92 protein-coding genes, 3 rRNA genes, 1 pseudogene, 3 riboswitches and 1 other annotated feature (1 of these 100 running past the window's edge) are annotated in these 115,343 nt (G+C 38.4%); of the genes and pseudogenes, 34 read left to right on the top strand and 62 right to left on the bottom strand.

Annotated features, from left to right (window positions below; all coding sequences use genetic code 11):
- Nucleotides 1-331 precede the first annotated feature (331 nt).
- Nucleotides 332-1,594, top strand: a complete 1,263-nt coding sequence (gene ilvA, locus ACE1MS_RS02190) for a threonine ammonia-lyase IlvA (protein WP_012292690.1) — start codon at nt 332-334, stop codon at nt 1,592-1,594.
- 219 nt (nt 1,595-1,813) lie between these two features.
- Here the strand turns inward: ilvA and ACE1MS_RS02185 are convergent, their stop codons facing one another.
- From ACE1MS_RS02185 to ACE1MS_RS02175, 3 genes are all read right to left on the bottom strand, one after another.
- Nucleotides 1,814-2,608: an ABC transporter ATP-binding protein gene (locus tag ACE1MS_RS02185; protein ID WP_031418445.1), complete on the bottom strand. Its 795-nt coding sequence runs from the start codon at nt 2,606-2,608 to the stop codon at nt 1,814-1,816.
- Nucleotides 2,601-3,629, bottom strand: a complete 1,029-nt coding sequence (locus tag ACE1MS_RS02180) for an ABC transporter permease (RefSeq protein WP_012292688.1) — start codon at nt 3,627-3,629, stop codon at nt 2,601-2,603. Before ACE1MS_RS02180 ends, ACE1MS_RS02185 begins: the two co-directional genes overlap by 8 nt.
- An 81-nt stretch (nt 3,630-3,710) precedes the next feature.
- Entirely contained in the window at nt 3,711-4,733 is a 1,023-nt protein-coding gene (locus tag ACE1MS_RS02175) for an ABC transporter substrate-binding protein (RefSeq protein ID WP_036162563.1), read from the bottom strand.
- Nucleotides 4,734-5,520: 787 nt separating this feature from the next.
- Between ACE1MS_RS02175 and ACE1MS_RS02170 the strand changes: the two genes are divergently transcribed.
- A complete protein-coding gene (locus ACE1MS_RS02170; protein WP_207889616.1) occupies nt 5,521-6,216 on the top strand; it encodes an N-acetylmuramoyl-L-alanine amidase in 696 nt (231 codons plus the stop codon).
- Between the two features lie 75 nt (nt 6,217-6,291).
- Here ACE1MS_RS02170 and ACE1MS_RS02165 read toward each other — a convergent pair whose 3' ends face one another.
- The gene (locus ACE1MS_RS02165; RefSeq protein WP_036166835.1) at nt 6,292-6,876 is read right to left on the bottom strand and encodes a hypothetical protein; all 585 of its coding nucleotides are present in this window, start codon (nt 6,874-6,876) and stop codon (nt 6,292-6,294) included.
- Nucleotides 6,845-7,447, bottom strand: a complete 603-nt coding sequence (locus ACE1MS_RS02160; RefSeq protein WP_089934316.1) for a toxin C-terminal domain-containing protein — start codon at nt 7,445-7,447, stop codon at nt 6,845-6,847. Before ACE1MS_RS02160 ends, ACE1MS_RS02165 begins: the two co-directional genes overlap by 32 nt.
- Nucleotides 7,448-7,700: 253 nt before the next feature.
- On the opposite strand from ACE1MS_RS02160, the gene ACE1MS_RS02155 reads away from it, so the two are divergent.
- The 4 genes from ACE1MS_RS02155 (at nt 7,701) to trpB (ending at nt 10,863) form a co-directional block, all read left to right on the top strand.
- Nucleotides 7,701-7,898, top strand: a complete 198-nt coding sequence (locus ACE1MS_RS02155; RefSeq protein ID WP_196243955.1) for a hypothetical protein — start codon at nt 7,701-7,703, stop codon at nt 7,896-7,898.
- A gap of 349 nt (nt 7,899-8,247) precedes the next feature.
- Nucleotides 8,248-8,472, top strand: a complete 225-nt coding sequence (locus ACE1MS_RS02150) for a transcriptional regulator (RefSeq protein WP_031418437.1) — start codon at nt 8,248-8,250, stop codon at nt 8,470-8,472.
- Between the two features lie 364 nt (nt 8,473-8,836).
- Nucleotides 8,837-8,881: riboswitch (PreQ1 riboswitch) on the top strand.
- Nucleotides 8,882-8,887: 6 nt separating this feature from the next.
- Nucleotides 8,888-9,373: a QueT transporter family protein gene (locus tag ACE1MS_RS02145; protein WP_031418436.1), complete on the top strand. Its 486-nt coding sequence runs from the start codon at nt 8,888-8,890 to the stop codon at nt 9,371-9,373.
- Between the two features lie 66 nt (nt 9,374-9,439).
- Nucleotides 9,440-9,640: a binding site (T-box leader), on the top strand.
- Nucleotides 9,641-9,699: 59 nt separating this feature from the next.
- Nucleotides 9,700-10,863, top strand: coding sequence for a tryptophan synthase subunit beta (gene trpB, locus ACE1MS_RS02140; RefSeq protein ID WP_031418434.1), 1,164 nt, complete (start codon nt 9,700-9,702; stop codon nt 10,861-10,863).
- Between the two features lie 181 nt (nt 10,864-11,044).
- Here the strand turns inward: trpB and ACE1MS_RS02135 are convergent, their stop codons facing one another.
- Both ACE1MS_RS02135 and ACE1MS_RS02130 read right to left on the bottom strand, forming a co-directional pair.
- On the bottom strand, nt 11,045-11,998 hold the full coding sequence (locus ACE1MS_RS02135; protein ID WP_008176053.1) for an L-threonine 3-dehydrogenase: 954 nt from the start codon (nt 11,996-11,998) through the stop codon (nt 11,045-11,047).
- Between the two features lie 347 nt (nt 11,999-12,345).
- Nucleotides 12,346-14,016, bottom strand: a complete 1,671-nt coding sequence (locus ACE1MS_RS02130) for a HAMP domain-containing methyl-accepting chemotaxis protein (protein WP_036166817.1) — start codon at nt 14,014-14,016, stop codon at nt 12,346-12,348.
- 244 nt (nt 14,017-14,260) lie between these two features.
- On the opposite strand from ACE1MS_RS02130, the gene ACE1MS_RS02125 reads away from it, so the two are divergent.
- On the top strand, nt 14,261-15,427 hold the full coding sequence (locus tag ACE1MS_RS02125; RefSeq protein ID WP_447402670.1) for an FtsW/RodA/SpoVE family cell cycle protein: 1,167 nt from the start codon (nt 14,261-14,263) through the stop codon (nt 15,425-15,427).
- 274 nt (nt 15,428-15,701) lie between these two features.
- On the opposite strand, the gene ACE1MS_RS02120 is transcribed toward ACE1MS_RS02125, so the two are convergent.
- From ACE1MS_RS02120 to ACE1MS_RS02110, 3 genes are read right to left on the bottom strand one after another with little or no spacing between them, the layout of a single operon-like run.
- Nucleotides 15,702-17,054 carry an aminotransferase gene (locus tag ACE1MS_RS02120; protein ID WP_447402669.1) on the bottom strand — a complete coding sequence of 451 codons (1,353 nt, stop codon included), beginning with the start codon at nt 17,052-17,054 and terminating at the stop codon, nt 15,702-15,704.
- Nucleotides 17,055-17,088: 34 nt separating this feature from the next.
- Nucleotides 17,089-18,618, bottom strand: a complete 1,530-nt coding sequence (locus tag ACE1MS_RS02115; protein ID WP_036166826.1) for a CoA-acylating methylmalonate-semialdehyde dehydrogenase — start codon at nt 18,616-18,618, stop codon at nt 17,089-17,091.
- Between the two features lie 24 nt (nt 18,619-18,642).
- A complete protein-coding gene (locus ACE1MS_RS02110) occupies nt 18,643-20,055 on the bottom strand; it encodes an amino acid permease (RefSeq protein WP_012292681.1) in 1,413 nt (470 codons plus the stop codon).
- A 233-nt stretch (nt 20,056-20,288) separates the two neighbouring features.
- Here ACE1MS_RS02110 and ACE1MS_RS02105 point away from each other — a divergent pair, with 233 nt between their 5' ends.
- Nucleotides 20,289-21,857, top strand: a complete 1,569-nt coding sequence (locus tag ACE1MS_RS02105; protein ID WP_012292680.1) for a PucR family transcriptional regulator — start codon at nt 20,289-20,291, stop codon at nt 21,855-21,857.
- Between the two features lie 47 nt (nt 21,858-21,904).
- Here ACE1MS_RS02105 and ACE1MS_RS02100 read toward each other — a convergent pair whose 3' ends face one another.
- Nucleotides 21,905-22,699 (bottom strand): carbon-nitrogen family hydrolase, encoded by a 795-nt coding sequence (locus tag ACE1MS_RS02100; RefSeq protein WP_197149108.1) that lies wholly within the window; start codon nt 22,697-22,699, stop codon nt 21,905-21,907.
- Between the two features lie 96 nt (nt 22,700-22,795).
- Here ACE1MS_RS02100 and ACE1MS_RS02095 point away from each other — a divergent pair, with 96 nt between their 5' ends.
- On the top strand, nt 22,796-23,959 hold the full coding sequence (locus tag ACE1MS_RS02095; RefSeq protein ID WP_447402668.1) for an aminotransferase class I/II-fold pyridoxal phosphate-dependent enzyme: 1,164 nt from the start codon (nt 22,796-22,798) through the stop codon (nt 23,957-23,959).
- Between the two features lie 47 nt (nt 23,960-24,006).
- On the opposite strand, the gene ACE1MS_RS02090 is transcribed toward ACE1MS_RS02095, so the two are convergent.
- Nucleotides 24,007-24,510, bottom strand: coding sequence for a PPC domain-containing DNA-binding protein (locus tag ACE1MS_RS02090; RefSeq protein ID WP_099806409.1), 504 nt, complete (start codon nt 24,508-24,510; stop codon nt 24,007-24,009).
- A gap of 122 nt (nt 24,511-24,632) precedes the next feature.
- Nucleotides 24,633-24,738: riboswitch (SAM riboswitch) on the top strand.
- A gap of 89 nt (nt 24,739-24,827) precedes the next feature.
- On the opposite strand from ACE1MS_RS02090, the gene ACE1MS_RS02085 reads away from it, so the two are divergent.
- The 6 genes from ACE1MS_RS02085 (at nt 24,828) to ACE1MS_RS02060 (ending at nt 30,604) form a co-directional block, all read left to right on the top strand.
- The gene (locus ACE1MS_RS02085) at nt 24,828-25,658 is read left to right on the top strand and encodes a MetQ/NlpA family ABC transporter substrate-binding protein (RefSeq protein WP_447402667.1); all 831 of its coding nucleotides are present in this window, start codon (nt 24,828-24,830) and stop codon (nt 25,656-25,658) included.
- A 104-nt stretch (nt 25,659-25,762) separates the two neighbouring features.
- A complete protein-coding gene (locus ACE1MS_RS02080) occupies nt 25,763-26,788 on the top strand; it encodes a methionine ABC transporter ATP-binding protein (RefSeq protein WP_012292675.1) in 1,026 nt (341 codons plus the stop codon).
- The gene (locus tag ACE1MS_RS02075) at nt 26,781-27,443 is read left to right on the top strand and encodes a methionine ABC transporter permease (protein WP_031418426.1); all 663 of its coding nucleotides are present in this window, start codon (nt 26,781-26,783) and stop codon (nt 27,441-27,443) included. Before ACE1MS_RS02080 ends, ACE1MS_RS02075 begins: the two co-directional genes overlap by 8 nt.
- 13 nt (nt 27,444-27,456) lie before the next feature.
- Nucleotides 27,457-28,236 (top strand): enoyl-CoA hydratase/isomerase family protein, encoded by a 780-nt coding sequence (locus ACE1MS_RS02070; protein ID WP_036166791.1) that lies wholly within the window; start codon nt 27,457-27,459, stop codon nt 28,234-28,236.
- Nucleotides 28,237-28,250: 14 nt separating this feature from the next.
- Nucleotides 28,251-29,411, top strand: coding sequence for an alpha-hydroxy acid oxidase (locus ACE1MS_RS02065; protein ID WP_036166789.1), 1,161 nt, complete (start codon nt 28,251-28,253; stop codon nt 29,409-29,411).
- Complete coding sequence (locus tag ACE1MS_RS02060) at nt 29,408-30,604, top strand: CaiB/BaiF CoA transferase family protein (RefSeq protein ID WP_012292671.1); 1,197 nt, start codon at nt 29,408-29,410, stop codon at nt 30,602-30,604. Before ACE1MS_RS02065 ends, ACE1MS_RS02060 begins: the two co-directional genes overlap by 4 nt.
- Nucleotides 30,605-30,702: 98 nt before the next feature.
- On the opposite strand, the gene ACE1MS_RS02055 is transcribed toward ACE1MS_RS02060, so the two are convergent.
- The 18 genes from ACE1MS_RS02055 to ACE1MS_RS01970 all read right to left on the bottom strand — a co-directional run bounded on the left by ACE1MS_RS02055 (nt 30,703) and on the right by ACE1MS_RS01970 (nt 53,995).
- The gene (locus ACE1MS_RS02055) at nt 30,703-31,902 is read right to left on the bottom strand and encodes a glycine C-acetyltransferase (RefSeq protein WP_012292670.1); all 1,200 of its coding nucleotides are present in this window, start codon (nt 31,900-31,902) and stop codon (nt 30,703-30,705) included.
- A gap of 58 nt (nt 31,903-31,960) precedes the next feature.
- Entirely contained in the window at nt 31,961-33,037 is a 1,077-nt protein-coding gene (locus tag ACE1MS_RS02050) for a hypothetical protein (protein WP_031418423.1), read from the bottom strand.
- A 101-nt stretch (nt 33,038-33,138) separates the two neighbouring features.
- Nucleotides 33,139-33,774 (bottom strand): YczE/YyaS/YitT family protein, encoded by a 636-nt coding sequence (locus ACE1MS_RS02045; protein WP_447402666.1) that lies wholly within the window; start codon nt 33,772-33,774, stop codon nt 33,139-33,141.
- Between the two features lie 132 nt (nt 33,775-33,906).
- Complete coding sequence (ybaK, locus tag ACE1MS_RS02040; protein ID WP_031418419.1) at nt 33,907-34,398, bottom strand: Cys-tRNA(Pro) deacylase; 492 nt, start codon at nt 34,396-34,398, stop codon at nt 33,907-33,909.
- A gap of 24 nt (nt 34,399-34,422) precedes the next feature.
- Nucleotides 34,423-35,130, bottom strand: a complete 708-nt coding sequence (locus ACE1MS_RS02035) for a hypothetical protein (RefSeq protein WP_447402665.1) — start codon at nt 35,128-35,130, stop codon at nt 34,423-34,425.
- A 354-nt stretch (nt 35,131-35,484) separates the two neighbouring features.
- A complete protein-coding gene (locus ACE1MS_RS02030; RefSeq protein ID WP_031418416.1) occupies nt 35,485-36,051 on the bottom strand; it encodes a VanZ family protein in 567 nt (188 codons plus the stop codon).
- Nucleotides 36,052-36,183: 132 nt separating this feature from the next.
- Nucleotides 36,184-37,722 carry an acyl-CoA carboxylase subunit beta gene (locus ACE1MS_RS02025; RefSeq protein ID WP_012292664.1) on the bottom strand — a complete coding sequence of 513 codons (1,539 nt, stop codon included), beginning with the start codon at nt 37,720-37,722 and terminating at the stop codon, nt 36,184-36,186.
- Nucleotides 37,723-37,851: 129 nt separating this feature from the next.
- Complete coding sequence (locus ACE1MS_RS02020) at nt 37,852-38,634, bottom strand: enoyl-CoA hydratase (RefSeq protein WP_447402664.1); 783 nt, start codon at nt 38,632-38,634, stop codon at nt 37,852-37,854.
- Nucleotides 38,631-39,548 (bottom strand): hydroxymethylglutaryl-CoA lyase, encoded by a 918-nt coding sequence (locus ACE1MS_RS02015; protein ID WP_031418414.1) that lies wholly within the window; start codon nt 39,546-39,548, stop codon nt 38,631-38,633. The genes ACE1MS_RS02020 and ACE1MS_RS02015 overlap by 4 nt, the downstream gene beginning before the upstream one ends.
- A 14-nt stretch (nt 39,549-39,562) precedes the next feature.
- Nucleotides 39,563-39,775 (bottom strand): acetyl-CoA carboxylase biotin carboxyl carrier protein subunit, encoded by a 213-nt coding sequence (locus ACE1MS_RS02010; RefSeq protein WP_036160711.1) that lies wholly within the window; start codon nt 39,773-39,775, stop codon nt 39,563-39,565.
- A 70-nt stretch (nt 39,776-39,845) separates the two neighbouring features.
- Nucleotides 39,846-41,204 (bottom strand): acetyl-CoA carboxylase biotin carboxylase subunit, encoded by a 1,359-nt coding sequence (locus ACE1MS_RS02005; RefSeq protein ID WP_447402663.1) that lies wholly within the window; start codon nt 41,202-41,204, stop codon nt 39,846-39,848.
- 15 nt (nt 41,205-41,219) lie between these two features.
- Nucleotides 41,220-42,854 carry an AMP-binding protein gene (locus ACE1MS_RS02000; protein ID WP_447402662.1) on the bottom strand — a complete coding sequence of 545 codons (1,635 nt, stop codon included), beginning with the start codon at nt 42,852-42,854 and terminating at the stop codon, nt 41,220-41,222.
- A gap of 147 nt (nt 42,855-43,001) precedes the next feature.
- Nucleotides 43,002-44,144, bottom strand: a complete 1,143-nt coding sequence (locus ACE1MS_RS01995; RefSeq protein ID WP_447402661.1) for an acyl-CoA dehydrogenase — start codon at nt 44,142-44,144, stop codon at nt 43,002-43,004.
- A 120-nt stretch (nt 44,145-44,264) separates the two neighbouring features.
- The gene (locus ACE1MS_RS01990; RefSeq protein WP_031418404.1) at nt 44,265-44,882 is read right to left on the bottom strand and encodes a TetR/AcrR family transcriptional regulator; all 618 of its coding nucleotides are present in this window, start codon (nt 44,880-44,882) and stop codon (nt 44,265-44,267) included.
- A 1,150-nt stretch (nt 44,883-46,032) separates the two neighbouring features.
- Nucleotides 46,033-46,148 (bottom strand): 5S ribosomal RNA (rrf, locus tag ACE1MS_RS01985).
- Between the two features lie 188 nt (nt 46,149-46,336).
- A 23S ribosomal RNA gene (locus tag ACE1MS_RS01980) occupies nt 46,337-49,264 on the bottom strand.
- A 307-nt stretch (nt 49,265-49,571) separates the two neighbouring features.
- A 16S ribosomal RNA gene (locus ACE1MS_RS01975) occupies nt 49,572-51,123 on the bottom strand.
- The 16S, 23S and 5S rRNA genes sit together here, the layout of an rRNA operon.
- Before the next feature lie 682 nt (nt 51,124-51,805).
- Nucleotides 51,806-53,995 carry a DNA topoisomerase III gene (locus ACE1MS_RS01970; protein WP_197148806.1) on the bottom strand — a complete coding sequence of 730 codons (2,190 nt, stop codon included), beginning with the start codon at nt 53,993-53,995 and terminating at the stop codon, nt 51,806-51,808.
- Between the two features lie 126 nt (nt 53,996-54,121).
- Between ACE1MS_RS01970 and ACE1MS_RS01965 the strand changes: the two are divergent.
- Nucleotides 54,122-54,322, top strand: a pseudogene (locus ACE1MS_RS01965) (hypothetical protein); the annotation flags it as partial.
- 248 nt (nt 54,323-54,570) lie between these two features.
- On the opposite strand, the gene ACE1MS_RS01960 reads toward ACE1MS_RS01965, so the two are convergent.
- The 5 genes from ACE1MS_RS01960 to ACE1MS_RS01940 form a co-directional block, all read right to left on the bottom strand.
- On the bottom strand, nt 54,571-55,641 hold the full coding sequence (locus ACE1MS_RS01960; RefSeq protein ID WP_036160704.1) for a glycosyltransferase family 2 protein: 1,071 nt from the start codon (nt 55,639-55,641) through the stop codon (nt 54,571-54,573).
- Between the two features lie 135 nt (nt 55,642-55,776).
- Nucleotides 55,777-56,526 (bottom strand): hypothetical protein, encoded by a 750-nt coding sequence (locus ACE1MS_RS01955; RefSeq protein WP_012292651.1) that lies wholly within the window; start codon nt 56,524-56,526, stop codon nt 55,777-55,779.
- 1 nt (nt 56,527) lies between these two features.
- Entirely contained in the window at nt 56,528-60,310 is a 3,783-nt protein-coding gene (locus tag ACE1MS_RS01950) for a DEAD/DEAH box helicase (RefSeq protein WP_447402660.1), read from the bottom strand.
- Nucleotides 60,311-60,422: 112 nt separating this feature from the next.
- Nucleotides 60,423-60,977, bottom strand: a complete 555-nt coding sequence (locus ACE1MS_RS01945) for an NADPH-dependent FMN reductase (RefSeq protein ID WP_031418398.1) — start codon at nt 60,975-60,977, stop codon at nt 60,423-60,425.
- Nucleotides 60,978-61,096: 119 nt separating this feature from the next.
- The gene (locus tag ACE1MS_RS01940; RefSeq protein ID WP_012292648.1) at nt 61,097-61,942 is read right to left on the bottom strand and encodes an oxidoreductase; all 846 of its coding nucleotides are present in this window, start codon (nt 61,940-61,942) and stop codon (nt 61,097-61,099) included.
- Between the two features lie 223 nt (nt 61,943-62,165).
- Between ACE1MS_RS01940 and ACE1MS_RS01935 the strand changes: the two genes are divergently transcribed.
- From ACE1MS_RS01935 to ACE1MS_RS01915, 5 genes are all read left to right on the top strand, one after another.
- Complete coding sequence (locus ACE1MS_RS01935) at nt 62,166-63,212, top strand: PseG/SpsG family protein (RefSeq protein ID WP_012292647.1); 1,047 nt, start codon at nt 62,166-62,168, stop codon at nt 63,210-63,212.
- Between the two features lie 202 nt (nt 63,213-63,414).
- A complete protein-coding gene (locus ACE1MS_RS01930) occupies nt 63,415-63,600 on the top strand; it encodes an SE1832 family protein (protein WP_008176146.1) in 186 nt (61 codons plus the stop codon).
- A 34-nt stretch (nt 63,601-63,634) separates the two neighbouring features.
- Entirely contained in the window at nt 63,635-65,200 is a 1,566-nt protein-coding gene (locus ACE1MS_RS01925) for an ABC-F family ATP-binding cassette domain-containing protein (RefSeq protein WP_012292646.1), read from the top strand.
- Nucleotides 65,201-65,610: 410 nt separating this feature from the next.
- Nucleotides 65,611-66,015: a transcriptional regulator Spx gene (gene spx / locus ACE1MS_RS01920; RefSeq protein ID WP_008176149.1), complete on the top strand. Its 405-nt coding sequence runs from the start codon at nt 65,611-65,613 to the stop codon at nt 66,013-66,015.
- Between the two features lie 23 nt (nt 66,016-66,038).
- Entirely contained in the window at nt 66,039-66,485 is a 447-nt protein-coding gene (locus tag ACE1MS_RS01915; protein ID WP_031418395.1) for a MarR family winged helix-turn-helix transcriptional regulator, read from the top strand.
- A gap of 107 nt (nt 66,486-66,592) precedes the next feature.
- Here ACE1MS_RS01915 and ACE1MS_RS01910 read toward each other — a convergent pair whose 3' ends face one another.
- On the bottom strand, nt 66,593-67,141 hold the full coding sequence (locus ACE1MS_RS01910; protein ID WP_008176154.1) for an RNA polymerase sigma factor: 549 nt from the start codon (nt 67,139-67,141) through the stop codon (nt 66,593-66,595).
- Nucleotides 67,142-67,458: 317 nt separating this feature from the next.
- Nucleotides 67,459-68,592 carry a LuxR C-terminal-related transcriptional regulator gene (locus ACE1MS_RS01905; RefSeq protein ID WP_198696114.1) on the bottom strand — a complete coding sequence of 378 codons (1,134 nt, stop codon included), beginning with the start codon at nt 68,590-68,592 and terminating at the stop codon, nt 67,459-67,461.
- 193 nt (nt 68,593-68,785) lie between these two features.
- Here ACE1MS_RS01905 and ACE1MS_RS01900 point away from each other — a divergent pair, with 193 nt between their 5' ends.
- The 4 genes from ACE1MS_RS01900 (at nt 68,786) to ACE1MS_RS01885 (ending at nt 73,186) form a co-directional block, all read left to right on the top strand.
- Nucleotides 68,786-69,541: an SDR family NAD(P)-dependent oxidoreductase gene (locus ACE1MS_RS01900; protein WP_031418392.1), complete on the top strand. Its 756-nt coding sequence runs from the start codon at nt 68,786-68,788 to the stop codon at nt 69,539-69,541.
- Nucleotides 69,542-69,561: 20 nt separating this feature from the next.
- On the top strand, nt 69,562-70,305 hold the full coding sequence (locus ACE1MS_RS01895) for an SDR family NAD(P)-dependent oxidoreductase (RefSeq protein ID WP_031418391.1): 744 nt from the start codon (nt 69,562-69,564) through the stop codon (nt 70,303-70,305).
- 289 nt (nt 70,306-70,594) lie between these two features.
- Nucleotides 70,595-71,521 carry a serine O-acetyltransferase EpsC gene (gene epsC, locus ACE1MS_RS01890; protein WP_031418390.1) on the top strand — a complete coding sequence of 309 codons (927 nt, stop codon included), beginning with the start codon at nt 70,595-70,597 and terminating at the stop codon, nt 71,519-71,521.
- 282 nt (nt 71,522-71,803) lie between these two features.
- Complete coding sequence (locus ACE1MS_RS01885; protein ID WP_012292640.1) at nt 71,804-73,186, top strand: dipeptidase; 1,383 nt, start codon at nt 71,804-71,806, stop codon at nt 73,184-73,186.
- Between the two features lie 70 nt (nt 73,187-73,256).
- Here the strand turns inward: ACE1MS_RS01885 and ACE1MS_RS01880 are convergent, their stop codons facing one another.
- Nucleotides 73,257-73,829: a nitroreductase family protein gene (locus ACE1MS_RS01880; protein ID WP_012292639.1), complete on the bottom strand. Its 573-nt coding sequence runs from the start codon at nt 73,827-73,829 to the stop codon at nt 73,257-73,259.
- 95 nt (nt 73,830-73,924) lie between these two features.
- Complete coding sequence (locus ACE1MS_RS01875; RefSeq protein WP_012292638.1) at nt 73,925-74,419, bottom strand: amidase domain-containing protein; 495 nt, start codon at nt 74,417-74,419, stop codon at nt 73,925-73,927.
- A gap of 182 nt (nt 74,420-74,601) precedes the next feature.
- On the opposite strand from ACE1MS_RS01875, the gene ACE1MS_RS01870 reads away from it, so the two are divergent.
- Nucleotides 74,602-75,624, top strand: a complete 1,023-nt coding sequence (locus tag ACE1MS_RS01870) for a DUF2804 domain-containing protein (RefSeq protein WP_031418389.1) — start codon at nt 74,602-74,604, stop codon at nt 75,622-75,624.
- 86 nt (nt 75,625-75,710) lie between these two features.
- On the opposite strand, the gene ACE1MS_RS01865 is transcribed toward ACE1MS_RS01870, so the two are convergent.
- Nucleotides 75,711-76,427 (bottom strand): glycerophosphodiester phosphodiesterase, encoded by a 717-nt coding sequence (locus ACE1MS_RS01865; RefSeq protein ID WP_012292636.1) that lies wholly within the window; start codon nt 76,425-76,427, stop codon nt 75,711-75,713.
- 152 nt (nt 76,428-76,579) lie between these two features.
- On the opposite strand from ACE1MS_RS01865, the gene helD reads away from it, so the two are divergent.
- Nucleotides 76,580-78,808 (top strand): RNA polymerase recycling motor HelD, encoded by a 2,229-nt coding sequence (gene helD / locus ACE1MS_RS01860; protein WP_012292635.1) that lies wholly within the window; start codon nt 76,580-76,582, stop codon nt 78,806-78,808.
- Nucleotides 78,809-79,065: 257 nt separating this feature from the next.
- Here the strand turns inward: helD and ACE1MS_RS01855 are convergent, their stop codons facing one another.
- The 4 genes from ACE1MS_RS01855 to ACE1MS_RS01840 form a co-directional block, all read right to left on the bottom strand.
- Complete coding sequence (locus ACE1MS_RS01855) at nt 79,066-79,932, bottom strand: GNAT family N-acetyltransferase (RefSeq protein ID WP_012292634.1); 867 nt, start codon at nt 79,930-79,932, stop codon at nt 79,066-79,068.
- 364 nt (nt 79,933-80,296) lie between these two features.
- Complete coding sequence (locus ACE1MS_RS01850) at nt 80,297-82,129, bottom strand: ABC transporter ATP-binding protein (RefSeq protein ID WP_447402659.1); 1,833 nt, start codon at nt 82,127-82,129, stop codon at nt 80,297-80,299.
- Nucleotides 82,129-83,850, bottom strand: a complete 1,722-nt coding sequence (locus ACE1MS_RS01845) for an ABC transporter ATP-binding protein (RefSeq protein ID WP_036166716.1) — start codon at nt 83,848-83,850, stop codon at nt 82,129-82,131. Before ACE1MS_RS01845 ends, ACE1MS_RS01850 begins: the two co-directional genes overlap by 1 nt.
- 66 nt (nt 83,851-83,916) lie before the next feature.
- Nucleotides 83,917-84,810: a DMT family transporter gene (locus ACE1MS_RS01840; RefSeq protein WP_012292630.1), complete on the bottom strand. Its 894-nt coding sequence runs from the start codon at nt 84,808-84,810 to the stop codon at nt 83,917-83,919.
- A 186-nt stretch (nt 84,811-84,996) separates the two neighbouring features.
- Here ACE1MS_RS01840 and ACE1MS_RS01835 point away from each other — a divergent pair, with 186 nt between their 5' ends.
- Entirely contained in the window at nt 84,997-87,021 is a 2,025-nt protein-coding gene (locus ACE1MS_RS01835; RefSeq protein WP_012292629.1) for an EAL domain-containing protein, read from the top strand.
- A 53-nt stretch (nt 87,022-87,074) separates the two neighbouring features.
- Here ACE1MS_RS01835 and ACE1MS_RS01830 read toward each other — a convergent pair whose 3' ends face one another.
- Together ACE1MS_RS01830 and ACE1MS_RS01825 are read right to left on the bottom strand one after the other, a co-directional pair.
- Nucleotides 87,075-87,551 carry a threonine/serine exporter family protein gene (locus tag ACE1MS_RS01830; protein ID WP_036160690.1) on the bottom strand — a complete coding sequence of 159 codons (477 nt, stop codon included), beginning with the start codon at nt 87,549-87,551 and terminating at the stop codon, nt 87,075-87,077.
- Between the two features lie 12 nt (nt 87,552-87,563).
- Nucleotides 87,564-88,316 (bottom strand): threonine/serine exporter family protein, encoded by a 753-nt coding sequence (locus tag ACE1MS_RS01825; protein ID WP_422762593.1) that lies wholly within the window; start codon nt 88,314-88,316, stop codon nt 87,564-87,566.
- Nucleotides 88,317-88,642: 326 nt separating this feature from the next.
- Between ACE1MS_RS01825 and ACE1MS_RS01820 the strand changes: the two genes are divergently transcribed.
- The gene (locus ACE1MS_RS01820) at nt 88,643-90,049 is read left to right on the top strand and encodes a polysaccharide deacetylase family protein (RefSeq protein ID WP_447402658.1); all 1,407 of its coding nucleotides are present in this window, start codon (nt 88,643-88,645) and stop codon (nt 90,047-90,049) included.
- A 63-nt stretch (nt 90,050-90,112) separates the two neighbouring features.
- On the opposite strand, the gene ACE1MS_RS01815 is transcribed toward ACE1MS_RS01820, so the two are convergent.
- From ACE1MS_RS01815 to ACE1MS_RS01800, 4 genes are all read right to left on the bottom strand, one after another.
- Nucleotides 90,113-92,203 carry a beta-propeller domain-containing protein gene (locus ACE1MS_RS01815; protein ID WP_036166710.1) on the bottom strand — a complete coding sequence of 697 codons (2,091 nt, stop codon included), beginning with the start codon at nt 92,201-92,203 and terminating at the stop codon, nt 90,113-90,115.
- Nucleotides 92,204-92,339: 136 nt separating this feature from the next.
- Nucleotides 92,340-93,533: an acyl-CoA dehydrogenase family protein gene (locus ACE1MS_RS01810; RefSeq protein ID WP_036166707.1), complete on the bottom strand. Its 1,194-nt coding sequence runs from the start codon at nt 93,531-93,533 to the stop codon at nt 92,340-92,342.
- A gap of 9 nt (nt 93,534-93,542) precedes the next feature.
- The gene (locus ACE1MS_RS01805) at nt 93,543-94,715 is read right to left on the bottom strand and encodes a saccharopine dehydrogenase family protein (protein ID WP_012292623.1); all 1,173 of its coding nucleotides are present in this window, start codon (nt 94,713-94,715) and stop codon (nt 93,543-93,545) included.
- A gap of 26 nt (nt 94,716-94,741) precedes the next feature.
- Nucleotides 94,742-96,220 carry an aldehyde dehydrogenase family protein gene (locus tag ACE1MS_RS01800; RefSeq protein ID WP_031418381.1) on the bottom strand — a complete coding sequence of 493 codons (1,479 nt, stop codon included), beginning with the start codon at nt 96,218-96,220 and terminating at the stop codon, nt 94,742-94,744.
- Nucleotides 96,221-96,622: 402 nt separating this feature from the next.
- Here ACE1MS_RS01800 and ACE1MS_RS01795 point away from each other — a divergent pair, with 402 nt between their 5' ends.
- Nucleotides 96,623-97,423, top strand: a complete 801-nt coding sequence (locus ACE1MS_RS01795; protein WP_012292620.1) for a TIGR00266 family protein — start codon at nt 96,623-96,625, stop codon at nt 97,421-97,423.
- Nucleotides 97,424-97,461: 38 nt separating this feature from the next.
- On the opposite strand, the gene ACE1MS_RS01790 is transcribed toward ACE1MS_RS01795, so the two are convergent.
- From ACE1MS_RS01790 to ACE1MS_RS01775, 4 genes are all read right to left on the bottom strand, one after another.
- Nucleotides 97,462-98,424 carry a 2-hydroxyacid dehydrogenase gene (locus ACE1MS_RS01790; protein WP_012292619.1) on the bottom strand — a complete coding sequence of 321 codons (963 nt, stop codon included), beginning with the start codon at nt 98,422-98,424 and terminating at the stop codon, nt 97,462-97,464.
- 223 nt (nt 98,425-98,647) lie between these two features.
- Nucleotides 98,648-99,940, bottom strand: coding sequence for a globin-coupled sensor protein (locus ACE1MS_RS01785; protein ID WP_031418378.1), 1,293 nt, complete (start codon nt 99,938-99,940; stop codon nt 98,648-98,650).
- A 291-nt stretch (nt 99,941-100,231) separates the two neighbouring features.
- A complete protein-coding gene (locus tag ACE1MS_RS01780; protein ID WP_012292617.1) occupies nt 100,232-101,065 on the bottom strand; it encodes an undecaprenyl-diphosphate phosphatase in 834 nt (277 codons plus the stop codon).
- Between the two features lie 103 nt (nt 101,066-101,168).
- Nucleotides 101,169-102,248, bottom strand: a complete 1,080-nt coding sequence (locus ACE1MS_RS01775; RefSeq protein WP_422762590.1) for a metallophosphoesterase — start codon at nt 102,246-102,248, stop codon at nt 101,169-101,171.
- Between the two features lie 305 nt (nt 102,249-102,553).
- Between ACE1MS_RS01775 and ACE1MS_RS01770 the strand changes: the two genes are divergently transcribed.
- A complete protein-coding gene (locus ACE1MS_RS01770) occupies nt 102,554-103,702 on the top strand; it encodes an acyl-CoA dehydrogenase family protein (protein ID WP_012292615.1) in 1,149 nt (382 codons plus the stop codon).
- Between the two features lie 49 nt (nt 103,703-103,751).
- Here the strand turns inward: ACE1MS_RS01770 and ACE1MS_RS01765 are convergent, their stop codons facing one another.
- The 4 genes from ACE1MS_RS01765 to ACE1MS_RS01750 all read right to left on the bottom strand — a co-directional run bounded on the left by ACE1MS_RS01765 (nt 103,752) and on the right by ACE1MS_RS01750 (nt 107,752).
- Nucleotides 103,752-105,956 (bottom strand): histidine kinase dimerization/phospho-acceptor domain-containing protein, encoded by a 2,205-nt coding sequence (locus tag ACE1MS_RS01765; protein WP_447402657.1) that lies wholly within the window; start codon nt 105,954-105,956, stop codon nt 103,752-103,754.
- A gap of 15 nt (nt 105,957-105,971) precedes the next feature.
- Nucleotides 105,972-106,127, bottom strand: a complete 156-nt coding sequence (locus ACE1MS_RS01760; RefSeq protein WP_008176206.1) for a hypothetical protein — start codon at nt 106,125-106,127, stop codon at nt 105,972-105,974.
- Nucleotides 106,105-106,797: a response regulator transcription factor gene (locus ACE1MS_RS01755; protein WP_012292612.1), complete on the bottom strand. Its 693-nt coding sequence runs from the start codon at nt 106,795-106,797 to the stop codon at nt 106,105-106,107. Before ACE1MS_RS01755 ends, ACE1MS_RS01760 begins: the two co-directional genes overlap by 23 nt.
- A gap of 76 nt (nt 106,798-106,873) precedes the next feature.
- Nucleotides 106,874-107,752, bottom strand: a complete 879-nt coding sequence (locus tag ACE1MS_RS01750) for a DMT family transporter (RefSeq protein ID WP_012292611.1) — start codon at nt 107,750-107,752, stop codon at nt 106,874-106,876.
- A gap of 147 nt (nt 107,753-107,899) precedes the next feature.
- Here ACE1MS_RS01750 and ACE1MS_RS01745 point away from each other — a divergent pair, with 147 nt between their 5' ends.
- On the top strand, nt 107,900-108,130 hold the full coding sequence (locus tag ACE1MS_RS01745) for a hypothetical protein (RefSeq protein WP_012292610.1): 231 nt from the start codon (nt 107,900-107,902) through the stop codon (nt 108,128-108,130).
- A 65-nt stretch (nt 108,131-108,195) separates the two neighbouring features.
- Here the strand turns inward: ACE1MS_RS01745 and ACE1MS_RS01740 are convergent, their stop codons facing one another.
- From ACE1MS_RS01740 to ACE1MS_RS01730, 3 genes are all read right to left on the bottom strand, one after another.
- Nucleotides 108,196-109,182: a homoserine dehydrogenase gene (locus ACE1MS_RS01740; RefSeq protein ID WP_012292609.1), complete on the bottom strand. Its 987-nt coding sequence runs from the start codon at nt 109,180-109,182 to the stop codon at nt 108,196-108,198.
- 472 nt (nt 109,183-109,654) lie between these two features.
- A complete protein-coding gene (locus ACE1MS_RS01735) occupies nt 109,655-110,041 on the bottom strand; it encodes a hypothetical protein (RefSeq protein WP_031418370.1) in 387 nt (128 codons plus the stop codon).
- A gap of 329 nt (nt 110,042-110,370) precedes the next feature.
- Nucleotides 110,371-111,675 (bottom strand): O-acetylhomoserine aminocarboxypropyltransferase/cysteine synthase family protein, encoded by a 1,305-nt coding sequence (locus ACE1MS_RS01730; RefSeq protein WP_332292222.1) that lies wholly within the window; start codon nt 111,673-111,675, stop codon nt 110,371-110,373.
- 117 nt (nt 111,676-111,792) lie between these two features.
- A riboswitch (SAM riboswitch) is annotated at nt 111,793-111,906 on the bottom strand.
- 155 nt (nt 111,907-112,061) lie between these two features.
- Between ACE1MS_RS01730 and ACE1MS_RS01725 the strand changes: the two genes are divergently transcribed.
- The gene (locus ACE1MS_RS01725) at nt 112,062-112,694 is read left to right on the top strand and encodes a glycerol-3-phosphate acyltransferase (RefSeq protein ID WP_012292605.1); all 633 of its coding nucleotides are present in this window, start codon (nt 112,062-112,064) and stop codon (nt 112,692-112,694) included.
- A gap of 200 nt (nt 112,695-112,894) precedes the next feature.
- A complete protein-coding gene (locus tag ACE1MS_RS01720; RefSeq protein WP_012292604.1) occupies nt 112,895-114,376 on the top strand; it encodes a DASS family sodium-coupled anion symporter in 1,482 nt (493 codons plus the stop codon).
- An 82-nt stretch (nt 114,377-114,458) separates the two neighbouring features.
- Here ACE1MS_RS01720 and ACE1MS_RS01715 read toward each other — a convergent pair whose 3' ends face one another.
- Nucleotides 114,459-115,343, bottom strand: partial view of a succinate CoA transferase gene (locus ACE1MS_RS01715; RefSeq protein WP_207889598.1) — the 3' portion only. The gene runs 636 nt beyond the window's last position; the window shows 885 of its 1,521 coding nt (coding positions 637-1,521); the start codon falls outside the window, past its right edge — the gene reads right to left on this strand; its stop codon occupies nt 114,459-114,461.

The following is a 115,343-nucleotide window of genomic DNA, read 5'->3' as shown; positions in this document are numbered from 1 at the left end:
TACCCTCCCACTTGTCCTAAGCTAATCTAGTATATGCTTGACCAATTTTGATATGAAAATTGTATTTTTTTGATCAAAGATATTGTGGACACCCCTCTAAAAAGAGCTCTTTTTTAAACGTGATTTGCTAGTAGGAGCACTATCATAGAAGTGATATATGACCGTGTTTGATACCTTTTTTGATATAAAAAGTATGTTGAATTAAGATAAAACGCTTACATAACAAAATGGACACGGAAAATTTAGAATTTACTAAAAATTAAGTCCAAAAAGCAAATAAAGTGTGCTATCATAGATAAATGTTTTAAACGTAAAATGGAGGATGAATACTATGGAAGTTGCTGATACTAGAACCGTGCAAGTGGAGAATGTTCTCATTGCACACCATTTTTTAAAAGACGTAGTTGTGCATACACCTCTACAAAGAAACGACTATTTATCAGAGAAATATGGTGCAAATATTTATTTTAAACGCGAGGATTTACAACATGTACGCTCATTCAAGCTTCGTGGCGCCTATTATAAAATTAAAAAAATCGAGGAAGAAGCGCGCAATGTTGGCGTTGTTTGTGCCAGCGCAGGCAACCACGCACAGGGTGTAGCTTATGCCTGTGCCCAATTAAAAATTCAAGCTAGCATTTTTATGCCTCAAACTACACCTAAGCAAAAAATAGACCAAGTGCGTATGTTTGGACGTGAGTATGTGGAAATTATTTTAGCGGGTGATACGTTCGATGACTCTGCTGAAAGCGCACTAAGCTTCTGTGAAGAACAAGGTAAAATCTTCATTCATCCATTTGACGATTTCGATGTTATTGCTGGGCAAGGAACTGTGGCGGTAGAAATCATGAATGATATGGAAGAGCCAATCGACTACGTTTTTGGCAGTATCGGTGGTGGTGGCTTAATGTCTGGTGTTTCTGCCTATATTAAAAACCTTTCTCCATCTAGCAAAATTATTGGTGTAGAGCCTGCCGGTGCTGGCAGTATGAAGGCTGCCTTTGCTGAAGGTGGCACAGTTGCTCTTGATTGGATTGACAAATTTGTCGATGGAGCTGCTGTAAAGTGTGTCGGTCATCATACTTATGATGTTTGTCGCCGTTATTTAGATGACATTATTCTTGTACCTGAAGGAAAAGTATGTACAACCATTTTAGATTTGTATAATAAGCATGCGATTATTGCTGAGCCTGCCGGTGCATTGTCAGTCGCAGCTCTTGATTTTTATAAAGAAGAAATCAAAGGAAAGTCTGTCGTAGTTATCATCAGTGGTGGGAATAACGATATTGGCCGTATGCAGGAAATTAAAGAAAAGTCTCTTATTCATGAAGGTTTACTTTACTACTTCATCGTTAGCTTCCCTCAACGGGCAGGCGCACTTCGTCAATTCCTAACTAGCGTACTCGGTCCTAATGATGATATTACTACCTTTGAATATACTAAGAAAAACAATAAAGAAAGCGGCCCTGCTCTAGTGGGTATTGAGCTCGGCGATCGATCGGATTACGAGGGATTACTAGCGAGAATGAATGAGTTTGGCTTCAAATATAAAGAAGTTAACAATGATATTCAGCTATTTGGCCTACTCGTCTAAAAGAAGGAGTCTCACTTTTAGCAAGTGAGGCTTTTTCTATGTTTAAATATTTGAGAGTCACCTCAACAGCATCTTTCTCAACCATTTATATAGATGAATGGAGCGAGGGAAGAAGCACGACCCTCACATCATTGTAAATGAAAAAACTATAGGCAAACCCAAATGTCATTGAGTTTGCCTATAGTCTTATACTCATACGAATGTATGAACGATATACCTTTATCCTAATAAAGCACGGTCCGAATTCATTTTCTCTCCACGAATGCGTTCAAATTCAGCCATTAAATCAGGTATCGTTAATTCATGTTTACGATTTTCTCCAACTTCTAAAATAATCTGACCTTTATCCATCATAATTAGACGATTCCCTAAATCTAAAGCTTGTTGCATATTATGCGTAACCATCAATGTCGTCAAATGATCTTTTTCTACTAAATACTTTGTAATGCGGGTGATTAGTTCTGCACGTGAAGGATCCAGCGCAGCTGTATGCTCATCTAACAATAATATGGATGGCTTTGTAAAAGTGGCCATTAAGAGAGACAAAGCTTGTCGTTCCCCACCTGAAAGTAACCCAACCTTTGCAGAAAGACGGTTTTCTAAATTTAATCCAAGCATCTCTAACGATTCAATAAAAAACTCACGACGTTTCTTGTCTACACCTCTTCTCAATCCTCTACTCTTATTGCGGGAGTAAGCTAGTGCCAAATTCTCCTCAATCGTCATAGCAGGTGCTGTCCCTGCCATTGGATCCTGGAAAACACGACCGATTAATTGCGAGCGCTTATACTCTGGCAAATGAGTAACATTGTTACCATCAATCGAGACCGTGCCAAAATCTGGTGTTAAGGCGCCAGAAATCATATTCATCATCGTTGATTTACCTGCCCCATTACTCCCAATAATAGTAACAAAATCACCAGGCTTTAAATGTAAGTTAATTTCTGCTAGAGCGATCTTTTCATCCGGTGTCCCTTCATTGAACACCTTATTTATACCGTGTAATTTAAGCAAGGCCTTTTCCTCCTTGCTCTACTGGTTTGACTTGTGTAAGTTCGGCAGCTCGTTTTGCCTTACGCTTTCGTTCCTTACGCTTGTTAATAAATTGAGGCAAAATCAACGCCAAAATGACAATGATAGCTGTAATTAATTTCATATCGCCAGAATCCAGGAAGTCTACACGTAATGCTAGCGCTAAAATAATACGATAAATAATAGCTCCAGCGATGACTGCAAAAGTGGTACGAATAATGGTCTTTGTACCAAAAATTGCTTCCCCGATAATAACAGATGCAAGCCCGATCACAATCATACCGATTCCCATACTTACATCAGCGAACTTTGAATATTGTGCGATTAAAGCTCCAGAAAATGCGACAAGTGCATTGGAAAGTCCTAGCCCTAGAATAATAAGTGTATCTGTATTAGCTGAGAAGCTGCGAATCATTCGTTTATTATCACCAGTAGCCCGAATAGCCAGCCCAACCTCTGTTTTTAAGAACCAATCTGCTCCTATTTTAATTAAAATCGTAATAATTACGATAACAATTAGTACACTCCAAGTACCTGGTACTTGCTGAATCCCCATGACTTTTAATAGGCTGTTGAGAGCATCATCAATCCCTAAATTACTCCAAAACGCTTGAAACTTTGAAAATATTGTTTCAGAGTTTAGTAATGGAATATTTGGGCGACCTATCGTATTTTCTGCAGTTAACCCCATGATCCGTAGGTTAATGGAATATAAAGCAATCATCATTAAAATCCCTGATAAAAGTGGGTTAATCTTCCCTTTTGTGTGAAGAATTCCTGTCATACATCCAGCAATAAATCCAGCAACAATTGCCACTAAAGTCGCTAAGATTGGGTGGTAGCCAAGCAAAACCATTGTTGCTGCTGTTGCCGCCCCTGTTACAAAGCTTCCATCAACCGTTAAATCCGGAAAATCTAACACCCGAAATGTTACATATACACCAAGTGCCATAATTGCATAGATGATTCCTTGCTCCACTGCGCCAAATAATGCTAAAAACATCGTTGAATCATCTCCTAAATCTCTTTATTATTCTACTGCTTGTAAATGAAGATAAAGCGGGGATGGTTCCCCCGCTTCAATCTATTTTTCTAGAAGTTCTGCACCCCAAGAATCTTTAATTTCAATTCCTAAATCATCTGCTACTTTTTTATTAATTAATAGCTTTAGATTTTGTGGAAATTGCGCTGGCGTTTCAGCAGGTGTTGCCTCACCTTTTAAAATTTTCACTGCCATTTGCCCAGCCTCATATCCGATATCGAAATATTCAAAACCATAAGCCGCCAAACCACCACGCGCTACAGAGTCAAGCTCTCCAACAATTAAAGGTAATTTATTGGCATTTGCTACATCAATAACAGACTCTAATGCAGAAACTACTGTATTATCCGTAATAATATAGAATGCATCGACCTTACCAATTAAGGATTCAGTGGCTTGCTTTACTTCCGCAGAAGTTGCTGCAGATGCCTCTTTAACCTCAAGACCTTCCTCAGCCATCACTTTTTTTACTTCTTTCACCTGTGCTACGGAGTTTTGCTCACCAGCGTTGTAGACCATACCAACGTTTTTAGCACCTAGCTCTTTTAAAAAGGCCACTGTTTTAGAAATCGTTTCAGGATGTAAATCGATAGTACCTGTAACATTTTTCCCTGGCTTCTCCATTGACTCTATGAGCTGAGCACCTACAGCATCTGTTACAGATGTGAAGATAATGGGAATATCACTTGTTGCTGTTGCCGCGGCCTGTGCAGAAGGTGTAGAGTTAGCAAATATTAAATCTACGTTTGCACTTACTAGATTGTTAGCAATCGTTGTGTTAAGACTATTATCGCCTTGTGCGATTTGTGAATCATACTCAACTTTTAAACCTGCATCTTCAATCGCCTTTTTAAAGCCTTCCGTCGCTGCATTTAGCGATGGATGCTCTACAATTTGCGTAATTCCGATTTTATATGTTTTATCATCTGCGTTCCCGCTGTCACTTGCATTATTCGTTTCGTTCCCCTTTGATTCTGTTGAACTAGACCCACCACTACCACAAGCAGCCAGTAGTAATACTAATCCAAAGAGTAGGAATGAAAGCTTTTTGACATTGCTCTTCACCATTAATCCCCCCGATTAAGTTCTGGAATATCTATCACACTTTATCCAAACAAAGTGTGAATGTATCGCTATATTATCGTTATTATTGAGCTCCGTCAACAACATTATGAATGTTCTGACTTTTGTATTTCACAAAAAATTTTAGTATTCCATTTAATTTGACGCTTTAAACCGCTAAACTACGCTATTTTTGTTATTCGATTCCTTTTTAAAAAATAGTAAAAAATATTTATGACAATTTTGCGAATTTAGTCATATAGATAAAAAGTCTGACATTTGACTTCTGCTAGATATGTATAATAAAATATTGACTTGTGTGAAAGCACCGTGGTTCGTAACCATCCCACGAAAAAATTGGGCTAAACTTACTTGCATTGAGTAATTTCATTAAAAATGAAAACCTAGCAATATCAACAGTTAACAACTTTTTGCACAAATTTAAGTTTGATTTAGTTGAGTTTAGTTTCTGTTTTGTTTTACACATTTTTTACACATTTAAAATTTATGACTACTCTATTTAGGGTGGTCATTTTCTTTTCCCTTTTCACTGATTTTTTGTATATAACACTTACTTTGTGAAGAATATAGAGAAAGGAAGTGAAAAAAATGAAAAACAAAATGAGGAACGAAGATTCGAGTGGAGATCCATTTGCTACTGGAGGACTCGACACTAGGAGAGATCCAACTGATTATACTTCTCCTACGCATGATAGCAGAGACGACGATTCAGTTGACCCTCCAGTTAGTACAACTGGAGGTTTTGGACCTATAAGGACGGTGGTAATAAATGATTACAGTTTCCCCAGGACATCGAGGAAAGAATACTGGAGCTATGGGATTAATCGACGAAGGAACCGAAGCAATCAACGTAGCAAAGCGTGTAACGTCTATTTTACGTGCAGCAGGTATTATTACAAATTACATTGAGGATAATGTGAGTAAATCGCAGGCAGCAAACATCAAATGGTTGATTGCACAACATAATAAATCGAGCCGAGAAATTGATGTGTCTATTCACTTTAATTCAGTTCCAGGCACACACAACAGAGGCATCGGCACAGAGACACTTATTTATAGTGGGAAAAATATTGATACAGCTACAGCTATTACAGATGCGATTAGTAATGCGAGTGGATTGCAGAATCGTGGGGTGAAAATTCGTACTGATTTAGGATTGCTAAAAGGTACGAATAAACCTTGTTACTTGATTGAAGTATGCTTTGTAAATGATAGCGTAGATGTTGCAATGTACAAGCGAGACTTTGAGAAGATATGCCAAGCGATTGCAGGACAACTAGCAAAAGCGGTCGGTAAAATGCTGAAGCCTTCCACATCATCAACTGTGGAGGACAAAGGACGTAATTTAATTCGTAAAGCAGTAGCGGATGGTACATTTACATCGCCACATACTGATGTTGATAATTATTCAACAGAGAAAATATTGGAGTATGCATTGATTTATATTGAACGTAAAGTTAAATAAAAATCAAAGCCCGTCATTAATGTTCAAATCACAGTGATGACGGGCTTTTTGCGTTTACATATTTAATTACTGAAGTTAGCTTAAAGGTTCATCATAAAAAGTATCAAAAATACCTTTATAATTCATTTTTAGGTTTTTAATATTTATAGGATCTGTAGAAAGTATATTAATTACGTCCCCACTCGCTCCGAAATGAACTAAATACTTACTCGTGACAATAAAAAATACAGCATTAGAGGCACACTTATTTTTGTTGAGAAGCGCATCTATTGTATATAAAATGGTGTCATTTACTGCTACATCTTTTATTAATGCAATCTTACCAAAGCCTTCATAAAGATCAAACTCTTCACTTGTAAGTTTATATTCTTTCCAATTAACTAAGCGTATACGCTTGGATAAGTTATTAGAGATGTATTTCTTTTTATTATCGTATTCTAAAGAAATGAATAGATCAACAGTGGGATCATCCAGTGTGAGGTCATTAATAAACTTTCGAATCCCATCCACTCGAACTTCTTTAAAATAATCCGTTAAGAATCGAACACGGTTTTCCATTGACGCATTAAAATACATTGAAGAACTCCACGGTTCAGTAATGGGAACCCCAGACTTAGTATGAATAGATTTAGTCGCCAATCCTTGTGAGGTTTTTATCATATGTACCACTCCTAGTGTCTTTTGAACAGATAGTACTAGGTGAAGAGCCACCTTTCCAAGCTCCACCAATATGACCATCTATATCACGAGATATATATTCAGGTTTTCCTTTTTTGTTTCTGAAAATTGCAGCTTTACCACATGTCTCTGATATTTTAGTATAACCGAGTTTCTTTGCAGCTGTAGTTGCTTCTTTATCTGTCTTGTAAACAGGTCCAGATTTAGATGGATCCTTTTTGGGTGGCTTTTTACCCTTTTTTAAAATTATAGCATTCTCAACTTCTTCATCTATCTTATATTCTTCTGCTTGATATTCTTCTACTATAACACCTTCATCTGATGTTTCTAATTCTTCTGCTTGATATTCTTCTACTATAACACCTTCATCTGATGTTTCTAATTCTTTTATTATCTCGAGCGCTTTCAAATCATACTCACTTTGTGTGTCTACTTCCATTTGGCTAGCATTGGTAGAGTGCAGAAACTCTTCTTCATTTGCACTAGCAAAAGGAACTGAAATAGTAGTACTGAATAAAACTAAAAGACTTAATAAAGTAAAAATTTTTTTCATTCTTAATTACCTCCGAAATTATATTTTTGTAGAATAGGATTCTATTATTACATATACTTAAAGGTAAATATAGGTATTTTTGTAATTTAATAATAAATACCTATTAGATTAAGTTCCGAAGTCATTTTTAAGTAGACTGAAAAAAGTAATAAATGTTTGTTGCATTTTGTCGGCAATAGGACCGAAAAGAAATTTTGCCACCTTTTATAGATTTGTCTACCAATTTACTGTAAGTTGTTGGTAAGGAGGTGAGATGATGCACAAATACGAATTTACTTTACATGATGGCGCTATAATCAAAATTGAAAGTGAACGGAACGTTTTTACCACAGAAGCCGTTAAGATCAATGATGCTAACATGGTAGTTTTTGATGATATTGACATGGCGATTAATTTGCAACACGTTAAAGAGGTAGAGATGGATGGACTTTTATATGCAGTTGAAAAATAAAAAATAAGCCGTCCACAATTCAAATCTGTGGAGGGCTTATTTTTACTCTATAATTGTTGCAGTAATCGTAGGGAATCCTACATCATCTTTCCCTTTGTATACACTTAAACCGTTACTTTAGACCCTTCTTGAATTTTTGCTAATGCATAATTTTCAACCGCGTACATGCCGAATCCATCTTTCTCTGTAGTCGTAACAGTGAAAGTTCCTCCAACACCTTCAGATGAAATGCCCGTTACCTTAATTGATAATGGGCTTTTTTTATTTCCACAAATTAATACTTGTCAAAATGCGAACATCAGTTCTAAAATAACACAAACGAATGTTCTTGTTTGAGAGGTGTGGAATGATGAAAGAACAACTTATAAAAGCAATGCAGCGAAATCAATTTTTGAACATGATGTATATGGCTAAAGACGGCACAGTGTCACAAAGGCGTATCAAGATAATTAAAATTGTTGGCGGTTCCTTTCAGGCGTATTGTTTTACAAGGCAAGCCAAGCGCACATTTATGATTGATAGTGTATTGGCAGTTGTTCCAGTCATTCACAAGGAGCGTTCCGTTGTATGCTGAAACCTGAACAACGGCGACTATTTCATAAATTCTTAATTCTAGAAATGGCAGTCCAATCATTGCAACGTGATTTCCCTGTAATTGAAAATTTGTACTAAATACCGTCATTGGCTCGATATCACAGCGCATCGTCTAACTAGTTCACTTTTACTTTCACCCTACGCAATTTCAACCTTCGAAACTTTCTTTTTACGTAAGTTGTTAGCAAAAAAAATTGCTGTTCCTTCTTCTGGTGTTAGCTCTAATTCCTGATAAATTGAATTCATGAGAAATACAATGAATATTTTAGCCGCTTTATTATTTTACACATTATTTACACATAGTTATTTACAAACCCGCATGAATACTGATATGATTGCACTTGCTCTACGTGGTTCGTAACCATCCCACGAAAAAAAACTAAGGAGAAATGAATATGAAAATAAAGTTTTTAGCAGCAAGTGGTATTATTGCAGCTCTATACATTGCTGTGACGATGCTTGTTGCACCATTTGGTTTTACAGAGGTGCAGTTCCGTGTATCTGAAATTTTTAACCATTTAGTGGCCTTTAATCCACGCTTTGCCGTTGGTATCATAATTGGAGTATTTATTGCTAATATCTTTTCACCACTTGGTATCTACGACTTAGTATTTGGTGTTGGACATTCTATGATTACATTGGGTTTGTTCATTTTGATTTGTAAATTTGTTAAAAATATTTGGGCACGCTTAATCATCAATACATTCTTATTTACTTGTACAATGTTTATAATTGCCTTTGAATTGAATTTAGCCTTAGAGCTACCATTCTTTTGGACTTGGCTAACGGTGGCAGCAGGTGAATTCGTTGTTTTAGCGGTGGGTGCACCTATTATGTATATACTCAATAAACGCCTTCACTTTAAAGAGATGATTGAATAGACGAGTCTTACAAGATTCGTCTTTTTTTCTTGACAATATTCTGAAAACATTCTACAATTCTTTCTAATAAATGCGAAGAAGAAGAGTAGTAGCAAACATCGTTACTTAAAGAGAGCTGGTGGTCGGTGTAAACCAGTAGTACGTACTTGTGAATGGACTTCAGAGCAGCCTTACTCCAATGTAAGGCCGATTGGCTCCCCGTTATCGGAGTTAGAAAGCGCACATCAATTGCGAATAAAGGTGGCACCACGGTTACTCGTCCTTTTTACAGAGGATTGGAGTGGCTTTTTTTTATGAAAAAATGAGCGTAGAGGAGTCGAGAAAAGATGAGTACAGTAGCAGAGAATAAAGGATATTTCGGAGAATTTGGTGGAAGCTTCGTTCCAGAGGAGCTTCAGCATGTATTAACTATTTTGGATGAAAATTTCCAAAAATTCAAAGATGATGCAGACTTTAATACAGAATTGAATTATTATTTCAATGAATATGTCGGTCGCAAATCCCCTCTTTATTTTGCAGAAAATTTAACAAAGCAATTGGCTGGCGCAAAAATATATTTAAAGCGTGAGGATCTTAACCATACGGGCTCACATAAAATCAATAATGTATTGGGTCAAATTTTATTAGCAAAACGTATGGGAGCAAATCGCGTTATTGCTGAAACCGGTGCAGGACAACACGGTGTGGCAACCGCTACTGCCTGTGCCATGTTCGGGATGGATTGTACTATTTATATGGGGTTAGAGGATACTAAACGTCAGGCATTAAATGTATTTCGAATGGAGCTTCTTGGAGCAAAGGTAGTAGCTGTTGATAAGGGGCAAGGACGTTTAAAGGATGCCGTTGATGAAGCATTCGCTGATTTGGTGGCAAACTACGAAACGACATTTTATTTATTAGGCTCTGCTGTTGGGCCGCACCCATTCCCCTCAATGGTTAAACATTTCCAATCAGTTATTAGCCGCGAAAGCCGCGAGCAAATTTTGGAGAAAGAAGGAAAACTACCAACCGCTGTCCTAGCCTGTGTTGGCGGTGGAAGTAATGCTATAGGGGCATTCGCAGAGTTTATTGCTGATAAAAATGTTCGTCTTATCGGAATAGAGCCAGATCAAGCTGCTACACTTAACGAAGGAACGCCTGGAGAACTGCACGGCTTCAAATGCTTAGTGCTACAGGACGCAGAGGGAAACCCTCTACCAACATACTCGATTGCCGCAGGGTTAGATTACCCAGGTGCGGGACCTGAGCACAGTCACTTAAAAACAATTGGTCGTGCAGAGTATGTTACCGTGACAAATGAAGAAGTCCTAGAGGCATTTCAGGTGCTATCGAAGGTAGAAGGTATTATTCCTGCACTCGAAAGCTCTCATGCAGTTGCCCATGCACTAAAACTAGCGCCTACTCTTACAACTGATGACATTATTATTATTAATATCTCAGGTCGTGGCGATAAGGACGTTGAGCAAGTTTTTCATATGTTAAATAAATAATTTAAACCTGAAAGAGCGATTTCCTAAACCGGAAATCGCTCTTCAACTTTCACTAATGATGTAATGTCTGCTGATCTTGAAACACAAGTATAAACGAATCTATTCCAATAAGAATATATATCCCCCATTTATTTCATAAAAAAAACGGATGAAGTCTATCACATCATCCGTTCAATCGCTATTATGAAATCGCTCTTTTATGCAGTTTAATTTTTAGCTTTTCTAACATATCTACCGTCATTTTTGACAAATCGTACTCTGCTTTAAAGCCCCACTCTTTTTGTGCCGCTTCAATATTTATTGAGTTTGGCCAGCTATCTGCTATTGCCTGACGAACTGGGTCAACCTGATAGTTCATTGTAAAGTTCGGTAAATGTTTTTTTATTTCAGCTGCGATTTGCGATGGTTCAAAACTCATTGCTGTTATATTAAAAGCATTACGGTGAACAAGCTTACTACCATCGGCTTCCATTAAATCGACAATTGCCTGTAAAGCATCTGGCATGTACATCATATCCATATACGTACCTTCTTGAATATAAGATGTATACTTACCTTGTTCAATCGCTTCGTAGAAAATCTCTACCGCATAATCAGTTGTACCACCGCCAGGGGGTGTTACATAAGAAATTAAACCTGGGAAACGGACACCACGTGTATCTACTCCAAAACGGCTGAAGTAATAATCACATAATAATTCGCCAGCCACTTTATTAACACCATACATAGTTGTCGGGCGTTGCAATGTATCCTGAGGTGTGTCTTCCTTCGGTGTAGATGGTCCGAATGCCCCTATTGAGCTTGGTGTGAAGAATTGCATATTTAACTCTCGTGAAACTTCCAAAGCATTCATTAATCCACCCATATTTAAATTCCAAGCCAACAAAGGATTTCTTTCAGCTGTAGCTGATAATAGTGCTGCTAAATGCATCATTGTATCAGCACCAAAGTCCTTTGCTAAATCATGCATTCTTTGTCCATCTGTAACGTCCAATATCTCAAACGGGCCCTCAGTATGGTCAAGCTTTCTAATGTCAGTAGCAAGTATATTGTCCTCTCCATAAATACTACGAAGTTTTTCTACAAGCTCAGAACCAATTTGACCAAGTGCTCCGGTAACCATAATTTTTTTCATTTCTCAAAACCTCCACATGTGAACAATTGTACTTATGGAAAGTACAAAATATATTAACAAACATTGATTTAATAACACTTTCAATGAAATTCATTATAATGTGTTCGTTTTGAAAATACAACAATTATATTAAAAATATTCATAAAAGAAACATACTATCCCTTACTTCTCAGTATATGAACATTTTAAATTATTGTGCTACAAAAATATATCAAATACATTTGTATATTCACAGAGGACATATTTTAAAACTACCATCCAACAAGTTATTAGAGCAAATAAAAAGAATCCCCTTTGCTAACTTTACAAAGGAGATTCAATCGCCCATTAAGATATGAATGACTAAATTATATTGAAAAACGTTTAACGGCTATTTGTAGCACTTTTGATACCTTTCGTAATTCTTTAATATAATTATGGAAATGTTGCTGTGCTGTTAATTGATTGGCTGTTAAAGAAGCAACATGTTTTGTCGATACTGTATTCGTATCAGATAACGATGTCAACATAACCGCATCATCACTAACTTTTTTTGTATGATTGGCAATCTCTTGAACTGTAGAAGATACTTCCATAATATAAGGCTTGATTGTATGTACTTTTTCTAAAATTTGATCAAAACTGGAAGCCGTTTGTCCTGTTACAGTAACGCCTTTCTCGGTTGCCACTAGAACGCCCTCCATCATTTGCACTGCATAGCTTGAATCCAAATGAATGTTTTGTACAATGGATGTAATAGTTTGTGTAGAATGGACGGTTTGCTCCGCAAGCTTACGTACCTCATTCGCTACTACTGCAAATCCCTTGCCATGCTCGCCCGCTCTTGCCGCTTCAATAGATGCATTTAACGCCAATAGATTTGTTTGAGCTGTTATTCTTTCGATGACCTCTATCATTTGATCGATAGATGATGCTCGTTGAACTAAATTAAAAATGGCTGTATTGGATTTCTCGACAGCTTGCTTAATCGTCTGCATTTGCGCCAAATTGGCCTGCACAATTTCAGTACCGCTCTCCGCATCTCTAGCAGTTTTGTGGGCGAAATTTTCCACAATTTGAATTTTCTCTAATATGACCTGTACATCATTTAAAACTTCTTCTAGTGATGATGTATTGGAGGCCAACTTATTAGTAGACGCTGCTGTTGAATCTGAAATAGACTGTACATCTTTAGCTATTTTTAATGTTGTTGTAGAGGATTCCTCTGAGGACTCCTGCAATTTCCCGGTCATTTTCTCCACTTCGTAGGCACTGTCCGTAACTGTATGGAGTAAACGTTTCACTTCTGTGACCATTTGATTGTAAGAAAGCACTACCTCACCTAGCTCATCATGAGCCACATAACTTGCATTGGCAGTGAAATTACCCTGTTCAGCTTGCTTTAATAATGATTTCAATTGTCGTGTAGGTACATTGACTGCCTTTGTTGCTATAAATCCTATAATAATAACTAGCATCACAACTGTTAAACACACCCCACCAAGCAGCCAATAACCAAATTGTACATCTTCTTGATAGGACTGTTGTTGGTCTTTTGCTCGTTGAACAAGATAGTTTTGAGTTTCTTCTAATAATGTATGAATTTCCTGACTTATTGGTAGAAACGTCTGTGAATAAAATTTCTCTTGTTCACTTTGTTTCAATTGCTGGTAGCCCTCAATCTTTTCTCTCTGCTTTCCCAGCAAGGATTTATACTTATTAATTTGATGACTCATTTTTTTATCAATTTCTTGCCCTTTTAAATGGTCTAACGGCTTATCCACGTCTTTTAAAATGGCTGACATTCTTTTATAATCACCATCAGAATCAACGATAAAATCTAATTGACGTTGCGATTCCTCCAGCTCATTTAGCCATCCAATTGGAACAAGCCCCTGTTTGTAACTCTCACTTGCATGCCACGACATTTTTCTCAAATAATCCACACTAAATACACCTAGCAATACATTCGATAATACACAAACAATCATAAGTACAAGTAACTTGTCCTTCACCTTAATGAAACGAAAAAAATGCATGATCTCTGGCTCCTCCTCCAACTCTTACCAATAATGATAGTATGAAGATATAAAGCCAGTGTTATATTTTTGTAAAGATTAGACGAAGAATTAAGAAATTATGCCCACTCACTCATCCCATATAGGTAATTTACCGTACAAATCAACATGTACAAATATCCTTTATTTGCATCATGTAAATAGTTGCAACCTTCCACACATTACCAGCGTTTATAATATTAACTATAGAAAGAAGGTGTTACATTTGTCGCAGCTTAAGAAATTGGATGGAAGTTTAGTTGTGAGCCTCTTTTTCATTGGAGGTTTTAGCTGTCTTTTTGTCCATTCTAGCAGTGTCAATTTCGGACAATATACCAGTTCCTTCATTATGAAGCAATTTATCTTTTATCTCATTGGGTTTATGATCATGTTTGGGATTTCCTTACTTGATATTGAACAATTAAAAAAGATTGGATGGCCGTTTTATGGATTAGCCGTAGCATTCACTGCTGGACTCATAGTAGCACCAGAAAGTATTGCACGGACGATAAACGAGGCTAAATCTTGGTATCAAATACCATTTCTAGGCTCCCTTCAGCCATCTGAGTTCTTAAAATTCGCCTTTTTAATTGTTGTGAGTAAAGTCATTATCTCTCATCAAGAGAAAAATGGACGCCCCTCTTATCTAGCTGATTTATGGCTATTAGTAAAAATCGGACTCATCGTCCTTCCTCCATCGCTCCTTGTTTATAAACAACCCGACACAGGCATGGTTATGTTATACATGGCAATGATTCTACCCATGATACTTTTTTCGGGTATTCATAGAAAGTTACTGATTGTGTTTACGGCCATTCCTCTAGTTCTTATCAGTACAGTTGTAGTACTTTATGTCAGATTTAATGATTTTTTCACGGAAAAAATTTTAGGTGCCCTATCAGGACATCAAGTATCTCGTATTTATGGTTGGCTGCAGCCTTATGATTACATAGATTCTTCGTTTCAAGTACGCCAGGGCTTTTTAGCCATTGGATCGGGTGAATTTATCGGAAAAGGCTATCTGAATAACAATGTTTATGTACCAGAAAAACATACTGATTTTATTTTTTCTACTATTGCTGAGGAATTAGGGTTTGCTGGCGGTGCATTCGTCATTGCTTTACTGTTTTTTGTCATCTACAGGATTGTGCTTATTACAGTTGAAGCAAAAGACCCTTTTATGACATTAATGGGCGCAGGAATATCAAGCTTATTAGCCTTCCAAATTACTCAAAATATTGGCATGACCCTTGGACTTTTACCAGTCACGGGAGTTACTTTGCCTTTTTTAAGCTACGGGGGCAGCTCACTTTTGTCAAATTTCATGCTAATGGGAATTGTCATGATTATTCATAAATCCTATAAGGGGTATATGTTTAAAAGAGAAGACTAAGAGATGCAAGTAGAGAAGGATTTTCTCTACTTGCTAGATAAAAAGGGATTATTCTGATTGATTGTTCGTTTAAAAAGAAGTAATTAAAAGAATATCCCTCGCCAGGACACTTTTGATAGATAATTATCAAAAAAATTTTATAAACTACAGTTCACCTTTTTCCAGTATTATTTTACATAAATTGATTGTTATTTTATTGATTGAACCTTTTTCTGATTTCATAAAAAGGTTCTAAAAGCTCTTATTTAGAGTCCTTTAGAACCAATAGTATTTATTAAAGCTTCTTTAAACTCTCAACGACCACATCAAGTATGCGCTGAAGATCTGCTTGCACAATATTTAGTGGTGGTGATAGTGTCAGAACATTATTAAAGCCGGCTACTGTTGCCCCATTTTTCCCAATAATCACCCCTTGTTCTTTGCATGCAGCAATAACAGCATTTACCTTCTCCACTGGTAAAGGTTCTTTCGAGACTTTATCTACTACTAACTCAATCCCAATTAATAAACCTCTGCCCCGCACATCTCCTACATTCGGATGATCCTGTAAATTTTCTTGCAATGTTTGTAATGTGGCCTTCCCCATCTCCTTGGAGCGGTCGAACAATTCTTCTTGCTCTAGAATTTCAATATTTTTTAATGCAACTGCACATGCCACTGGAGAGCCCCCAAATGTATTGACATGGCGGAAATAGCCATAGGCATCTGTGCCAGTGAAAGCCTCATAAATCTCACGCTTTACGGCAGTTGCTGATAATGGTAAGTATGCACTCGTAATCCCTTTAGCCATTGTAATAATATCTGGTTTCACACCATAATTCATAAATCCAAATGGCTTACCTGTTCGACCAAAGCCACAAATAACTTCATCCACTATCATTAAAGCACCATGCTTTTTACATACTTCCTCTATGCCTATTAAATAGTTTTCAGGAGGCATAATGACGCCGCCACCTGTAATAATTGGCTCTAAAATCATGGCTGCAATCGTATCACTCAGTTCCCATGTCATCGTTTTATCGACAGCCCTTACGCTGGCTAAATCTAATGGCGCAATAGCATCATCTTCATGTTCACGGTATTGATCAGGCGGTGCAACATGGATAAAGCCAGGAGACAGAGGCTCGTATTTATATTTCCGTTCCGCTTGCCCTGTTGCTGCTAATGCCCCAAAGGAATTTCCATGGTAGGCGCGGTAGCGAGAGACAGTCTTATAGCGGGAGCTTTGCCCTTTTTGCTGGTGATATTGTCGTGCTATTTTAAAAGCTGTTTCATTCGCTTCTGATCCACTATTAGAGAAGAAAATAACGTACTCCCCACCAAGCAAGTCATTTAGTTTTTCAGCTAGCTGTACGGCTGGTAAATGTCCCTGCGATAATGGTGCATAGGCATTCTTCATCATTTGCTCATGTGCGGCATCTGCCAGTTCCTTACGTCCATAGCCCACATTTACACACCATAGCCCAGCCATGGCATCAATATATTCGATGCCATCTGTATCTATTATTCTTGCACCATCTGATTTTTCCACTACATAGGTTGCTTGTGGATTGTAGGGTTTCATTGAATGCCATACATATTGCTCATCCTTTGTTAAAACATCACTTTTAAGATTGATCTGTGTCATTGCCGAACACCCTCTCATTTATTTTTTCAGTAGATTAGCTTTTTGCATCGTTATTACTTGGGAAGGCAAAGGAGCTTGTTGCATCTTCCATTTCATCTGGCCAACGCTCCGAGATTGTTTTAGCCTTTGTAAAAAATCTCGCTTGATCCGGACCAAACATATGCCCTTCACCAAACTTAGAGCGCTTCCATCCCCCGAAATTATGGTAGCCGACAGGAATTGGAATCGGTACATTAACCCCTACCATGCCCACTTCAATCTCTTCTTGGAATTTACGAGCTGCTGCACCACTGCTGGTAAACATCGTTACACCATTACCAAGTTCATGGTCATTAATTAATTCAATAGCTTCTTGTAATGTCTCTACACCCACTACTATGCGGGCTGGACCAAATACCTCCTCTTTGAAGATAGTCATATCAGGCGTAATATTATTGAGTAGTGTTGGTCCAACATAAAAACCATTAGATGTTTCGCATACTTTAGGATTTCGTCCGTCAATGACAAGGTTTGCCCCCTCAGTAACAGCCCCATCAATATAGCTGATAATCGTTTCCTTCGATTGTTGGCTAATAACTGGACCAAAATCGACATCATCTTCTGTATAAGGACCTATCTTTAGCTGTGAAATCTTCTGCTTCAATATGTCTGTAAAACGCTGCTCGGTATCTTGACCAACAACAAGCGCTCCAGAAATCGCCATACAGCGCTGTGATGCTGCCCCGTATGCAGCACCTAAAAAGGCGTTCGCAGTTTGCTCCAAGTTGGCATCTGGCATAACAATCATAAAATTCTTACCACCACCAAAAGCAGCCACACGTTTATTATGCTTTGTTCCCGTTTGATAAATATATTCGGCTACTGGCGTAGAGCCTACAAAGGAAATGGCTTGAATCTCTTTGTTTTCTAGAAGCTCATTGACCGCTTCTTTATCGCCATTCACTACTGTCCAAATACCATCAGGGAGTCCCGCCTCTTTCCATAATTGACTTAAAAATAATGCAGAATGAGGAACACGTTCAGATGGCTTTAAAATAACAGCATTCCCTACTGCCACAGCCATACTTGTAATAGCTAAAGGGACCATAACAGGGAAATTAAAAGGCGCAATCGTTGCCACTACACCGAGTGGTGATTTGGCAGAAAAAGCATTAATATTGCCACCTACATTGACGGAATACTCCCCTTTTAGTAATTGTGGGGCACTAATCGCCATATCTACCGATTCAATCCCTCGAATAATTTCGCCCTTCGCATCCTCTTTAGTTTTCCCGCTTTCCTGACAAATCACTTCAATAAGCTCTTCCTGCTTTGTTACTAACAATTGACGGAATCGATGTAAAACCTCAACCCTCTTCCCAATGGACATCTTTTTCCATGCAGGAAAGGCTTCCTTAGCCTGTTGAATGGCCTGCTGTACTTCATCTTTTGAAGCAAGCGGTACTCTCGCTATCGTTTCACCTGTTGTTGGATTATACACATCTGAAAATCTCCCACTAGTACCAGCTACCTCTTCCCCTTTGATAAAATGTGTTAGCGTTTTCATTTTTTGTTGTACTGTCATCATTTAACCTCTCCTTACATGGGATTATTGTTCAAAATCAAATTCGTCTTTGTTAAAAATAGAGCTTGATTCATCGACCTGTTTTATCACCTTATTTCTTTGCGTAAGTAAATAAAAAATCATGACCACGGCAACGACAACACATGTAAATAGAATTTGTGAGCGCATAGACTCAATAAAGAACATGGCCATTAATAAGGCAGTTGTAGCTACTATGGTGAAATACGTTAGATAAGGAAATAGCCACATCTTCACCTTCAGTAGCTCAGGATTTTCGCGTTCAATCTTTCTACGCATTTTCAATTGTGAAAAGGCGATGATTAAATAAAGAATCAAAGTAATAGCACTACAAGAGCTTAGCAAAAACATAAATACTTTATCAGGTGAAACATAATTCATAATAACGGCAATATAAGAGAAAAATGTTGCGGCTAAAATTGCATTCACTGGTGCACCATTTTTATTTAATTTTAAAAAAGCTTTCGGTGCCTCCCCCTTCTCTGCTAAAGAAAATACCATTCGTGATGTTGCATAAAGTGCAGAATTTAAACACGATAGCACAGCTGTTAAAACAACAAAATTCATAATTTGTGCAGCGGCAGGAATACCAATATAATCTAGCACTGCTACATAAGGGCTTGTTAAAATATCAGAGGAGTGCCAAGGCAATAACGTCACAACAACTGTTATTGAGCCTACATAGAAAATTAAAATGCGCCAAGTAATCGAATTCGTAGCTTTTGTGACAGCTGCTAACGGTTCATCTGACTCACCAGCAGCGATAGCCACAATCTCTGTCCCCATAAAAGAAAAAATAACAATGACAACACCCATTAATACAGCGCCAAAGCCGTTTGGTAAAAATCCACCCTGCTCAACTAGATTCGTCAGACCAACAGCGTTAAAGTTTGGTGCTATACCAAAAATAATAAATGCGCCTAGACCTAAAAAAACTACTATACTTGCAACCTTAATAAGAGAGAACCAATATTCAAATTCGCCAAAGGCTTTTACAGAAAGAACATTTGTTAAAGTAAGTGCTACTGTTAAAAGTAAACTTAAGAGCCATAAAGGAATTCCGTCATACCAATATTGAATAATCGCCGCTGCTGCCGTTGCCTCTAATGCGATAGCAATGACCCAGAAAAACCAATACAGCCAACCAATCATAAAGCCTGCCCATGGACCAATTGCTTCATGTGCATAGTGTGCAAACGACCCACTTGTTGGATTGACAGCCGCCATCTCACCTAGCATACGCATCACTAAGATGACAATAATTCCTGCAAATATATACGACAAAATTGCTCCTGGACCCGCCAAGTTAATGACTGAGCCACTGCCCATAAATAAGCCAGCCCCAATTACACCCGCTATCGCGATCATCGTCATATGCCGTTTCTTTAATCCTCTTTGTAAATGCGTTTGTTGCTCCATATCTGACACCTCTTTTATTAGATTGGATTATCGCTTACAAAAATCTTACATGTTTCATATCGTTGAAGTAATAGACAAACTGTAAATTTCTATACAATTGTTTTAAACATAATGTAAAATAGACTAAATATTCTTAAAATATTACTTTATTTAGTTTTCTAGCTATTTAATAACAGTAAACAGCAATAATAGATAAAAAAGTCATAAAAGATGTTTCCAAAGGAGGAGCTATATTGAGCCAATTCCAACTTAAAGTACTTCATGTTTTAGACAATAAATACTTTCAGAATGCAGAGGTAGTTGCAGGTCATGAGGGGTTATTAAGAATCGTAAAGTGGGCACATGTTCTTGAAATAGTCCATGTAGATAATTTTTTAGTTGGAGAAGAGTTGGTGTTAACGACGGGGATCAGTCTTCAACATGGCATTGAAGATTTTATGACGTTTATTGAATCCTTAATTGAAAAAAATTGTGCTGCCCTTTGTATTGAGTATGGCTCTTCTATTCAAGCAGTTCCAGAAGCAATACTTGCTATTGCAAATCGTCATCAGTTCCCGATTATTGTTTTTCATGAAGCGGTTCCTTTTGTTCGCATTACACAGGATTTACATAGTCAAATTATAAATCAGCAGTATTTAATGGTTTCGACACTAGAATCCTACTCACAAACTTTAAATAAAAATACGGTGTTAGGACAAAATACGGAAGACATCTTACAAAATATGTATATCGAATTAAAAACACAAATTATGTTTTCTATTAAGGGACGGGAACCCGTCTTATATCCTAATATGACTAAAAGTAAACGTCAGCAATTATTAGCATTGAATAAATATGCTCAGCAATTTAAACATGAGCCCATCTATATTTTTGATCAGCATTATGCAGATTTAACCTTATTCCGTGAAGATGGTCTATTTTCAGAGTTTGAATTATTAATTTTAGACCGTACAGCAACAGCATTAGCACAATTATTAATGCGAGAGTTCTATATTGAGGAGAAAAAGAATATTGAGGACGCCTCAATTTTAGCTGATTGGATCGACCAAAAGCTATCCAAGGAAGAAATCTATAAATTTATCGTTTCCCACTATACCAACTTTTCACAATCTAGTGGCGTTGTCTTTATTTTGGCCACTCCTAGTACAGTCATGAAAGCGCAGGAGGATATTGTCTATAGTAAACTTTATTACCGTAATCTCTTTGAACAGCATGGCTTTATCCCGTTTTTATTCGAAAGAAAAAGCTATGTCATTTTTATTTTACTTCATGCCAAAGATTGTCGAGCGATTCGTGAAATACTAAATAGCATCTTCACCTCGCTTCCTAAAACTGAATTTTATAAAAAACAGCAAACTCAAGAGTTTCAAATAGCAGTTGGTAAAGTTGTTGCAGATGTACAAGATATCTTCAAAAGCTATCAAACTGCTTTAGAAACATTATATATTTGCCGCAAGGTGCAAGCTTCATCATTCTTTTACGACGATTTGCATTTGTATCATTTAATCTATAAATTACAAATGCAGGTGAATTTAAAGGAAGTTATAAATGACTATTTACAGCCAGTTATTGAGTATGATGAAAAATATAACAGCAAGCTCCTTGAAACATTACAAGTCTATTTACAATCAAACGGCTCCAAGCAGCAAACGGCTAACCAATTGTTTATTGTTCGTCAAACACTGTATCACCGCTTAAAAAAGCTTGAAAGTTTACTCGGAGAAAATTTCATGAAGGGTCATAATCGCATCACTCTAGAATTTATGCTCCTTGCAAACTCCTTAATTGATGACAAGAGTTAAAAAATAGGCACGTTCAAGAGGCCTCTCCCCTTCAACGTGCCATCTCATTATCCTTTCACCACAACATCTTGATAAAGTCCTGGTCGACGATCATCGTATACAGGAATTCTTCCACGTACTTCATCAACTATGGAGAAATCCACATCAATTACTGCAACTTCCTCGTCTTCAGCACCAACCCAAAGCACTTCACCCCATGGCTGAATAATCATCGATTGCCCATTAAAGTTTTCTACTTTTCTCGAAATACGGTTAACTGCTATAACAAAGCATTGGTTTTCAATCGCTCGCGCTTGCAGCAATGTTTTCCAATGATCAATTCTAGGTGTCGGCCATTGAGCTGGTACAAACAGCACCTTCGCTCCTTGGAGGGCATGTGCACGTAACCACTCAGGGAAACGAATATCATAGCAAATGACACCAGCCGCTTCAATTGGTCCTAGCGCAAATCGATTCATATCATCTCCAGCCTCTAAATAAAGATGCTCGTCCATTAAACGAAAAAGATGTGCCTTGCTATATTCCCCAACAAGTACTCCATTGTTATCAAATGTATACATCGTATTGTAAAACTTGTCGTCCTTTTTTATGGAAACGGAGCCACCGACAATATGTACACTAAGCTCCTTCGCTAAGTTAGCTAAAAATACTTTTGAACGCTCACCATTGACATCCGCCAATTCTGGTAGTTTCTCCAATGCGTAGCCTGTATTCCACATTTCCGGTAGCACAATAATTTCTGCCCCTAGTTTTGCTGCTTCACGAATCTTGTCCTCCGCCCGTATAAAATTTTCTTCTACTTTGCCGAAGCCAATGTTTAACTGAATACAACCGATTTTCATAATAATTCCTCCTATAGACAATTAACAAAAAAAGTAATACTATTTGCTTCATATTCTTTAATAATAATTATTATATTCTGAAAAAGGTGATCATGCATGGAATTCTCGAAAAAACTACAGCAATTACCCACTCAATTTTTTGCGGCGCTTGTCCAAAAAGTAAACAATGCCTTGGAAGAAGGACGCGATGTGATTAATCTTGGTCAAGGAAATCCCGACCAGCCTACGCCTACTCATATTATTCAAGCATTACAGGGAGCAGCTGAAAATCCTCAAAACCACAAATATTCGCCATTTCGTGGTATCGCCGAACTACGTCAAGCGGCTGCCGACTTTTATAAACGGGAATATGATGTGGAGATTAATCCCGATACTGAAGTAGCGATTCTTGGTGGCACAAAAATTGGTCTTGTTGAGCTACCTTTGGCTGTGTTAAATCCAGGGGATACAATGCTATTACCAGACCCTGGCTATCCAGACTACTTATCAGGTGTTGTATTAGGTGATGTAAATTTTGAAGTGTTGCCACTTTTTGCTGAGAATCATTTCTTACCTGATTATGATGCCCTACCTAAAGAAGTTAAGGAAAAGGCCAAGTTACTGTACTTAAATTACCCAAATAATCCTACGGGTGGTACAGCAACACTTGAATTTTTTGAAGAAACTGTTCGCTTTGCTAAGGAGCATAATATCATCGTATCACATGATTTCGCATATGGTGCAATTGTATTTGATGGCAATAAGCCTATTAGCTTTTTACAGGCCAATGGCGCAAAAGAAGTTGGAATCGAAATGTACACATTATCAAAAACTTATAATATGGCAGGTTGGCGTATAGGCTTTGCTGTTGGTAATGCTGATTTAATTGCTGCGATTAATCTTATTCAGGATCATTTGTTTTGTAGTCAATTTCCAGCTATTCAACAAGCAGCAGCTATTGCCCTTACATCTTCACAGGAATGTGCAGATGAGCTAAGAGCTACCTATGAGCGTCGTCGAAATGTTCTAATCGAAGAAGCGCATAGAATTGGCTGGCAAGTAACAGCACCAAAAGGCTCCTTCTTTGCCTGGCTCCCTGTCCCATTAGGTTTTACAAGCGAACAATTCGCCGATATATTGCTCGACAAAGCTGATATTGCAGTAGCCGCAGGTAATGGCTTTGGTCAATATGGGGAAGGCTATGTGCGTATTGGCTTGCTTGTAAGCGAGGAACGTTTACGAGAGGCCATCCAAAGAATTGAGCAATTGAAATTATTTTAACATGTAACCATATAGAGTCCTGTAGCTTTCACTAGCTACAGGACTTACTATTTTTCAATTTCCCTTGGAAAATCTAACCCATGTTCTAATGGATAAAATTGTACGTGACCTGTTTCATCATCCATCTGACGGATATGCTGAATGCCTTGCACTTCTGCCAGTACTACATCTGCTGTTATGACGATATTTCCGCCCTTTATAAAATGACCGCCTGAAACCACTCCCCATTGATCACTCATGGAACCATGGAAATGCGTTTCATATCCTGCATCACGCTTACAAACCACTCCTGAACCTTGGATAAACTCGAGTGGCCCCTCTTTCTCTACCACATCACTAAATCGAACTTTAATGTGGGAGGTTTCATCGGGTACTAAATAAACAAAGCTACTTTTTTGAAAACTACCAATACAACTAATAATGGTTGCTGAATCAATATTATTCTCTTCACAAAGTGCCTCTATTCCTTCAATGATGTCTGTCCCCATGAGAAGACGTGCACTAATCACCTTACCAAATGAACCTATGCCATAATTAACTCTTACTGGCATTCTTCCCCCTCCTTCGCGACAAAATATTATAACAATATAAAAAATTTCAAAAATATTTATTGACTTACTATACCCTATAAATTATATTAGTTCTATCGGAAATACAAAAATATAATATGAATCTCTTATCAAGAGTAGCTGAGGGACTGGCCCTATGAAGCTCGGCAACCTCCTTTTATGAAGGAAGGTGCTAAATCCTGCAAACGAAATTCGTTTGATAGATAAGAGAGGACTTTTTTTCATGAGCCTCTCTTAATTTATAAGAGAGTTTTTTTATTTTCAAAAAACCGATAAAACAATTTTTGGAGGTAGTTTTCATGAAGAAGAAAAATAAATTTTTAGTAGGTTTAGCAAGTCTTACATTAGTAGCAGCACTAGCGGGCTGTGGCTCTAAAGAAGATAGTACAGGAAAAAGCGACGCTATCGATGAAAATAAAATTGTCGTGGGTGTCACTTCAGGACCTCATGAGCAAATTGCAGAGGTAGCTGCTAAAGTCGCAAAGGAAAAGGGGCTAGAAGTAGACCTAAAATCTTTTTCTGATTATGTTTTACCCAATACATCCTTAGCTGAAGGAGATCTTGATGCAAACAGCTATCAGCATAAACCTTTCCTCGATACTTTTAATAAAGATCACGATACAGATTTAGTACCAGTTGGCAAAACAATTTTAAATCCTATGGGGATTTACTCTGAAAAATATAAATCATTGGATGACGTTCCTGAAGGCGCAACATTTGGCTTACCGAATGACCCAACAAATGGAGCGCGAGCTCTCTTTGTTTTACAAGAGGCAGGCTATATTAAATTAAAAGATGGAGCGGACTTAACAGCATCTGTTCGTGACGTGGAAGAAAACAAAAAGAATTTAAAATTCATAGAATTAGAAGCCGCACAAATTCCTAAGCAGCTTAGTGAAGTAGATGTAGCTGCTATTAATACGAACTTTGCGCTGGAAGCTGGCATTAATCCACAAGAGGACTCTATTCTTTTAGAATCTACTGACTCTCCATATGTGAACTACATTGTCGTTCGTGCTGAAAATGAAAATGACCCAACAATTAAAAAATTCGTTGAGGCTTACCAGTCTGATGAAGTGCGCCAATTCATTGAAGAGGAATTCAAAGGTTCTGTAATCCCTAGCTGGTAATACATGCCAAAAGCTGATATAAGGCTGAGAATCTGCCAATTGTCCACTATGGAAATCGCGCAGATTCTTGCTTTTTAGAAGCTAAGAAAGGAGCAAGTAATCTGATGATTCAATTACAAAATATATCAAAAGAATATAAGACGAAAAAAGGCAGTATTAAGGCAGTGGACGGAATTAATCTTCATGTAAAAAAAGGACAAATTCATGGTGTAATTGGGTATAGTGGTGCCGGTAAAAGTACGCTTATTCGTTGTGTTAATTTACTAGAGCGTCCCTCAGCAGGCAAAGTTTTGATTGATAATGTGGATATTACTACCCTTTCACTTCATGACTTACGTCAAACACGGCAAAAGATTGGCATGATTTTTCAACATTTTAATCTCTTAAAGACAGCAACAGTTTATAACAATATTGCGGTTCCCTTAAAGCTACTTGGTTATAACGAAACAGAAGTCCAAAATCGTGTGGCTAAATATGCCGAAATTGTAGGTTTAACAGAAAAGCTAGATAGCTACCCCAATCAGCTTTCAGGTGGACAAAAGCAACGTGTCGCAATTGCACGCGCTCTAGCACAAGAGCCAGAGATTTTACTTAGTGATGAAGCAACAAGTGCCCTTGATCCTGAAACGACAGAGGCCATTCTTGAACTATTGTTAAAAATTAATCGTGAATTAGGAATTACAATCCTACTGATTACACATGAAATGAATGTTATTCAGAAAATATGTGATGAGGTATCTGTTCTAGAGGCCGGGAAAGTAGTTGAATTTGGTACGGCTATTGAGCTCTTTGCAAAGCCCCAACACCCTACTACAAGAAAGTTTTTAAGTACCATTTCACAGCGTAACTTAACTCCTTCTCTTATTGAGCAGCTAAATGTTTCAGGTAGCGTCATTCGTTTAACATTTCTTGGGGAAAGTACTGGGAAGCCATTATTAGCTGAAGTCAGCAAAGTATATGATGTACAACCAAACATCCTAACAGCCAATATTATTGAATTAAAAAACGGCATTGTCGGTAATATTGTGGTGCATTTAAACGGAGAGCCAAGCATTGTTCAAAAAGCGCTAACCTATTTTGCAGAGAATGGCGTTACTGTTGAAGAGTTAGGAGGAGAATTCCATGAATAATTTCTTTCATGATTGGTCTGAGGTTATTGGCAAAGCAATTATCGAAACATTTCAAATGGTCGGAATTTCATTATTCTTTTCCATTCTAATCGGTATACCTTTAGGTCTTTTAATTGTTTTAACACGACCTGGTCAATCCTTTGAAAATAAATTTTTCTATCAATTATTTAATTTAATCATCAATATTATCCGTTCAGTGCCATTCATCATCTTACTATTCTTCATTTTACCTTTTACAAAGGTTATCGTCGGTACAACGATTGGTGTTAAAGGCGTTATTGTTCCGCTTGTAGTTTATACAGCTCCTTATATTGCAAGACTGATGGAGTCAGCGCTTTTAGAGGTTGATTCTGGCGTTATCGAAGCCTACACAGCCATGGGTATTAAACGTCGCCATATCATTTGGCATGTATTATTACGTGAAGCACGCCCATCCATTATTTTAGGCTTAACGATTGCTACAATTGGATTGATTGGCGCAACAGCAATGGCGGGAATGGTTGGTGCTGGTGGTTTAGGCGACCTCGCTTACCGTTATGGTCATTTACGCTACGAGGTAGATGTCATGTATGCAACGGTGTTTATTTTAATCATCCTTGTACAAAGCATACAATCCATAGGCAACCGCATTTCAGCCAAATTGAAGAAAGACTAGGAGGAAGATATCCATGGCAACTGAGATTTATGTAGAGAAAAACGGCTATATCGCAACGCTAGTGTTAAACCGTCCCGACAAACGGAATTCTTTATCGAGAGCAATGTTCCAAGCGATCATAGACGAGCTAGAAGAGTTACGTACAGATATGTCTATCAAGCTATTAATTGTACGGGGTGTCAATGAAGTCGCCTTTTCCTCAGGCGCAGATATTAGTGAATTTTTAGATATCCGCTATGCGTCAGATAATGCTAAAGCCTATAATAATCTAGCTTTAAAGGCCATTGATGTCCTCTATAAATTTCCACATCCTACGATTGCCATGATTCAGGGCTTAGCGATTGGCGGCGGCTTAGAGTTAGCCAATGCATGTGACTTTAGATTGGCAACACCAAAGAGTAAGCTTGGCATTACCGCTGCGAACATTGGGATTGTCTATAATCTTGAAAGCACTAAACGACTTATAAATATTGTGGGTGTCGCGAAGGCTAAAGAGATTTTATACACAGCAAACATTTTTACAGCGGAGGAAGGAAAAAGCATTGGTTTGATTACTGCCCTTCATGAGCCACAGGAAATTGAAAATGCCACTTTGCATTTTGCAGAGCATCTTTTAAAGAAATCACCTATTGCCAATGCAGGTAGTAAAAAAATAATTCAAGCTATTGTGGATGGTGAAAATGAAGAGAGTGATGAACTGGCTCAATTGATTCTCGATTCATTTAGTTCTGATGATTATAACGAAGGTATTCAAGCTTTTTTAAATAAAAGAAAGCCTATTTTCAATAAATAAGTGAGGTAGTAACGATGACAAATACAACTGATGGTGACCTACTCTTAAAAAATATCACTGCCCAAGCGCCCTTCCCCATTTGCTTTGCAGATTTAGAAAAAGCAGTAGCTGAAAAAATTCCCGCCGGACCATTCGGCTACATTCGCTCAGGAGCTGGCGGTGAACAAACATTACGCAATAATCGTTCAGCTTTTGAAAAGTACTCCATTGTTCCCCGCTTTTTAAATGATGTTTCAAACGTTCATACATCCATTAATTTATTCGGAAAAACATATCCAACACCATTGCTCTTTGCACCTGTAGGCATGAACGGAATGGTTCACGAGGAAGGTGAACTTGCCGCTGTACGCGCTGCCCAGCAATTAAATATGCCCTATATTCAAAGCACAGTCTCCACCTATGCACTCGAAGATGTTGCCGAAGCTGCCCCTTCAGCAACAAAATGGTTTCAATTGTATTGGTCTACGAATGAGGAAATTGCATTTAGTATGGCCGCACGAGCAGAGTCAGCAGGCTTTGAAGCCATTGTTTTAACAGTCGATACAGTAATGCTTGGATGGCGAGAAGAAGATGTACGCAATCAATTTTCACCATTAAAGCTAGGCTACGCAAAAGGAAATTACATAAATGATCCTGTCTTTATGGCTTCTTTGCCTAATGATTCATTTGAATCGTATGTACAAGGCGTCTTGCAAAATGTCTTCCACCCTACACTCAATTGGGAGCATGTTCGTGAATTAAAACGGCGTACAAATCTCCCTATATTATTAAAGGGAATTCTACATCCTGAAGACGCAAAGCTAGCAATTGTAAATGGGATTGACGGTATTATCGTATCGAACCATGGCGGCCGACAATTAGATGGTGTTATTGGGTCACTTGATGCCCTTCCCTCCATCGTGAGTGCTGTCAAAGGACAAATCCCTATAATTTTAGATAGCGGTGTATATCGCGGGATGGATGCCTTAAAGGCGCTTGCTTTAGGAGCTGATGCTGTGGCAATTGGGCGGCCCTTCATCTATGGTCTAGCCCTTGAAGGACAACAGGGTGTCGAAAGAGTCATGACAAATATCTATGATGAATTAAAGGTTTCCATTGCATTAGCAGGCACAACCTCCATCGAAGGGTTACGTACGATTACATTAGTCAAAAATGATGGGATGGAGGTCAAATGAAACAAGCATTAGACGGTTTAAAAGTTGTAGATTTATCTCAAGTTTTAGCTGGCCCTTATTGTACGATGGTCTTAGCAGATATGGGCGCAGAAGTCATAAAAATCGAGAAATATCCAAACGGAGACGACACCCGAGCAATGGGTCCGTTTATTAATGAAGAAAGTCATATGTATATGATGGTTAATCGCAATAAAAAAGGTGTTTGTATAAATTTAAAAACGCCAGATGGTTTGGCTTTATTCAAAGAGCTTATCCAGTCTGTAGATGTGCTGGTGGAAAACTACCGGCCAGGTGTTACGGAAAAACTAGGTATTGATTATGATACTTTAAAGGCTCTTAATCCCGGACTCATTTACTGCTCTATTTCTGGGTACGGACAAACGGGTCCTTATAGCCAAAAAGGTGGCTATGATATTATGGCACAGGGTTTAAGTGGCTTAATGCATATGACTGGCGAAGCGCAAGGTCGGCCTGTAAAAGTTGGCTTTGCTGTCAATGATATTGCTGCTGCCCAAACGGCCTTACAATCTATTTTAATGGCCTATATTTATAAGCTACGCAGTGGCGAGGGACAATATATAGATGTCTCTTTAGTAGAGTCAGGGCTTGCTTGGACTGTTTGGGAGGCTGCTGCCTACTTTGGTCAAGGCGAATTACCAGAACGAACAGGAACTGCCCATCGAGTATCCGCACCCTATCAAGGCTTTAAAACACAGGATGACTATATTTTATTAGGTGCTGGCAATCAAAAGCTGTGGGAAATCTTTGCGACAAAGGTTGTCAAACGTCCTGATTGGTTAGACAATCCCCTCTTTATTACTAACTATTCACGTGCCCAACATGTGAAAGCTTTAGAGGTAGAAATAGAGAGCGAATTAGCGAAACATCCAGCGACCTACTGGCTGGAGCTTTTAGATGAGCACGGCGTACCATCCAGCCCAATCTATTCCTATGACCAAACATTGAATGATCCCCATATTTTAGAGCGTGGCATGGTCTTGTCTTATGACCATCCGACTGCTGGGCCAATGAGGACATTAGGTTTCCCAGCAAAATTCTCACGCACACCGGGACAATTAACTAGTGCAGCGCCCACTTTAGGACAGCATAATGAAGAAATTTTGCAGGCATTAAACATCACTGATCATGAAGTTCAACAGCTAAAAAAAGCGCATGTAATTAGCTCAAAATAAGTACCCCTTTATTTTAAAGATCACTTTATAGAATTTAATTGGAACGAAGCGCTCGTTTTAAAAAAGGCTACCTCAGCTGTGGAGGTAGCCTTTTCGTATTATTGAATTACACCTAGTTCACGACCAACTTTTTCGTAAATTGCTAACGCATTATCAAGCATTTCTTTTGTATGAGCTGCAGTTGGCATATTACGAACACGACCTGTACCTTTAGGAACGGTTGGGAATACGATTGATTTCGCATAAACGCCTTCTTCAAATAAGCGTTTTGAAAACTCTTGTGTCAGCTTTTCATCTCCAATAATACAAGGAGTAATTGGTGTTTCAGATTCACCAATATTAAAGCCAAGCTTCTCTAGTCCCGCTTTTAAATAGTTACCATTATCCCACAGCTTATCGTGAAGCTCTGTAGAATCAATTAGCATTTGTACAGCAGCTGTAATGGCTGCCACATCACCTGGTGGTAAAGCAGTTGAGAACAAGAATGGACGAGAGCGAACTTTTAACCAATCAATTAAATTCTTCTTACCAGCTACATAGCCCCCTACAACACCAATTGCTTTTGATAGTGTACCAATTTGGAAGTCAATCTCTTTTTCAAGTCCAAAGTGCTTCACAGTTCCTTTGCCTTTACCAGTTACACCTGAACCATGTGCATCATCAACATAAGTAATTAAATCAAATTCTTTGGCAATTTCCACAATCTCCGGCAATTTAGCAATGTCGCCATCCATTGAGAATACACCATCCGTAATAACCATCACTTTATTGTATAAACCAGATTCTTTTGCCGCTTTTGCCTTGGCACGTAAATCATCCATATCTGAGTGATTAAACGCAATGATTTTCGCCTTAGATAAACGACAACCATCAATAATAGAGGCATGGTTTAATTGATCAGAAAGTATTGCATCATTTTTATCCATAACAGCTGAAATAGCTGCCATGTTACAATTAAAGCCAGATTGATAAGAAATAGCTGCTTCAGTTCCTTTAAATTCAGCAAGCTTTTCTTCTAATTTAACGTGTAAGTCCAGTGTCCCGTTAATGGTACGAACAGCACCTGCCCCAACACCATATTTTTCAATCGTTTCTTTGGCAATACGCTTTAATTCTTCATTCGTTGCTAAGCCTAGATAATTGTTAGAAGATAAGTTAACAAGATTTTTGCCACGTACCTGTATTATCGGGCCATTTGCACCCTCTACTGGATCAATTTCATTGTATAAGCCTTGTTCATGTAGGGCTTGTAGGTTTTCGTCTAAAAATGCATTCAATACTTTTGACAAGCGTATCATCCTTTCCTAGGAAAACAGTTCTAGTTCCTAGTTTAGCATAAGCAAGCCTATAGCTAAATTATTTTGTTAATCTTTCGAATAATGACGCTGTTTTTTCTCGCCACAAAGAGGCAGATAGGCAATTATCCAATAAACGCCGCACTGTATATTCTGCCTCTGCATAACGCTTTGAGTAGCCCATCGCATCTTGCATGGCTTCTTTATAGCGCGCTCGTACTTCCTCAATTGCTAATTCTGCCTCTTCCGTAAGCGCACAATGTTGTCCTATATCAAATATCTTATCGCCTAATCGACCATCCTGTGGGTTAAAAATATGAGGTTCTGTACTATCAAAGATACAGAAATTTAGTTCAGGGATAATGACCATATCAACAGATCCTGCATCTAAGCCACACCATATAATTTGTGCATCGAGTCCCCTTGCATTCGCCTCGTCTGCTAGACCTTTCATCAAGGAGGATTTGCCTGTACCCGGTTTACCTTTAATCATTAATCTTGTCGATATATTTTTCGTTATGCTTTCCACTGTATTTTCTGCCCCTCTAGGAGTCAATGTTCCAAGTAAACGGTGTGTTCGCTCACCCGTTTTATTTAAAACAATAGATTGGAAGACTTCCGATTTTAAATTTTCCACCTGTTCATTTAATGCCTGCCAATTCATGCAGCTTTGCGTCACAACCTCCCAATCATCGTGGAGCTTGATAGCTTGATTTAGCTTGGCAATACATTTATCACGCCAAGCCGTACGTTCCTGTACTGCTTCAGCAAGTTGCTCTCCTATTTTCTCAAGCTGGATATCTTCCAAGCAATCATAAAAAGACATAACACGATGCTTCGTACCAAGTAATGTTGGCCCAATACCCCATTCCGATGCCCAGACATACAGTCTATTACAACCCTTTACATAAACAGCCTCGACTACTTCCTCTAATAACGCATGCTTAAACCATTCGACAGCAAAGCCTTGTTTAACATAAAAATAACCTAGCTCTTTCAATAGTTCTGATCCTTTAGATGTGGAGGCACCTTGTAAAAAATAAACTAGCTCCGCTTCCTCCATCATTTCTTTATATAAATGTTTCACACCTTGCCCAGTCAATGCATGTCCAAAATAATACGTCACATTTCCGTTCAAATGTCGTTCCTCCTTTTGTTTCTGCCTTGCATTATATGAAGGAACACTAAAAAAGATGAAAAGCTACTCCTATCCTTAACAGATAAAAGTAGCTTTACAGTTTAATAAAAAGGCTTCATGTCTTCAATATGACCAATACATTTCATTAATACTTTACGGCAATAAGGTAATGAATATTGCACAATATATCCCGAAGTTAAAGCAATTAATACTGTTCCCACTCCAACCGGGCCACCTAGTAGCCATCCTACAATAGTTACTAGAACTTCGATCCCCATTCTCGCAGTTTTAATAGTTCCGCCAAATTTTTCGACAAGTATCATCATTAAAGTATCGCGAGGGCCTGCACCCATATTTGGAGCAATATACATACCACAGCCAAAGCTTAAGACAAATAAACCAATGGTAAAATATGTTATTTTCAGACCATACACATCTGTTGAAGGCAATAGCCAGTTAAATACATCGATGAATGAACCGATTAGTAGCATATTCAGCCATGTACCAATTTTAGGCCACTCACGCAATACAATTGATGTAGATGCGACAATAAAAAGACCTGTTAATATAGACCATGTACCAATCGTTAATCCAAAGTTTTGAAATAACCCTACATGCAAGACATCCCAAGGGCTCGTTCCAATTATCTTCCCTTTAATAGACATCGTAATCCCCAATGACATCACAATCAAGCCGCCAATAAAAAATGTCCAGCGCCACCCCATTATTTTGCGCATTGCCTATCCCTCTCTTTATATTTGATAACGCTCTAACTGTATCATGTTTTCTGCAAATATCGTGAAATCGAGCTTGTAAATGGAAGGATGGATAACCCTATTCTATTAAAATAAAAAACTACCCATTTTTCACTAATGGATAGTTGTAATTGGCGCAAGCTGGGCCTTTGTAATATTCTTCAAATCATTAAGTTGAACATGGATTTGCATACCTATTTTCCCTGCACTTACAATAATACTGCCTTGTTGTTGAGCAGTTTTATCGATTACCGTAGGATACAATTTTTTCATGCCTACAGGCGAGCATCCACCACGGACATATCCTGTATAGTTAAGTAAATCTTTTACAGGTAGCATATCAATTTTCTTTTCTCCAACTACCTTTGCGGCAGCCTTTAAATCCAGTTCCTCAGCCACTGGAATAACAAATACAAATAGCTTTTGTGCACTTGCCTTTGCTACTAATGTTTTAAAAACACGGGTAACCGGCTGACCAATTTTTTCGGCAACAGATACACCGTCTACTTGACCGTCTCCAATTTCATATTCCATCACATCAAATTGGATTTTTTGCTGCTCTAATAATCTTATCGCATTTGTTTTGGCATGCTTTGCCTTCGCCATAACCGTAATCTCCTATCTACAACATTAGGCTATCAAAGAGAACATCGAATCATTTCCTGGACGATAGCCATTCTTCGTCATTTGAACATGTGCTGCATACTTTTCAGATGCCTGTTTGAAGGCTCTCAATTTTAAAGTAGCATCATGGCTCTTACGGAAAATTGTATCTGCAAATGGGTCCAATTTCAATTCCTTCGAGAAACGTTCAGGAACCTTAACTGTAGTCACTTCATTGACAAAAGGTTGGTCCTGTTCATCTGTTGAGTTAACTTCATGTAGAATATGCTGAATTTGAGCATTCACGTTTTCTGCTAACCTTACATCTTGAGCAGATGGCTTTGACGATGATAATGCTGCATTTCGCATTTGCTCTAAAACCTGTAACGTATCATTCAAATCCGGATTATTTACAACAGGTGCTCCGTCATGATTACCACTTGCCCATTTATAAGCCTGCTCATGGACATTCTTTGAAGTCTGCTGCAAATCATCCATAATGGCCTGCTGTTGGGGTGTTACTACTTCTGTATCTTCTTGTTGCTGCTCGTATAAATCTTGATCTGTGCGCCCCAATAGTAGGTTTTCAAGTTCCAGCAATAATGGATTTTTCTTTGGCTGAAAATACATGGCATTCTTTCGATATGCATCTCCCGCTTCTTTACGTTGCAGAAACTTTTTACGATTAAATGGGGACGATAATCTCTCTTGCTCCATTGAATTATATATTTTCATAGTTTTCACCTCATCCTTCTATCTTCATATGCTAACTTGTTACTAGATATGAACATCTTTTATGACAAAATCTATTCCTCCGAAACAGCTTCTATACACTTATTATCGGAATTTTCATTATTAAATTCAAGCATAAATGACTACTAACCACCTAAAGAAGCAAAAATTAATATCATTTTTAGGTTAAAATACCCACTATCTTAGAATATACTCCTCAGTCGTTTATTACTTTCATTTCGATTTCAATAAAAATTACTACCATTTACACAAAATAAATAGTGTTAATAAATAAAAAAAATCCCCATAAAAGTTAGATTGATGTCTAAACCTTTTACGGGGTAACTGGCTGTTTTCTCATTTTTTCGGTGTAAGCAATAGCCCCTTATAAGCTAAATACCCGAGCCATGCACCAATTGTATTTAAAATTAAATCATCAATATCGGCAGAGCCTACTGTAAAAATAAATTGAATAGTTTCCACGCTAAGGCTGGAAAAAAAGCCTAAGCAAAGTATAACGCCTGCTTTGCGGAATTTCTTCGATAGTAATGGCAGTAAAAAGCCCATAGGGGTGAAAATTAATAAGTTACCAAGTAAGTTAATAATTATTGTATCCCAATTAAAATACTGAGAGTAGTTAATATAGCGGAATATCGTTTCAAAGGGAATAAAATTAGTAGTTAATCGCCAACTGCTGTAATCAAACAGCCCTAAATCACCGACTGAATAATCACCTTTCCATAATATAACGACTACATTAACTAAGCGATCAATCACCAATTTATAAAAAGCCAAACAAGAATAGATGCTAAATAACATCCAACCCACTATTTTTATTGGCAAATAATATGTATCAATAACATCTCGATATGGTAATGGGAGCTTGGCATTACCTTGAACATCCGTTATGTTGTTTTTAGACATGCTAAACACCCTCTTCCCTTTATTCCTTCCCATATTTTAATATGCTCCTCTACACCATGCAAGTAGCTGTTAAATTTTTATCAACTAAAAAAGACTGCCTCCTGATAGAGAGACAGCCTTCCCAGTAAGTATTTATACTGGGTTTACCCCATGCTTACGCTGTGAGAAAAGTAAGTATTTTGACATGTAAAGCTCTAAACGATTTTCAAGCACCTTACGTAAATCATTTGGCTCAATTACATCATCAATAATTAGTTCTGATGCTAATCGATACACATCTATCTCCTCTTGGTACTCTTTTCGTTTTTCAGCAATAAAGCTTGCTTGCTCTTCTTTTGGAAGCTCAGCAATTTTATTGGCATAAACTGCATTGACTGCAGCTTCTGGACCCATTACTGCAATTTGAGCATTTGATAATGCGATACAGCAGTCTGGCTCAAAGGCAGGACCAGCCATGGCATATAAACCAGCTCCATATGCTTTACGAACAATGACTGTTAGCTTTGGAACAGTTGCTTCACTCATCGCAAAAATCATTTTTGCGCCATGACGGATAATCCCAGCTTTTTCGACCTGTGTGCCGATCATAAAGCCTGGGACGTCCGCTAAAAATAGAAGCGGTATATTGAAAGCATCACAAAGAGAAATGAACTTAGCCGCTTTATCCGCAGAATCGTGGAATAGTACGCCTCCCTTAACGCGAGGCTGATTCGCTATAATTCCTACTGATTGCCCATTAATACGTGCTAGACCAGTAATTAATTCCGGTGCAAATAATTTCTTCACCTCACAAAACGAATCTTCATCAATAATACGTTCAATTAGCTTATACATATCAAAAGGAACGTTTTGGTTTTGTGGTATCAATTCCTCAATCGATTTATCGAATGTAGCAGGTGGCTTAGGTACCTCCACCTTGCTACGTTCAGCGTAGTTATTAGGGAAATAGCCTAAATATTTACGAGCATAGGCAATGGCCTCTTGTTCTGTTTTGGCAAGCACATCTCCACAGCCGGAAACTGAACAGTGCATTTTTGCGCCACCCATCGTTTCTAAATCTACTTTCTCTCCAATAACCATTTCAGCCATTCGAGGAGATCCTAAATACATGGATGCGTTCCCTTCAACCATGACAACGATATCACAAAATGCAGGAATGTAGGCGCCACCTGCCGCGGACGGACCAAATAGTAAACAAATTTGTGGTACTTTACCTGATAACTTGACTTGGTTGTAGAAAATGCGACCAGCACCCCTTCTACCTGGGAACATTTCTAACTGATCTGTAATACGTGCCCCTGCTGAATCGACTAAATATAGTAACGGACAGTTAAGTTTTTCTGCAGTTTCTTGAATACGAATCATCTTTTCAACGGTACGTTTTCCCCATGATCCTGCTTTAATCGTTGAGTCATTAGCTAATATACAAACGGTACGACCATGAATTTTACCAATCCCTGTGACGACACCATCAGCAGGTAAGTCGCCTGCCAAACAGTTTGCATAGAGGCCATCCTCTGATTGAAGACCATCATCTAATAATAATTCAAGTCGTTCACGTACAAATAGCTTCCCTTGCTGTGCATTTTTATCATGATATTTTGGTAAACCGCCAGAAAGAATTTTATCTTTCATTGTAGGTGGCGTGTTTTCTGTTGAAATATTGCTCATTTTATTTCCTCCCTTTGCCCATTCAATTACGCCAAATTATTTTTTTAGCGCCCCTATTCCCTTTGTCAATGCGCAAAAAAATCAACTTAGATTTCAGTCAGAGTGATTAATCTGATCGGATTCTCTTACTTATTTTCCTGAATATTGTGGTGCTCGCTTTTCTTGGAAGGCAAGTAAGCCCTCTAATCGGTCTTCAGTTGGGATCAGTGCACTATATGCAAGTGATTCGATTTTCAAACCGGTAGCTAAATCTACCTCAACCCCCTGATTCATAGCTACTTTAGCCTGTACTAACGATAATGGTGCATTTTTTGCCATTTCTAGTGCAAGCTGCTGTGCCCTTTCCATTACCTCATGTGCCTCATGAACATACTCAACGATGCCATAATTTTTGGCTTCCTCAGCATTTAAGCGACGTGCTGTATATATTAATTCCTTTGCCTTCCCAAGGCCAATGAGACGTGGAAGTCGTTGCGTTCCTCCTGCCCCTGGAATAATACCGAGAGAGGTTTCAGTGAGACCTAGCTTGACATGTGCTGCTGCCACACGTAAGTCGCAAGCTAAGGCTAATTCTAGACCACCACCAAAAGCTACTCCATTTAGTACTGCAATGACAGGCTGAGCGAGTGTCTCCACTTTTGCGACTGTGGCACCAATCAACTGGACGATTTGCTTCACTTGTCGATCAGACATACCTTTACGTTCTTTTAAATCAGCCCCTGCACAGAATGCTTTTTCTCCAGCACCTGTTAGTAAGACTACTCGCACTGCTGGATCACCGTTGATTTGATCCAACGTCCCAGATAGATCTTGCAGTAACTGTACTGACATCGCGTTCGCAGCCCCTGGTCTTAAGAGAGTAATCAGTCCAATACTTCCCTCCAGTAATTCAAAACGAACGAGTTGAGTCATAATGGATTCGCACTCCTTTCATTACGGACAATCGCCATTTGCTTTGAAGCTACAGCTTTGCCTAATTTCTGTTCAATAAAGAGTGCAGCCTCTAGTATTTTTTGTTGATCCACACCAGTTTGAACACCCATTTCATCAAATAAGTAAAGTAAGTCTTCCGTGGCTACATTACCCGAAGCTCCCTTTGCATATGGACAGCCCCCTAGACCACCAAGCGCACTATCAAATTTGGTTACACCCATCTCTAAAGATTTCATAATGTTGGCAAGCGCCGTGCCACGTGTATCATGAAAATGCATAGCAAAATTTTCAGCGGAATACCTTTTTAATAGTTCCTCTAAAAGAAACTCAACTTGAGTTGGTACACCAACGCCAATCGTGTCGCCTAGGGATATCTCCGTTACACCCATCTCCAATAATTTATCTGTAACACGTAGCACCTTATCAGGATGTATATATCCCTCATAGGGACAGCCAAGAACTGTAGAAATATAGCCTCGAACTTTCTTTTTTGACGCTTTAGCTCCTAATACTACTTCCTCTAAAATAGGAAATGTTTCGTCAATGGTTTTGTTAATATTACTTTGATTATGACTTTCACTAGCAGACATAAATATACTTACTTCATCTACTTCCGCCTGCAACGCCCTTTCTAGCCCTCGCATATTAGGTACAAGTGCCGCGTAAGTAATATCATTGTTCCTTTTAATGGCTTGAAGAACCTCGACAGCATCCGCCAACTGTGGAATCCATTTCGGATGAACAAATGAAGTCACTTCGATGTAATTTAATCCCGTTTGGCTTAACAAATTCACTAATTGTATTTTATCTGCTGTTGTAATATGTTTTTTTTCGTTTTGTAAGCCATCACGGGGACCAACTTCTTTAATCACGACCTGCTTAGGTAGTTGCATTAAGAGGCCTCCTCTTATTCAATTTCTAAAATATCATCATCAACGTTAATAAAATCTCCCTCATTGGCGATGATTTTTGTTACCACGCCATCTTCTTCGGCTGCAATCGGAATTTCCATTTTCATTGATTCTAAAATAGCTACATCTTGACCTGCTGTTACTTTTTCACCTTCTACTACGACGATTTTCCATACTGTACCGGCCATGCTTGCTTTTACTGTTGCCATTAACACTCACTCCTACTATTCATTAATTTTGCATTCGCACTCTCTGTGAAGCGCGAATGCTATTACATACTTACTTTGACTCTGCTAATTGAGGTAAATAAAATTGTTCTACAAATTTTGTTGTCGTATAGCCTTTTAAAAACTGTTCATGCGTAACAGTTTTCAGCAGCATCGGAATATTCGTTTGAATACCCTCCACTTTATATGTTTTCAGTGCTTGGATTAATTTCTCACAGGCAATGTCCCTTGTTTCTCCCCACACTACCAATTTACTAATCATGGGGTCATAGAATGGTGTAACTGCAGAACCTGTCTCTACACCACACTCATGTCGAACCCCTTCCCCTGTTGGTAATTCTAGAGCTGTGATCGTACCTGGAGACGGGAAAAATGTAGAAGGATTCTCAGCGTATATACGCACTTCAATCGCATGACCCTGTTTCGTAATACTTTCTTTTGTAAATGAGAGAGGTTGCTGTGCAGCAATTTTTAATTGCTCTTCTACTAAATCAAGCTTTGTAATTTCCTCTGTCACAGGATGCTCTACTTGTAATCTTGTATTCATTTCTAAGAAATAAAAGTTTTGATTCTCATCCACCAAATACTCAATCGTTCCAGCGTTGACATAGCCAATATGCTTCGCTGCCTTCACTGAGGCTTCAAGCATCCTATCTCTTGTTTCCTGTGAAATGAATGGTGATGGTGCTTCTTCTACTACTTTTTGATTTCTTCGTTGGATCGAACATTCACGTTCAAATAACGGAACTACATTGCCTTGATGATCAGCAATAATTTGTACTTCAACATGGTGAGGGTTAGCAATAAATCGCTCCATGTACATCGTGCCATCACCGAAAAATGACTGGGCACGTTTTTGATTTCCCTCAAATGCTTTTGCTAGTTCCTCTGCATTTTCAACAAGTTGCATACCGATACCGCCACCGCCTGCCGATGCCTTTAACATAATTGGATAGCCTAAACGTTCAGCGATTTCAGTAGCTTCTTCTGCATCCTTTATAGGTGCCTCTACACCCTCTACAATGGGAACCCCAGCGGCTTTCATTGTTTTTCGTGCTTCTAATTTATTTCCCATTGAAGCAATTACATCAGCACTTGGTCCTATAAAAATTAAACCTTCCTCTTCACAGCGCTTTGCAAACTCTGCATTTTCTGATAGTAGACCATAGCCAGGATGAACAGCCTCGACGCCATTTTCTAGTGCAATCTCTAGAATACGTTCTATATTTAAATAGCTTTGTGCAACAGGCGGTTTCCCTACACAATATGCCTCATCCGCATCCTTCACATGTAAGCTTTCAGCATCAGCCTCAGAATAAATAGCAACCGTATTAATATTTAGGCGCTTGCATGTTCTGATAACACGTCTAGCAATCTCCCCACGATTTGCAATTAATACTTTATTAAACATATTCACTGCCCCTCCTTATCTGACGGTCATGACAAAATTTTCTCGTAATTTATATTTTTGAACCTTTCCTGAAGCAGTCATTGGATAATGATCGATAAAGAAAATATGTTTTGGGATTTTATGTCTAGAGATTTTATCCCGACAATATTCTCGGATCTCCTCTTCTGTTGCCTGCTCACCTTCTCTTAAAATAATCCAAGCTGCCGCTTCCTCCCCATACACAGGATCAGGAACCCCTGCAACCTGAACATCTGATATTTTTGGGTGTGTATAAAGAAACTCTTCAATTTCACGGGGATATAAATTTTCACCACCGCGAATAATCATATCCTTTAAACGACCGGTTACACGGACATAGCCCGCTTCATCCATCGTTGCCAAATCACCAGTATGCAGCCAGCCATCTTGATCAATGGCAAGATCGGTTTCTTCTTGGTTTTTATAGTAGCCTTTCATTACATGGTACCCTCTTGTACATAGCTCCCCTTGTTCATTTGTGGGTGCTTCCTCGTTCGTCCCAGGAACAACAATTTTCGCCTCTAAGTTTGGTAAGGCACGGCCAACCGTCTCCACTTTTAACGTTAACGGATCATCCGTTCTCGTTTGTGTAATCACTGGAGATGATTCTGTTTGACCATAGCAAATCGTAATATCTGTCATGCCCATTTTCTCAATGACCGCTTTCATTACCTCTATCGGACAATTAGAGCCTGCCATGACTCCTGTCCGTAAAGTTGAAAGGTTGAAAGACTCAAAATTCGGTAAATTAAGCTCACTAATAAACATCGTTGGAACGCCATGTAAGGCTGTGCACTTTTCTTGTTGAACCATCCTTAGCACCTCTTCAGGTGAAAATTCTTGTACTGGCACCATCGTTCCACCACTAGTTGTAATAGCTAATGTTCCGATAACACAGCCAAAGCAGTGGAAAAATGGAACAGGAATGCATAAGCGGTCCTCTGCTGTTAAACGCATACACTCTGCAATGTTGACCGCATTGTTAACTAAGTTAAAATGTGTTAACATCACACCTTTAGGAAAACCTGTCGTACCAGATGTATATTGAATATTAATCACATCATCATAATGAAGAGATTGCTCTCTTTGTTCTAATTGTTCCTCTGTTACTTGATTGGCCGCTGCTACTACATCTGACCAATTCAATACACCGGGATACTTAGTCTCGCCGATTAAAATAACATTTTTTAATAAAGGTAGTCGCTTTGATTGCAAATTACCTGGTTCACAATGTTCAAGCTCCGGACATAACTCTTGAAGTGTATGGATAAAAGAATGGTCTCGATAATTTTCAATTAAAAATATCGTTTTGGCATCAGACTGCTTTAATAGATACTCCAATTCACTAGCACGATAATTAGTATTTACTGTAACGATTGGAGCCCCCATCTTGCCTGTACCAAATTGAAGCTGTACCCACTCAGGAACATTGGTCGTCCATACAGCAATATGGTCTCCTTTTTCAATCCCTAAAGCCATTAAGCCCCTTGCTACCAATCGTGCTTGACGATTTAGCTGCTCATAAGTCATTCGTAAATTCCTATCTGCATAGACCAAAGCCTCATTTTGCGGGTACTTTTTAGATTGTTCATCTAGCAATTGACCAATTGTTTGATACACAAGTTCTGCCATGAAGATCCCCCTTGTTAATGCTATTAAACGTCTTTCAGCAATGAGATAAATGCGGATTTAAGCTATTTTTTAGTAGGTGTCTCGGTATCGGAAAGAAGTGCTCTATGCAGCACAAAGCTGCTCCCGGACACAATGTGTTGAAAATCATTAACAGCCAATTAAGCGAGAAATAACAAGACGCTGAATTTCAGATGTTCCTTCACCAATTTCCATTAATTTAATATCTCGTAAATGACGTTCTACATCGTATTCTTTCATATATCCAGAACCTCCATGAATTTGAATGGCTTGATTACATGTACGGAAGCCCATTTCAGAAGCAAATAATTTAGCCATTGCCGCTTCTTTACCAAATGGTTTCTTTTGATCTTTTAGCCATGCCGCTTTATGTACAAGCGTACGAGCAAGCTCTATTTCCATCGCCATATCTGCTAATTTAAATTGGATCGCCTGTAGCTTCGAAATAGGTGCACCAAATTGCTCGCGTTCTTTTGCGAACTTCAGTGCCTTCTCATAAGCGGCCTGTGCAATTCCTACAGAAAGAGCTGCAATTGAAATACGACCACCATCTAAAGTGTTTAAAAACTGGCTAAAGCCTCGCTTTTCATCGCCTAATAGATTGGATCGAGGAACGCGAACATTTTGTAAAACAATTTCACATGTATTAGAACCACGGACACCCATTTTGTCATAATTACAATTAATCGTTAAACCTGGAGTATTCGTTGGCACAATAATAGAAGAAATAATCTTTTTGCCATCCTCCCGTTTTCCCGTTACTGCAGTTACAATTATTTGTCGAGCGTATCCTGCATTGGTAATCCAGCATTTTTCTCCATTAATAACATAATCATCTCCATCAATGACAGCCGTAGTGCGTGTACCGCCTGCATCTGAACCTGCATTAGGCTCTGTTAAACCGAATGATCCTAATGTCTCACCCTTTGCCAATGGAACAAGCCATTCTTGCTTTTGCTCCTCCGTACCAAAGTTGTAAATTGGCGAAGCGCCTAAGCTAACAGCAGCTGCATAACTTAAGCCAGTGCCCCCACATGCACGACCAATTTCCTCTACAGCTAAAGCGTAGGACACCGTATCACCACCTGAACCACCATATTCTTCAGGGAACGGGATACCCAATAAGCCTAGTTCCGCCATCTTTTTAAAGCTTTCTATTCTCATTGTCGATGTCTCATCAACCTCACGAGCATACGGTTTAATCTCTTTTTCAGCAAAATCACGTACCATGTCTCGAATCATCACTTGCTCTTTTGTTAATTCAAAATTCATCCCTAATCCCCCTAATGTCAAATTTGCCATAGTAGATTTAGCTCAAAGATAATTCCCTTCAAGTAAATACCGACTAGTCGGTTTGTAAAAGCAAATAATAAAACCAGTGTTTTCTACTGGCTACCCCTTTATCATAAATTGCTTTGCTTCCTCCATTGCTTGTTCTGTTACAATCGCACGTAGTACCATGTCCGTAAAAACATCTGTAATTTGCACCATTGTTAATGGCCCGGATTGCTTAAACCATTTATATGTCCAGTTAATCATCCCCACAATCGCCATCGTAACAATGGTACAAGGCAATTCTGTACGAAAAACCTTCTTTTCTTGGCCTTCTGCTATCACTTTTTGCAAGATGTCCAGATAATGATCTCGTTTTTTATGAATAATCTCACTATACTCCTCTGAGAGTGAACGACTTTCCTCATAAAAAATTGTAATATGTGCTTGATACATATCAAATACTTGCGTCAGCGTTTGTAGCATCGCACATAACCTGGTAATGGGCGTATCGTATTTGTCATATGCATCTTGTGATTGTTGAATAACATATGAAATAAAAACATCATGAATTTCATACAACAATTCATCTTTTGATTTAAAATTATGATAAAATCCACCTTTTGATGCCCCTATATATTCAACGATACGATCAACAGTTACATTGTGATAACCATCCTGCTGAAACAGCTCAACTGAAGCGTCTACAATTCTTTGCTTTAATGTTTTCTTTACCATAGGCCCTATCATCCTTCGTCTAGCTCTATACTCCATCACTCCTTATAATCAGGAAAACAACTCTCTTTCATAAAAGAATTCTTTTTTTTCCTAATTATAAAAATACTATGACCATATAAATATAGCATTCTCAAAATTTGGTGTCTAGCAACAAATAGATTTTTCCTATTAATACGAGCATAAAAATAACATTAAACAGAATTTAAAGAACCAGGAACACATACATACCTTATGTTATACCACTCGTCTTCATGACATTTTTAAACTTTTCTTTTCTCTTTACACCATCAAACCATTTTTCACTGCTGTTCAAGAAACCATTTATAATCTCAAATTAAATGGCAATAACCTTAACTTACTGTTTATCCTTAAATTATAAGAAAGTAGAAATTTAAATTTGCAAAGATACACTGTAATTAACGCACACATTTCTAATTACTCTAACCCTATCTTTTAAAAAAAGACAAGACGTATTGTAAGGAAAAGAATACACTCAATTACTCAAATGGATTTTTTATAAATTCATGGTTACAAATAAAGAAGGATGGATTCAGAGGAAAATTTTAACTACCCGAAATAACCCTGATATTGCATCAAGATTGTTCAGCCCATGAACTAACAATTAATCAAGTTGAACTATTAATGGGGATAAAGCACTTAAACAATTGGACTTACTGTAAAATAGATAATGGGGAATTTGGGATGGACTCCTACTTAATGTTTGTCAACACTATATGTCTAGCATTATAAATCTGGTGAAATACCTGATTTTTTTCTTTGCACAATACCTTTCAATTATTCACTAGGCAAACTACTGATTCGGTACATACCTGTAAAGAATCCTGCTAGATAGGCGAACATTTATGATTACCGAACTTTTATGGTTGTGGTACTTTCTATTGTGCATCTGACATGTATAGTTAGTTGGTGAAAGTCTATTCACAAGTCGTGAATACTGTCTTTATGTACGATTCACCTTAATTACTATTAAATTCGTTATAAAGATTGATTATTGGACTAGCCTGCAACTTTAGTTTAAAAAGAATTTGAATGATTGGACCTATACATAGAAAGAGTTTTCATGCTTGGATGGTTTCTTACTAATAGTTGCAAATAAAAAAACAGCCAGCACACAGCTGACTGCTTTGTTGCCTAGCGACGTCCTACTCTCACAGGGGGAAGCCCCCAACTACCATCGGCGCTAAAGAGCTTAACTTCCGTGTTCGGTATGGGAACGGGTGTGACCTCTTTGCCATCATCACTAGACTATGTTCGACCTCCAATACACGGCGTATAACTGCGTCAGCTGCTCTCGTTCAATCAGTCACGTACAGAAGTACGCTCCTTCAATCACTCGTTTGCTTTCTTGTTCTACTTGTGTCTTGAAGCTCTTTTTATTGAAAGTATTATTCTTTCAAAACTGGATAAACGGTTCATTGAATGCTTCAAACTTTTTGGTTAAGTCCTCGATCGATTAGTATTCGTCAGCTCCATGTGTCACCACACTTCCACCTCGAACCTATCTACCTCATCGTCTTTGAGGGATCTTACTTACTTGCGTAATGGGAAATCTCATCTTGAGGGGGGCTTCATGCTTAGATGCTTTCAGCACTTATCCCGTCCACACATAGCTACCCAGCGATGCCTTTGGCAAGACAACTGGTACACCAGCGGTGTGTCCATCCCGGTCCTCTCGTACTAAGGACAGCTCCTCTCAAATTTCCTACGCCCACGGCAGATAGGGACCGAACTGTCTCACGACGTTCTAAACCCAGCTCGCGTACCACTTTAAATGGCGAACAGCCATACCCTTGGGACCTACTTCAGCCCCAGGATGTGATGAGCCGACATCGAGGTGCCAAACACCGCCGTCGATATGAACTCTTGGGCGGTATCAGCCTGTTATCCCCGGAGTACCTTTTATCCGTTGAGCGATGGCCCTTCCATTCAGAACCACCGGATCACTAAGCCCGTCTTTCGACCCTGCTCGACTTGTAGGTCTCGCAGTCAAGCTCCCTTGTGCCTTTACACTCTACGAATGATTTCCAACCATTCTGAGGGAACCTTTGGGCTCCTCCGTTACTCTTTGGGAGGAGACCGCCCCAGTCAAACTGTCCGCCTGACACTGTCTCCTGCCCCGCTAAGGGGCATGGGTTAGAATTTCAATACAACCAGGGTAGTATCCCACCGACGCCTCCTTCGAAGCTGGCGCTCCGAGATCTCTGGCTCCTACCTATCCTGTACAAGTTGTACCAAAATTCAATATCAGGCTACAGTAAAGCTCCACGGGGTCTTTCCGTCTTGCCGCGGGTACACTGCATCTTCACAGCGAGTTCAATTTCACTGAGTCTCGGGTGGAGACAGCCTGGCCATCATTACGCCATTCGTGCAGGTCGGAACTTACCCGACAAGGAATTTCGCTACCTTAGGACCGTTATAGTTACGGCCGCCGTTTACCGGGGCTTCGATCAAGAGCTTCGCTTGCGCTAACCCCATCAATTAACCTTCCGGCACCGGGCAGGCGTCAGCCCCTATACGTCACCTTACGGTTTTGCAGAGACCTGTGTTTTTGCTAAACAGTCGCCTGGGCCTATTCACTGCGGCTCTCATGCGCTTGCACGCTCAAGAGCACCCCTTCTCCCGAAGTTACGGCACCATTTTGCCTAGTTCCTTAACGAGAGTTCTCTCGCACACCTTAGGATTCTCTCCTCGACTACCTGTGTCGGTTTGCGGTACGGGCACCTCTCACCTCGATAGAGGCTTTTCTTGGCAGTGTGAAATCAGGAACTTCGTCCATACGGACTCGCCATCACAGCTCAACGTTACAGTGTGCGGATTTGCCTACACACACGCCTTACTGCTTGGACGCGCATAACCAACAGCGCGCTTACCCTATCCTACTGCGTCCCCCCATTTCTCAAACGGTGAGGAGGTGGTACAGGAATATCAACCTGTTGTCCATCGCCTACGCCTATCGGCCTCGGCTTAGGTCCCGACTAACCCTGAGCGGACGAGCCTTCCTCAGGAAACCTTAGTCATACGGTGGACGGGATTCTCACCCGTCTTTCGCTACTCATACCGGCATTCTCACTTCTAAGCGCTCCACCAGTCCTTCCGGTCTGACTTCAACGCACTTAGAACGCTCTCCTACCACTGACATCGTAGATGTCAATCCACAGCTTCGGTGAATCGTTTAGCCCCGATACATTTTCGGCGCAGCGTCACTCGACCAGTGAGCTATTACGCACTCTTTAAATGATGGCTGCTTCTAAGCCAACATCCTGGTTGTCTGTGCAACGCCACATCCTTTTCCACTTAACGATTACTTTGGGACCTTAGCTGGTGGTCTGGGCTGTTTCCCTTTTGACTACGGATCTTATCACTCGCAGTCTGACTCCCGTGTATAAATATCTGGCATTCGGAGTTTGTCTGAATTCGGTAAACCGGGATGGCCCCCTAGTCCAAACAGTGCTCTACCTCCAGTATTCTCATCACGAGGCTAGCCCTAAAGCTATTTCGGAGAGAACCAGCTATCTCCAAGTTCGATTGGAATTTCTCCGCTACCCACACCTCATCCCCGCACTTTTCAACGTGCGTGGGTTCGGGCCTCCAGTAAGTGTTACCTTACCTTCACCCTGGACATGGGTAGATCACCTGGTTTCGGGTCTACGACCACGTACTATTTCGCCCTATTCAGACTCGCTTTCGCTGCGGCTCCGCCTTCTAAAGCTTAACCTCGCACGTAATCGTAACTCGCCGGTTCATTCTACAAAAGGCACGCTATCACCCATTAACGGGCTCTAACTACTTGTAGGCACACGGTTTCAGGATCTCTTTCACTCCCCTTCCGGGGTGCTTTTCACCTTTCCCTCACGGTACTGGTTCACTATCGGTCACTAGGTAGTATTTAGCCTTGGGAGATGGTCCTCCCGGATTCCGACGGAATTTCACGTGTTCCGCCGTACTCAGGATCCACTCAGGAGAGAACGAACTTTCGACTACAGGGCTTTTACCTGCTCTGGCGGACCTTTCCAAGTCGCTTCATCTAACTCGTTCTTTTGTAACTCCGTATTGAGTGTCCTACAACCCCAAGAGGCAAGCCTCTTGGTTTGGGCTCTTCCCGTTTCGCTCGCCGCTACTCAGGGAATCGATTTTTCTTTCTCTTCCTCCAGGTACTTAGATGTTTCAGTTCCCTGGGTCTGCCTTCAAGACGCTATGTATTCACGTCAAGATACTACGCGATTAAACGTAGTGGGTTCCCCCATTCGGAAATCTCCGGATCAAAGCTCACTTACAGCTCCCCGAAGCATATCGGTGTTAGTGCCGTCCTTCTTCGGCTCCTAGTGCCAAGGCATTCGCCGTGCGCCCTTAATAACTTAACCTATCAGCTTTCCATACACTTCACATTTCGTTGTCAGCCTCACTCGTTCAATCAGTCACGTACTGAAGTACGCTCCTTCATTTACTCGATTGCTTCCTAGAACTGCTCGTGTCTGAAAACCTTATCATGTTATTAAGCCTATAAAAAACTTAAAAAAATAAATGTGTTTGTTACAATTTCAATGTCGTTTTATCCAGTTTTCAAAGAACAAGTTTTGAAGTATTTCATTAAGAAAGAATGAACCTTCAAAACTGAACGCAAAACGTAATCTTACAAACCCTAGGTTTGTATTCCGAAAATATCCTTAGAAAGGAGGTGATCCAGCCGCACCTTCCGATACGGCTACCTTGTTACGACTTCACCCCAATCATCTATCCCACCTTCGGCGGCTGGCTCCAAAAGGTTACCTCACCGACTTCGGGTGTTACAAACTCTCGTGGTGTGACGGGCGGTGTGTACAAGGCCCGGGAACGTATTCACCGTAGCATTCTGATCTACGATTACTAGCGATTCCGACTTCATGGAGTCGAGTTGCAGACTCCAATCCGGACTGAGAACGACTTTATCGGATTAGCTCCCTCTCGCGAGTTGGCAACCGTTTGTATCGTCCATTGTAGCACGTGTGTAGCCCAGGTCATAAGGGGCATGATGATTTGACGTCATCCCCACCTTCCTCCAGTTTATCACTGGCAGTCTCCTTTGAGTTCCCGGCTAACCGCTGGCAACAAAGGATAAGGGTTGCGCTCGTTGCGGGACTTAACCCAACATTTCACAACACGAGCTGACGACAGCCATGCAGCACCTGTCACCGTTGCCCCCGAAGGGGAAACCATATCTCTACAGTGGTCAACGGGATGTCAAGAGTAGGTAAGGTTCTTCGCGTTGCATCGAATTAAACCACATGCTCCACCGCTTGTGCGGGCCCCCGTCAATTCATTTGAGTTTTAACCTTGCGGCCGTACTCCCCAGGCGGAGTGCTTAATGCGTTAGCTGCAGCACTAAGGGGCGGAAACCCCCTAACACTTAGCACTCATCGTTTACGGCGTGGACTACCAGGGTATCTAATCCTGTTTGCTCCCCACGCTTTCGCGCCTCAGTGTCAGTTACAGACCAGATAGTCGCCTTCGCCACTGGTGTTCCTCCAAATCTCTACGCATTTCACCGCTACACTTGGAATTCCACTATCCTCTTCTGCACTCAAGTCTCCCAGTTTCCAATGACCCTCCACGGTTGAGCCGTGGGCTTTCACATCAGACTTAAGAAACCACCTGCGCGCGCTTTACGCCCAATAATTCCGGACAACGCTTGCCACCTACGTATTACCGCGGCTGCTGGCACGTAGTTAGCCGTGGCTTTCTAATAAGGTACCGTCAAGGTACAGCCAGTTACTACTGTACTTGTTCTTCCCTTACAACAGAGTTTTACGAACCGAAATCCTTCTTCACTCACGCGGCGTTGCTCCATCAGGCTTTCGCCCATTGTGGAAGATTCCCTACTGCTGCCTCCCGTAGGAGTCTGGGCCGTGTCTCAGTCCCAGTGTGGCCGATCACCCTCTCAGGTCGGCTACGCATCGTCGCCTTGGTGAGCCGTTACCTCACCAACTAGCTAATGCGCCGCGGGCCCATCCTATAGCGACAGCCGAAACCGTCTTTCAATATTTCACCATGAGGTGAAACAGATTATTCGGTATTAGCCCCGGTTTCCCGGAGTTATCCCAAACTATAAGGTAGGTTGCCCACGTGTTACTCACCCGTCCGCCGCTAACGTCAAAGGAGCAAGCTCCTTCTCTGTTCGCTCGACTTGCATGTATTAGGCACGCCGCCAGCGTTCGTCCTGAGCCAGGATCAAACTCTCCATAAAAGAAATTTGATTAGCTCAAATTGTTTTGCTGGCATCATTTTGATGTCCAAAATTTTGTTTCGTTCACTAGCAAGGCTAGCAACTCAACTTTATTGATTACGTTTTGCTTGTTCAGTTTTCAAGGTTCATTTTTATTGATTGTCCTGCGACAAGAATTAATACTATCAGAATAAAATACAATAGTCAATAACTATTTTAATATTTTTTCGTAGTCGAAGTGACAGGTTCTATAATATTACATAATAACATTTTATCTGCTAACACTTTCCTTCAATTGTTTAACACTACGAATCGCTGCTCCGATTTCGTTAGGAGGTAAAGATGAAAAGGAAGAGCGGTGTACTTTAATGTCCGCTGTGATATTTGGTTATAAAGATACATTGAAAGTCGTCAAGATAGAGAACCGGCAACTTTTGTTACTGAAAGACATCCTTTTTTGCAGCCCCATCAATAAAAACACAGTTACGCTACACATCTATGAAACATTGGCGCAACCATGGAAGTAATTCAAATTTTGATGGGAGCATGATAAATGTGTAACTACTAGGAAAATATCAGAAGTACGTTTAGCTTATTTAAAATCGTTAAAATCATTGAATCGAAATTTCAAACTCAGACTTAAATAATATATAACGAAACCAGACACGTTTTTTGAACGTTCTGGTTTCTTTTAAATTAATATTTATTTATCTACATTAAAACCTTTTAATAAATCTGCAAAAGCATTATTCAAAGGCTCTGCTTCTTTCTCTTGCTGCTTCATGTACTTTTGTACACTACGTTTATCCACTTTACCTCCACCTTCTTTTTTACGGCGAGCTTCAAAAGCAGATAACTTCTCACGATAGCCACACTTACATACGAAGATTTGACCATCACCTTCGCCACGTAATTCAAGCTTTTTCTTACACTGAGGACAACGTGCATTCGTCACACGCGACACATTCTTACGGTGACCACATTCACGATCTTGGCAAACAAGGATTTTACCTTTTTTCCCGTTCACTTCAAGCATTGGCTTACCGCAATCAGGGCAAGTTTTTGTTGAAATATTATCATGCTTAAATCTCTTATCGCTATTTTTAATATCAGCTACAATTTCTTTTGTATGTTGCTTCATTTCATTAATGAAGGTTTCTTTTTTCAGTTTGCCTTTAGCGATTAATTCTAGCTTTTGCTCCCATTCGGCTGTTGTTTCAGGAGATTTTAACTCATTAGGAACTAAATCAAGTAACTGACGACCTTTAGAAGTGATATGAATATCTTTACCACGCTTTTCAATTAGGAATGAATTGAATAACTTATCAATAATATCGGCTCGTGTTGCCACCGTTCCTAATCCACCTGTCGATTTTAACGTATCAGCAAGCTGCTTATTTTGCGTGTTCATATACTTTGTAGGATTTTCCATTGCCGATAAAAGTGTAGCCTCAGTAAAACGTGCTGGAGGCTTCGTTTGCCCTGATGTTTGAGTAATTAAATTTACTTTTAATACTTGGCCTTTTTCGAGACGAGGCAATAATTGCTCCTTCACATCTTCGCTTGATTCCTCATCATCAAAGCGATTTGAGTAAACTTCTTTCCATCCGGCAGAAATTACTGTTTTCCCACGAGCAATGAATTTTTCGTTGCCAATTTGACCTTGCACGGTTAACTGTTCATATTCATAAGCTGGGAAAAGCACCGCTAAGAAACGTTTTACAACTAAATCATAAATTTTACGTTCTTTATCGGTAAAGTTTGCAAAGTTCACGTATTCTTCTGTAGGAATAATTGCATGGTGATCAGATACCTTGCTGTCATCCACAAACGATTTATTCGCTTTAATTGGTTTTGAAAGCACTTTGTTTGCTAACGTTCGATATTCTCCTATACCGCATGCTTTTAATCGTTCTGGAAGGGTGCTAACGATGTCTGAAGATAAATATCGCGAATCAGTACGAGGATAAGTAAGCACTTTATGAGACTCATATAGTTTTTGCATGATATTTAATGTTTCTTTGGCTGAGTATCCAAATATTTTATTTGCATCACGCTGTAGCTCCGTTAAATCATATAACCCTGGAGAGAAAGACTTTTTCGGCTTACGTTCAATCTCGATTACTTTTGCATCTTGTTTATCTAATGAATTAACAATAGCATCCACTTTTTCTTTACTAAAGCTACGTGAATTACCATTCGCATCTTGCCATGTTAATTTTAATTCTTTTGTTTGTGCCTCAATTCCATAAAACGTTTGTGCCTTGAAGTTCTTGATTTCATCTTCACGAGCAGCAACCATTGCTACTACAGGAGTCTGCACTCGCCCTGTATTTAGCTGAGCATTAAATTTAGTAGATAGCGCTCTACTTGAATTCAATCCCAAATACCAGTCTGCTTCACTACGAGCTACAGCAGCTTGATATAGATTGTCGTAATTCTTTCCAGGTTTTAAGTTTGCAAAACCATCTTTAATTGCCTTATCAGTAACAGATGAAATCCATAGACGCTTGATTGGTTTATTCACTTTCGCACGATCAATAATCCAACGAGCCACTAATTCCCCTTCACGTCCGGCATCTGTTGCGATGATAATTTCATTCACATCATTACGTGTAAGTTGAGATTTAACTGCATTATATTGCTTACTTGTTTGTTTAATTGTTGTTAATTTCAGACGCTCTGGTAGCATTGGTAAATCTTCTAAGTTCCACTTTTTATATTTTTCATCATAGCTCTCTGGGTCGGCTAAAGTGACTAAGTGGCCTAAAGCCCATGTAACAATATATTTATCTCCTTCAATATAACCATTCCCTTTTTTGTGACACTTCAGCACGTTTGCTATATCACGTGCAACTGAAGGTTTTTCTGCTAACACTAAACTTTTAGCCATATATAACATCCTTTCGTACTTCCTAATGTTTAATATAGCACATGCTTTATACTTAAACTTCTTTTAAGCAAATCAGAAAATTAACTGTAAATTAACAGGAATTCTCTCTTAGATGCTATACAACGATTATTAGAGCTTCGCGGCGAAGGAGATGGTCAAATCCTTGTATGTAAATGTGGCTATCGTGAGAAGTTATCTGCTTTTGAAGCTCGCCGTAAAAAAGAAGGTGGGGGCAAGGTCGATAAACGTTCCGTACAAAAGTACTTAAAGCAACAAAATAATGAGGAATCTGTAAACAACGCACTCGCTGAAATCCTAAAAGGTTAAAGTTTGATAACTATAAAGAGCAAATTCACACTGAATGTGAATTTGCTCTTTTATTATGCATACTCAAATCCTCTCAACATATCTTGAATTAACTGAATATTCCATATATATAAAAGGAGGTTTTTAATGGAAGCAAAAAATTTTAGGCCTCGTAATGTGATTTTTATGACCATTGTTGTTGGTGTATCTGTGTTAATTGGTCAATTAATTTATGTGTTGTTTATTGATGTGCCATTCCCTTAGTAGCCTTATATCTTTAGCCGTCTGAGTAAATACTTTTCATTTTCTTTGATTTCCAAATGATTCGGTTTCCATTTTCGTGCCTCTAAGTTATGTTGATAGGCATTTTCGAATAGCCGTAACTCCCTATATAACAGACTTAGTTGTAAATGAGGTAACCATGTTGAGTAAGCTCGTTTTTGAATAGTCATTGAATCGACCGAAGCTTGTTGCAAAGCTTGTGAGTACCAGTAGATAGCCTCTTTATGTTTTGATTGCTCCATAAAAAATTGGCCCATTCGGCAACATGCTTCTGGCTTTGGTCGGTCATACAAGAAAGATTGTAAAATAGCTTGTTGAGCGTGATTATCATCCTGTAACAATCGAAAGCATTCCCCTATATGCAAACATGCTTCAATGCGATCATCTGTAGTGCCTAATTCGCTATCCAGAAATGTATTGTATTGATTAATGGCCTCTAGATAACGTTTATGCAGCTTTAATTCATTTGCATAATGAAATGAATCCCTTGCAGAAAAAGTATGTCCCTTTTGAATTAATCCTTCATAGATACATAAATTGCGATGAAGATCCTTTGTTAACGGTAAATGTGTAACAGCGATATCACTGTGAAAGAGCTGGCCAGATACCTTTAAAAATTCATGGACAGCACCCTGCCATTGAAAATGATTGGCTCTTTTTACTAGACGATACTTTCGCTCACTGCATTCCACTATTCCATCATCATCTAATACTAGGTAATGATCCATAGTGACAGCATCAACAGTTGGGTACAATGATTGCTTTAGAAGCAATAGTTTATGTTGGTTTTCCTTTGTCATAATATCGTCTGCGTCAAGCCATAGAATATAGTCTTTTGTTGCCTGTTGAAAGGAAAAATTGCGTGCTTTTGCAAAATGATCGCACCATGGAAAATCAAAAATGCGAGAGGTGTAATTTTGGACAATATCTTTTGTACGATCAGTTGAGCCTGTATCAATAATATTCATCTCATCCACTATATGCCGAACCGAATCTAAGCATCTTTCAATCGTACATTGTGCATTTTTAACAATCATACATAAACTAATCGATACCATCTTTCCCCTCCTTATCATGTAGTAATATACTATGCTAGTTCATCCCATTTTCGAAACAATTTTTCGTTATCCCCCTACTTTCTGGCTGACATTGTAAAATAAAAAAACGAACGCTGAACACGCTCGTTTTTCATTCTATAAATATTGCTCACGCCACATCAATTGTTCTTTATCGGTAAGTTGTTGTTCTAGATGGCGGTCCCATTGATTTAATAACATATTCCACACACGAACAAATAGGATATCCTGCTCCTTATCGTAAAGTATAAATTCTAAGCATGGACTATCATTAATTTGTTGGGCTTCTACTTCAACAACTCTTGCAATAATTCTTTGTGAGTTGCCCGTTTCTTCTTCATCCGCTTCTTGTAAGGCAGCTATAATCAGTGTTTCATCAAATTGCTCCTGTTGTTCAGCTTCCTTATCCACATAACGATAAAGCTCTGGTAACTCATCGTATTCATCGTTATTTACATCACTAGTCAGAAATGATTGATGGCAAGGACTAAAGTAAAGAGTAGATGCTTCTACTTCTAGCTCCTCTTCAAAGATACCTTGTTCAAGCTGTTGCTGCCCTTTTTCTGTTAGCTTAAAAAAGCCTTCCTCATTTTTCATAAGACCAACGCGAATCATTAAAGAAATCAGGTCTTCGATAAATAACGGATCTACAAGCAATAATTCGCTCAATTCCTCCACACTTCCAAAATCAGCCTCTTGAATGCTTAGTAGCAGCATTGTCATTAAGACATCCATCGTGGAACGGCGAACCGGCTCGTAAGTTACATCCACTGTACGAATTGGAATACACCACTCAGCAGTATTGATAATTTTTATATTGCGATTTTGTTGCAGCTCACGCATTAATCGTTGCTGTAATTTTGACACTTTAAATCACCAATCCTTCATGATTACGCAAGCCCTCGTAGGATTTTACTGTATTTAATAACTTGGTATACATATCTCTTGTATCTTGATGTTTTGCACGTTTCGCAAACATTTCTGAACTTCCTACAAGCAGTAGTAACTCCCGAGCGCGGGATAGAGCAACATTTAAGCGACGGTAATCTTTTGCAAAGCCAATATCTCCACCCTTTGGCGTATTACGTACCATACTGACAAGTATCACGTCCATCTCCATTCCTTGGAACTTATCCACTGTCCCTGTTCTGAATTGTAAATGTGGTAACTGTAGTTCCTGCTGGAGGAGACGATTTATTTTCTTCACCTGCTCACCATAGAAGCTAATGACCCCGACGCTTTTCAAGGCATCCTGTGGCATACGCCCAGCTTCTTTTGCTGCCTGCACGGCATCATTTAAGTCTAGCAATATACGACGAATTGTTTGTAATTCACCTTCATTAAAACGACTTGTACCACCCTTTACCTGCTCCTCTAAATAAGGTTTCTCGGTTGGAATATCAATCCACAATAAATGGTCATCACGTTTTACAAATTGCCCCTCTAAACCATGGTCTCTCGCAGAATCCGAGTCTGGCAAGCCACATTGCAAGCCATTTTCTTCTTTCGCATAAAATGGCGTAATACTTTGCATAATTTTTTCATGCATGCGGTATTGAAGAGCTAGCATTTGCTTATGAGTTTGAGGCAGATTATTGAATAAGCGCTCAAATAATGATTCACGAAGTAAATTTTTTAACTCCTGTGCGCCTTCAAAATTTGGATTTTCTTCTAACATCGCCTTCAATGTTTCCTCCAATGTATCGTCACCAAGTAGGGGCGGTAGCTGGTGATGATCCCCTACCAAAATAACCTTTTTCCCCTTCAGCATTGGTAATAATAATTCTGGTGGTGTTGCCTTTGAAACTTCATCAATAATGACAACATCAAAGGTTGGGTAATTTTCCATAAACTCTTTACTCGCCGAAGCTACACATGTGGTACCAATAACATTTGCATGTCGTACATATAATTTTCTAATCTCATCTAAATCATATTCGGTAGCATTTTGTAGCTTTTCTCGCCATTGCTCTTGCAATTTTTTTCGAAGTGGTAGTTGTTTTTCCTGACGCTGTAATTCTTCAATAGCTTGCTTTGAAGTTTGAATAGCCTCCCTAACCTCTTCTGCTGTGCGTTCTGGTGTCGACTGCAATAGCTTCGTGTAGATGGCTAGTTGCTTTTCTTTTTTCAATCCAGCCACATTGATCTCCTTTAACCGCTCTTCCATTTGTGATAGCAGTAGATCTACTTCCTGCAAGCTAGTTTGTACAGTTTGAAGGGAAGCTTGTTTGGGTACTAATTGAACTCTAGCCTTTTCAACTTGTTCTAGTTGCTGATTGGCTTCCTGAAGAGATTCTCGTAATTGTCCCGTAAGAATTTTTAAATATTCAACGGACTCCTCTGGTACTGCTTCTATTAGGAAGTTACCCTCTAGCTGTTGTAATCGCTCTGTATGCTGTATAAATGGCTGCAATTGCCGTTGTATGCTTTGTACATCAAAACTTGTAATTGCACACTCTTGATGTATTAAACTAACAACATTTTTTCGAAAGGATTCGTATTCTTCGTCTTTATGCGCTTGTTGCTGCTTAAGTGCCATCCCTTTTTGCCATACAAAATCACGACGCATATAGAGTCCCAGCAAATAGCTTTCAATTTCATGAATGTCAGGTGTTTGATCGTCTTGAAATGCCTTGTTTAACTGAGCAAATACACCCGTAAGATTTTGTAAAGAAAATGATTGGACAGGCTGTAATCTACTTTTTGCCTGCGCCTGCTCCTTCACATCATCAGACACTAACGCCTCTAGCTTGGCTATGGCCTTTTGAAGACGGCTATTGATGGTAGACCATGCCTCTAAATCTTTTGCATCCTCTAGATGCTGTATTCGATTTATTTGCTGCGAAAGAACATGAGAAGGACGAATTTGATAATGCTGTAAATATCGTTGGATACGTTCATAGGAAGTCAATGTATGCACATACTTTTGCGCTTCCTTCATGATGATGAGACGATTATTTTCTATTTCATGTTTTTCTTGAATATCCTGGAATTGTACAGCTAATTGCTGTTTTTGCTCCAGCAATTCTTTATATTGAGTAGCTGCTTCTAATTGCTCCACTTTTTGTGAAGTCTCTTGAATGGTAAGCTGTAGATCTTCAATTGAAGGATGGTCAGCAAGTGTCTGTTCAAGTTGCTGTATAATCGGCTCTATTTGGGCGAGCTGCTTCTCATAATGCTCTTTTTGAGCTTCATATGTCTGTTGCTCTGTTTTCGCAGTTTTTAAGTCTTTTTTTAACGCTTGAATTTCCTGCTGAAGAATTGGTTCTTCAATAGCAGCTTGCTCTTTAGCGGTCATCTCTTGCGCCAGTTCCTCAAGCCATAACTCTAATTTTTCAAGCTCAGCTTTTGCTTTAGTCAGATTGTCCTTGAACATCTGCTCACGTTCAGGAAAGACCAAAATTGCCTCTTCAATTGCTGCCAATGTTTGCTCACGCCACTGTAGAGCCACATTTTCTTCAATAAATTTTTTTCCCTCTTCCTCAATACTTTCCGTTCTACCATAGCGTAAAATCCTAATTTCTTGATTGGAAAGAAGCCGTCCTAAAGCATTATCTACTGCTAGATTTGACTGAGATGCAACAAGCGTTTTTAAACCAGCTTTCACATTTTGCTGACAAATCTCTGAAATGACAGTTGTTTTCCCTGTACCAGGTGGACCTTGAATCACATATAAATCTTCAACAGATAGAGCACCTAAAACCGCTCGTCTTTGATATTCATTTAAATGATTGTGAAATTCAATATCTTCACGAAGCTTCGATGCTCGTACAGATGGTCTTTTTTCAAATAGGATCGTCTCTAAATTAGGATTAACAGCCTCACCCTTTTCTAGCTTAGTAAAGCCATTCCGTAATCTTCTAATTTGACTTAATGTTGCAAAATTGCTGAAGCTCGCTTGTTTCGAACGAAGATTAAGCTGATCCTTACGAGCCAAATCTTGTGTAAAGGGCTTTAAATCAATTTCAACTATTTGTTTTCCAGCATGAGCCTTTAATACTTGTCCTATTTCACCGCGGACTCCTTGTATACTTACACTCAAGCCCTCCAATTGCTTCCATTCCTTATTCTTTATGTAAGGACATACGAGCGTTAAGCGTGTGAAATCTTCATTGAAATAGCTCTGCTTAAATTCACTATGAATATCGTCAATAGTTGCATCGCGCTCTTGTATTTTTAAATAACCTTCCCAGCTAGCAATACGTTTTTTTACATATTCAGTCCGTTCTTCTGCTATCGGTAGCTGTCTGATCTTCGTATGAAGCTCAAGTGGAACACCTGCTCCGTTGTTAGGCTTTGTAACAAATTGCAGTGCTGCTGCTAAGCGTCGATTTGTGTTAATCGGACCTCGCATATGCACAAAACGAATATTTGTCGCCAGTAATCCTTCTAGCTTTAGCACACAGTCCATAATCACTGTTTTCTCAGGAACAATATCACTTAACTTTTCATTGTCTTCAGCATTAAAATAGATAGATAAAAATATTTCACCCACTGTTTTTGCTTTGCGTTTTTCTATGTAGACAGTAAAAGATTTTTGTAACGCAAAAAAGGCATGCTCGTTTGCTGAGCATTCCTCTACCGCTTCCTTTGCCTTATTAGTCAAAATAAGACAACAGCGTTGTTTTTCTAGTAAAGCGATGTCCTGCATGAGCAGCCCTCCTTCCAGTGTCACTAAAGTTTTATTTTATCACATACTAAAAGAATACTTACAAAGAAAAATCCCCTGCACAGTGATTTCTTACCACCATGCAAGGGTGCTATTAATGTTGATCGATTGTTTCCTTCGGCAAGTTCTTGCTCATCTCACAGTATTGAACAAATACACGCGCTAATTCACGTAAACGGCTATGAACATCTTCATCTACAATATGATTATCTGCATCAAAATGGGATGTATGTGTATACACATAGTTTGGTGTCACAAGAGCACGGAAGTAGTCTAAAATAGGCTTTAATTGATTTTCTACTACAAGGTGATGTTGATATGTGCCCCCATTTGCAACTATAGATACAGGTTTATAGCGCATTGTTTTAGGATGTAAGAAGTCAAATGCATTCTTCAAAACGCCAGGGATAGATGCTTGGAAAATTGGTGTCGCAATAATATAAGCATCCGCTTCCTCAAATTGTTGAATCATTTTTTTCATATCTTCATTTAACGGTGAGCCATCTACAATTTGATGTTTATATTCACTAAAATGCATCATTTCTAAAACGAAACTAGCATCTAATTCTTTAATATATTGTTCCACTTGCTCTAAAATAGCACCAGTTTTTCGACCAAACATTGTGCCATCAACGAGTAAAATTTTCATCTTCACTTTGCCTCCACATTCATCTTCTACAATAATATTGTATCAAATGAAAAGTGGCTCGGAAAGAACAGGAGTGAGGAAAGCTAGAAATTCAGTCTTTAGGCGGAAAGCAAGAAAAATTACTCTTTATCATATGGTCTGAAATGAACTTCCTTATCAACCACCTCATCTGGGATATTATATTTCTCGCGATCAATCACTACATCGCGATTGACCTTGTCCTCTTCATGAAGCGAATCTGCTTTTTTTATTTTATCCCAATTAAATAGCGTCTCCCTAGAAACATCTTTTTCTGACGTTTCTGGAAATTCCAATGCTGCTAATACATGGGAAGGATAAATGGTCACTGGTTGTTGTTTGCCGTGTAGCGCAATAATCATCATTGCCTTTGCTACTTGAGAGGCTTCAATGGCTCTAAATCTCTTTAGTGGTCCTATTAAAAAAGGCTTGGCTATTTTTAATACCTTTTCTCCAGCCTTTTCCCCTAAACGAAATTCATTCCGTTCTCCTACTAAGAGTGAAGGACGGATTATAGAAAGCTGCTGTAAGCCCAACTCCATTAAATCATGCTCTAGCTTTCCTTTAACTCGGCTATAGTAAAAAGGAGAACTCTCCTTAGCACCCATTGCAGTGATAACAAGAAAATGGGGAATTCCACGCTTTTTTGCCAATGAAGCAATCGCTAAAGGATATTCAAAGTCTACCCTTTCGAACACCTTTCGTGACCCTGCCTTTTTTATAGTTGTACCTAAACAGCAATATAGTTCATGCGCAAATGCTATATCTTGTTCCTCTAACCTATCAAAATCACGAATTTTCACTTCTAGCTTAGGATGCGTAAAAGTTGGTTTTCTTCTTGTAATTACTGTCACGGATACATATTCATCATTTTCACATAATTGCTCTACAAGAGAGGAGCCAGTTAATCCCGTTGCTCCAATTACAATTGCAGCACGCATACCCATGCCTCTTCCCTCCTTCCATAACCACCATCTTTGTTATGTATCGAAATAAACTCACTATATATATCGACCACATTTTTTGATGATTAAAAGCTATTTATCGTATCTAAAAGATAGCTATTTGAAAGATTCACTTAAAAAGATCATTTATCAAATCCTAAATTTTACACATACTTGCTCTTTCTTCACCATAATTTAAAGAGACAGAGGAAAGGGTGGGATACATTTGCAAAACGAAACGCAAGCAATAGTACCGAAAAAAACGATTGTTTTCATTATTGAAAGCTGTATTGATAAAGGGCTGTATCCTTTTGAGCGGGTTTCAACATTAGCTAAACTACTGACGAATGAGAAAGTTTTTATATTTGTAAAAACGCCTTCAAATGAAGGGGTTCAAATTTTAATTAATGAAGGTCTAACCCCTGTTTTATTTGATCATTTTAATGAGCTTCCTAAGCAAATGAAAGGCATTCAGCCAGATTTAATCGTCAGAGATGGCCGCAATTCTGAGGCTTGGCAAGTACAGGATTTACGACCTTTCTGCAAAACGATTCTTCACTTTGATGATTTTGGTGAAGGTGGTCAAGCCTGTGACTGTGTACTTCTAGCACTCTATCACGAGGTAAAAGATTATTTACCGTCTCATTATATTGGGGGGAGCTTTGTTTTTGCATTACCCGAAGACTATCAAAACTTTAGCGATAGACCTGAAAGCAAAACACCTGAAAATCCTCCCCATATCGTTGTAGCTTTTGAAGATGGGGACGAGCATAATTTAACCTATCGTACCCTGCGACACTTAACACAGCTCCAAATTCCACTACAAATTACAGTTATGATTGACGACAGCTACCGCCATGCGACAGACGACTTACAAATGATGGTACTAAGTCGTCGCAACACAGCCATCCTTCGTGATAAAAACGCGCTTCTCAAACTTTTACCAAAAGCAGATGTTATTATTTGCAATGCCAATTATACGCCTTATAAAATTGCCTCTTATGGTGTGCCATGCATTACGCTTGCACAATCGGAGGCAGAGCTATTACATGCTTTCCCAAGAGAACAGAATGGTTTTATTCATCTAGGGCTAGGTCGTAAAATGAAACAATCACAAATACAAAATGCTGTTATGGAGTTTCTTTTACATGAAGCACGCAGTGAACGTGCCGTAAAAAAACAACGCCAGCTCAATCTCGTTAGTAATAATGAAACACTCTTAGAGCTACTTTTAGACTTTGCTTATGATCGTCATAATATCGCTTCTACTTAGTGCTACTTCAAAGATGATTATGATACAATATATAAGAAATTTTCACTTTAGCATCTCATCTTATAAAAGTTGGGAATTAGGTAAGTTCATTTTTTTTCAGTTCCCGATTGATTTTAATGATATGCGGTGGGGGATCAATAAACCCCCATCGCTTTTTACACGCATTCGCTATACAAATACGCTTAAAAAAGGAGCAACCATCATGCCAACCAAAAATGATTTAGAATATCAAATTAAAGAATTAAAAATGGACTATATCAATTTACAAGGCGATATCGAAAAACTTGAGTCAACAGGACACAACGATCAAGTAGCACAGGCAGAGCAACGTCTTGCAAATATGGAGTCGAAGCTTGCAGAGCTGAATAAGCAACTAGCAGAACTATAAAATGGAAACTTGAAAGATAGTTGGAGGAACATATATGGCAATTTTAACAGTAGAAAATTTAGGTCATTCATTCGGAGATCGTACACTTTTTAAAGATGTATCGTTTCGTTTAGTAGAGGGTGACCATATTGGACTCGTTGGGGCAAATGGTGTAGGTAAATCAACTTTAATGGGCATTATCACTGGTCAAACAATTCATGATGAGGGAAAAGTGGAATGGCTCCCTGGTACACATTATGGTTATTTAGATCAACATACAGTACTCACAGCTGGTAGAACGATGCGCGATGTATTGCGTGACGCTTTTCTACCCTTGTATAAAAAAGAAGAGGAACTCAATGAAATTACAGGTAAGATGGCTGAAGCTACACCTGAAGAATTAGAAGTTCTATTAGAGCAAATGGCTGAAGTTCAAGATGCGTTAGATGCAGGTGACTTCTATTCACTCGATATGAAAATTGAAGAAGTTGCGCGCGGGCTTGGGCTCGATGCTATTGGCTTGGAGCGAGATGTGGCTGCCCTTTCTGGTGGTCAACGTACAAAGGTTTTACTAGCTAAGCTGTTATTAGAAAAACCAAAAGTTCTATTATTAGACGAGCCTACAAACTATCTTGATGAAGAACATATTACATGGCTAAAAAACTATTTAAAGAACTATCCATATGCCTTCCTATTAATTTCGCATGATACAGAATTTATGAACGAGACGGTGGATGTCATCTTCCAACTTGAATTTTCAAAGCTAACTCGTTATACAGCAACCTACGAAAAATTCTTAGAGCTTGCTGAAATCAATAAGCGTCAGCATATTGACGCGTATGAAAAACAACAAGAATTCATCAAGAAGCAAGAGGATTTTATTGCCAAAAATAAAGCGCGATACTCTACTACTGGCCGTGCTAAGTCTCGTGCCAAGCAGCTTGACCGATTAGAGCGAATTGATCGCCCAGAAACTGCTGTAAAGCCTGAGTTTGGTTTTAAAGAAGCACGTTCGTCAAGTCGCTATGTGGTAGAGGCTGAAAATTTGGTGATTGGTTATGATAAGGACAAACCATTACTTCCCCCACTCACTTTTGCTATTGAACGAGGAGAGAAGATTGCTTTAGTCGGCATGAATGGTGTAGGTAAATCAACATTATTAAAAACAATGCTTGGTAAAATTAATCCTTTAAATGGCAAAGTGATTCGAGGAGATTATCTTTATCCATCTTATTTCGAACAAGAGGTAAAAGCGGAAAAAATTACACCCATTGATGATGTGTGGAACGCCTTCCCTTCAATGGAGCAAGCGCAAGTTCGTGCTGCCTTAGCGAAAGCGGGCTTAAAGACTGATCACATTACACGTCCACTGAATTCATTATCGGGTGGAGAGCAAGCGAAAGTTCGTTTATGTAAATTAATGATGGAAGAGGCGAACTGGCTTCTATTTGACGAACCGACGAACCATTTAGATGTCGATGCAAAAAATGAATTAAAACGTGCGATGAAAGAATTTAAAGGCACTATTGTACTCGTAAGTCACGAACCTGATTTCTATGATGGTCTCGCTACGAAGGTCTGGAATGTCCAAGATTGGTTCACTTCAGGACAACAAGGCTAAATCTAAAAGGGTAGTCTCAAAGATGATTTGAGACTACCCTTTTCCTATTTGCCAAATTCCACAAATATTTTTAAGTTTCCATGTATAATTCTCCTCATTTAAACATACTATAATCAGTGGACTGATATTTTTTAGCTCGTCATTTCTCTCCTCTTGGACAAGCCTATGCTTCATGTAGTCCCTATTCACTTCCCTAAACTTACATCATTGTAAGCTGTGAAAATGAAACTTTTTTAGGATGATCTTCGTATATGTTAATATACCTGAAAAAAATCATGGTGTTATAGATATTTTTTTAAATAGCTATTGATTTATATATAGCTTACTAGTAAGATATATATATAAACAATTTACCTTACTGATAAGATATTTATAAAATATAATCTAAAAAAGAAAGCGAGGAATGAAGAATGACAGTTACAATTTACTCACAAGCGAGCTGTTCTTCATCCAGAAAAGCACTTAAATGGTTAAAAGATCACAATATTGAATATAAAGAAAAACGTATCACTTCTCATCCACTTACACTTGCAGAATTTAAAGAAATTTTAAGCATGACTGAAGATGGAACAGATGAAATTATTGCAACAAATTCGAATGATTTTAAAAATTTAAATATCGATATCGACCAACTTTCTATTCAGGAGCTTTTTGCTATTATTCAAGCACACCCAAGAATGTTACGTAGCCCTATTTTAATAGATGAAAAACGTATTCAAGTTGGTTACAATGAGATGGACATCCGCCGTTTTATCCCGCGTAAAGTACGTGCTTACGAATTAAATGCGATGACAAGATTGGCACAAGAAAGTTAAAACAGTTTTGGAGATGACCTTCTATGGATCAAGAAAAACAAAAAGCCATTACCTCGTTGTTTGAAGTTGTTTCATCCATTGAGCGTAAGTGGGCGAACGAGTGGAATAATCATAATGCGCTCGGCTTTTCAAAATCCCATATTTTAATTTTAGACTACTTATCGCAGGAGGGCCCTAAACGCCCTTCTGCTATTGCTGAGCGGTTAAAGGTAACGACAGGTGGCGTCACCGTTTTAACAACGAAGCTTATAAATGCTGGCTTTATTGAAAAAACACAGCACGCTACAGATCGACGAGCGTCACAGCTCGTCATAACTTCTGAAGGCGAGAGCATCTTAAAAGAATCTCGTCAACAGGTTAGTGAAATTATCAACAATATGTTTGGAATGCTCACGGCTGAAGAACTGCAAACATTACGCACTATTTTTTCAAAATGTCTATTGGATGTTGATTCCAATCGGCCAGAATAAAGAAATAAAAAGATGCATCGCAATTATTTGCGAATGCATCTTTTTTTAGATTAGTCGACTGAATACTTCCGTCTAAGTACGTATGTTGTGCGACCAATCAGCTTTCATTACGCTGGTAGCACAGATTCCACAATGGCTGTATCTGACATCAGCATTTCTTTTAATCGAGCCTTTGCACGGAATAAACGTGATTTCACAGTACCAATGGAAACTTTCATAATTGTAGAAATTTCTGCAAGTGAATATTGATCTATGTAGAAATACCATAAAGTCTTTCTATAGATGCCATCTAATTGCTCCATTTTATCTTGTACTAGTTTTGTGACAATATCCTTTTCAACCTTTTCTTCTGTTGAAATTTCATTATTGGGAACCAAATCTAATATCGGTACGTCTAATGTTTCAGGTTGGTTCATCATATATTTACTACGACGAACCTTTTTACGATAGCGATCTCTGAATGTATTCATTGTAATGGTTGTAAGCCAAGCCTTAATATGCTCTACTTCAGCTACGCTGTCTTCATAGCGTACAACCTTTACCCAAACTTCTTGCATTAAATCTTCAGCCTCTACATTATTGCGAGTTAGTTTTAAACATAAGTGATATATATAACGATTGTATTCCTCGTATACGCCTTCTAATTTTTCATTCATTGTGTATGCCTCCGCTTCTTGTTCTTGCTTCTATACACATTCTCGCAAAATAATGTATTACACTCTATCGTATTGGCTTTCAATTTCATTACAATCGTGTAAGCTTAAACACTTTTGCTTGTAATATTCGTAAAAATTGTTTTACTACTATATTACTCAGCCTGTATAACACTGCTCTATAACATTAAACTTCTATTTTCATTACTATATTCATAATAATAATTATTGGAAAATTAAAAATCTGCCACTTTAACAATGACTTGTAAAGTAAGCAGATGTATTTCATCTAGTGGGAAACCCCCTATTTTTCGCTTTGGCTAACTTAATAGTCCTAATCGAAAAGCCGAAGCAACGACCTGTGTTCGATTCTTCGCTTTGAGCTTTGTCATTAAACTACTTACATAATCTCTGACTGTATGCTCACTTAAAAATAGTAATCCCCCAATTTTTTTATTGTCATATCCCTCTGCAAGCAGACCCAAAATCATGGACTCCCTTTCTGTTAAGTGAAGTTCTGTACTCTTTTCAACCTTTTCACCCTTACGTGATAAAAATAACCCCAACCGCTTCCCTACTTCTTCAAGTAACAATAATTCATTCTTCGTACAATCAAATTCTTCACCTAGCTGGTCAAATGTTAGCCATCCAAATAATTGATCCTGTTGAATAATCGGGATAAATATAATCGACGATAAATTAAATAATTGTATATGTTCTTCCTTCACATAATTTTTAGGGTTTTTCAAATATATAGGTTTTCTTGAGCCGAGTACGGTATTTTCACTGGTTAGCTCCCCTTTCATGCTTTGAACCTTTGGAAGCTCTGCACCAATAACCCCGTAAAATTGATTGGACCAAGGCACATAGGCATAAAATACACATCTTTTATAAGTAAAATACTCTTCACATTTCTTTAAAATATAGGCTAAATCCTGATAACCAGAGGAACTGATGAGCAATTTATCGAGTTTATCCAATAATTGTAGTCGCCTCAACTCCTCATTTTCAGGAGTAGTTCTACGACTATTTTTGTGATCTTCTTCGTCATTAAAGTAAAGCTGTACTAAAAATGTAAATATCGTTAGTACATACATTAGAATGGCATGCATTCGACTAATTTTTTGCTGAATCATGAAAGTAATCAATGATTTCTCTAAAATCAATTGGAATAGATGAAAGCTTCTCGTATCAATAATAGATAGCTGTGATTGAAGCCATGTCTTAAAAAAACTTCTAAAATCATCATTTAGCTCTTCGATAGTTGAATGCGTCATTAAATGTAGAAAGGAATCCAGTAGCATTGCCACTCTTTCTCGATCTGCTTCAGCAATAGAAGGGTCTAGATTGAGGTAAATATTCGTATTCTCTTCAATTTGTTTACTATGAATTTTGATAAATAACACAAATTCTTGAAGTGTCATTTGTTCAAAGGATTGAAATAAGTGCGTCATAGGAAATTCCTCTCCTCCTTACTAAAAATACCCCTATAAATGAAGGGTACTCCATCACTATATTATACAGCATCTTATAGGATAGTATTTCAAATTGAAAGGAGTAAGATGAAGCTATCGCTAAAATAAAGCGAATACATTTGAATCCTAAGGTAACCATATAACCAGAAATAATGGAAGGTGCGTGCTTGAAATGAGACTTGAAAATAAAGTAGCCGTTATTACAGGCGGAGGTACAGGCATCGGGAAAGAAACTGCACTATTATTTGCGAAAGAAGGAGCAAAAATAGTCATTACTGATATAAATGAACAATCTGGGAACGAAACAGTTAGCTGCATCCAAGCAATTGGAGGCGAAGCCTTATTTGTACGTCATGATGTTAGCAATGAAGACGACTGGAAAAAAGTTGCAGATATAACGATTCATACATTTAAAAAAATTGATATTCTTTTCAACAATGCAGGCATTTATATAATTAAACCACTTGCAGAAATTGAACTTTCAGACTGGAATCGCTTAATGGCCATCAATGTAACTGGTGTTTTCCTTGGCATGAAGCATATCATGCCGCTTATGGCCAAACAAAATAATGGCTCTGTCATTAATGCTTCTTCCATTGCAGGCTTAACAGGTGCTGCTGGACATGTTTTATATGGCGCTAGTAAAGGTGCCGTACGCATTATGACAAAAGATGCCGCAATGGAATATGCCCCATTTGGTGTCCGAGTAAACTCTATTCACCCTGGCTATATCGATACAGGAATGGCCGATTATGCATCTGCAACAACTGGAAGCTCTAAGGATGAATTAGGAAAAAACTTATTCCCATTAGGTCGTTTAGGTTCTGTAAAAGAAGTGGCTCAAACAGTACTGTTCTTAGCTTCTGATGAATCCTCTTTCTCAACCGGTGCCGAATTTGTTATTGATGGTGGAGCAACTGCAAAATAATTATAAAGGTGGTCATTAAAATGAAACTAAAAGATAAAGTAGCAATCGTCACAGGTGGCGCTAGTGGTATCGGTGAAGCAACAGTTCGCCTCTTTGCCCAAGAAGGTGCTCAAGTAGTCATTGCCGATTTTTCAGAACGCGGACAAAATATCTCCGAACAATTGAATAACGATGGTTATGATACGCTCTTCGTAAAAACGGATGTAACAAGCGAAGATGATATTAAAAACATGATTAATGAAACCGTTCTTAAATATGGAAAACTTGATATTATGTATGCCAATGCAGGTGTAGCTGACGATGCACCCGCTCACGAGTTATCATTTGAAAAATGGAAAAGAACAATTGATATAAATTTATCAGGTGTATTTCTTTCTGATAAATATGCCATTGAGCAGTTCCTTGCGCAAGGAACTGGTGGGGTCATAGTTAATGCTGGCTCTATCCATAGTTTTGTTTCCTTACCAAATCCAACAGCCTATTCATCTGCAAAAGGTGGTGTAAAACTATTAACACAAAACCTATGCACAGCTTATGCAAAACAAGGTATTCGCGTAAATGCTGTATGTCCTGGCTATATCGATACACCTCTATTGGCTGAAGTAGACGCTCAAAAGAAAGAATATTTAGCTTCCCTTCATCCACAAGGTCGTCTTGGTAAACCAGAAGAGATTGCCAAAGCTGTTTTATTCTTAGCAAGCGATGATGCAAGCTTTGTTAATGGTACAACACTCCTTGTTGATGGCGGCTATACTGCTCACTAATAAAAAACTAAGGGTCTGAATTCGGCATCGTTCCGAAATCAGACCCTTTTTATTTGATTAAAATTCTCCCAGAGCCAATCCGTCTAGATCATAACCTGAAGCAGTAAGCTTTAAAAGCAGTCGTATTTTATGGTAAAACAATATAAGATTATTTAATGGCACTCCACATGCAGGTATTTTTTCGATAATATAAATATTAATATATTTTAAAGCTAAAAGAGTTGCTATTGGATGAAATGCTTTGTACTTTTATTACATCAGTTATTATGAGGTTGAGGGGTGTTTTATAATGAGTTTAAATGATTGGTTAAATGAAAAAGTTCCAGAAATCACAAGTTCATTATGTGATATTAATCGACAGTATGTGGATATTGAAAATTCAATTGGCTTTGTTGGGCGCAATAAAATTTATAAAATCTTAGATAATTTTCATGAAGTGCTGTTTCCGGGTATCCATACTGCTCCACCGATCGATACTAGACGCGTTAATATAGTAAGTAGTAATAAACTACGTGAAACGGCATTGGATTTACGGGATATTATCGAAAAAGTATTAATTTACAATTTGGAATACAACAGCAATCTTGAAAACTGTACTTGTCAAGAGGATGCAGATCGCATTGTGATGGATTTAATTTCGCAATTTCCAAAAATCCGTAAAACCTTGCAAACGGATATTCAGGCAGCGTACAACGGAGATCCTGCTGCCCTTTCCACAGAAGAAATTTTATTAAGTTATCCTTCGATTGTTGCGGTATATATTCACCGTATTGCACATGAGTTATATGAAGTGGGCGTACCAATTGTCCCACGTATTATGTCTGAGTATGCACATAGTTTAACAGGAATCGATATTCACCCAGGCGCGACAATTGGTGAATCCTTCTTTATCGATCACGGCACAGGTGTCGTAATCGGTGAGACATGTATCATCGGCAATAATGTCAAAATATATCAAAGTGTCACGTTAGGGGCATTAAGCTTCCCTCTTGATGAAAATGGCAATCCAATTAAAGGGATTAAACGTCATCCGAATATTGAAGATAATGTCGTTATTTATGCGGGTGCAACCATTTTAGGTGGCGAAACGACCATTGGTCACGATTCAGTGCTAGGCAGTAACATTTGGCTTATGAATTCAATACCACCATATTCCCGTGTTTACAATTCACCACCAACTCCTAACATTAGTAGCAGTAAATCGAACAATGTTTAATACTGACACGCTTTAATTAGACGGCAAAATTGACCTTCCATTATAGACACACCTACTGAAAGACACTGCAAAGGATTTTCTACAGTGTCTTTCATTTTTTCCTACACGTACCCTTCCATTTCATAGCTTAATACAATGAAATACAACCAATAGCCTTGCTATAAAAATGTTGCAGTTTTCCCCATTAGAGCTTATTTATTTATGAACCCATGCTAATACTTTCTAGTTTTGATATGCTATACTATTTCTATTATCGAAATATATTAGAAAGAGGGATGCTAGATGACAAATTTACAGCAAATTGATGCTTATTTTGCTGAACATCGTGAGGCTCATTTAAACGAATTGAAAGAGTTTTTACAAATTCCAAGTATTAGTTCTTTATCTGAGCATAAGGAAGATATCCAACATGCAGCACAATGGCTCGCTAATGCATTTGAAAAATTAAATCTTGAGAATATCTCTATTACTCAAACTGCAGGTCATCCAGTTGTCTATGCTGATTGGTTACATGCGGAAGGCAAACCCACTATATTGTTTTATGGTCATTATGATGTACAACCTGTTGATCCTTTAAATTTATGGGAGAGCGAACCTTTCAATCCTACCATTCGCGACAATAAATTATTCGCTCGTGGTGCCAGTGATGATAAAGGGCAAGTATTTATGCACTTAAAAATGATTGAAGCTTTATTTGCAACAACAGGAACTTTACCCGTGAACGTTAAATTTATTTATGAAGGTGAAGAAGAAATTGGTAGTCCACATTTACCTTCCTTTGTTGAAGAATATAAGGAAAAATTAGCGTCGGATCTAATTTTAATTTCTGATACTGGCCTTTATGGTCCTGGTAAACCTGCAGTATGCTATGGCTTACGTGGTTTAGCAGGTATTCAAATTGATGTGCGTGGAGCTAAAGGAGATTTACACTCAGGTCTCTATGGTGGAGGCGTGCAAAATGCCATCCATGCATTAGCTGAAATATTAGCATCCTTCCGTGATGAGCATGGCACAATCCAGGTGGAGGGTTTCTACGACAATGTATTACCTTTAACAGAAGAAGAACGTGAAGCTTATCGCGCGCTTGGTTTTGATGAAGAGTCAGTTAAACAAGAGGTCGGTGTTAAAGAACTATTTGGTGAACAAGGGTTTACCTACCTAGAACGTACTTGGGCTCGTCCAACATTAGAGGTTAATGGGGTCTTTGGTGGTTTCTCTGGAGAAGGCATCAAAACGGTATTACCTGCTGAAGCAGGCGCTAAAATCACATGTCGTCTCGTCCCAAATCAAGAGCCTGATGAAATCGTGGCCCTATTAAAAGCCCACGTTGAAAAGCATAAGCCCGCTGGAGTAGAAATTAACATTTCGGAATTTGATAAAGGCCCTGCATTCTTAACACCATTTGATCATCCTTTCATTCAAGCAGCTGGACGTTCTTATGAAAAAGTTTATAATGTGCCTACTGCTTACACTCGTGGTGGTGGATCTATCCCTATCGTTGCTGCATTTGATGAAATTTTAGAAATCCCTGTAGTATTAATGGGCTTCGGTTTATCTAGTGAAAACTTCCATGCTCCTAATGAGCATTTCCATTTAGAAAACTTTGATAAAGGTTTACGCGTTTTAAGTGATTATTTATATGAAGTTTCGGAATTAAAAAAATAATTTTTTTTGATTCCATAACAAATCCCCTCAACTACTTCAGTGAGGGGATTTTCTTTGGTGCTTTATGCAATTACTGGCCAAAAACTGTAACAATTTCAGCTGATTTTTTCCGTTCTTTTCCTTTTGGCACTTCATCAAAATAACCCACTTGTAGCATCGCAATAACACGTTCACCCGGCTGTACCTTTAAGGCTTCGCGGAACTTTGGATTATCTAAAAAGCCTGGTGTTTTCCAGCAAGAGCCTATCCCTCTATCCCATGCTAACAGTTGCATATTTTGAATAAAGATACTCGCTGCACCATAATCCTCTAAACGCTCTTTTTGACGAGCATCCTCAGGTACGATAACAAAGGCATAGCCACCAGGTAACGTAAATTTCAACATCTGCTTTGCCAAGTCTTCACTTAGAAGCTCTTGCCATTTCGGAATCGTCAGGTCGCGTAATAAATGTTGTAGGTCTTCTAATTCCTTCCCACAGGCTACCACTAAGCGCCAAGGCTCACGGTTACCGTGGTTGGGTGCCCAAACTGCATCGTCGATAATGGCCAATAAATCGTCCCGATCTACAGGTTGACCATTAAATTTTTTAATGGAACGACGTTGAATAATTGCATCTCTAACCGATAAAAATTGTTCGCTCATATATCCATTCTCCTTCTACCACAAGACAACCTTTTAAGTTTATCTCTTCTACCCTCACATTATCATAAAATGATATGCTTTAAAACTACCTCATCCTAAGCAAAGCTATCCTCTATATGATAGAAAAAGTAAGTCATGCTTGGTGTATAGGCTGTGGAGTCCTCATAAAAATACGGTCGATTAATACTATCTGAAGTATGGGCATTTACATAAGGAATCCCGTTTTGAATACTAGTAACAATAACAGAGTGATCGATTCTCCCATTTCCTTGAAAATCATAAAAAATAACATCACCCAACTCCAGCTCTTCAGCGGTTTGAACACGTGTACCCTTCAACCCTATCGTTGAGCCTTCTAAATACCACCTTAAAGAGTGTGCAACAGACCAGCTAAAGCTCCAATTTCCTTGTTGAATCCACCAGCCCTTCTCTCTACTTGGTGCCCCTCGCATTGGTGCCCCACCTGCTAATAAACATTGTGATATATAGTTGGTACAGTCTACATCAAAGTTAGGAAAAGCTGGATTACGTCTATTCCACCACAAATTGGCATACTGTACAGCAGCTTGCCTATTATACATCTTTGCCATACACCCCCTCCTTATGCCATCATATGTCTCTTCAAGTATTTCTATTAGTTAGGTCCTTACTCATATTATTGTCGAAAATAGGTATAATCAGTATGTTCCTTTCCATTTTTAAGATCATTTTTGCTACAATAAGATTAAAAGAAATGTATGATTTTATTTTAGGACCAGAAGGGATGTTAAATGTGAAGCAGCATGCTGAGAAAGAAATTTTACAGCCTACTCTTTTATGCGATAAAAAGGGTAATTTAAATCCAGCAGCCATCGGATTTGCACGTAAACCATTTATCAATAGCAATTTAAGCGGCCATCTCATGCGCAAAAAGAAATGGAACTATTGGTGTGTCTACGGTGATGAAATCTTATTTTCCGCTACGATTAGTCATCTAGATTATGCAGCAGTCTGCTTCGTCTATTTCCTTGAATATGAAACGCAGCGCTATTTCGAAAAAACGATTACCATTCCCTTCGGTGGTAAATTAAAAATGCCTACACAGGTTTTAGAATCTGTATCGTTTAAAAATAGCGAAATGATGATTGATATACTATATGTACAAAATGAAACGCACCTATCCGTTTCTATTCCAAATTTTGATGGAGATATTTTACGTGCAAAGCTTATCATTCAACATCCCGCTACAGACGAAACCTTAAATGTTGTCATCCCTTGGAATCGTAAAACATTTCAATTTACAGGAAAGCATCATACACTCCCTACTTCAGGTGTTGTCACAATTGGTACTCGTCGTTATAATTTTTCGGCAGAAGAAAATTTTGCTGTCTTAGATTACGGTCGAGGTGTATGGCCGCGTGAAGCGGTATGGAATTGGGGAATGGCCTCTCAACGGGTCCGTGGAAGAAGGATTGGACTTAATTTAGGAGGCAAATGGACAGATGGAACAGGTATGACTGAAAATGCTGTTTTTGTTGATGGTAAAATGACAAAAATACATGAGGATTTATTGTTTGATTATGATTCAGAAGATTACATGCAGCGCTGGAAAGTTAAAACCAAATTCTCTCATCAAGTGTCACTAACCTTCTCTCCGTTTTTTGAACGTGTAGCCTATACAAATGCAAAGCTAGTAAAATCAGAAGTACATCAATTATTTGGTTATTATGACGGTTCCATTTTGCTCGACAATGGTGAAACATTAGTTATTCGACAAATGCTTGGATGCATTGAGGAACACCAAGCAAAATGGTAATACGAACCTTATAGAAGACGCCGCGTTCCGTGGGCTATACTTACATAAACATTCCACGGAATTCGAGCGCCTCTCCTCACATTGTTTTAAGTAAGGGCTTTTAATATTTTCTCTGGATCATCAGTAAATATCGCTTGTATTCCTAGTTGCTGTAAGTATCGAGCATCCTGCTCCTCGTTGACTGTATAAACACGTACAGATGCCCCTTCAGCGAGCGCTAGTTTTACTGATTTACGATACGCTGTAGGCAAACTAACATGGATGCCTTTAGCAGGAATGAGCGCAACGTAAGTCGAAAAATCCACTAAAACTTCTGCAAACAATGCAGCAATTTCAATATATGGTGCAATTTGAGCGACTGTTTGCAACGATTCATGATTAAAAGAAGAGATAATAACCCTCTCAGTCATTTGTTGGGCTGCTACTTCCTTTAGTACTAATGTCTCGATTCCTTCATAGGCAAACACATCTGTTTTTAGCTCAATGTTAATACGATGATTGGTACCTACAAATTGTTCTAGTACCTCCCCTAAGGTCGGAATCACTTCTCCACTATAATCCAATGAGTACCATGAGCCAAAATCAAATGTACGTAATTGCTGTAACGTAAAATCTTTTACATAGCCTGAACCATTGGAGGTACGGTTAATGGTTTCATCATGAATAACAACGACCTCTTTATCTGCTGTTAAATGAACATCTAGCTCAATCCCTGCTATAGGAAGCTTAGATGCTGCTTGAAATGCAGCAATTGTATTTTCCGGGTAGCTTGCAGAAACACCTCTGTGTGCAAAAATATCCAAAATATTAAACCTCCTCTTTTAGTAATATTCCTTTAAAACCCCAACGTAATAGTAACATATTCAGCTTTTAAGCTTTCACTTGATGGTAAATATTATATATAGTAGTATGATAATCTACTTTGAAATTGTAAGTACCTAGGAGGTGCTAAAAAATGACTGTAAAACATCCAGATTTTCAGACAGAAGTAGAGCGATTAGCGTATACCCAAAGTTATATGCAACAAATTTTAAATGAGTCACAAAGAGATTTAAAATCCGCTCAAGAAAATATTCGGAAGTCGATGGCAGATCTTGATTACTTAGATTCTAGTTTGAGTTATTTAAACATCTTAACCAATGCCCGATTCTTTGAAATGGCCCGTAATCAAAAGGAAGGGCTAGAAGCCGTTCAAAAGAAGCCTTATTTTGCCAGAATCCATTTTCAAAAGACAGGTGACCCTGAAGAACTTCTTTACATTGGAAAAACCTCGTTATTTCATCGTGAAACACATGAGCCGATTATTGTCGATTGGCGCTCACCAGTAGCGAATGTCTATTATGATGGCCGCCTTGGTGATATGGAGTACGATGTCCGTGGAGAAATTCATAAAGGGCATCTATTTGCTAAGCGACAATATAAAATTGAAAATGGCGATTTGCTCGATATACGTGATATTGATTTAACTACGAACGATGAACTGTTACAAGAAGCATTGGCTGGTAAAGCTGATGTTCGTCTAACCGAAATTGTCTCGACAATCCAAAAAGAGCAGAATGAAATTATTCGCGCACATCTTCGTCAACCAATAATTGTGCAGGGAGCAGCAGGCAGTGGAAAAACTACCATTGCCCTACACCGAATATCCTATTTCCTCTACACAATGGGTGAGCATTTTAATCCTGAGCAGCTCATGATTTTAGCACCGAATAAGTTATTTATTGATTATATTGGAGATGTCTTACCAGAACTAGGCGTCGATAAAATATGCCAAACTACTTTTACCGATTACGTTCTATCCGCCACTAAACTAAAATTAAAACTTCAAAATCCAAATGAACAATTAGAATCGCTTGTGGCAGGAGGAAATTCTCAGCCAACTGCTTGGATAGCTGAAATGAAAGGCTCTCTTTATTATCGCGATGTTATCGAACGCTATATCCAAAAACTAGAGCAAGATATTGCAGAGCAATTTGAAGATGTTTACATTGAAAGATACTGTATCATGCGGGCTTCTCACCTTAAGAAGCTATTTTTATATGAATTTTCTTATATGCCAATCGAAAAACGACTAGCACATATTAAAAAGGTGTTAGCTAGCCATGTTCGTCAGAAAAAGCAGTCTGTCTTAGCTACACTCCATAAAAAATATGATGAAGCACTAGGCAAGGCCTTAAATGGAATTCGAGATGATGAAAAACGGCGACGTGTTGTAACAAAGTTTATCGATGAACGAGATGAGCGAATTCCTGCCATTGAAAAAGAAGCCAAATCAACGGCAGCTGCATATATGCGTCGCTTTTCGAAACACAACATTAAAACTCTCTATCGTTCACTGCTCACCAACGCTGAACTTTTAGCGGAGTTGGCACCTGAATGGCATTATCTCGAACAACAGCAATTTTTACAATCACATCGCAAGGAACAATGGGCACTTGAAGATTTAGCTGCACTTTATTATTTACAGGCACGCTTAAAAGGCATCCCAGATGAATGGAAGATGCGCGTTGTCTTTATCGATGAAGTACAAGACTATAGTCTTTTTCAGCTCGCTGCTTTAAAAACAGGTTTGGATACTGATATGTTTACAATGGTTGGTGATTTAGCTCAAGGAATTCATAGCTATCGCTCATTAACTGCTTGGGAGCCTGTCCAAGGTTTATTCCCACGAGCAAGCTTTCGAACTTTGCAAAAAAGCTATCGTACAACCATTGAAATTATGGAAGTCGCTAATGAAATTTTAGCGCAAATGGATGAACAACTTCCGTTGGTGGAGCCAGTTGTTCGTCATGGCAATGTGCCTAGTTTTATTCAAGCGGAACAGTTCGACGCCTTAAAAATTAAAGAAATTTTTGACACGATTCGTCAACATGGACATCGGTCCATTGCTTTAATATGCAAAACGACTGTTGAAGCAATAATGATGCAAAACGATTTAACAGCTCACCAATTACCTGCACAGCTCCTAACTGAAAATGATTCCATTAATCAGGAAATGTTACTCGTTGTTCCAAGCCATTTAGCGAAAGGACTTGAATTTGATGCCGTTATTGTAGCTGCGTTTCATACGCCCTTTTACGACACGCCCATTGACCGAAAGCTACTCTATGTAGCACTCACACGGGCCATGCATGAGCTTTACCTAATAGGTCCCTCCAAAAATACATTCTTATTAGAAAATTAAAAAGTCGCTATAAGGCGACTTTTTTCATACCTCATTAATTTCTCGGTGGTAATCGATAGAACTTTCCTTTCGATAGATAGGCCTTAACCACTTTCCACCACGAACTTGGTGCTTCCTTCGGAGGAGACTTCTTTTTAGGCAATGCCGGCATGCGCATAATTACGACTCCTTTCATAAGGCTTATTAATACTATATGAAGATAGTACGCAATTATGCTAAAAAGGGCGATGAGTTCCTATCACTCCTCGCCCTTTTTATTATTGCTTTACATAATAATCAATTTGCTGGGCTTTCATAAAACCAGCCTTTTCATAAACAGATATTGCTTTTTTATTGTCTACTTCAACATCTAACATCACAAAAGTTGCGCCCGTTTTACTCGCATAATCCTTCGTAAAGGACAGTAAAGCCGTCCCAATACCTTGTCCTTCACAATTTGGGTGGACGGCAAGGGCTGTCACCCATTGTATTTCATTTTCCTGAGCTGTCGTCACCGTTCCAACAACTTCACCATCTCGGTAAGCTACCCATAGCTTTCTTCCATTAGTGGACGTATTGAAGGCAATGAGCTCTGTTGATTCTTCTGGTAAATCTCCAAATGCTTTACTATAAATAGCAATTAGCTCAGCCTGTTCGCCATTATAGGGAAGAATACTAATATCGTTTTGTAATGCTACAGGTTCCGCTTTTGTTTCTAAGGTCGCTTCTGAGAAGCTGTAAACATAATTTTTATTTTCAATAAATGTGTGTCCATGTGGGGAACCGTCAATAACAACAGCTAACTGCCCCTCTGCCCCTCGTTCTTTTAGCCCAACTTGTATCCCTTCAACTAATGCAGTCCCAATCCCCTTTTGGCGATATGCAGGTGTCACCACTAGTGACCACTCATACGTATGGACCCCAATTAAATCTATGGCACTTGCAGCTCCAACTAACAAATCATGATCATCCTCATACGCCAATACCATAAAGCCCTTCGATTCAAAAGAGCTAGCCATTGGCACATTCATAATAGTTTCGTATACTCGATAATCATGAATTGTCGCTTCTTCACATAATAATTTTACTTCCTTTAATGTTTCTCCATCCAATGGGAAAGACACTGTCATCACTGAAATATTCATTGTTTACTCCGTTCCTGTATCAGACTATTGCCCTATTGTAGCAAGAATGAAAATAAGCTGGCAACTAAATATATGATCACCCTCTATTAATGAGAATTTTACTTTAATCAATCTAATAATAAAAGGATTTTTACTATAAAAGTTCACAAAAACAACTAAAATTTACTATGAATACTAGATTTATAATAACCTAACAAACTCTTACTATCATTATTAACTCTTTTCATCTAGTTACTTTCAAACTATATACTATTCCCTACTTCTCTATATTAATTATACTATTTATTCAAATTAATTACATTTATTAATCCTACTAAAAAAGAGTAATTTCAAATGAAATTACTCTTTTAATAGTTGCTATTAGCTATTCTTCTAAATGATAAGAGGATGAATGCAGCATTTGCGCATATAAACCACCCGATTCAATCAGCTTTTGCTGTGGCCCAGCTTCCACTAGCTCACCTTTATGCATGACTAAAACCATGTCGGCATTATGCACTGTATTTAATCGGTGTGCAATAACAAAGCTTGTGCGTCCTTGCATTAATGTATCAAGTGCCTCTTGAATCGCCATTTCTGTTACTGTGTCGATACTGCTTGTCGCTTCATCTAACAATAAAATTTTAGGGTCCGCAATAAGTGCACGTGCAATTGATAGCAATTGTTTTTGGCCTTGGGAAATTTCTCGTCCATCTGCAGCAAGAATCGTATCGTATCCATCTTTGAGCTTCATAATAAAGTCATGTGCATTAGCACGCTTAGCGGCTTCCTCAATATCAGCATCACTTGCATTTAATTGGCCATATCGGATATTTTCACGAACAGTTGCTTCAAATAAAAATGGGTCCTGCAATACAAAAGCCATTTGGGAACGCAAGGATGGACGATCAATTTCCTGAACGTTAATGCCATCAAATAACACTTCGCCCTTTGACACTTCGTAGAACCTGGCAATAAGTTGAAGGATTGTCGTTTTCCCTGCTCCTGTAGCTCCTACAAGAGCTACCGTCTGTCCAGGCTCCACTTGAAAATCAATATTTTTTAATGTGTAAGATTCCTGGTCATGTGCATATTTAAAATACACTTGCTTAAATGCTACATGACCCAATAACTGGTGATCTTTCGCTGAGGTAGATTCTACTTCTGGTTGTTCGTCCAGTAACGCAAATACTCTTTCAGCACCAGCAATAGCTGATAACACTGTGTTAAATTGATTTGCTAAATCATTTAATGGACGTGTAAATTGGCGAGCATATTCAGTAAATATAACGATAACCCCTATTGACACATGCCCATATAAAGCAAGTACACCCCCTATTCCCGCAACAATAGTAAAGCTCATATTATTTAAGAAATTCATGACCTTTGGAATATAACCAGAATATGTCTGTGCCCAAAATCCCGTTCTTCTTAATCTCAAGCTTTTTTCCTGAAACTCTATCTTCATTCTTTCCTCTTGGGAAAAAGCTTTCACAATGCGCTGTCCAGATATGGTTTCTTCTATCATGCCGTTCAAGGCCCCAATAGCTGCTTGCTGCTCCTTAAATAAGGGAGCCGTTCTACGTGTAATCCACCGCATTGCCCAAAACATAAAGGGAATAATGGTCATGGTTAAAATGGTTAGCAACGGACTTAAGCTCAGCATAATAATAATGGTTCCTCCAAGCGTTAATACACTTGAAAACACCTGAATAAAAGAACTATTTAGCGTTGAACTGACCGCTTCGATATCATTCGTCATTCGGCTCATTAATTCGCCATGTTGACGTCGATCAAAGAACGCAATCGGCAGTCGTTGAAAATGACCAAATACACTTGTTCTTAGCCTGTAAATCGTTTGCTGAGCAATACCAATCATCCAATAATTTTGCAGGAACAGGGAGACGGCTAGCAGCATATAAATGCCCATTAATAAAACAATACCCTTGCCTAAGCCAGCTAGCTCTCCATGCATAACATAGTGATCAATCATTCGGCCAATCACATATGGGCCAACTAAAGCCAAAATTGAACTCGTCATGACTAGTAAAAGAACTACGACTAGAAGTGCTCGTTGCTCATCAACAATTTTCCATAACCGTAGCAATGTACTTTTCCAATCACTTGCTCGTGGCCCTTTCTTTTTCTTCACAGCCTGCTGAAGATCATCTTTAGTCAAGATCGGCTCATAGCCAAAAGGTTTTTGGAAAAATCCCATTATTCCTCCACCTCCTGTTGAGAGACTGCAATTTTTTTATAAAGCGTTGAGGATTGTAAAAGCTCTTCATGGGTTCCATATGCAACTACTTTTCCAGCATCAATAAGTAAAATACGGTCTGCACCTTTAGCTGTACGAATTTTTTGCGTGACCACCAGCATCGTAGCCTGTTCTTCGCTCAGTGCCTCCCAAAGCGCCTGTTCTGTTTTGACATCCAATGCACTTGTACTATCATCGAGCATTAATATATGCCCTTTTCTCAAGAGTGCTCTCGCAATGGATAGCCTTTGTTTTTGCCCTCCAGATAAGTTGACCCCCTTTTGCCCAACCTTAGTGTCATAACCATTTGGAAAATCCTCAACAGATGCATGTATTTGAGCTTGCATTGTAGCCTGTAGTACAGCATCCATTTCAGCATGCGTATCTCCCCAACGCACATTATCCGCAATACTGCCTGTAAATAACAAAGACTGCTGAGGGACATAACCTATAACTTCACGTAACTCTTGTAAATCCCACTGTTGAACATCCTGTCCCTCTACTAATATTCTTCCCTCAGTTACTTCATAAAAACGAGGAATAAGTTGTAACAAAGTGGATTTACCAGCACCAGTCGCCCCCATTATCGCTAATTTTTCACCCGAATTAACTTGGAAATTAACATCTGATAGGACTGGCACCTCTCCTCCTGGATAAGTAAAACTAACATGTTCAAATGTTAACTCACCGTAGCGTATACCTTGACTGATTTCTTCTGAAAATGAAACTTCCTCCACCTCATTTTCTGTGGAAAGAACTTCTGCCATACGCTCAGCTGACGCCTTTGCACGCGCATAAAAGATTATAATAAAAGCGAACATTGAAAACGAGCCTGTCATACGCATCGCATAGTTGACAATCGCAACAATATCTCCAAGTGGTGTTGTCCCAGCTGCAACCTGTTTTGTACCAAACCATAAGACGGCGAGTAGACTCATATTCATAATGAATAAAAGAACTGGCATAATGTATTCCATTATGCGTAAAGCCTTTACAGTATCCAATTTCAAACGAGATGCAACCTCATCAAAGCGTGAAGCCTCATATGTCCCTCGTAAGTATGCCTTTACTAAACGTATAGCTTGTAAATTCTCCTGTAAAACCCTATTTAAACGGTCAACTCTTTTCTGCACTCTGCCAAAATAAGACACGCCCTTTGCGACCATAAAAATAAGGAAAATTAAAATGATAGGTGCACCTATGACTAAAAACAAGGCTAATTTTGCATTCACAATAAAAGCCATTACTATACTTCCTAGCACAGCAAGGGGTGCCCGAAGCATAATACGTAAGCTCATAAACAGCACCGTTTGTACCTGTGTAACATCATTGGTTAATCTCGTAATCAAGGATGCCGTAGAAAATTTTTGATAGGTTGCTAGTGTAAAGGATTGGATTTTATCAAACATGGCATTTCGTAGATCATAAGAAAAGCTTTGAGCAGTATGAGATGAAAAGTATGAATTAATGATACCCGCCATAAAGGCAACAAATGAAAGTCCAAGTAAAACAGCACCCCATTGCACAATCATTTCGTGATTTTGAGCCCTTATTCCATCATCAATGATTTTAGCCATAATAAGCGGCTGTACAAGCTCCACAAATAACTCTAACAACATTAAACATAAAGCAAAGATAGCAGTCCATTTATAAGGTCTTACATAGGAAAAAACTTCTTTCACATTCTTTCCCCCTTGTCCTAAGATAAAATTTCATAGCTAGTTAAAAATTCCTACACAATAGTATATTTATGCTTTCTCACCTGCGATTGAAAGCCATGTTACACATACAAGCATAACGAATACCCCTATTAATTGCCAAAATCCTAGAGAAGTACCGAAGACAATAACTGATATAATCATAGCCGTCAATGGTTCAATGCTAGAGAGGATACTCGTTTCCACAGCTGTTATATATTTCATACTACTTAAAAACAATATGAAAGCGACTGTTCCAAAAAATATTAAAGCAAACATCAACAGAAGCGTCTTAAAATTAGTAAAAACGGTCCATTGGTCGGACAGCCATACTCTGCTCACAATGCCTAATGTAAGACCACCTATTAGCATCCCCCAACCAACAACTAACAGGACATTCCACTCTCTCATTAAACGTGCAGGATATAATGTGTAAAAGGCAAAGGTTAAGCCTACTGCTACACCCCATAGCAATGCTTTTGGACTAATAAGCAAACTATTAAATGAAGCGTTCGTTAGTAGTAGAAATAACCCCATAAGGGTACCAATAATTCCTATTACTTGATATTTTGGTGGCCATTTCTTTAAACTAAGAGAGACATATGCCACAACAAATATTGGCGCTAGAAACTGTAGCAAGGTCGCTAGCACAGCATTACTTTCATGAATTGCTGCTACAAATGCAAATTGAACACCTAGCATACCTACAATACCAAAAACAATGAGCTGTCTACCCCATAGTTTGTGCTGCCAAATACCAAAAATGTTTTTTCCAGTTAACAATAAATATGTAAGTAGTATCATACCTGCAACCGATAAACGGATTGTTAACATAAAGGAAACTGTCAATGATGTATGGTTTAGTAACCACTCCATCAAGGGGCCAGTCGCACCCCATAACATAGCACCTGAGACGATAAATAGTATTCCTTTTAAACGTTGCATACAAATCCTGCTTCCTATATACGTACTAAAAAATGTTATTTTTCTTCAAATCTTTTCTTGAATATCACTAGAAAAGTCCTAATTCTTTTCATTATCAAATATTTACAAATATATTCATAATGACTAATTCCATATAATTATCTATAATATTAGTATATATTGATTACCCAAGGAGATCGAAAACTCATGAGTCATATGCATAAATCATTTACGATTGATGAACATTATTTAAATTCACTTCCTTTTCCTGCAATAATTCTAAATCAAGATGGACAAGCCACTATCTGGGGAAAGAGCGCTGAACATCTGATTGGTTTATCAACTAACGATATTACAGGAAATACTACTCCATCTATACACGAAAATCTACTACGTCAGCTTCCAGTAGAAACTTTTCAAGCTATCCTACAAAACGAGGACAGCACGTTTATAGAGAAAATTCAAATTCACACCGCTTCAAAAACAGAAATGTCGACAGCACTACTTGCTAAACCTTATACAGAACAAGGAGAACGTTTGATTCTCATGGTTTTTATGCCGCCAGAATTAATGACTAATGCTGTCTCTCATTGCAGTACATTTGTAGACCTTAAACAAGGATTGGATGCTACATTTATGACTGTAACACTCGATCATGATGGTTTTATCTTAGAATGTAATAATGAGTTTCTAAAAACAAGTCAATGGACACCCAAGCGTGTTATCGGCAAAACTTTTTGGCAGCTGTTCCCAGATAATGATACTAGTGAAAAAGTGACAAATACTATCTGGCGTAATTTAAACAATGGTCACACATGGCAAGGTGAAGTTGAAAAAATCACAAAAGCGGGGCAATCCTATTGGGTATTACTAACGGCTATCCCAACTTTTAATCTAGAAACAGGTGAACAGCAATTTTTCTTAATTGAAAAGGATATTACTAAATCAAAAACTATCCAACACCAGCTTGAGAAAATAGCTTATATCGATACAGAAACTGGGCTCATGAATGCCCACCGACTTGAAAAGGTCATTAGCAATATGATTGAGGATGACAGACACTTTTCATTTGTCTATTTAAGTATTGATAAATTTTATACTTTAAAAGAACTGCACGACCAACAAATCGATCAAAGCTTAATTATTGAATTTACAAATCGTATAAAGATGTATTTCCAGGATAGCACGATGGCTCGTATCAATGAAAATGATTTTGTGGTTATCACTCCTTTAAGTGAATGGTTTATTCAAGGCTTTTTATCATACTTACAACAGCACCCTATTTATAGTGGTAATATCGCAGTACCCATCTCTATTAGTGGTGGTATCACAAGATATCCAGAGGATCAAACAACATTTTCGCAGCTTATGAAAGCGTCTATTGCTACTATTTCTACTGTGCGTGAAGCTGGTGGAGATAAAATTGTGTCACTATCAACAGCGACACATAAAGCTTTAAATCGTAAAGCATTAATTGAAAAACGATTATTACAAGCACTCGATCAAAAAAATCTAAAGGTTCTTTACCAGCCACAAATCGATGTTTATTCTGGGAAAATTACAGCTGTTGAGGCACTTGTACGTTGGGAAGATGAAGTGATTGGTGTGGTTTCACCAGATGAATTAATTCCTATCGCAGAAGAAACAGGACTAATTAATAATATCGGTTCCTTTATGCTAGAGAGAGCTTGTGAGCAGGCGTTAATTTGGAAAAAAGCTGGCCATGAATTAAAAGTATCCATCAACTCTTCTGTACGTGAGTTCCGTGATAAAAATATGGCTAAGTCCATTCTTGAAATGATAGCTAAAACAGGATGTCCAGCCAACCTTCTGCAAATTGAAATCACTGAAAAATTTGCTTTAGAGGCAGAAGCTGCAACATCTATTGCTCAGCAAATGCGTAAACTAGAAAACGAAGGCATTTCTTTCATTTTAGATGATTTCGGTACGGGCTATGGATCATTTAGGTATATGCAAATTTTACCAATAGATACAGTGAAAATCGATCAAACATTTACGAATTCTCTGCTAAAATCCGAAAAGAGCCAAAAGCTTATGAACGGTATGGTACAGCTTGGTAAATCTATGGAACTTAAAGTTGTAGCTGAAGGTGTAGAAACAGCTGAACAGGCTGATTTATTAATTACTTATGGTTGTGATGCTATTCAAGGCTACTATATTAGTAAGCCTGTAACACCGGATGAAATCGAAGCATTGCTTATAAAAAAATGATATTATAAAAAGGAGGTTGCGTATCATAGCATATACGCAGCCTCCTATTATTTTTACCTTTTATAGACCTTTTGGAATTTCACTTTACTTGAACGGACCGAACGGAAAATGAGTTGAATAATTACTTCTGCAAAGACCAGCCCAATCACAATAGCCCCTGTTATTAAAAATGCCTTTAAACCATACTGTAAGCCTTGTAAATAATCATCCTCTACAACATTTCTCATGGCATTATAAGCCATGCCTCCTGGCACTAACGGAATAATTCCACCAACAATAAAAATAATCATCGGTATTTTAAAGCGCCGCGCATATAGATGAGCCACGATGGCAATGACGAATGAACCAAAGAAAGAGGCTTTAACAACATCCATTCCTTGCTCCGTTAAAATATAATAAATAATCCAGCCAATTACCCCAACGAGACCGCAATGAAGTAGCGTCTTCCTAGGTACATTAAAAATGATGGCAATTCCAGCCGTAGCAAAAAAACTAACAACTAATTGTATGATAATGTCCATTATGTGCATGCTAGTGGCCTCCTAAAATCCTAGGGTGACGGCAATAGCTGCCCCTATGGCAAAGGCAGTTAAAAAGGCTTCTGCTCCTTTTGCCATCCCTGACATAAAATGACCTGCCATTAAATCACGAACTGCATTCGTAATCAAAATTCCTGGTACGAGCGGCATAACAGAACTAATTATAATTTTATCTAGCTCGGTCCCGTAACCATACTTTACCGCAAAGAAGGCAACAAAGCCGAGAACGAGTGATGCTGTAAATTCAGAGAAAAATTTAACTTTAGTTAAATGATTCATTATTACAAGCACTAGGAAGCCTAACCCTCCTGCTACAAAAGCGATAGGAAAATCGGACCACCCTCCCTTAAACATAATAAGGAAACAACCACTTGCAAAAGCGGCGGCAATAACTTGTAAATAGGTTGGTAAAAAATAATTTGTTTTTTGTATCGACTTTAGCTCGTCATAAGCTTCTTCTAATGTTATCATGTGAGATGTGAGTCTCCGAGATACTGAATTTACCAAGGCTATTTTTTGTAAATCTGTAACCCTACTGGAAATTGATGAAATTCTCGTTGGCTGTGTCTTGCCTAACGAAAAAATGATTCCAGTCGGTGTGGCATAACATTGAGCATTTGGCATATTTTGAGAATGTGCCATCCTCAGCATCGTATCCTCCACACGGTATGTTTCTGCACCACTTTCAATCATAATACGCCCTGCAAGCAACAAACAGTCAATCGTAAGTTCATTATCCGCTTCTTGTAAGACCATTACAGCTATCTGCCTCCTTCAAAAGGTTCCTTGCCAATAGTATCGAACTGCCATTAAAAACACAACTGAAAATTTCAGCAAAAAATTTGGCTTTTTTTAAAATTTAATTTTACATATTGATCTTCGGTTGTTCTATTTTGGTAGGGGTTCTATATCCACTAATACAGTAGTATAACCACGTTCATCATACTACTTCAAGAAGGAAAAATGGCTAGCGTTAATTTCTATAAATTCACAATAAAAGTTTATAGATTTGTATAACTTTTTTCATGATTGGCACGTCTGATTGTATAGAAAATAAAAATGAGGGGAGCGTATCCAACACCATGCAGGAACGCAGAAAAAAACGCGGCCCAATAATAGATTTTTTATTACTTGGCCTCATTGTAGCTTTAACAACTATTATACTTGTTATTATCCTATCAAAGGATGAATTTAAGTTTCAAAAAATTAGTGCTTCAAAAGAAAGCAACACAGAATCGGTTAATAGTAATATATCAACGGAAAGTTCTGCGTTTCCAGGGATACGAATTGTAACAGACGTTTCTAATGATAAACGTACACCTTTTGCCATTCATTACCCACAAACAGATAACGAAGTTTTTAATGATGCCGTATTACAATACATAACGGATTCAAAAGAAAACTATCTAGCCTCTATGAAAAAAGATAAAGAAGTTATGGGTGAATTAAATATTAGTCTTGAAACATTTCCATATCGAGAGCATTACTATTCATTTGTGCTAACAAAAATGCTTTACGTAGGTGGAGCTAACCATGAGGTCACAACGAAAACATTCTTCATTAATAATGAAACTGGCGAGCAAATTACTATTCAAACATTATTACAAAATGACGAGAATAATTTATCTACGTTAGCCGCAAATGTGCGAAAAGATTTACAGAAGAACCTTCAAATAAAGGATGAGCTTTTAAAAGATGAACTATTAAAAGCAACTGAGCCAAAATGGTCTAATTTCACTCGCTTTGCAATTGCAGACGATGCGTTACAATTCTATTTCAATGAATACGAGATTGCTAGCGGATCGGCAGGTGCCCCAATAGTGAAACTACCCCTCTCGCTCATTAACCCATTGTTAGCCTCTGAGTTTCAAATTGCTATGGAAAATGTAAAACCAACTAATCCACCACCGACTGGTGATCCAAATAAAAAAAGAATTGCGCTGACTTTTGATGACGGTCCACACCCAAAGGTGACGGAGCAAATATTAAACATTCTCGATAAATATCACGCAAAAGCAACCTTCTTTATGCTTGGTAGTCGTGTACAATATTATCCTGATATCGCAAGAGATGTACTTGCACGTGGGCATGAAATAGGAAATCATTCATGGAACCACCCAGTACTAACGAAGCTTACGCAAGAACAAGTGATGAAAGAATATAATACGACTACCGCTGAAATAGAGAAGGCCATTAATCACGGTGCCACGGTTTTTAGACCGCCGTATGGAGCGACTAATGACACAATTGACGCTGAGATTCCTGTTCCCGTCGTGCTTTGGACAATTGATACATTAGACTGGAAGCATCGTAATGCACAACAATTATTGCCAAATGTAAAAAATAATTTACACAACAATGCAATAGTACTAATGCATGATATCCATCAATCTACTGCAGATGGGCTTGATGCTGTCCTTGCCTATTTACAAGGTCAAGGCTATGAATTTGTAACGGTTTCTGAGATTTTGCCCTATCGTCAAAAGTAAAAAACTATATGCATTTTAAAGAAAGTCCAATGAATTCAAGTTGAATTCATTGGACTTTTTCTGTTATTTAATGATTAATGTATCCAGAGGTTTAAAGTCTTTTAACTGATAGCTTTTCACTTCATTGCGCGCTACTGTATAAAGAGCGTCCTCTATATAAACAACTCTTTGTACAACCTGCTCCCAATTTTCATATGGCTCACCGTTTGTAGCACTCATAATATTTCCTTTTAGAACAATTCCTTTATTTGCTGTAATTTCATAAATTTGAGCACCCTGACCCTTATAAAGAATATTATCCCCTTTACCCGCTTCGTATTGGACAACTGGGAAGCCAAAGTAGTTGTATTCCTTATTTCGGAATAGCGCTTTTGGATTATATTGAACTTCAGAATAGGAACCCTTTCCGCCAATTTTCACGGTAGATTGTTCTTTCGGGTTTTTGAAGTCTGATACGTCAAACAATGACATTTTCATATTAGTTGTCACCGTAAAATTACGCTTCGTAAACGAATCATAGCGTTGCTCTGTATCATAGCCAATACCAATTAAATGTGTGTCATCTAATGGATGCAAGTAATTACTAAAGCCTGGAATCTTTAACTCTCCAAGGATTGCTGGTTTTTTCGGATTTGCTACATCAATGACAAACAATGGATCAACTTCCTTAAATGTCACCACATATGCCTTATTACCCATAAATCGAGCAGAATAAATTTTCTCCCCAGGTGCCATATCTTTTACTGTACCTAGTGTTTTTAACTGTTCATCCAAAATAAAGAGGTGGTTATAGGAGGTGCTTTTCTCATCCCATATATTTCCTTCTGTCGTAAAGATTCGTAAATTGCCCTTATACTCATCCATTGAATATTGATTTAATACAGTCCCCTTTACTTCAGTACTACCAGTGAAATTCAATGTTGTTCCATCTACATTCCATTTAAAAATTTGCGTGTCAGCTGCTCTTGGCATCCATATCATATCCATCGCGCGTTTTTCTAATGGAATAGCGTTATTCCCGTCATAAATGGGCGTCGTTAAATATAGCGCATTCTCTGACATATAAAGTCCACTACTGCCGCCCAAGTATCCTTTTGTATTAGCCGTTGTTGTAGCACCATTTTTTAAATCAACAGCTGTTATTAAACTATAGGTACCATCCATTGTATTAGGCAAAATTGATATTTTTTCTAAAGGTAAGCTTTTGAACACTTCTCCCGTCAAACTATCATAAGTTTTTGGTTTTAGATCTGCTTTTTGCTCTTGTTGTAATACCCAATAGTTTGGATACATATTACCAATTAAATAGAGTGTGTCCTTGGTAATGCGGATATCCCGTAAATATCCTTCTTGCCCCACATCGCGTATATGTCTTGGGTTGTTTGGATTGGAAATATCATAAAATGAAGCTGTGACCATTCCTGTGCCTGCTTTTTCAATATATTGGTCCCCTATCGCTATTAATAAATTATCATATAGCGCAAGCTTTGAAATATATTGCGACTCCTTCAGCTTAATATTTGCAGCCTGTTTCAAATGCTGGGGGTCTTTAGCGTTAACAACTGTAATGCTTTGGTCTTTTGCAGTAAAAATAAAGCCATCTTTTACAACAACAATATCGCCCTCTTCTACACCTTCCACTTGATTATTAGTAGTAGACTCGTTACTGGTTGTTGCTTTGTCTTCGCTTTTAGCACTTGACATCTCCTCTTCTGCAATTCCACCTCTTGGGGCCTTTAGCAAGTTATTGAAATATTGTTCTAATTCTTTTTCTGATTGAACGGCAGTTAACGTCTCAATAATTGTAAATGGAATAACTTGTGCAGTTACATTCAGTCCTCCCTGTGCAAAGGCTTCTTTTTTTACATGTAATTGATAACTGCCTGGTACAAGTCCCTTTACAACTAATGTTTTTTGATCCTCTAACAATGCAATCGTTGCAGGGACTTTTTTCCCTTTTTCTGTCGTTACATACACATTGTCAGTAAGTTTATTCTTCTTTAAGCTTACAGAAAATGATGCTTGCCAACTTTGGGTAGCCATCCCCACACTAGCAGCCTTAGCAGTTACCTCTGTATTTACTGCCCATGTGAAAATACCAGGCACAATCGCTATAACAGCTATCAAAATGAATGCCAGCCATTTATTTTTCATTATTTTACCTCTCCTTCATATACTTGTTTATCCATTAGACTAGGAAAAAGACGGAAAGTTACATTGTTCTGAAATTTTTTTAAAGATGGATTACACCCTACACTAAAAAAACGAAAGGGAATAATTTCCCCCTCGTTTATTCTTCAAACGGCCATTTTGGTAGCATTTTGGCTAATTGCTTATCTTGGCGTCTGCCTAATACATAATCTGCTTGCATAATGGTATGAATTTCTCGCGTACCTTCATAAATAACAGGTGCTTTCGAATTCCGCAAATAGCGCGCAACTGGATATTCATCTGAATAGCCATATGCACCATGAATTTGTACCGCATCATCAGCAGCCTTATTGGCAAAATCACACGCCTGCCATTTCGCTAAGGATGTTTCTCTAGTATTACGAACACCTTTATTCTTCAATTCACCCACACGATAGACCAATAAACGGCTCATCTGGTAACCGGCATCCATATTAGCTAGCATTTGTCCAACAAGCTGATGCTCTCCTATAGGCTTACCGAAGGTCTCTCGTTCATGACAATATTTAACACTTGCCTCTAAACACGCTTGGATTAAGCCTACAGCTCCTGCAGCTACGGTGAAACGTCCATTGTCTAGGGCAGACATGGCTATTTTAAAGCCTTCTCCCTCTTCACCGAGTCGATTTTCTGCTGGTACACGTAAATCTTCAAAGAAAAGCTCACCTGTATTGCCAGCACGAATCCCATACTTCCCTTTAATGGCCTTTGATGTAAAGCCTGCCATTGAACGTTCTACAATGAATGCGCTAATACCATGATGTTTCTTCGACTTATCTGTATAAGCAAAAACGATAAAGTGATCCGCTATATCACATAAAGAAATCCATGTTTTTTGTCCATTAATGACATAATGGTCTCCATCACGGACAGCTGTAGTCGACATAGCTGCTACATCAGATCCAGCACCCGGTTCAGTAAGACCAAATGCACCGATTCTTACTCCTTTTGCCTGTGGAACAAGATAGCGCTGCTTTTGGTCTTCAGTACCCCATTGCATTAATGTCATGCTATTTAGGCCAATGTGAACGGATACCGCCGTTCGGAATGCTGTATCTCCCCGCTCCAGCTCCTCGCACACAATAGCAAGGGAGTTATAATCCATTCCACTTCCGCCATACTGCTCTGGCACACAAACCCCCATTAGCCCAAGCTCCGCAAGCCTCGACCAAATTTTAGCATCAAAGCCACCTTCGGCATCCCATTTTGCTATATAGGGTATAATTTCTTCATCAACAAACTGCCTTACCGTTTTTCGTAGCATTTCATGCTCAGTGGACATGTCAAAATTCATGTTCAGCACCTACCATTTCACAATCATAGCAGACTTATGAGACGTCTCTTTTATTACTACACCACGTTTGGCCATTTCTTCAATATACGTATCACCAGGCACTACAGATTCAGGTGGGAATACACCGTGCTCTTTAATAACACCCGCACCTATCATCTGAGCTACAACCGAAATAGTATTAGCTGTAGCACGAGCCATCGCTGTTTCATTGATGGTCATATCCTTACGTACAACCATTTCATATTCATATGTCACTTGCTGTTGCGCTTTTTCACCTGCCACAATGACACGTAATAGAACCGCATCTGGTTTGGTTCCCAGCTCCAGTTTCTTTTTAAGAGCCTCACGCACTACAGAACGAACAGGCACCTCTTGGTTATCAACCTCTACCTTATTCGCTGAATCAAGGAAGCCTAAATCTGCTAATAGCTTAAACTTCTCAGCATGCCCCTTATAACGAATTGTTTTATACTCCAATGTGCGGACATTTGGGAATGTTTTATATAATGTGGAGATGCCTCCAGATGTATAAAATGCCTCAAGCACACCAAAATCATCAAAATAAATAGGTTCAACACCTGAAAGGGAAGGGACTTCTTGTAATTTGCCCTTTTGAATCGTTTTTGAAGGCTCAGTATAATGATCAAAAACACCATCTAAAGAAAATACACGTGTATAATAGAGCGGAGGCTTTGGTTCAGTTGGAATGCCCCCCACAAATAGTTTGATAGACTCAACATCATCTAATTTAGAGGCACCATAGCCCGCTAGAATATTGATCATACCTGGAGCAACACCTAAGTCAGGGATAATTGTGACTCCTTTTGCTTTTGCTTGCTCATGAAGATCTAATATATTTTCGGTAACACCACCTATATGGCCACCTAAATCTACAGAGTGTACACCCGCTTCAATGGCTGCTCTTGCAACACGCTCATTGAAGGAATAAAATAATGCATTAATCACAACATCACCTTTAGAGATGACCTTCATTAACGAATCATCTTGCTCTGCATGAAGCTCTACAACTTCGACTCTATCAGTATTTAAAGTATCCACAAAATCCTGTGCCACTTTTACATCGATATCACCTAAAAATACATGCTCGACTTTATCATTCTTTATTAAATCACGAGCTACCTCTTTACCCATTAAACCTGCACCTAATACAACAACTTTCATCAAGAACATCCCCTTTCGTTGATCTGTTACTCTGTATCGATTTGTGCTCTTTGTAATTTACCGCTGTAGTCTACGTAAATGCTCTTCCACTCCGTATATACATCTAAGGCCGCAACACCTGAATCTCGGTGTCCATTTCCAGTCCCCTTTGTACCGCCAAATGGTAAATGGATTTCAGCACCTGTCGTGCCTGCATTTATATAGACAATACCCGTGTCTAAATCACGCTGTGCGCGGAAAATAGTATTAACATTTTGTGAGAAAATTGAGCTTGATAAGCCAAATTTCACGCCATTATTTACCTCAATTGCTTCCTCTAAGCTTGCTACCTCAATTAGAGAAACGACAGGACCAAAAATCTCTTCTTGAGCAATAATCATGTCAGGCTTTACGTTCGTAAACAGTGTAGGCTCGTAATAAAACCCATTGTCATATGGTGGCTCATTTAAAATTCTGCCTCCAGCTAGTAACGTGGCACCTTCCTGCTTGCCTATTTGTACATAGTGATTAATCTTTTCCAATGCTGCTTTATTAATCACCGGCCCAATTTTAACTCCCTCGTCTAGCCCATCCCCAATTGTGAGCTTTTGCATTTCATCTAAGAGACGCTTTTCTAACTGCTCTTTTACATCTTTATGCACAATCACCCGACTGCATGCTGTACATCTTTGTCCAGCAGTACCAAAGGCACTCCAGAGTATGCCCTCTGTAGCCAGTTGAAGATCTGCGTCATCCATAACAATGACAGCATTTTTTCCACCCATCTCTAAAGAAATCTTTTTCAAATGCTTACCGCCAAGCTCCGCTACTTTACTACCTGTTGTCGTTGACCCAGTAAAGGAAATGACCTTAACGTCAGGGTGTTCAATAAGTGCAGTCCCTACTGTCGGCCCTGTACCAAAAACAATATTTGCTACACCATCAGGTAAACCTACTTCTTCAAAAATTTTACCCATTTCATAAGCCATCATAGGCGTCTCATTTGATGGTTTCCAAATAAATGTATTTCCAGCCACAATAGCAGGGAATGATTTCCATGTCGCGATTGCAACAGGGAAGTTCCATGGTGTGATAAGCGCTACAACCCCAATTGGCGCCCTTACACTCATCGCAAATTTATTAGTCAGTTCAGAAGGTGTCGTTTCACCAAACAACCTACGACCTTCACCTGCCATATAGTAGGCCATGTCAATTCCTTCTTGCACTTCTCCTCTTGCTTCTTCAATTACCTTCCCCATCTCTTTTGTTAAAACGGTCGCCAAATATTCCTTTTTTTCTTTCATTTTTTGACCGATGGCATATAAAAATTCTGCACGTTTTGGCGCAGGCACAAGTGCCCAGCTCTTTTGTGCTTGCTTTGCAGCTACTACAGCCTCATCTACCTCATTAGAAGTAGATAGTGGTATGGTAGCAAGTTGCTCACCATTTGCAGGGTTCGTCACTGCTATACTTTGTAAATGTGAATGTGTGCTCCATTTACCACCAATATAGTTTTTAATCTCCACTACATACACCCCCTGAAATACTCTATGATGCCTCGGCTATTGTAACCAGTTGCATTCCTCAGGTACAGAATCTATGAATATTAGTAGAATAAAATACTTCAATATTCCGAATTTTCAAGATGTGATATACCCTGTCATACTATGATTATCAGCGACAACTGCCAGAGGCTTTATTTTCACTTAACTGCCTTCCCCTCTAATAAAAAGAGGATACGGTTAAAGCTAAGTATATTCATAACACCCTTAGTTAAATGAAAATAAATAATACACATTCTAGTTTCTTATATTCGACATTTTCTATTTAATTCCCTTTTTTTCTAAATTATTTAATTTTTCATTGAAACCAAAGTGTTTTATAATCGTATAGAATATCATTAAATTTACTTTTGGAGGAATCCCTTTATGAATAATCATGAAATTGACTACAAGTTATTTGGTGACGACATGCAATATGTGCAAGTTGAGCTTGATCCACAAGAAACAGTTGTGGCGGAAGCAGGCGCTTTAATGATGATGGATGATTCCATTCATATGGAAACTATTTTTGGCGATGGTTCAAAAGGCGGCTCACAAAGTGGTCTTATGGGGAAATTATTAGGGGCTGGTAAACGTTTAGTAACAGGAGAAAGCTTATTCATGACGACATTCACAAATGTTGGCTCAGGTAAGAAGCATGTTTATTTCGCTTCCCCGTACCCAGGTAAGATTATTCCTATGGATTTAAGTCAATTAAACGGGAAAATTATTTGTCAAAAAGATGCTTTCTTAGCAGCAGCTAAAGGTGTTTCTGTGGGCGTAGAATTCCAGAAAAAAATCGGTGTAGGCTTCTTCGGTGGAGAAGGTTTCATAATGCAAAAACTTGAAGGCGATGGTATGGCTTTTGTACATGCAGGAGGAGCCATTCATGAAAAAACATTGCAACCTGGGGAAGTTTTACGTGTAGATACAGGATGTTTAGTTGCAATGACTTCAAATGTAGATTATGATATTGAACTTGTAGGCGGCGTAAAAACGGCACTATTTGGTGGTGAAGGAATTTTCTTCGCTACATTACGTGGGCCAGGAACTGTCTGGGTACAATCATTACCATTCAGCCGTTTAGCAAGTCGCGTCTTTGCAGCGGCACCCATTTCACAAGGCGGTGGTGGCCAGTCAAAAGGTGAAGGCGGTATTGGTGGTTTATTCGATTTATTCAATAGATAAAAAGAAGGAGCATATCTATCAGTGATATGCTCCATTTTTTAATCAATTCGATTTGAAATAGCCTTGCCCTGTCCATAAGCAGCTAATGCTTTGACATTTAACATGAGCATAGCAGTCCTTGTTTCCAAGGACGCACTTCCGATATGTGGAAGTGCCACAACATTTGGGAGCGTTAATAAAGGATGATCCATAGCAACCGGCTCTTGTTCAAAGACATCTAGCCCTGCTGCCCATAACTTGCCACTTTTCAAGACATCGTATAGAGCCGCCTCATCAATAATTCCACCGCGTGAAGCATTTATTAAGACAGCATCCTCTTTCATTAAAGCTAATTCTTTTGCTCCAATGAGACCCTCTGTATCACTATTATAGGGTGTCATAATTACAACAAAATCAGATTGTTTTAAGAGGTCTTCCAATGATACATACCGAAAGCCGTACATTTCTTCCGCCTCATGTCGACGTCTTCGATTATTATATAAAATTTTCATATCAAAACCTTTTGCTCGTCTAGCAACAGCCTGACCAATTCGACCCATCCCAATTATTCCAACTGTCGCTCCTGATACATCTTTACCAACGAGTTGCATCGGGTACCAACTTTTCCATTTTCCCTCGCGTAAATATCTTTCACTTTCTGGAATTCTACGAGCAGTTGCAAGCAGTAAGCCAAATACTAAATCTGCCGTTGTATTCGTTAAGACACCAGGCGTATTTGTCGCCATAATACCTCTTTGTCGTAAAGCCTTCACATTAATATTGTTAAAACCAACTGCTAAATTTGTTACTAGCTTTAGGTTTGGTGCATGTGAAAGTAACTCCTCATCCACTTGATCTGCAATTGTTACCCACAGTACTTCACAATCTGCGACAGAAGCAAGTAGTTTATCACGCGGGATGACAATCTCCTCCTCTTCCCACTGAGAAACTTCATAAAACTCTTTTAATGGCTCAACAATATGTGTAGGAAACTTACGTGTAATAAATAATTTCTTTTTCATGTTCCAAACACCTCACTACTCATTTCCCTAATTCGCATATAGCGTAACACTTATGGGAAGCATTTTCTAGAGGTTTCTAGTTTGCAGCCTTCCATTAGAATCGATAAATTTCCTTTTCATCAACCTGAAGACTTTATTTATCCGTGAAATCGATTATTTTATCCACTTTGAATGCATAAAGAAACTATGCATAACCTGTATGCATAGCTTAGCTACATCTCATTTAAAATTCTCTGATGGTCGTATTCAAACGATTGGCAACTCTCTCTAATTCCTCAGAGGATGAACCAATTGTCTCTATAATATTTGCTAAATCTGATATTTGCTTTCCTACGTTTTGGAAATTGGTTATGGAATCTTCCACGGAGGTTGATATTGCGTCGAATGCTTTTAGGGACTCGGCATTCCGTTCAATACTATTATTCACGAGCTCCTGTATGTCCTGTATAGCTTGAACTACCTGTGCTGTAATTCCATTAGACATCTGAATTAATTCAGCAATTTGCTCAACTGAACTTTTCGTTTGATCCGCAAGCTTACGTACTTCATTGGCAACAACGGCAAAACCATTGCCATGCTCTCCAGCACGTGCCGCTTCAATTGCCGAGTTTAATGCCAATAAGTTTGTTTGACCAGATATACTTTTAACCATTTCAACTACTGCATTAATCTTTGAAGAAGATTCGTCTAGCTGTTCAACCATACTTGCCATTTCATACGTCTTATGATGAATTTTCCCTGTTTGTTCATTGATTGAAACAATCTTTGCATAGCCTTCACTTGAAACCTTTTGCATCGATTCTGCCTCATGAATGCTATCTTTCAATGAATCGTTCACCTTTTGGGCACTATTAACGAGCTCTGTTACTGTATCAGATGTATTTTGTGATTGAACCTCTAAGTGAGTAGAGATTCCCCCTATTACATCCTTTACATGTTCGCGAACATTATTGCGTTGTTCCTCAATCAATGTATTTGCATAGTTATCGTATTCCTCTAAAACAATTTGCTGTTCAAAATTACATATTTTACTGATTGCATCACATAGTTTTTCTTCCTCACCTTTAGATAAGTGAAGTTCAAAAATGATCTTACGTAGAGATTTTTCTAGAATTTGAAAGGCTGCTAAATACCACTTCGGATATAAGTTGATCTTCACATGCATTTTTGCCACACGTCTACGTTTTTCAAGGAAGGCTTCATCGATTCTCCCCTCAAACATTTCAATAATATGATGGCGTAATGTTTGACGTAGACGTTCACTGGAGCTATGACTTTGAATGACTTCACGTAATGCTGGCACACTTTCAATAGCATGATAAAATGCTGCTACAACTTCCACAACGTTTCTTTCAACATATGGCTTCAAACTATTAATTAATTGAAGATCATATACACTTAATTCCACAAGATTCAATTGCAATAAACGATCAGCATCTTTAATAAAAATACCTATATTAGCTTCATTACTTATTTCAATTGTATTTTTCTTAGATCTACTTACAATTTGAAACATTTTCTCCACCTCATATTATAATCATATACCGAACTAAGTCTATTATCCTATATGCTATTAAAAAATAACAAATCGATAGATAGTTTATGTATCAATTATAATCTCAAAACTACTAAATGAACAATATACAGGTAAATGTTGTCTGTATTTATTAAATTCAATACTCAATTTACATCAAAAAAGATACTTTTTACCCACTTTCATTCACTTTAAGTGAAAGATGGATTGAAAAACCAATAAAATTAAGGCAAAAAAGCCACTGCTTCTTGTGAAAGAAGAGTGACTTTTTGTTTACATAAAAATAATTACGCAAAGAACTGCCGCTAAAACTAAACGATATATTGCGAAAGGCATTAATTTCACTTTTGAAATAAGCGCTAAGAAAAACTTGATTGATAATAACGCAAAGATAAATGAACTAATAAAACCGACAGCATAGAATCCAAAATAATCCATCGATAATGTATCCCAGTTTTTCAAAACAGATACTAAACTAGCTCCCGCCATGATAGGTACCGCCATAATGAATGTAAAATCGGCTGCAACACGGTGACTCATACCGAATAATACGCCACCAGAAATGGTCGCACCTGAACGAGAAAATCCTGGCCACAAAGATAGACATTGAACTAGCCCAACTTTAAAGGCTAAACCATATGAAATCTTATCTAAAGAATCTACTTTTGGTTTTCTTGGTGCCAATTTATCCGCTGCAATCATCAGAATTGCCCCTGCTACTAGTGCATAAACAACGTGCTCTACTTTAAAAAGATGATCGTCAATAAAATCCTTAAAGGCAAACCCTAAAACAACTGCTGGTAGCATACCGACAATAACATGCAATAGGTTAAAACGTCTATTTATGGACTGAGACTGACCATCAATTTTGTATAATCCAACTAAGCTTAACATACGCTTCCACATCACCACGATAACAGCTAGAATGGAGCCTAATTGTACGACAATTTTAAATGTGTTGGCAGGATATTTCCCTAAAAACTCCTCTGTTTTTAACCACATATCGTCAACAATAATCATATGGCCAGTTGAGGATACCGGGGCAAACTCCGTCATACCTTCAACAAAGCCTAAAATCAACGCTTTTAATAACTCTATAATTTCCACCTTGTCACCTTACCTTTATTAATCAAATACTCACTTATTATAAATTACTCTATTTTCATATACTACTGCTATTTCACCTATAAGTCATCCACAGCCCTAGCCATTAACGAAATTTCATATCCACTATCCAAAGCTCTGACCTACTACCAATTCGCATAGGCGGACCCCAGAAGCCATAGCCTGATGAAACAAGTGTATGCATTTGGTCTTTCAACTTATAACCATAATCCAGTTCAAATACTCGAGCGGTAATATACTGATTTGGCCATAATTGACCTTTATGCGTATGACCTGATATATGTAAATCCACCCCCAGTTTAGAAGGTGTTAACAAATCGTCAGGCGTATGATTCATTACGAGCCACGGTAAGCTATCGGAAGACTTTAATTCTTCTAGTGACTTTCTATTTTTATTCGTCTTGTCCTCTTGCCCTGTTAATATAAACGCATCCTCTATACGAATTGTTTCATCAAGTAGTATTTTTACATTTGCATTTTCCATTTCTTTTATAAACTCAGGAATTTTTTTACCATAGTATTCATGATTACCCAATATACCATAGGTTCCATATGTAGATGTTAATTGTTTCATGACATCTGCCATTTCCCCTTGAACAAACCATTTTGGATCATCATCCACAATATCTCCAGCTAGCAACACAATATCTGGTTGCGCCTCATTCGATAAGTTGACAAAGCTTTGTAAATGCTTTTTATGTGATAAAACACCTAAATGGAAATCAGATGCCACAACAGCTCTCAATGACTTCAGTTCACTACCCTTCTTATCAACTGTTATTTCTAAATGACGAACGACTGGAGAATAGGCTAAATAAGAGCCGATAATACTTAGCATAAATAATACAGCAACTGCTATACTACCAATTATTTGTACATTTTTAAAGGGTGTTAGCCAAAAAATCAATTGTGCTACTAAGCATAGCAATAAGCCATATTCAAAAACAAACATCCAGTAATTACCAAAAACTGAAAAGAACCGTAAGGACTCATGCAATCTTCCGATAATTATACTGAGAGCGATAAGGTACAATACTAACCAAAATATGATTGGGTAACGGAACCACCCCATAGCCACTAGCCACTGCTTTACTCCCCACCCCAAATAGAAAGTCAACGCACTATAAATACTAATTAAAAGTATACCACCGATTACTTTTGGCATATCTTCGTCCTCTACCTTCCTATATATTTAGTTGATTATATCATTTATAAGTAACAGTCATATTGCATGAAGTACTTGAATAATCTTCTAAAAAAAGAGGGACTAACTGCTTTAACCGCCACATGGTAAGCATAGCTTATTATTTCCTATCATTCTCTTGTTTAACGTGACATTTCACTGGACATAAATGACAATTTCGTCATTTTAGTATAAAGTGCTACTATTATTTTCACAAATATTCCAGTAACATAATAGTTGATAGAAGAAATTTACGTATTTACGAGCAAAAAGGGGTGCTAATTCAAATGACACGTTATAAATTTGAAACAACAGAGCATGAGTTATTTCGTAAAACCTTTCGTAAGTTTTTAGCAGAAGAAGCTGAACCACATTATGCACAATGGGAAAAAGATCATCTCATTCCGCTTACATTTTGGCGGAGGCTTGGTGATATGGGCTATCTGTGCCCCCAAGTTGAAGAGCAATATGGTGGACTAGGACTTGATTTTAGTTTCGGTGTTATTATTCAAGAAGAGCTTGAGCGTATAGGTTCAAGTCTTATTGGGATTGGTCTGCATAATGATATTGTTGTACCTTATATTGAGTCCTACGGTACACACGAGCAAAAATCTCGGTGGCTGCCAAAATGTATTTCAGGTCACTATATTACAGCAATCGCCATGACTGAGCCAGGTACAGGTTCAGACCTAGCAAATATTCAAACAACTGCTATTCGCGATGGTGACCATTATATTGTTAATGGCCAAAAGACTTTTATTACAAACGGAATTCATACCAACTTAGTGGTTGTCGCCGTTAAAACAAATCCGTCCGCTGAAAAAAAACACCAAGGTATAAGTCTGCTTGTCATTGAAGATGGTACACCAGGCTTTACAAAAGGGCGGAAGCTGGAAAAGGTCGGCATGCATGCTCAAGATACAGCTGAGCTATTCTTTGAAGATTGCCGAGTGCCAGCACACAACTTACTTGGTGAAGAAGGCAAGGGCTTTGTTTATATGATGGAAAAACTTCAACAAGAGCGCTTAGCTGTAGCGATTGCTGCACAAACAGCAATTGAGGATATGCTTGCCTTAACACTCGACTATGTAAAATCACGCCAAGCATTTGGTAAGTCAATTGGAGATTTTCAAAATACACAATTTAAAATAGCCGAAATGGCAACTAAAATGGAGCTCGGTAAATCATTTTTGGAAACGTTGATTGAAGAGCATCTCGCAGGAAAAGATGTAGTAACAAAAGTTTCCATGGCGAAATACTGGATAACTGAAAATGCCCGTGAGATAGCCACACAATGTATGCAGCTTCATGGGGGCTATGGTTATATGGAGGAATATAAGATTGCACGAAGGTATAGAGACATCCCTGTTATGTCCATCTATGCAGGCACCAATGAAGTCATGAAAGTAATTATCGCCAAGAATTTAGGCCTGTAATGGTGTAATGGAAAAAAGATGGTGGCCATCCTCTGCCACCATCTCCTCCCTATACTGCTGAAATTCGAACTGTCACTTTAAATAAATCGCCATCCACATCAATTGTCATTCGAGCTCCATGCAAATCAACAATAGATTGTGCAATGGCTAATCCAAGTCCAGACCCCTCTGTATGACGTGAAGCATCTGCACGTTTAAAACGCTCAAATAATTCCTCAGCATCTTCATTAATTTCATACTTCGCTACATTTTTCACTGTTAATTCAGCATCGCCATCTGATGTTCGTTTTAACGTCACATAGACGCGTGTGCCCTCTAATGCATATTTCAATACATTAACAATTAAATTATCAATGAGTCTCCACCATTTTTGACCATCTACATAGGCATAAATAGGCTCATGCGGCATCGCCATTCGTAAATCTAAACGCGACTGAATTAAATCTTCCTTATGCTCCCCTACTGCCTGCTGAATGAGTTGTGTCAAATCTACACGACTTCGTTGCAGCTCAATATTACCACTTGCCATTTTCGATACTTCAAAAAGATCTTCAATCAATACTTTTAAACGTTCAGATTTTTTATCAAGAATATGAATGTATTGTTGACGTTCTTCCTCTGAAAGATTAGATTTTTTCAAAAGATCTGTATAAGTAATAATGGAAGTTAACGGTGTTCGTAAATCATGACTCACATTTGTAATAAGCTCTGTTTTTAAACGTTCACTTTTAGCCTGCTCATGCATGGATGTCCGAACGCCTTCTCGTAAATGATTAAGATTTTCCGCATGACTAGCGAGCGGGGACTTACCTTTCACCTTCACGTCACGATTCAGTCGCCCATTGGCCATATCTTTCGTATCCTTCATAATACGGTTTAAATAACCCATTCTTGATAAGAATACAATCAAGGTTGGAAACCCTACGAACATACATATGCCTAGAACAAGGACTGGGAAAGCTCCTCCCCTTAACATAGAAGCGACAAGGCTTCCCCCTCCAAAGAAGGCCGCCGCTAACATGAACAGTGCGTGCAACGCTATAGAGCGATTAATAAATAAATCCGTAAGTGAATCCCCGAGTGACCATAAATAACTGGATTTCACATTTTGCTCTAACTTTTTTATCGTATCTATTCTTGTATAAAGCCAAATTAATTGAATAAAGAAAGCAATTCCTATAACAATTAACACACCTAATTTAAAGGCGAAATCTAGGATAGAGCGTACATAATTATATTGAAAATTGTAATCGTAAGTGTATTCAATCGATTCGAAAACAATTTGAGAAGAAATAAGATACATAAACCCAGTGATTAACAATAAGGCAACTTGAAAATCAAATTTCACCTTATTTAAAATATCTTTTTCCTTCATACCTCTGACAGTTTGCAGTACATCCTTACGACCTCTCCAAGCGAAAATTGCCGTTATTATACTAGTGAGCCATATAAAGAAATAGGTATATTGATTACGATGAAAACGATTATAATCCTGCATAACCCCTAATGATTGAACTGCTTTTTTAGAGATGGTTAAGACTCCTGTATACTCTGCTGTTTCATAAAGATTATCGACGTTCACATAAGTTTCTGTACGGTAAAAAATATCTCTTACATTATTACTAATGTTCCCTACATATAAAGGATTTCGCTCAGAATACTTTATTTTGTAGGCGCTACTTTCTGAAACATCCCCTGCACGGTATGTTTCTCCTGTTTCAGAATTCGTCAACTCATAAGACCAGTAATCATAAGACTTTTTAAAGGTTTTCGCTTCATCCTGTGCTGCCTTTATATATTTATCGATAAGTGCTTCTTCTCCAGCAAGAATCTTTTTTCGCACATGTTCATCGTTTTCGAAATTGGCTGTAATGTCCTTAATTTTATTATCGCGTTCAGTTTCTAACTTTATTTGTAATTCTCCCGCATTGGCATCTATTGCTTCCTGAATTCGCTGTTCGTATTGTTGTTTAATATTATCGATTTGCTGTCCTAATGTACCATAATAATTACGATGCTCTTCAATTTCCGCCTGCGTAATCTCTATTTTCCCTTTCAAGTCTTCTGCCCTCGGTAAATTTATTACTAACGGCCCAAGTTCTGAAGTAAAATTATCGATTTCATGTTGGAAATTTTCTGATTCAAAATAGGACTTACCAATATACTGATAACCTACATGCCAAAAAGTAAAGATGCCGAAAATAGTCCAAATGAGACTCATTAACACTAGTAGAGATTTCCATTTTTTCATCATGACTCTAACACTCCTCTAAAAAATTCTTTCTAATAATTGTAAAACCTCTGAGGAGCGAGAATCGACGATTTGATAAGCATAAACGCCAAAATAAATAAGTCCAACAACACCTGCAATGAACCCTGCAATAGTCATATACTTCTCTATTTTATTTTTCCATTTTATAGCCAACGCCCCATACCACCTTTAGATAGCGTGGGTTTTTTGGGTCCGCTTCAATTTTTTCACGAATTTTTCGAATATGTACGGCTACAATGTTTTCAGCATTGTAGGCTTCCTCATTCCAAACTCGTTCATAAATTTCACGAATCGAAAAAACACGCCCTGCATTTTTCATTAATAATTCCGTAATTTTATATTCTATTGGTGTTAGTCGAACTGGTTCTCCTTCTAAAATGATCTCTTTAGCATCTTCATCAAGAATAAGTCCGTCAATTTCTACTTTTGTTGCACCTTCACTATACGTTCCTAGTTGTACATAGCGTCTAAGCTGTGATTTCACCCGCGCTAATAATTCTAATGGATGGAATGGCTTTGTTACATAATCATCCGCGCCTACCGATAGTCCATGAATTTTATCGCCATCCTCTGCCTTTGCACTAAGCATAATAATAGGAATATTGCGCTCTGCTCTAATTTTAAATGTCGCAGTAATCCCATCCATATTGGGCATCATTATATCTAAAATGATTAAATGTACTTCATTATTTTCTAGCTTGTCTAATGCTTCTAAGCCGTCTGCAGCTTTAATAACATTGTAGCCTTCATTTTTCAAATAAATTTCTATACCATCACGAATATCTTGATCGTCGTCTGTAACAAGAACTGTTAGTTTCGTCATGATAGACACCTCGCTCTCAAATATAAGTGTACCTTTCAAATCTTAAAAACCAGCTAGTAAAAAAATGAAGAATTTCTTAAGGTTTCAGCTTATTATGAAGCCTGCTTTGCCTCCCACCTATTGTCAATACAACAATGCCGCCTAATAGCATTGCTACACCTAACCAGGACAATCCACTGAATTGTTCCCCAACTAGAAAAACGCCAAGAATTGCGGCTGTCAATGGCTCAGCTAACGATAGAGTGACAGCTGTTGATGAATTTATTTTTTGCAAACCGTTCAAGAACAATAAATAAGCTACACTTGTACACATAATTCCCATAAATAATATCGTCCATAGATTTTGCATATTTTCTAACCAGGTAAACCCATTAGAGAGTGAAAAAGGGAATAAAAATAAAGTACAAAGGGAAAATGTCATAGCAACTGCTGGTAACGCATCTTCCTGCGCCATTAATTTCTTGCTAATATTTGTATAAAACGCAAAAGATAACCCTGCACAAAGCGCTAAACCAAAGCCACTCGCTTGTACAGTTTCTTCTCCATTATTAATAAATAATAAAAAACAGCCGATGATTGCCATCAATGTAGCTAGGCCCCAAATACCAGACGGTCGATTTTTCCATATCAACCATTCAATAATGCCTGAAAATACTGGTGCACTTCCAATGGTCGCAACAGTTCCAACCGCTACACCTGTTAGACGAATAGATGAAAAGAAAAGACCTTGGAAAAGAGCAATACTTGCCGCAGCTAAAATCGTCCATTTCCATGACCAATTTAGGAAATTAATTTTACGGAAAATAATTGTAATAGCTAAGAGGAGCCCACCACCAATGGCAGAACGAATAGTGGCGACTGCAATCGGAGATACATTATTATCTAAAAATGTTTGGGCAGTTCCTGTCATTCCCCATAAAATAGCTGCTAACAATACAAACAATGGATTTAACATGTAGACCCCTCCGCCTTATTCCTTCTTCCATACTTATCATACATATTTATCCAAAATCAAACAATTAACATTTTTACTATTTTCATTCTCCAAGTATGCATTCGGTTAAATGGACGTTATAATAAATACAGTTAAAGGAGCGATTGTATGTACAAAACAATTGAAGAAACAGCTATTGAACTAGGTATGTCTAAGGAACAGATATTACGCCTAGTCTATGAGGGACGCATCCGTTCCGTTTTCGATGGAAATATGATTCTCATAAATAGTGGGCAATTTAGTACGTATTTTAATCAATTGGAGCGTATTAAAGAGGAAATCGAAATATGGAGATCTACTCCCATACCAGAGGATATTGACGTAAAAGACGAGGATTAAAAAGCCCACCATTCAAACAATAGAATATTGTTGAATGGCGGGTTAACTTTATAAAACAATAATTATTAAATCGTTACAACAAACCCTGCCCTTTTCCCGATGATTTCAGCATAATCTTCTACCATCACACTTGCTGTTGGGTACATTCCAGCACCAGGACCTACTAGGGTTAAAGTGCCAATATAATTAGTTTCTAGTGCAACTGCATTGAACACATCATCGACTGGATAAAGTGGATGTTCTTTATCAACCAGTTGTGGACCAACCTTTGCTACAATTTTCCCACTAGCTAGTTTTTCTACCTCAGCTACATGACGGTAACGTAGACCCTTTTCACATGCTTCATGAACTTGCGAAGCTGATATACTATCTATGCCAATCACTTCTACATCCGCCCAATCAGGTTGTTCTCCAAATGCCAAGGCACTTAAAATCATTAACTTTTTAAAGGCATCTTGACCAGAAATATCATTATACGGATCTGCCTCTGCATAACCTAAACTTTGTGCTTCTTTTAAAGCTGTTTCAAATGACCAGCCCTCAGCTCGCATTTTGGTTAAAATATAATTACACGTACCATTTAAAACACCTTGTATACGACTTACGTCATTAACAAGTAATATATTTTTCATAGTTTTAATAACAGGTACTCCTCCAGCAGTTGTAGCCTCAAAACCTACAAAAACACCATTTGCTTTTGCAAGCTCTTGTAACTCTAATCCACGCTTTGCAAACATGACTTTGTTGGCAGTAATAACATGGCATTTATGCTCTACTGCTCGCTTTAAATAGCTATACGCAGGCTCTTCGTTCACAATTGCTTCGAATATTACTTGCATACCTGGTTCAGCCAAAACATCATCCATGCTTGTAGTCATTAAATGTGCTGTGCCTGGGACACGTTCGCGACTAGCATCTGTTACTAAAATCTTCGCTACTTCCAACTCAATACCTAATTTATTTTTAAGGTCTTCTCGCTTTTCCTTTAATATATGATAGATCCCTTGACCTACCGTTCCAAATCCTAAAATCGCTGCCTTTATAGTTGCCATTCTTATTATTCCCTCCAACTTACATTCCGCAGTTTCATCAAGCCAATCTCTCCATGGGGTTGTGTCAAATTGATTGACACCAACCGCAGGCCTTAGCCACCCCTTATTTTTGGGGTAAATTTTGTTATTCAGTACATGTTAGAACAAATACAAATTCAAATAATTCGAAATTTAACTTAAAGAAAATTGTAACGTATATATATACTTTACACAAGAAAAATCTTTCTAGGAAGGACATTTGTTTTCCCTAGACGTGCAAAGGAAATCGTTTTCATTCCCTTTACTATACGTTTTTTAAGTTTTTCGATAAGATTTGAACAAATATTGACTCTTTGCATTCAAATTATGATGTCTTTCTTCTATTATATATGTATGTTCAGACACCCATAAACCAGCTAAATAATCAAACCGCTATAAAAAAAGCTCATTCCCTGTAGCAGCAGAGAATGAGCTTAAATATATGAGGGATTTTTTAGCTCGCTTTTGAAAGCAATTGATAACGATATTGTTTTAAAGCTTGTTGAACAATACAAATTTCTTCTTCTGTAAAATTTGGTATTGCATACGTACGTTCCACTAATTGAAATGTACCATATTTCAAATAAAATTCTGTTGCTGGAAGCTGGATGTGGCTCACACCATACTTCTCATATGTCTCATAAACTTCCTTAACCATAAAGCCATTATCATCTGTGCATACCTGTTCCTGATACGCTGAATGACCAAAAATTTGTTGCCATTTACGTTCTACTAATGTAAGGATGTGTTGAATGGATTGGTTGTTGACAAATACATGGCCTTCATTTAGTTCATAAATTAAATAAGATGCAATGTTTTGCGCACTATAGACATTACCCATTTTAAACACTCCTTTATCATTAGTTTTTTGAAGAGTAGCCACTGGCTATGTAACTACTCTCCTATCTATTCAAAAGTGGGGGAGCACTTATGAAAACAGTTACCTTTTCCAAGAGGTTTTTCCGTACACTTAACTTATTTCCAAGTATATAACAAGGTTTTAACAAAGTCAATAATGCATATAAAAATACTCGGTATTATTTTTTGAAAGGTTCTGACAATGAACGGGTGCAATAATTGGTGGATGTAGCAACGTTTAACATATACCAAATGAGGCTATTCGAATGAGAAAATACGTAAACGCTACAACATTCACCGCTCTATTCTATATTAAGCTTCTATTGTTTGTTCAGCTACTGCTGTTGCCTGAGTAATAGCCTGCTCTAAATCTGCAATGATGTCCTCCACTGCCTCTAAACCGATCGATAGGCGAATGAGCGATTCGGTTACACCAGCTTGAATTAGTTCATCTGCTGATAATTGTTGATGCGTAGTAGATGCTGGATGGATAATTAGCGACTTAGCATCACCTACATTTGCCACATGTGAAAACAGCTTTACATGATCAATAAGCTTTCGTCCTGCTTCACGTCCACCTTTAATGCCAAAGGTAAGCACTGAACCGAAGCCATTTTTTAAATATTTTTTCGCCAACTCATGTGTTGGAAAATCTTCAAGGCCATTATAATTTACATACTCCACAGATGGGTGGTTGCGTAAATATTCAGCTACAGCTAAAGCATTTTCATTATGTTTAGGGATACGCAAATGAAGCGTCTCTAAACCTTGTAATAGATTGAAAGCTGCATCTGCACTTAATGTTGGGCCAAAATCACGTAACAACTGTACACGTAGCTTTGTAGCAAAAGCTGCAGAGGCTGTATCGATTCCATAGCGTAAACCATGGTAAGAAGCGTCCGGCTCTGTAAAGCCTGGGAATCGACCACTAGTCCAATCAAACTTACCAGCGTCTACAACAACACCACCTAAAGTTGTACCATGACCACCTATCCATTTAGTTGCTGAGTGAACTACCACATCTGCACCATAATCAATAGGTGTGGAACCATAAGGAGAAGCAAATGTACTATCAATAATTAATGGCAAGCTGTGGTCATGTGCTATCTTAGCTACTGCTTCAATATCTAAAACCTTTAAGCTTGGATTACCGTAAACTTCAGCGAAGACAGCTTTTGTTTTATCGGTAATGGCAGCCTTAAAATTTTCTGGGTTTGTTTCATCTACAAAAATCGTTTTAATACCATAGTTTGGTAATGTATTAGCGAATAAATTATACGTACCACCATATAAAGAACTAGCAGCTACAATTTCATCACCTGCTCTAGCTAAATTTAAAATAGAAAATGCAATAGCTGCTGCACCAGATGAAAGTGCTACTGCTGCTGTTCCACCTTCTAGTAAAGCCACACGCTTTTCAAAAACATCCACTGTCGGATTCGTAATTCGTGTGTAAATGTTTCCAGCTTCCTCTAAGGCAAAAAGACGTTGCGCATGAGCAGTGTCTTTAAAAACGAAAGCAGTTGAACGGTAGACAGGAACTGTTCTAGAACCTGTCACAGGGTCTGGCTCTTGACCACCATGTAACAGCAGTGTTTCTGGTTTAAAATTTGTCATTGTGTACCTCCATTTGGTTATTTTTTTTACGATGGTACCGGAGATGAGGAGGATTTTTCTGTAGAAAACAAAAACCCTCTTCAGCTAAGAAGAGGGTTGCGGTTGCAAGTTTTCCTCCCCTTATCTGCCAGATCCAAGTAAGAATCTGTAGGAATTAGCACCTTAGTAAGTTCATCACCTACTGGTTGCCGGGCATCATAGGGCCTATCCCTCCGCCGCTCTTGATAAGAGTATGAGATTCAATTTCCATCGTTGTTACAAAGTATAAGCATAGAGTTTTTTTCTGTCAACATCTAAATTTTATTTTTTCCGAAACTTCTGTCTGCTCTTTTACGTAATATGAACGCATACACTATTTTAGAAAAAAATTTGAAAGGAGTATTTTTATGGTAAAAGCCGTGATCTTTTTTCTAGTTGTTGGCTACTTGATTGGCTGTATTCACGGCTCTAAAGTGGCACAATTTTTATCCGGGGTTGATTTAAAAAAAGCTGGCCATGGCAATGCTGGTGCCTCTAATGCTACGCTTTCACTCGGCTGGAAATATGGCGTTTTAGTAGCTCTTATCGATATTGGAAAAGGCGTCGTAGCCATCGTCGGTGCACATTTTTATTTAGCAGATGCAACACATTTAACAGCAGAACAAATATGGCTCCTCACCTACTTGATAGCTGCAGGGGTTATTTTGGGGCATAATTTCCCTTTTTATATGGGCTTCAACGGTGGAAAAGGAACTGCCTCCATCATTGGAATTTTACTTGCGGTTGATTGGAAGATTGGTTTATTTGCACTTATTCTATTTGTTATTTTATCTTTCGCAACGAACTATTTAATTGTTGGTGTATTAGAGTTTTACCTCGTTTTTTGTACCGCTACTTATTTATGGATTCCTGGATTAGGCCCAACCATTATTGCCATTCTACTTTTTGGTATTGCTATTATTTTGCACTTTGAAAATATTAAACGTTTAACCAATGGAACAGAGCCTAAAGTTACTTCTGCCTTCAAGAAAAAGAAATAGTATTTCCCGAGAGAGATTTGTATTTTTTATGACCACAAATTTTCTCTTTAATTACTATTAAAGCTGTAAACTGACATATTTTTCTTCCTTTCATTCTATATAATAAATGGATGAATTCTTATCTTAAAAAAACATTTTGTTGACCGATGTTAAGGATAATAACCGTCATTTTTACGTAGACGTAGAAGGGATGAGAAAATATGTCTTCACCTAAACAAGCAGCAACGAAGCGTAATCTAAAGCCTTTATGGATTGGGTTGGCTTTTGCTTTATTAATTATTATTATTTTTTTACCTAATAACGGTGAGTTACCTGTAGCTGGGCAGCGCGCTTTAGCCATCTTAGCTTTCGCGGTCATCCTTTGGGTAACTGAGGCCGTTTCATATCCTGTTAGCTCTGCAATGATTATTGCACTCGTCACCGTTTTACTAGGTCTTGCACCCTCCATGGATGATCCCACAGCACAACTAGGTACCGCTAGCGCCTTAAAACTATCATTAAGTGGTTTTAGTAATTCTGCTGTCGCCCTAGTAGCAGCTGCTCTTTTTCTAGCAGCAGCTATGCAAATTACCAATTTGCATAAACGACTTGCTCTCTGGATTCTTTCACTTGTAGGAACAAAAACAAAAGCTATTGTTTTCGGTGCTATATTAGTTTCCATTGCCCTTGCATTTTTTGTTCCTTCAGCTACTGCACGTGCTGGCGCAGTAGTCCCTATACTTCTTGGAATGGTCGCAGCATTTGGTTTACCGCGTGATAGTCGACTTGCTGCTTTGCTTGTTATTACTTCTGTACAAGCCGTTTCCATTTGGAATATCGGTATTAAAACTGCGGCAGCGCAAAATATGGTTGCTTTAAATTTCATCCAAGAGCAATTTAATGTAAATATTTCATGGGGTGCTTGGTTACTTTATGCTGCCCCATTCTCGATTATTATGTCAGTAGCCTTATTTTTCATTATGATTACGCTTATTAAGCCTGAGACGAGCAATATTGATGGTGGTAAAGAAGTCATCAAGAAACAGCTTGCTGAGCTTGGACCATTAAAAGCACCTGAAATTCGATTGATCATTACATCATTAATTTTACTATTTTTCTGGGCTACGGAAGGCAAGCTCCATCCATTTGATACAACAACGGTTACAATTATCGCCATTGCTGTTCTACTAATGCCTAAAATCGGCGTTTATTCGTGGAAGGAAGTTGAACCTCATATTCCTTGGGGAACAATCATTGTCTTTGCAGTTGGTATTATGCTCGGAACTATTTTACTGAATACAAAAGGTGCATCATGGTTATCAGATAAAGTTTTTGGTTCACTCGGTCTAGATACAATGCCAATTCTTGCTACCATTGCTATCGTAACATTATTTAATATTCTTATTCATTTAGGTTTTGCCAGTGCAACAAGCCTAGCCTCTGCACTTATACCTGTGTTTATCGTGTTAGCTTCCACATTAACTGCTAATGTAGATCAGGTTGGTTTTGTTATCGTCCAACAATTTGTTATTAGCTTTGGTTTCCTATTGCCAATTAGCGCACCACAAAATATGCTTGCCTACGGTACAGGAGCATTTACAACAAAGGATTTCCTGAAATCAGGTATTCCATTAACGATTCTCGGCTTCCTCCTAATTCTGCTGTTCTCTGCAACTTATTGGAAATGGATTGGCCTATTGTAAAGCATTAATCGTCTTAGATAGATTTATTAACTAAAAGGCCTTGAGGGAGCAGCTGTCCTTCAAGGCCTTTTGTATTAGAACTCTATTTTGATAAAGCTGGGTCTTTCATTGTTCCACTTTTTGCGTAATTGACATGCCATGACAGCGCTTTTTCAAGATCATGCGGTGTATGATGTCCACCAGTTGTCTCATTAGCGTCATTAAAGTATTGCCATAGCTGCTCACGATAATCAGGGTGTGCACAATGATCAATAATTAGTCCCACACGTTCCTTTGGAGCAAGCCCTCGTAAATCAGCTACTCCCTGCTCTGTTACGATAACATCAACATCATGCTCTGTATGATCCACATGCGATACCATTGGGACAATGCTCGAAATATTGCCACCCTTTGCATAGGATTTAGTGACAAAAATTCCCAAACGCGCATTGCGAGCAAAGTCACCAGACCCCCCTATACCATTCATCATTTTAGTACCAGAAACATGCGTAGAATTAACATTTCCGTAGATATCAACTTCTAATGCTGTGTTCACTGAAATCAAACCGAGTCGACGAATGATTTCTGGCTGGTTTGAAATTTCTTGCGGACGCAATACTAATTTATCCGCATACTTTTCAAAGTTCCCATAAACACGGTTTCCTACTTGTTCAGAGAGGGTAATGGAAGTAGCAGAAGCAAAATTCACTTTTCCTGCATCGATTAATTCAAATACTGCATCCTGAAGTACTTCTGAGAATACTTCTAAGTTCTCAAACTCAGAATCTTTAAATCCAAGTAATACCGCATTCGCCACTGATCCAACCCCAGATTGAATTGGACGCAAGCTTGTTGTTAAACGGCCCACTTTAATCTCTTCACGCAGGAAGTTTAACAGGTGATTAGCCATAATATCTGTTTCCTCGTCAGCAGGAACAATTGTTGATGGGGCATCTAAAATGTCAGAAACTACAATACCTTTTACTTT

This window comes from Lysinibacillus sp. fkY74-1, from assembly GCF_053165895.1.
This window is presented reverse-complemented; position numbering and strand designations above follow the sequence as displayed.

Excerpts from the sequence above, each read along its gene's own strand:
- ilvA (WP_012292690.1), top strand. The coding sequence starts at position 332 with ATGGAAGTTGCTGATACTAGAACCGTGCAAGTGGAGAATGTTCTCATT.
- ACE1MS_RS02180 (WP_012292688.1), bottom strand. The coding sequence starts at position 3,629 with ATGTTTTTAGCATTATTTGGCGCAGTGGAGCAAGGAATCATCTATGCA.
- ACE1MS_RS02170 (WP_207889616.1), top strand. The coding sequence starts at position 5,521 with ATGATTACAGTTTCCCCAGGACATCGAGGAAAGAATACTGGAGCTATG.
- ACE1MS_RS02165 (WP_036166835.1), bottom strand. The coding sequence starts at position 6,876 with ATGATAAAAACCTCACAAGGATTGGCGACTAAATCTATTCATACTAAG.
- ACE1MS_RS02160 (WP_089934316.1), bottom strand. The coding sequence starts at position 7,447 with ATGAAAAAAATTTTTACTTTATTAAGTCTTTTAGTTTTATTCAGTACT.
- ACE1MS_RS02155 (WP_196243955.1), top strand. The coding sequence starts at position 7,701 with ATGATGCACAAATACGAATTTACTTTACATGATGGCGCTATAATCAAA.
- ACE1MS_RS02150 (WP_031418437.1), top strand. The coding sequence starts at position 8,248 with ATGAAAGAACAACTTATAAAAGCAATGCAGCGAAATCAATTTTTGAAC.
- ACE1MS_RS02145 (WP_031418436.1), top strand. The coding sequence starts at position 8,888 with ATGAAAATAAAGTTTTTAGCAGCAAGTGGTATTATTGCAGCTCTATAC.
- trpB (WP_031418434.1), top strand. The coding sequence starts at position 9,700 with ATGAGTACAGTAGCAGAGAATAAAGGATATTTCGGAGAATTTGGTGGA.
- ACE1MS_RS02135 (WP_008176053.1), bottom strand. The coding sequence starts at position 11,998 with ATGAAAAAAATTATGGTTACCGGAGCACTTGGTCAAATTGGTTCTGAG.
- ACE1MS_RS02130 (WP_036166817.1), bottom strand. The coding sequence starts at position 14,016 with ATGCATTTTTTTCGTTTCATTAAGGTGAAGGACAAGTTACTTGTACTT.
- ACE1MS_RS02120 (WP_447402669.1), bottom strand. The coding sequence starts at position 17,054 with ATGACACAGATCAATCTTAAAAGTGATGTTTTAACAAAGGATGAGCAA.
- ACE1MS_RS02115 (WP_036166826.1), bottom strand. The coding sequence starts at position 18,618 with ATGACAGTACAACAAAAAATGAAAACGCTAACACATTTTATCAAAGGG.
- ACE1MS_RS02110 (WP_012292681.1), bottom strand. The coding sequence starts at position 20,055 with ATGGAGCAACAAACGCATTTACAAAGAGGATTAAAGAAACGGCATATG.
- ACE1MS_RS02100 (WP_197149108.1), bottom strand. The coding sequence starts at position 22,699 with ATGAAAATCGGTTGTATTCAGTTAAACATTGGCTTCGGCAAAGTAGAA.
- ACE1MS_RS02095 (WP_447402668.1), top strand. The coding sequence starts at position 22,796 with ATGGAATTCTCGAAAAAACTACAGCAATTACCCACTCAATTTTTTGCG.
- ACE1MS_RS02090 (WP_099806409.1), bottom strand. The coding sequence starts at position 24,510 with ATGCCAGTAAGAGTTAATTATGGCATAGGTTCATTTGGTAAGGTGATT.
- ACE1MS_RS02085 (WP_447402667.1), top strand. The coding sequence starts at position 24,828 with ATGAAGAAGAAAAATAAATTTTTAGTAGGTTTAGCAAGTCTTACATTA.
- ACE1MS_RS02080 (WP_012292675.1), top strand. The coding sequence starts at position 25,763 with ATGATTCAATTACAAAATATATCAAAAGAATATAAGACGAAAAAAGGC.
- ACE1MS_RS02075 (WP_031418426.1), top strand. The coding sequence starts at position 26,781 with ATGAATAATTTCTTTCATGATTGGTCTGAGGTTATTGGCAAAGCAATT.
- ACE1MS_RS02070 (WP_036166791.1), top strand. The coding sequence starts at position 27,457 with ATGGCAACTGAGATTTATGTAGAGAAAAACGGCTATATCGCAACGCTA.
- ACE1MS_RS02065 (WP_036166789.1), top strand. The coding sequence starts at position 28,251 with ATGACAAATACAACTGATGGTGACCTACTCTTAAAAAATATCACTGCC.
- ACE1MS_RS02060 (WP_012292671.1), top strand. The coding sequence starts at position 29,408 with ATGAAACAAGCATTAGACGGTTTAAAAGTTGTAGATTTATCTCAAGTT.
- ACE1MS_RS02055 (WP_012292670.1), bottom strand. The coding sequence starts at position 31,902 with ATGATACGCTTGTCAAAAGTATTGAATGCATTTTTAGACGAAAACCTA.
- ACE1MS_RS02045 (WP_447402666.1), bottom strand. The coding sequence starts at position 33,774 with ATGCGCAAAATAATGGGGTGGCGCTGGACATTTTTTATTGGCGGCTTG.
- ybaK (WP_031418419.1), bottom strand. The coding sequence starts at position 34,398 with ATGGCGAAGGCAAAGCATGCCAAAACAAATGCGATAAGATTATTAGAG.
- ACE1MS_RS02035 (WP_447402665.1), bottom strand. The coding sequence starts at position 35,130 with ATGAAAATATATAATTCAATGGAGCAAGAGAGATTATCGTCCCCATTT.
- ACE1MS_RS02030 (WP_031418416.1), bottom strand. The coding sequence starts at position 36,051 with ATGTCTAAAAACAACATAACGGATGTTCAAGGTAATGCCAAGCTCCCA.
- ACE1MS_RS02025 (WP_012292664.1), bottom strand. The coding sequence starts at position 37,722 with ATGAGCAATATTTCAACAGAAAACACGCCACCTACAATGAAAGATAAA.
- ACE1MS_RS02020 (WP_447402664.1), bottom strand. The coding sequence starts at position 38,634 with ATGACTCAACTCGTTCGTTTTGAATTACTGGAGGGAAGTATTGGACTG.
- ACE1MS_RS02015 (WP_031418414.1), bottom strand. The coding sequence starts at position 39,548 with ATGCAACTACCTAAGCAGGTCGTGATTAAAGAAGTTGGTCCCCGTGAT.
- ACE1MS_RS02010 (WP_036160711.1), bottom strand. The coding sequence starts at position 39,775 with ATGGCAACAGTAAAAGCAAGCATGGCCGGTACAGTATGGAAAATCGTC.
- ACE1MS_RS02005 (WP_447402663.1), bottom strand. The coding sequence starts at position 41,204 with ATGTTTAATAAAGTATTAATTGCAAATCGTGGGGAGATTGCTAGACGT.
- ACE1MS_RS02000 (WP_447402662.1), bottom strand. The coding sequence starts at position 42,854 with ATGGCAGAACTTGTGTATCAAACAATTGGTCAATTGCTAGATGAACAA.
- ACE1MS_RS01995 (WP_447402661.1), bottom strand. The coding sequence starts at position 44,144 with ATGAATTTTGAATTAACAAAAGAGCAAGTGATGATTCGAGACATGGTA.
- ACE1MS_RS01990 (WP_031418404.1), bottom strand. The coding sequence starts at position 44,882 with ATGGTAAAGAAAACATTAAAGCAAAGAATTGTAGACGCTTCAGTTGAG.
- ACE1MS_RS01970 (WP_197148806.1), bottom strand. The coding sequence starts at position 53,995 with ATGGCTAAAAGTTTAGTGTTAGCAGAAAAACCTTCAGTTGCACGTGAT.
- ACE1MS_RS01960 (WP_036160704.1), bottom strand. The coding sequence starts at position 55,641 with ATGGTATCGATTAGTTTATGTATGATTGTTAAAAATGCACAATGTACG.
- ACE1MS_RS01950 (WP_447402660.1), bottom strand. The coding sequence starts at position 60,310 with ATGCAGGACATCGCTTTACTAGAAAAACAACGCTGTTGTCTTATTTTG.
- ACE1MS_RS01945 (WP_031418398.1), bottom strand. The coding sequence starts at position 60,977 with ATGAAAATTTTACTCGTTGATGGCACAATGTTTGGTCGAAAAACTGGT.
- ACE1MS_RS01940 (WP_012292648.1), bottom strand. The coding sequence starts at position 61,942 with ATGGGTATGCGTGCTGCAATTGTAATTGGAGCAACGGGATTAACTGGC.
- ACE1MS_RS01930 (WP_008176146.1), top strand. The coding sequence starts at position 63,415 with ATGCCAACCAAAAATGATTTAGAATATCAAATTAAAGAATTAAAAATG.
- ACE1MS_RS01925 (WP_012292646.1), top strand. The coding sequence starts at position 63,635 with ATGGCAATTTTAACAGTAGAAAATTTAGGTCATTCATTCGGAGATCGT.
- spx (WP_008176149.1), top strand. The coding sequence starts at position 65,611 with ATGACAGTTACAATTTACTCACAAGCGAGCTGTTCTTCATCCAGAAAA.
- ACE1MS_RS01915 (WP_031418395.1), top strand. The coding sequence starts at position 66,039 with ATGGATCAAGAAAAACAAAAAGCCATTACCTCGTTGTTTGAAGTTGTT.
- ACE1MS_RS01910 (WP_008176154.1), bottom strand. The coding sequence starts at position 67,141 with ATGAATGAAAAATTAGAAGGCGTATACGAGGAATACAATCGTTATATA.
- ACE1MS_RS01905 (WP_198696114.1), bottom strand. The coding sequence starts at position 68,592 with ATGACGCACTTATTTCAATCCTTTGAACAAATGACACTTCAAGAATTT.
- ACE1MS_RS01900 (WP_031418392.1), top strand. The coding sequence starts at position 68,786 with ATGAGACTTGAAAATAAAGTAGCCGTTATTACAGGCGGAGGTACAGGC.
- ACE1MS_RS01895 (WP_031418391.1), top strand. The coding sequence starts at position 69,562 with ATGAAACTAAAAGATAAAGTAGCAATCGTCACAGGTGGCGCTAGTGGT.
- epsC (WP_031418390.1), top strand. The coding sequence starts at position 70,595 with ATGAGTTTAAATGATTGGTTAAATGAAAAAGTTCCAGAAATCACAAGT.
- ACE1MS_RS01885 (WP_012292640.1), top strand. The coding sequence starts at position 71,804 with ATGACAAATTTACAGCAAATTGATGCTTATTTTGCTGAACATCGTGAG.
- ACE1MS_RS01880 (WP_012292639.1), bottom strand. The coding sequence starts at position 73,829 with ATGAGCGAACAATTTTTATCGGTTAGAGATGCAATTATTCAACGTCGT.
- ACE1MS_RS01875 (WP_012292638.1), bottom strand. The coding sequence starts at position 74,419 with ATGGCAAAGATGTATAATAGGCAAGCTGCTGTACAGTATGCCAATTTG.
- helD (WP_012292635.1), top strand. The coding sequence starts at position 76,580 with ATGACTGTAAAACATCCAGATTTTCAGACAGAAGTAGAGCGATTAGCG.
- ACE1MS_RS01855 (WP_012292634.1), bottom strand. The coding sequence starts at position 79,932 with ATGAATATTTCAGTGATGACAGTGTCTTTCCCATTGGATGGAGAAACA.
- ACE1MS_RS01850 (WP_447402659.1), bottom strand. The coding sequence starts at position 82,129 with ATGGGATTTTTCCAAAAACCTTTTGGCTATGAGCCGATCTTGACTAAA.
- ACE1MS_RS01840 (WP_012292630.1), bottom strand. The coding sequence starts at position 84,810 with ATGCAACGTTTAAAAGGAATACTATTTATCGTCTCAGGTGCTATGTTA.
- ACE1MS_RS01835 (WP_012292629.1), top strand. The coding sequence starts at position 84,997 with ATGAGTCATATGCATAAATCATTTACGATTGATGAACATTATTTAAAT.
- ACE1MS_RS01830 (WP_036160690.1), bottom strand. The coding sequence starts at position 87,551 with ATGCACATAATGGACATTATCATACAATTAGTTGTTAGTTTTTTTGCT.
- ACE1MS_RS01825 (WP_422762593.1), bottom strand. The coding sequence starts at position 88,316 with ATGGTCTTACAAGAAGCGGATAATGAACTTACGATTGACTGTTTGTTG.
- ACE1MS_RS01820 (WP_447402658.1), top strand. The coding sequence starts at position 88,643 with ATGCAGGAACGCAGAAAAAAACGCGGCCCAATAATAGATTTTTTATTA.
- ACE1MS_RS01815 (WP_036166710.1), bottom strand. The coding sequence starts at position 92,203 with ATGAAAAATAAATGGCTGGCATTCATTTTGATAGCTGTTATAGCGATT.
- ACE1MS_RS01810 (WP_036166707.1), bottom strand. The coding sequence starts at position 93,533 with ATGAATTTTGACATGTCCACTGAGCATGAAATGCTACGAAAAACGGTA.
- ACE1MS_RS01805 (WP_012292623.1), bottom strand. The coding sequence starts at position 94,715 with ATGAAAGTTGTTGTATTAGGTGCAGGTTTAATGGGTAAAGAGGTAGCT.
- ACE1MS_RS01795 (WP_012292620.1), top strand. The coding sequence starts at position 96,623 with ATGAATAATCATGAAATTGACTACAAGTTATTTGGTGACGACATGCAA.
- ACE1MS_RS01790 (WP_012292619.1), bottom strand. The coding sequence starts at position 98,424 with ATGAAAAAGAAATTATTTATTACACGTAAGTTTCCTACACATATTGTT.
- ACE1MS_RS01785 (WP_031418378.1), bottom strand. The coding sequence starts at position 99,940 with ATGTTTCAAATTGTAAGTAGATCTAAGAAAAATACAATTGAAATAAGT.
- ACE1MS_RS01775 (WP_422762590.1), bottom strand. The coding sequence starts at position 102,248 with ATGCCAAAAGTAATCGGTGGTATACTTTTAATTAGTATTTATAGTGCG.
- ACE1MS_RS01770 (WP_012292615.1), top strand. The coding sequence starts at position 102,554 with ATGACACGTTATAAATTTGAAACAACAGAGCATGAGTTATTTCGTAAA.
- ACE1MS_RS01765 (WP_447402657.1), bottom strand. The coding sequence starts at position 105,956 with ATGATGAAAAAATGGAAATCTCTACTAGTGTTAATGAGTCTCATTTGG.
- ACE1MS_RS01755 (WP_012292612.1), bottom strand. The coding sequence starts at position 106,797 with ATGACGAAACTAACAGTTCTTGTTACAGACGACGATCAAGATATTCGT.
- ACE1MS_RS01750 (WP_012292611.1), bottom strand. The coding sequence starts at position 107,752 with ATGTTAAATCCATTGTTTGTATTGTTAGCAGCTATTTTATGGGGAATG.
- ACE1MS_RS01745 (WP_012292610.1), top strand. The coding sequence starts at position 107,900 with ATGTACAAAACAATTGAAGAAACAGCTATTGAACTAGGTATGTCTAAG.
- ACE1MS_RS01740 (WP_012292609.1), bottom strand. The coding sequence starts at position 109,182 with ATGGCAACTATAAAGGCAGCGATTTTAGGATTTGGAACGGTAGGTCAA.
- ACE1MS_RS01735 (WP_031418370.1), bottom strand. The coding sequence starts at position 110,041 with ATGGGTAATGTCTATAGTGCGCAAAACATTGCATCTTATTTAATTTAT.
- ACE1MS_RS01730 (WP_332292222.1), bottom strand. The coding sequence starts at position 111,675 with ATGACAAATTTTAAACCAGAAACACTGCTGTTACATGGTGGTCAAGAG.
- ACE1MS_RS01725 (WP_012292605.1), top strand. The coding sequence starts at position 112,062 with ATGGTAAAAGCCGTGATCTTTTTTCTAGTTGTTGGCTACTTGATTGGC.
- ACE1MS_RS01720 (WP_012292604.1), top strand. The coding sequence starts at position 112,895 with ATGTCTTCACCTAAACAAGCAGCAACGAAGCGTAATCTAAAGCCTTTA.